The sequence below is a fragment of the Maribacter sp. 1_2014MBL_MicDiv genome (assembly GCF_001865655.1).
In the GTDB taxonomy this organism is placed as follows: Bacteria; Bacteroidota; Bacteroidia; order Flavobacteriales; family Flavobacteriaceae; genus Maribacter; species Maribacter dokdonensis.
The window spans coordinates 173,015-288,357 of sequence record NZ_CP011318.1 but is presented as its reverse complement, the minus strand read 5'-3'; the positions used below and the strand labels follow the sequence as shown (position 1 = coordinate 288,357).

At 36.0% G+C, this 115,343-nt stretch carries 107 protein-coding genes (2 of these 107 running past the window's edge); 46 read left to right on the top strand and 61 right to left on the bottom strand.

Annotated features, from left to right (window positions below; all coding sequences use genetic code 11):
- From YQ22_RS01325 to YQ22_RS01315, 3 genes are all read left to right on the top strand, one after another.
- Positions 1 to 1,760 carry the 3' portion of a hypothetical protein gene (locus YQ22_RS01325; RefSeq protein WP_071339767.1) on the top strand. It extends 478 nt beyond the left edge of the window, so the window shows 1,760 of its 2,238 coding nt (coding positions 479-2,238); its start codon lies off the left edge, out of view; the stop codon is at positions 1,758 to 1,760.
- On the top strand, positions 1,753 to 2,721 hold the full coding sequence (locus YQ22_RS01320) for a hypothetical protein (protein WP_071339766.1): 969 nt from the start codon (positions 1,753 to 1,755) through the stop codon (positions 2,719 to 2,721). The genes YQ22_RS01325 and YQ22_RS01320 overlap by 8 nt, the downstream gene beginning before the upstream one ends.
- Positions 2,722 to 2,794: 73 nt before the next feature.
- Positions 2,795 to 3,508: a hypothetical protein gene (locus tag YQ22_RS01315; protein ID WP_156894516.1), complete on the top strand. Its 714-nt coding sequence runs from the start codon at positions 2,795 to 2,797 to the stop codon at positions 3,506 to 3,508.
- Positions 3,509 to 3,515: 7 nt separating this feature from the next.
- Here YQ22_RS01315 and YQ22_RS01310 read toward each other — a convergent pair whose 3' ends face one another.
- The 5 genes from YQ22_RS01310 to YQ22_RS01290 all read right to left on the bottom strand — a co-directional run bounded on the left by YQ22_RS01310 (position 3,516) and on the right by YQ22_RS01290 (position 7,527).
- Positions 3,516 to 3,929, bottom strand: coding sequence for a DUF6691 family protein (locus YQ22_RS01310; protein WP_071339764.1), 414 nt, complete (start codon positions 3,927 to 3,929; stop codon positions 3,516 to 3,518).
- Position 3,930: 1 nt separating this feature from the next.
- Positions 3,931 to 4,491: a YeeE/YedE family protein gene (locus tag YQ22_RS01305; protein WP_071339763.1), complete on the bottom strand. Its 561-nt coding sequence runs from the start codon at positions 4,489 to 4,491 to the stop codon at positions 3,931 to 3,933.
- 66 nt (positions 4,492 to 4,557) lie between these two features.
- On the bottom strand, positions 4,558 to 5,577 hold the full coding sequence (locus YQ22_RS01300; protein ID WP_071339762.1) for a cytochrome d ubiquinol oxidase subunit II: 1,020 nt from the start codon (positions 5,575 to 5,577) through the stop codon (positions 4,558 to 4,560).
- On the bottom strand, positions 5,574 to 6,887 hold the full coding sequence (locus tag YQ22_RS01295) for a cytochrome ubiquinol oxidase subunit I (RefSeq protein ID WP_071339761.1): 1,314 nt from the start codon (positions 6,885 to 6,887) through the stop codon (positions 5,574 to 5,576). The genes YQ22_RS01300 and YQ22_RS01295 overlap by 4 nt, the downstream gene beginning before the upstream one ends.
- Before the next feature lie 112 nt (positions 6,888 to 6,999).
- On the bottom strand, positions 7,000 to 7,527 hold the full coding sequence (locus tag YQ22_RS01290) for a DsrE family protein (RefSeq protein WP_071339760.1): 528 nt from the start codon (positions 7,525 to 7,527) through the stop codon (positions 7,000 to 7,002).
- Between the two features lie 179 nt (positions 7,528 to 7,706).
- Here YQ22_RS01290 and YQ22_RS01285 point away from each other — a divergent pair, with 179 nt between their 5' ends.
- Both YQ22_RS01285 and YQ22_RS01280 read left to right on the top strand, forming a co-directional pair.
- Positions 7,707 to 8,741, top strand: coding sequence for a c-type cytochrome (locus YQ22_RS01285; protein ID WP_071339759.1), 1,035 nt, complete (start codon positions 7,707 to 7,709; stop codon positions 8,739 to 8,741).
- A 4-nt stretch (positions 8,742 to 8,745) separates the two neighbouring features.
- Positions 8,746 to 10,083 (top strand): OprD family outer membrane porin, encoded by a 1,338-nt coding sequence (locus YQ22_RS01280; protein WP_071339758.1) that lies wholly within the window; start codon positions 8,746 to 8,748, stop codon positions 10,081 to 10,083.
- A gap of 41 nt (positions 10,084 to 10,124) precedes the next feature.
- Here the strand turns inward: YQ22_RS01280 and YQ22_RS01275 are convergent, their stop codons facing one another.
- Positions 10,125 to 10,331 (bottom strand): YgaP family membrane protein, encoded by a 207-nt coding sequence (locus tag YQ22_RS01275; RefSeq protein ID WP_071342453.1) that lies wholly within the window; start codon positions 10,329 to 10,331, stop codon positions 10,125 to 10,127.
- A gap of 238 nt (positions 10,332 to 10,569) precedes the next feature.
- Between YQ22_RS01275 and YQ22_RS01270 the strand changes: the two genes are divergently transcribed.
- A complete protein-coding gene (locus YQ22_RS01270) occupies positions 10,570 to 11,466 on the top strand; it encodes a sterol desaturase family protein (protein WP_071339757.1) in 897 nt (298 codons plus the stop codon).
- A 13-nt stretch (positions 11,467 to 11,479) separates the two neighbouring features.
- Here the strand turns inward: YQ22_RS01270 and YQ22_RS01265 are convergent, their stop codons facing one another.
- From YQ22_RS01265 to YQ22_RS18795, 4 genes are all read right to left on the bottom strand, one after another.
- Positions 11,480 to 12,889: an MBL fold metallo-hydrolase gene (locus tag YQ22_RS01265; RefSeq protein ID WP_071339756.1), complete on the bottom strand. Its 1,410-nt coding sequence runs from the start codon at positions 12,887 to 12,889 to the stop codon at positions 11,480 to 11,482.
- Positions 12,890 to 12,971: 82 nt separating this feature from the next.
- Positions 12,972 to 13,772, bottom strand: coding sequence for a sulfite exporter TauE/SafE family protein (locus tag YQ22_RS01260; protein WP_071339755.1), 801 nt, complete (start codon positions 13,770 to 13,772; stop codon positions 12,972 to 12,974).
- A 69-nt stretch (positions 13,773 to 13,841) separates the two neighbouring features.
- On the bottom strand, positions 13,842 to 14,474 hold the full coding sequence (locus tag YQ22_RS01255; protein WP_071339754.1) for a Crp/Fnr family transcriptional regulator: 633 nt from the start codon (positions 14,472 to 14,474) through the stop codon (positions 13,842 to 13,844).
- Between the two features lie 7 nt (positions 14,475 to 14,481).
- The gene (locus YQ22_RS18795; protein WP_083414160.1) at positions 14,482 to 14,871 is read right to left on the bottom strand and encodes a DUF983 domain-containing protein; all 390 of its coding nucleotides are present in this window, start codon (positions 14,869 to 14,871) and stop codon (positions 14,482 to 14,484) included.
- Positions 14,872 to 15,056: 185 nt separating this feature from the next.
- On the opposite strand from YQ22_RS18795, the gene hemN reads away from it, so the two are divergent.
- Complete coding sequence (gene hemN, locus YQ22_RS01250; protein WP_071339753.1) at positions 15,057 to 16,418, top strand: oxygen-independent coproporphyrinogen III oxidase; 1,362 nt, start codon at positions 15,057 to 15,059, stop codon at positions 16,416 to 16,418.
- Positions 16,419 to 16,455: 37 nt separating this feature from the next.
- A complete protein-coding gene (locus YQ22_RS01245) occupies positions 16,456 to 17,277 on the top strand; it encodes a universal stress protein (RefSeq protein ID WP_071339752.1) in 822 nt (273 codons plus the stop codon).
- A gap of 83 nt (positions 17,278 to 17,360) precedes the next feature.
- Here YQ22_RS01245 and YQ22_RS01240 read toward each other — a convergent pair whose 3' ends face one another.
- The 10 genes from YQ22_RS01240 to YQ22_RS01195 all read right to left on the bottom strand — a co-directional run bounded on the left by YQ22_RS01240 (position 17,361) and on the right by YQ22_RS01195 (position 28,453).
- Positions 17,361 to 18,815, bottom strand: a complete 1,455-nt coding sequence (locus tag YQ22_RS01240; protein WP_071339751.1) for a vanadium-dependent haloperoxidase — start codon at positions 18,813 to 18,815, stop codon at positions 17,361 to 17,363.
- Positions 18,816 to 18,880: 65 nt separating this feature from the next.
- Complete coding sequence (locus tag YQ22_RS01235) at positions 18,881 to 19,372, bottom strand: GTP-binding protein (protein ID WP_071339750.1); 492 nt, start codon at positions 19,370 to 19,372, stop codon at positions 18,881 to 18,883.
- A gap of 27 nt (positions 19,373 to 19,399) precedes the next feature.
- The gene (locus YQ22_RS01230; RefSeq protein ID WP_071339749.1) at positions 19,400 to 20,104 is read right to left on the bottom strand and encodes a sulfite exporter TauE/SafE family protein; all 705 of its coding nucleotides are present in this window, start codon (positions 20,102 to 20,104) and stop codon (positions 19,400 to 19,402) included.
- A 3-nt stretch (positions 20,105 to 20,107) separates the two neighbouring features.
- A complete protein-coding gene (locus YQ22_RS01225; protein ID WP_058105574.1) occupies positions 20,108 to 20,554 on the bottom strand; it encodes a FixH family protein in 447 nt (148 codons plus the stop codon).
- Positions 20,555 to 20,662: 108 nt separating this feature from the next.
- Positions 20,663 to 22,081: a cytochrome c oxidase accessory protein CcoG gene (ccoG, locus tag YQ22_RS01220; protein WP_071339748.1), complete on the bottom strand. Its 1,419-nt coding sequence runs from the start codon at positions 22,079 to 22,081 to the stop codon at positions 20,663 to 20,665.
- A gap of 46 nt (positions 22,082 to 22,127) precedes the next feature.
- Positions 22,128 to 23,084, bottom strand: coding sequence for a cbb3-type cytochrome c oxidase N-terminal domain-containing protein (locus tag YQ22_RS01215; RefSeq protein WP_083414159.1), 957 nt, complete (start codon positions 23,082 to 23,084; stop codon positions 22,128 to 22,130).
- On the bottom strand, positions 23,081 to 23,272 hold the full coding sequence (locus tag YQ22_RS01210) for a cytochrome c oxidase subunit IV (protein ID WP_058105576.1): 192 nt from the start codon (positions 23,270 to 23,272) through the stop codon (positions 23,081 to 23,083). Before YQ22_RS01210 ends, YQ22_RS01215 begins: the two co-directional genes overlap by 4 nt.
- Positions 23,273 to 23,277: 5 nt before the next feature.
- Positions 23,278 to 25,482, bottom strand: coding sequence for a cytochrome-c oxidase, cbb3-type subunit I (gene ccoN, locus YQ22_RS01205; protein ID WP_071339747.1), 2,205 nt, complete (start codon positions 25,480 to 25,482; stop codon positions 23,278 to 23,280).
- A gap of 105 nt (positions 25,483 to 25,587) precedes the next feature.
- The gene (gene ccoS, locus YQ22_RS01200; RefSeq protein WP_071339746.1) at positions 25,588 to 25,770 is read right to left on the bottom strand and encodes a cbb3-type cytochrome oxidase assembly protein CcoS; all 183 of its coding nucleotides are present in this window, start codon (positions 25,768 to 25,770) and stop codon (positions 25,588 to 25,590) included.
- 289 nt (positions 25,771 to 26,059) lie between these two features.
- Positions 26,060 to 28,453 (bottom strand): heavy metal translocating P-type ATPase, encoded by a 2,394-nt coding sequence (locus YQ22_RS01195; protein ID WP_071339745.1) that lies wholly within the window; start codon positions 28,451 to 28,453, stop codon positions 26,060 to 26,062.
- Between the two features lie 118 nt (positions 28,454 to 28,571).
- Here YQ22_RS01195 and YQ22_RS01190 point away from each other — a divergent pair, with 118 nt between their 5' ends.
- The 17 genes from YQ22_RS01190 (at position 28,572) to YQ22_RS01110 (ending at position 50,696) form a co-directional block, all read left to right on the top strand.
- Positions 28,572 to 29,261, top strand: a complete 690-nt coding sequence (locus tag YQ22_RS01190; protein ID WP_071339744.1) for a Crp/Fnr family transcriptional regulator — start codon at positions 28,572 to 28,574, stop codon at positions 29,259 to 29,261.
- Between the two features lie 80 nt (positions 29,262 to 29,341).
- Positions 29,342 to 30,196: a universal stress protein gene (locus YQ22_RS01185; RefSeq protein ID WP_071339743.1), complete on the top strand. Its 855-nt coding sequence runs from the start codon at positions 29,342 to 29,344 to the stop codon at positions 30,194 to 30,196.
- Positions 30,197 to 30,366: 170 nt separating this feature from the next.
- On the top strand, positions 30,367 to 31,044 hold the full coding sequence (gene rpiA / locus YQ22_RS01180) for a ribose-5-phosphate isomerase RpiA (RefSeq protein WP_083414158.1): 678 nt from the start codon (positions 30,367 to 30,369) through the stop codon (positions 31,042 to 31,044).
- A gap of 374 nt (positions 31,045 to 31,418) precedes the next feature.
- Positions 31,419 to 33,449, top strand: coding sequence for a transketolase family protein (locus YQ22_RS01175; protein WP_071339742.1), 2,031 nt, complete (start codon positions 31,419 to 31,421; stop codon positions 33,447 to 33,449).
- A 57-nt stretch (positions 33,450 to 33,506) separates the two neighbouring features.
- Positions 33,507 to 34,160 carry a fructose-6-phosphate aldolase gene (gene fsa / locus YQ22_RS01170; protein ID WP_058105582.1) on the top strand — a complete coding sequence of 218 codons (654 nt, stop codon included), beginning with the start codon at positions 33,507 to 33,509 and terminating at the stop codon, positions 34,158 to 34,160.
- A gap of 130 nt (positions 34,161 to 34,290) precedes the next feature.
- Positions 34,291 to 35,451: a hypothetical protein gene (locus tag YQ22_RS01165; RefSeq protein WP_071339741.1), complete on the top strand. Its 1,161-nt coding sequence runs from the start codon at positions 34,291 to 34,293 to the stop codon at positions 35,449 to 35,451.
- 305 nt (positions 35,452 to 35,756) lie between these two features.
- A complete protein-coding gene (locus tag YQ22_RS01160; protein ID WP_071339740.1) occupies positions 35,757 to 36,245 on the top strand; it encodes a hypothetical protein in 489 nt (162 codons plus the stop codon).
- A gap of 185 nt (positions 36,246 to 36,430) precedes the next feature.
- Positions 36,431 to 37,258: a LytTR family DNA-binding domain-containing protein gene (locus YQ22_RS01155; RefSeq protein WP_071339739.1), complete on the top strand. Its 828-nt coding sequence runs from the start codon at positions 36,431 to 36,433 to the stop codon at positions 37,256 to 37,258.
- Between the two features lie 114 nt (positions 37,259 to 37,372).
- Positions 37,373 to 38,587: a hypothetical protein gene (locus YQ22_RS01150; RefSeq protein WP_156894515.1), complete on the top strand. Its 1,215-nt coding sequence runs from the start codon at positions 37,373 to 37,375 to the stop codon at positions 38,585 to 38,587.
- Between the two features lie 346 nt (positions 38,588 to 38,933).
- Positions 38,934 to 40,382 carry an ATP-binding protein gene (locus YQ22_RS01145; protein WP_071339737.1) on the top strand — a complete coding sequence of 483 codons (1,449 nt, stop codon included), beginning with the start codon at positions 38,934 to 38,936 and terminating at the stop codon, positions 40,380 to 40,382.
- A gap of 110 nt (positions 40,383 to 40,492) precedes the next feature.
- Positions 40,493 to 41,101 carry a hypothetical protein gene (locus YQ22_RS01140; RefSeq protein WP_071339736.1) on the top strand — a complete coding sequence of 203 codons (609 nt, stop codon included), beginning with the start codon at positions 40,493 to 40,495 and terminating at the stop codon, positions 41,099 to 41,101.
- 233 nt (positions 41,102 to 41,334) lie between these two features.
- Positions 41,335 to 42,087: a CPBP family intramembrane glutamic endopeptidase gene (locus YQ22_RS01135; RefSeq protein ID WP_071339735.1), complete on the top strand. Its 753-nt coding sequence runs from the start codon at positions 41,335 to 41,337 to the stop codon at positions 42,085 to 42,087.
- Between the two features lie 208 nt (positions 42,088 to 42,295).
- Positions 42,296 to 43,264, top strand: coding sequence for an MBL fold metallo-hydrolase (locus YQ22_RS01130; RefSeq protein ID WP_071342450.1), 969 nt, complete (start codon positions 42,296 to 42,298; stop codon positions 43,262 to 43,264).
- A 110-nt stretch (positions 43,265 to 43,374) separates the two neighbouring features.
- Positions 43,375 to 44,508, top strand: coding sequence for an amidohydrolase (locus tag YQ22_RS01125; protein ID WP_071339734.1), 1,134 nt, complete (start codon positions 43,375 to 43,377; stop codon positions 44,506 to 44,508).
- A 35-nt stretch (positions 44,509 to 44,543) separates the two neighbouring features.
- On the top strand, positions 44,544 to 46,097 hold the full coding sequence (locus YQ22_RS01120; protein WP_071339733.1) for an arylsulfatase: 1,554 nt from the start codon (positions 44,544 to 44,546) through the stop codon (positions 46,095 to 46,097).
- Positions 46,098 to 46,321: 224 nt separating this feature from the next.
- A complete protein-coding gene (locus YQ22_RS01115; RefSeq protein ID WP_071339732.1) occupies positions 46,322 to 49,513 on the top strand; it encodes a glycoside hydrolase family 2 TIM barrel-domain containing protein in 3,192 nt (1,063 codons plus the stop codon).
- 49 nt (positions 49,514 to 49,562) lie between these two features.
- Positions 49,563 to 50,696: a formylglycine-generating enzyme family protein gene (locus YQ22_RS01110; RefSeq protein WP_071339731.1), complete on the top strand. Its 1,134-nt coding sequence runs from the start codon at positions 49,563 to 49,565 to the stop codon at positions 50,694 to 50,696.
- A 13-nt stretch (positions 50,697 to 50,709) separates the two neighbouring features.
- Here the strand turns inward: YQ22_RS01110 and YQ22_RS01105 are convergent, their stop codons facing one another.
- Entirely contained in the window at positions 50,710 to 51,405 is a 696-nt protein-coding gene (locus YQ22_RS01105; protein WP_071339730.1) for a LytR/AlgR family response regulator transcription factor, read from the bottom strand.
- Positions 51,406 to 51,626: 221 nt separating this feature from the next.
- On the opposite strand from YQ22_RS01105, the gene trxB reads away from it, so the two are divergent.
- Positions 51,627 to 52,604: a thioredoxin-disulfide reductase gene (trxB, locus tag YQ22_RS01100; RefSeq protein WP_071339729.1), complete on the top strand. Its 978-nt coding sequence runs from the start codon at positions 51,627 to 51,629 to the stop codon at positions 52,602 to 52,604.
- Between the two features lie 70 nt (positions 52,605 to 52,674).
- Here the strand turns inward: trxB and YQ22_RS01095 are convergent, their stop codons facing one another.
- From YQ22_RS01095 to YQ22_RS01065, 7 genes are all read right to left on the bottom strand, one after another.
- Positions 52,675 to 53,121 carry a hypothetical protein gene (locus tag YQ22_RS01095; RefSeq protein WP_071339728.1) on the bottom strand — a complete coding sequence of 149 codons (447 nt, stop codon included), beginning with the start codon at positions 53,119 to 53,121 and terminating at the stop codon, positions 52,675 to 52,677.
- A 131-nt stretch (positions 53,122 to 53,252) separates the two neighbouring features.
- Positions 53,253 to 54,293: a pyridoxal phosphate-dependent aminotransferase family protein gene (locus tag YQ22_RS01090; protein WP_071339727.1), complete on the bottom strand. Its 1,041-nt coding sequence runs from the start codon at positions 54,291 to 54,293 to the stop codon at positions 53,253 to 53,255.
- Entirely contained in the window at positions 54,293 to 55,306 is a 1,014-nt protein-coding gene (locus tag YQ22_RS01085; protein ID WP_071339726.1) for a dipeptide epimerase, read from the bottom strand. Before YQ22_RS01085 ends, YQ22_RS01090 begins: the two co-directional genes overlap by 1 nt.
- A gap of 90 nt (positions 55,307 to 55,396) precedes the next feature.
- Complete coding sequence (locus YQ22_RS01080; RefSeq protein ID WP_071339725.1) at positions 55,397 to 56,119, bottom strand: head GIN domain-containing protein; 723 nt, start codon at positions 56,117 to 56,119, stop codon at positions 55,397 to 55,399.
- A 107-nt stretch (positions 56,120 to 56,226) separates the two neighbouring features.
- Entirely contained in the window at positions 56,227 to 58,020 is a 1,794-nt protein-coding gene (locus YQ22_RS01075) for a PspC domain-containing protein (protein WP_071339724.1), read from the bottom strand.
- A 2-nt stretch (positions 58,021 to 58,022) separates the two neighbouring features.
- Positions 58,023 to 58,358: a PadR family transcriptional regulator gene (locus YQ22_RS01070; protein ID WP_058105659.1), complete on the bottom strand. Its 336-nt coding sequence runs from the start codon at positions 58,356 to 58,358 to the stop codon at positions 58,023 to 58,025.
- A 211-nt stretch (positions 58,359 to 58,569) separates the two neighbouring features.
- Positions 58,570 to 59,052 carry a DUF4870 domain-containing protein gene (locus YQ22_RS01065; RefSeq protein WP_071339723.1) on the bottom strand — a complete coding sequence of 161 codons (483 nt, stop codon included), beginning with the start codon at positions 59,050 to 59,052 and terminating at the stop codon, positions 58,570 to 58,572.
- A gap of 194 nt (positions 59,053 to 59,246) precedes the next feature.
- Here YQ22_RS01065 and YQ22_RS01060 point away from each other — a divergent pair, with 194 nt between their 5' ends.
- The 4 genes from YQ22_RS01060 (at position 59,247) to YQ22_RS01045 (ending at position 62,071) form a co-directional block, all read left to right on the top strand.
- Positions 59,247 to 59,708: a DUF4442 domain-containing protein gene (locus YQ22_RS01060; protein WP_071339722.1), complete on the top strand. Its 462-nt coding sequence runs from the start codon at positions 59,247 to 59,249 to the stop codon at positions 59,706 to 59,708.
- Positions 59,709 to 59,713: 5 nt separating this feature from the next.
- On the top strand, positions 59,714 to 60,223 hold the full coding sequence (locus YQ22_RS01055) for a hypothetical protein (protein WP_156894514.1): 510 nt from the start codon (positions 59,714 to 59,716) through the stop codon (positions 60,221 to 60,223).
- 68 nt (positions 60,224 to 60,291) lie between these two features.
- Positions 60,292 to 61,089, top strand: coding sequence for a TIGR00266 family protein (locus tag YQ22_RS01050; protein WP_071339720.1), 798 nt, complete (start codon positions 60,292 to 60,294; stop codon positions 61,087 to 61,089).
- A gap of 328 nt (positions 61,090 to 61,417) precedes the next feature.
- Positions 61,418 to 62,071, top strand: coding sequence for a DUF2461 domain-containing protein (locus YQ22_RS01045; RefSeq protein ID WP_071339719.1), 654 nt, complete (start codon positions 61,418 to 61,420; stop codon positions 62,069 to 62,071).
- On the opposite strand, the gene YQ22_RS01040 is transcribed toward YQ22_RS01045, so the two are convergent.
- Positions 62,072 to 63,640 carry a M81 family metallopeptidase gene (locus tag YQ22_RS01040; RefSeq protein ID WP_198033501.1) on the bottom strand — a complete coding sequence of 523 codons (1,569 nt, stop codon included), beginning with the start codon at positions 63,638 to 63,640 and terminating at the stop codon, positions 62,072 to 62,074.
- Between the two features lie 183 nt (positions 63,641 to 63,823).
- Between YQ22_RS01040 and nudK the strand changes: the two genes are divergently transcribed.
- Both nudK and YQ22_RS01030 read left to right on the top strand, forming a co-directional pair.
- Complete coding sequence (gene nudK, locus YQ22_RS01035) at positions 63,824 to 64,405, top strand: GDP-mannose pyrophosphatase NudK (RefSeq protein ID WP_071339718.1); 582 nt, start codon at positions 63,824 to 63,826, stop codon at positions 64,403 to 64,405.
- A 23-nt stretch (positions 64,406 to 64,428) separates the two neighbouring features.
- Positions 64,429 to 64,929 carry a peptide-methionine (S)-S-oxide reductase gene (locus YQ22_RS01030; protein ID WP_071339717.1) on the top strand — a complete coding sequence of 167 codons (501 nt, stop codon included), beginning with the start codon at positions 64,429 to 64,431 and terminating at the stop codon, positions 64,927 to 64,929.
- Here the strand turns inward: YQ22_RS01030 and YQ22_RS01025 are convergent, their stop codons facing one another.
- Complete coding sequence (locus tag YQ22_RS01025) at positions 64,930 to 66,198, bottom strand: D-alanyl-D-alanine carboxypeptidase/D-alanyl-D-alanine-endopeptidase (protein WP_071339716.1); 1,269 nt, start codon at positions 66,196 to 66,198, stop codon at positions 64,930 to 64,932.
- A gap of 145 nt (positions 66,199 to 66,343) precedes the next feature.
- Here YQ22_RS01025 and YQ22_RS01020 point away from each other — a divergent pair, with 145 nt between their 5' ends.
- A complete protein-coding gene (locus tag YQ22_RS01020; RefSeq protein ID WP_058105611.1) occupies positions 66,344 to 66,541 on the top strand; it encodes a hypothetical protein in 198 nt (65 codons plus the stop codon).
- Between the two features lie 72 nt (positions 66,542 to 66,613).
- Complete coding sequence (locus YQ22_RS01015; protein WP_156894513.1) at positions 66,614 to 67,036, top strand: hypothetical protein; 423 nt, start codon at positions 66,614 to 66,616, stop codon at positions 67,034 to 67,036.
- A gap of 98 nt (positions 67,037 to 67,134) precedes the next feature.
- Here YQ22_RS01015 and YQ22_RS01010 read toward each other — a convergent pair whose 3' ends face one another.
- The 5 genes from YQ22_RS01010 to YQ22_RS00990 all read right to left on the bottom strand — a co-directional run bounded on the left by YQ22_RS01010 (position 67,135) and on the right by YQ22_RS00990 (position 70,501).
- Complete coding sequence (locus tag YQ22_RS01010) at positions 67,135 to 68,070, bottom strand: LysR substrate-binding domain-containing protein (RefSeq protein ID WP_071339715.1); 936 nt, start codon at positions 68,068 to 68,070, stop codon at positions 67,135 to 67,137.
- An 80-nt stretch (positions 68,071 to 68,150) separates the two neighbouring features.
- Positions 68,151 to 68,570, bottom strand: coding sequence for a DUF2141 domain-containing protein (locus YQ22_RS01005; protein WP_071339714.1), 420 nt, complete (start codon positions 68,568 to 68,570; stop codon positions 68,151 to 68,153).
- Between the two features lie 137 nt (positions 68,571 to 68,707).
- Entirely contained in the window at positions 68,708 to 69,193 is a 486-nt protein-coding gene (locus YQ22_RS01000; protein ID WP_071339713.1) for a DoxX family membrane protein, read from the bottom strand.
- Between the two features lie 102 nt (positions 69,194 to 69,295).
- Complete coding sequence (locus YQ22_RS00995; protein WP_071339712.1) at positions 69,296 to 69,793, bottom strand: CIA30 family protein; 498 nt, start codon at positions 69,791 to 69,793, stop codon at positions 69,296 to 69,298.
- A gap of 96 nt (positions 69,794 to 69,889) precedes the next feature.
- The gene (locus YQ22_RS00990; RefSeq protein WP_071339711.1) at positions 69,890 to 70,501 is read right to left on the bottom strand and encodes an FMN-binding negative transcriptional regulator; all 612 of its coding nucleotides are present in this window, start codon (positions 70,499 to 70,501) and stop codon (positions 69,890 to 69,892) included.
- Positions 70,502 to 70,631: 130 nt separating this feature from the next.
- Between YQ22_RS00990 and YQ22_RS00985 the strand changes: the two genes are divergently transcribed.
- Together YQ22_RS00985 and YQ22_RS00980 are read left to right on the top strand one after the other, a co-directional pair.
- Positions 70,632 to 71,465: an alpha/beta fold hydrolase gene (locus YQ22_RS00985; protein WP_071339710.1), complete on the top strand. Its 834-nt coding sequence runs from the start codon at positions 70,632 to 70,634 to the stop codon at positions 71,463 to 71,465.
- 77 nt (positions 71,466 to 71,542) lie between these two features.
- Positions 71,543 to 72,679 carry a M23 family metallopeptidase gene (locus YQ22_RS00980; RefSeq protein WP_071339709.1) on the top strand — a complete coding sequence of 379 codons (1,137 nt, stop codon included), beginning with the start codon at positions 71,543 to 71,545 and terminating at the stop codon, positions 72,677 to 72,679.
- Between the two features lie 83 nt (positions 72,680 to 72,762).
- Here the strand turns inward: YQ22_RS00980 and YQ22_RS00975 are convergent, their stop codons facing one another.
- The gene (locus tag YQ22_RS00975) at positions 72,763 to 73,566 is read right to left on the bottom strand and encodes an endonuclease/exonuclease/phosphatase family protein (RefSeq protein WP_156894512.1); all 804 of its coding nucleotides are present in this window, start codon (positions 73,564 to 73,566) and stop codon (positions 72,763 to 72,765) included.
- 34 nt (positions 73,567 to 73,600) lie between these two features.
- Positions 73,601 to 75,628, bottom strand: a complete 2,028-nt coding sequence (locus tag YQ22_RS00970; protein ID WP_071339707.1) for a S9 family peptidase — start codon at positions 75,626 to 75,628, stop codon at positions 73,601 to 73,603.
- A gap of 127 nt (positions 75,629 to 75,755) precedes the next feature.
- Between YQ22_RS00970 and YQ22_RS00965 the strand changes: the two genes are divergently transcribed.
- The gene (locus YQ22_RS00965; RefSeq protein ID WP_058105621.1) at positions 75,756 to 76,136 is read left to right on the top strand and encodes a glyoxalase superfamily protein; all 381 of its coding nucleotides are present in this window, start codon (positions 75,756 to 75,758) and stop codon (positions 76,134 to 76,136) included.
- 43 nt (positions 76,137 to 76,179) lie between these two features.
- Positions 76,180 to 77,163, top strand: coding sequence for an SDR family oxidoreductase (locus YQ22_RS00960; RefSeq protein WP_071339706.1), 984 nt, complete (start codon positions 76,180 to 76,182; stop codon positions 77,161 to 77,163).
- Positions 77,164 to 77,472: 309 nt separating this feature from the next.
- On the opposite strand, the gene YQ22_RS00955 is transcribed toward YQ22_RS00960, so the two are convergent.
- From YQ22_RS00955 to YQ22_RS00905, 10 genes are all read right to left on the bottom strand, one after another.
- Positions 77,473 to 78,216 carry a DUF6090 family protein gene (locus YQ22_RS00955; protein ID WP_071339705.1) on the bottom strand — a complete coding sequence of 248 codons (744 nt, stop codon included), beginning with the start codon at positions 78,214 to 78,216 and terminating at the stop codon, positions 77,473 to 77,475.
- A gap of 52 nt (positions 78,217 to 78,268) precedes the next feature.
- On the bottom strand, positions 78,269 to 79,762 hold the full coding sequence (locus YQ22_RS00950; RefSeq protein ID WP_071342448.1) for a M28 family peptidase: 1,494 nt from the start codon (positions 79,760 to 79,762) through the stop codon (positions 78,269 to 78,271).
- 75 nt (positions 79,763 to 79,837) lie between these two features.
- Positions 79,838 to 80,464 carry a Pycsar system effector family protein gene (locus tag YQ22_RS00945; protein ID WP_232231265.1) on the bottom strand — a complete coding sequence of 209 codons (627 nt, stop codon included), beginning with the start codon at positions 80,462 to 80,464 and terminating at the stop codon, positions 79,838 to 79,840.
- Between the two features lie 23 nt (positions 80,465 to 80,487).
- Positions 80,488 to 81,528 (bottom strand): adenylate/guanylate cyclase domain-containing protein, encoded by a 1,041-nt coding sequence (locus tag YQ22_RS00940; protein ID WP_071339704.1) that lies wholly within the window; start codon positions 81,526 to 81,528, stop codon positions 80,488 to 80,490.
- A 4-nt stretch (positions 81,529 to 81,532) separates the two neighbouring features.
- Positions 81,533 to 81,907 carry a response regulator gene (locus YQ22_RS00935; protein ID WP_071339703.1) on the bottom strand — a complete coding sequence of 125 codons (375 nt, stop codon included), beginning with the start codon at positions 81,905 to 81,907 and terminating at the stop codon, positions 81,533 to 81,535.
- A 51-nt stretch (positions 81,908 to 81,958) separates the two neighbouring features.
- Complete coding sequence (locus YQ22_RS00930) at positions 81,959 to 85,606, bottom strand: sensor histidine kinase (protein WP_071339702.1); 3,648 nt, start codon at positions 85,604 to 85,606, stop codon at positions 81,959 to 81,961.
- Between the two features lie 6 nt (positions 85,607 to 85,612).
- Positions 85,613 to 87,772, bottom strand: a complete 2,160-nt coding sequence (locus YQ22_RS19280) for an ATP-binding protein (protein WP_232231262.1) — start codon at positions 87,770 to 87,772, stop codon at positions 85,613 to 85,615.
- A gap of 6 nt (positions 87,773 to 87,778) precedes the next feature.
- On the bottom strand, positions 87,779 to 89,926 hold the full coding sequence (locus tag YQ22_RS19275; protein WP_071339700.1) for an ATP-binding protein: 2,148 nt from the start codon (positions 89,924 to 89,926) through the stop codon (positions 87,779 to 87,781).
- Positions 89,927 to 90,418: 492 nt separating this feature from the next.
- Positions 90,419 to 91,111: a peptidase E gene (locus YQ22_RS00910; RefSeq protein ID WP_071339698.1), complete on the bottom strand. Its 693-nt coding sequence runs from the start codon at positions 91,109 to 91,111 to the stop codon at positions 90,419 to 90,421.
- 50 nt (positions 91,112 to 91,161) lie between these two features.
- On the bottom strand, positions 91,162 to 92,463 hold the full coding sequence (locus YQ22_RS00905; protein WP_071339697.1) for a DEAD/DEAH box helicase: 1,302 nt from the start codon (positions 92,461 to 92,463) through the stop codon (positions 91,162 to 91,164).
- Positions 92,464 to 92,954: 491 nt separating this feature from the next.
- Between YQ22_RS00905 and YQ22_RS00900 the strand changes: the two genes are divergently transcribed.
- Complete coding sequence (locus YQ22_RS00900) at positions 92,955 to 93,191, top strand: hypothetical protein (protein ID WP_071339696.1); 237 nt, start codon at positions 92,955 to 92,957, stop codon at positions 93,189 to 93,191.
- 228 nt (positions 93,192 to 93,419) lie between these two features.
- Here the strand turns inward: YQ22_RS00900 and YQ22_RS00895 are convergent, their stop codons facing one another.
- The 5 genes from YQ22_RS00895 to YQ22_RS00875 all read right to left on the bottom strand — a co-directional run bounded on the left by YQ22_RS00895 (position 93,420) and on the right by YQ22_RS00875 (position 98,221).
- Complete coding sequence (locus YQ22_RS00895; RefSeq protein WP_071339695.1) at positions 93,420 to 94,970, bottom strand: NAD(P)/FAD-dependent oxidoreductase; 1,551 nt, start codon at positions 94,968 to 94,970, stop codon at positions 93,420 to 93,422.
- A gap of 74 nt (positions 94,971 to 95,044) precedes the next feature.
- On the bottom strand, positions 95,045 to 95,656 hold the full coding sequence (locus YQ22_RS00890) for an alpha-ketoglutarate-dependent dioxygenase AlkB family protein (RefSeq protein ID WP_071339694.1): 612 nt from the start codon (positions 95,654 to 95,656) through the stop codon (positions 95,045 to 95,047).
- Positions 95,657 to 95,788: 132 nt separating this feature from the next.
- Positions 95,789 to 96,268 (bottom strand): hypothetical protein, encoded by a 480-nt coding sequence (locus YQ22_RS00885; protein ID WP_071339693.1) that lies wholly within the window; start codon positions 96,266 to 96,268, stop codon positions 95,789 to 95,791.
- Between the two features lie 104 nt (positions 96,269 to 96,372).
- Positions 96,373 to 96,747, bottom strand: coding sequence for a hypothetical protein (locus YQ22_RS00880; RefSeq protein WP_071339692.1), 375 nt, complete (start codon positions 96,745 to 96,747; stop codon positions 96,373 to 96,375).
- 1 nt (position 96,748) lies between these two features.
- On the bottom strand, positions 96,749 to 98,221 hold the full coding sequence (locus YQ22_RS00875; RefSeq protein WP_071339691.1) for a potassium/proton antiporter: 1,473 nt from the start codon (positions 98,219 to 98,221) through the stop codon (positions 96,749 to 96,751).
- A gap of 655 nt (positions 98,222 to 98,876) precedes the next feature.
- On the opposite strand from YQ22_RS00875, the gene YQ22_RS00865 reads away from it, so the two are divergent.
- Both YQ22_RS00865 and YQ22_RS00860 read left to right on the top strand, forming a co-directional pair.
- Positions 98,877 to 99,146, top strand: a complete 270-nt coding sequence (locus YQ22_RS00865; protein ID WP_071339689.1) for an ArsR/SmtB family transcription factor — start codon at positions 98,877 to 98,879, stop codon at positions 99,144 to 99,146.
- A gap of 53 nt (positions 99,147 to 99,199) precedes the next feature.
- On the top strand, positions 99,200 to 100,210 hold the full coding sequence (locus YQ22_RS00860; RefSeq protein WP_071339688.1) for an LLM class flavin-dependent oxidoreductase: 1,011 nt from the start codon (positions 99,200 to 99,202) through the stop codon (positions 100,208 to 100,210).
- Between the two features lie 12 nt (positions 100,211 to 100,222).
- Here YQ22_RS00860 and YQ22_RS00855 read toward each other — a convergent pair whose 3' ends face one another.
- From YQ22_RS00855 to YQ22_RS00845, 3 genes are all read right to left on the bottom strand, one after another.
- Positions 100,223 to 101,149: a carbon-nitrogen hydrolase family protein gene (locus YQ22_RS00855; protein WP_071342446.1), complete on the bottom strand. Its 927-nt coding sequence runs from the start codon at positions 101,147 to 101,149 to the stop codon at positions 100,223 to 100,225.
- A 69-nt stretch (positions 101,150 to 101,218) separates the two neighbouring features.
- Entirely contained in the window at positions 101,219 to 101,869 is a 651-nt protein-coding gene (locus tag YQ22_RS00850; protein WP_071339687.1) for a peroxiredoxin-like family protein, read from the bottom strand.
- 277 nt (positions 101,870 to 102,146) lie between these two features.
- Positions 102,147 to 103,016 (bottom strand): AraC family transcriptional regulator, encoded by an 870-nt coding sequence (locus YQ22_RS00845; RefSeq protein ID WP_071339686.1) that lies wholly within the window; start codon positions 103,014 to 103,016, stop codon positions 102,147 to 102,149.
- A gap of 171 nt (positions 103,017 to 103,187) precedes the next feature.
- Between YQ22_RS00845 and YQ22_RS00840 the strand changes: the two genes are divergently transcribed.
- From YQ22_RS00840 to YQ22_RS00830, 3 genes are read left to right on the top strand one after another with little or no spacing between them, the layout of a single operon-like run.
- The gene (locus YQ22_RS00840) at positions 103,188 to 106,679 is read left to right on the top strand and encodes a PVC-type heme-binding CxxCH protein (protein ID WP_071339685.1); all 3,492 of its coding nucleotides are present in this window, start codon (positions 103,188 to 103,190) and stop codon (positions 106,677 to 106,679) included.
- Positions 106,680 to 107,552 carry a sugar phosphate isomerase/epimerase family protein gene (locus YQ22_RS00835; protein WP_071339684.1) on the top strand — a complete coding sequence of 291 codons (873 nt, stop codon included), beginning with the start codon at positions 106,680 to 106,682 and terminating at the stop codon, positions 107,550 to 107,552.
- Between the two features lie 3 nt (positions 107,553 to 107,555).
- Positions 107,556 to 108,692 carry a Gfo/Idh/MocA family oxidoreductase gene (locus tag YQ22_RS00830; protein WP_071339683.1) on the top strand — a complete coding sequence of 379 codons (1,137 nt, stop codon included), beginning with the start codon at positions 107,556 to 107,558 and terminating at the stop codon, positions 108,690 to 108,692.
- A 128-nt stretch (positions 108,693 to 108,820) separates the two neighbouring features.
- Here the strand turns inward: YQ22_RS00830 and YQ22_RS00825 are convergent, their stop codons facing one another.
- From YQ22_RS00825 to YQ22_RS00800, 6 genes are all read right to left on the bottom strand, one after another.
- The gene (locus YQ22_RS00825; protein ID WP_071339682.1) at positions 108,821 to 109,699 is read right to left on the bottom strand and encodes a PhzF family phenazine biosynthesis protein; all 879 of its coding nucleotides are present in this window, start codon (positions 109,697 to 109,699) and stop codon (positions 108,821 to 108,823) included.
- 62 nt (positions 109,700 to 109,761) lie between these two features.
- Positions 109,762 to 110,292, bottom strand: a complete 531-nt coding sequence (locus YQ22_RS00820; protein ID WP_071339681.1) for a sigma-70 family RNA polymerase sigma factor — start codon at positions 110,290 to 110,292, stop codon at positions 109,762 to 109,764.
- A 47-nt stretch (positions 110,293 to 110,339) separates the two neighbouring features.
- On the bottom strand, positions 110,340 to 110,828 hold the full coding sequence (locus tag YQ22_RS00815; RefSeq protein ID WP_071339680.1) for a GNAT family N-acetyltransferase: 489 nt from the start codon (positions 110,826 to 110,828) through the stop codon (positions 110,340 to 110,342).
- Between the two features lie 404 nt (positions 110,829 to 111,232).
- Complete coding sequence (locus tag YQ22_RS00810; RefSeq protein ID WP_071339679.1) at positions 111,233 to 111,700, bottom strand: type II secretion system protein GspG; 468 nt, start codon at positions 111,698 to 111,700, stop codon at positions 111,233 to 111,235.
- 179 nt (positions 111,701 to 111,879) lie between these two features.
- A complete protein-coding gene (locus YQ22_RS00805; protein ID WP_071339678.1) occupies positions 111,880 to 112,587 on the bottom strand; it encodes a DUF6090 family protein in 708 nt (235 codons plus the stop codon).
- A 229-nt stretch (positions 112,588 to 112,816) separates the two neighbouring features.
- Entirely contained in the window at positions 112,817 to 113,293 is a 477-nt protein-coding gene (locus tag YQ22_RS00800) for a hypothetical protein (RefSeq protein WP_232231260.1), read from the bottom strand.
- 324 nt (positions 113,294 to 113,617) lie between these two features.
- Here YQ22_RS00800 and YQ22_RS00795 point away from each other — a divergent pair, with 324 nt between their 5' ends.
- Positions 113,618 to 114,940 carry a 2TM domain-containing protein gene (locus YQ22_RS00795; RefSeq protein ID WP_071339677.1) on the top strand — a complete coding sequence of 441 codons (1,323 nt, stop codon included), beginning with the start codon at positions 113,618 to 113,620 and terminating at the stop codon, positions 114,938 to 114,940.
- 21 nt (positions 114,941 to 114,961) lie between these two features.
- Positions 114,962 to 115,343: the 5' portion of a pyridoxamine 5'-phosphate oxidase family protein gene (locus tag YQ22_RS00790; protein WP_071339676.1), read on the top strand. Its footprint extends 71 nt past the window's final position; the window shows 382 of its 453 coding nt (coding positions 1-382); it begins with the start codon at positions 114,962 to 114,964; its stop codon lies off the right edge, out of view.

Here is a 115,343-nt window from a genome sequence, read left to right as displayed (position 1 = left end):
AAATTCAATTTGTGGCAACGGATAGTATACACGTTAAAAGCAGTATACCGGCAATTGAAAAGCAGGAAATACGTGTTATTAATCCATCGTACACAAGATTGGGGAGTAAAACTACAGCAGACCCAAATATAAAGGCTGTTACCGGAGCTAAAATTCAATGGAGGTTACAATTTGATGCTGCAGTTGTAGCACCGGTATTAGATGTGATGGGCGAGTTAAAGCCTATGCAAAAATCAGAAACAGGTTATCAAGTGCAATTGCCTTTAACAGCATCAGGTTTTTATAGTTTCAAATTTCAAAATGAAGAAGGAACAGAGTTTATATCCGATTTGTTTTCGTTGGAGGCAGTAGCGGATAATCCGCCAGAAATAGAGGTTTTAGGATTGGAGCAATACACCTATTTTGATTTTTCCGATAAAAAATTGGTAGAACTGCAAAGTACCATTACAGATGATTTTGGAATTGATGAAAGCTACATTATTGCAACGGTAAGTAAAGGAACGGGAGAGTCTGTAAAGTTTAGGGAAGAAAAATTGAATTTTAAGGAAGCCATTTCAAAAGGAACCAAATCTATACGAGCCACCAAAACACTAGATCTCAATGCCTTGAAAATGGAAGTAGGCGATGAGCTTTATTTTTATATAGAAGCCTTTGATGAAAAACAGCCGAAGCGTAATGTGGCACGTAGCGAAACGTATTTTGCAGTAATCAAAGATACCGTGGGAGAGCAATTTGGTGTAGAAGGAACTTTAGGCGTAGACCAAATGCCCGATTATTTTAGAAGTCAGCGACAATTGATTATAGATACCGAGAAATTAATAAAGGAGAAACCCAGCATTTCAATTCAAGAATTTAAATCGAGAAGTAATGAATTGGGGTTTGATCAAAAAGCGCTGCGTTTAAAATACGGACAGTTTATGGGCGATGAATCTGAGATGGAAGAAGCACCTGCCGTGATCGAAAGTCATGAAGAAGGTGAAGACCATGATCATACTGAAGATCAAGAAAATATACTCAAAGAATTTATGCATGACCATGATGGTGATAACGAGCATAACTTGGTAGAACAGCATGGGCACGAACATGAAGAAACAAGCGAAGAACCAGAAGACCCTTTGCATGATTACCTGCATAATCATGATGATCCAGAAGAATCTACCTTGTTTGAAGAATCGTTAAAAACCAAATTAAGAAAGGCATTAAGTATTATGTGGGATGCCGAATTGCATTTGCGATTGTATGAGCCAGAAAAGTCGTTGCCATTTCAATACGAGGCTTTAAAATATATTCAAGAAATTAAAAATAGTGCTCGTATTTATGTGCATCGCATAGGATTTGACCCACCACCGATTAAGGAAGATAGCCGACTTACCGGCAAAATAAAGGACATCAAAAATTATAGTAAAAACGAAACTACTAGTGCAGATCTGCCTTTTGAAGCTATTGAAAAGGCGGTTAGCCGTTTGGAACAGTTGGTGCACGACGAACAGGAGTTTAAAGAGGATGATACTATACTTTTTACTGCTGCAGGCAATGAGCTGGCACAGTTGGCTATAGACAACCCGGGTAAATATTTGCAGGTCTTGCAAGGGTTAAAAACTATAGAGAACAACACAGGAAGAACCCTTGAAAATTACCAATTCGTTCAAAAAGGATTGTTATTGGCTTTGCCAAGTACGCCGCAGGTGCCCGGATCTGAAAAAGTGTACACAGACGAAATCAATTCACTATTTCTAAAACAATTGGAAGTGTATGATTGATAAAATTTCGTTTGTACAGCAAGAATTGCTACTATCTATAATTTTAGGTGGTGTATTGGTATTTGCTGCATTTATTTTTAAGGAATGGCAAACACGAAACAAGGGCAGGTTTACTTTAAATGCTATAGTTGCATTTATAACGTTGTTCGCCTTAATTTTAATTGTTTTAGAACCTAGCAAAGAAGTAGAAATACAGCACAAGCAAGGACTACTTTTAACCGAAGGCTACCGAACGACACAACAAGATAGTTTAGAATCTATTTATGAGGGAATTCAGGTATTGGAATATAACCACAAGCAATCGGTTCGTAGGGCTTTAGATTCGCTCACAAGTCTGGTGATTATTGGCGATGGGGTAGCACCCTATGATTTTTATAAGTTGGATAGTATTCCAACAATTTATTTAGCTAACGAAATTACATCAGGTATTACCAAAGTAAAGTGTAATGATCACCTTGTTTTAGGGGATGAGTTAAGGCTGAATGGAACTTATGCTAAACCGAAACTAGGTTCCATCTTGGTATTGCAGGATTCACGAGGTAATGGTTTGGATTCTATACTTTTAAAAGACAAGAGTTCGCAAAATTTCTCTTTAACAACAGTCCCAAAAGTTAGTGGTGATTTTATTTTTAAATTATCGGAAAAAGATAGTGTGGGCAAGATGTTCGCGTCAAATCCGCTTCCAATTACAATTCGTAAAAAAGAACCTATTCGTGTGTTGATCGTAAACACTTTTCCAACATTTGAAACAAAATACCTCAAGAATTTTTTAGCGGATCAAGGGTATGAAGTTACGGTTCGTAGTCAGCTGACAAAAGGCAAGTTTAAGTTCGAGTATTTCAATACCAAAGCATCGCCAATTTATCAATTTACCGAGGAGAGCTTAAGTAAGTTCAATGTAGTTATAACAGATACCGAAACCTATTTCAATTTCGGAAAAAACGGTAAAAAATCGCTTTGAACATAGCATACGTGAAAACGGATTAGGCTTGTTTATTCAACCAACGGAACTACTGTTTAAACTTGGTAAAGCAATGCCTTATTTTAGTTTTAAAAGCGATGGCGTAAATGAGGTGCAATTACCCAATAATACCGTAAACATAGAAAAATATCCATTTACATTTAATGAAACATTCGCCATGAATGCTATAGATTCAAATGAACTTGGCAAATTATCGTATTACAAGCAATTGGGCTTTGGTAGAGTTGCAACCACAACATTATTAAATAGTTATCAATTATTGTTGCAGGGAAAAGATCAAGCCTATAAGAGCATTTGGACTCAGATTTTAGATAAGATTGTTCAACGAAAAGAACAGGCGGTAGCATGGCATTCGCAAACGGAATTGCCAAAAGTGGGCGAGCCATATTCTTTTGTATTACGTACCGGTTTGGAAGATTTTCAGGTACTGAATACTGAAGAAAAACGTATTCCATTGCTACAAGACGCAAACGTGTCTTTTAAATATTCAGGTACTACATATCCGAAGAAAGCAGGGTGGAATACTTTGGAAGTAGAGGGCGACAGTACAACTCAATTTTCCTATTACGTTTACGATGCCGATGATTGGAAATCTTTAAGTGCCTCGAATACAAGAGCTGCTAATACTAAAAAGTTTGGTAAAGAAATAAAGGAAAATAGGACAGTTATGGTGAACCGTCCTATATCGCTACTATTACTTTATATATTGTTTCTATTGGGAATTGGATGGTTATGGTTGTCTCCAAAATTATCATCCCAAAGTTAAATCAGTTTTAATGTGGTAGTTTGTCCTTTAGCAAACCGTAAACGAATGTGCCTAGAATAGCACTTGCAATTACGATTAAGATAGAAGAGTAACCAGCACCTACCAAAACATACATAGGACCAGGGCAAGCACCTGCCAACGCCCATCCTAATCCAAAAATGATTCCACCGATCAAATAATTGGTCACACCTTTTCTTTTGGGGTGCAAGTTCATTTCTTTTCCTCCAATGGCTTTGATGTTATTTCTTTTAATAATCTGAACGCCTATTACCCCTAAAACAAGGGCAGAGCCAATAATGCCATACATATGGAAAGAGCCAAATTGGAACATTTCATAAATACGAAACCACGAAGCAGCTTCAGATTTGTACATGATAATGCCGAAAAATATACCTATGGTCAAATAACTTAAATACTTCATGTTAACTAAAAATTAGGGGGAATAAAAGGTGAATCATAACCAAGCCTCCAATAAAGAAACCTATCACGGCAATTAAAGAAGGCAACTGTAAATTACTTAGTCCGGATATAGCGTGACCACTGGTACAACCACCCGCATAACGAGCACCGAAACCAACCATGAATCCGCCTAAAATTAGCACGGCAAGTACAAATGGATCAGTTAAGTTTTCAGAGGCAAAAAGCTCCGTAGGTAAATAAGCTTCACCCGCGCTTTCAATTCCGTAATCCGTTGAAAGTTGTTGTGCAACTTTAGGATTTATTTTTACCGTATTGTTGGACATAAATTGAGAAGCGATAAATCCGCCAATAACAGCACCAAGAACAACAATCAGATTCCATAGTTGTGCTTTCCAATCGAACTTAAAGAAATCGGAATATTTTGCGGCACCACCAATAGAACACATGGTTCTAAGATTAGAAGACATGCCAAATTGTTTGCCTATGTACAGTAGTACAAACATGGTTAAGGCAATTAAAGGTCCGGCCACATACCATGGCCAAGGATCGTAAATCAAATTCATAGTCATATTTTGAAACGCAAAGAAATTGAATTTAAAACACTTGCTTGGTAACCAATGTTACACAAGTTAGCGCTCTAAGAGTTTGATCAATTTAAAAGATTTGAGTAAATGGAAAAGCCCCGGAATAATTAAGACACCGCCTACAAGTAAAGAAATGGCCAAAACGTTCATAACACTATCAGGCACAGGTTGATCATAAATGCTAATGCTACCTGTTGTGGTGAAAAGTATGTTTGGAAAATGCGTAATGGTAGCCGCAAATAGAATAAAGAATATTTGAATGCCTGCCAATGCCCTAGAGATGATTCTTCTACCGGATTTAATACTTTTCCATAGCGGAAACAATAAAATGCCGGAAACTATAATGGCAGAGATAGACCAGATGTTACCAATGAAATCTACAACAAAAGCGATACCTGACAAATACCCATATGCCAATGTTATAAAACCCAAAGAAACTACTACTATAGTTGCTATAGAGGCTTTTCTCATGTACATGGATTTACTGGTGTCATCTACCTCGCCAATTAAAAATACCGATGCCAAGAAAGCACAAAGGGCTGCATAAAAGAATCCCGTTAAAATGGAAAAAACATTGAACCAAGAGTGTACATAAACTTCCAAAAAACTATGGTTTTCCATCTGTGATGGATTAATAATGTCTCCACTGACCACGCCGCCCATGGTAAGGCCTAAGAATATTGGGGTAACTAGACTAGAGGTTTTAAACATCCAATCATATAAAATTTGAGAACTGTCTTTATAGGCATCATAATATCGAAATACAAAGGCCACACCTCTAAGGGTTATACCCAGTAACACCAAGGTCAATGGAATATGTAGTGCGAGCACTAAAATGTTGTAGTAATGGGGGAAGGCAATCCATAGAATCACGATTAAAATAATAATCCAAATATGGTTGGCCTCCCAAACCGGACCCATTACTTGGTAGACGGTCTTCTTATTGATAGCTTGGTTTTCTTTAGAGGAGAACAACTCAATGATTCCCGCGCCAAAATCTGCTCCAGCCAGTAAAACGTATAGCAATAAAGAAATGGCAAGAAAGGCTAGTACAACGTAGATCATGCTTCATTGGTTTTAACACTGTTCAAGAATTTAATTTGCCTTGCCATTAACCATGTTACCGCAATGGTCAATATGGTATATACAGCTATATAAGTGTACAAACTAAATACAATACCTGGCATTGGGGTAACGGCATCCTTGGTTTTCATAATGTTGTGTATGATCCAAGGTTGCCTACCAACTTCGGTAACGATCCAACCAGCTTCAAGGGCAACAAAGCCCAATGGAGCTAAAAGAGCAAACAACAACCAGAATTTTGGCATATTGAACCAAGATTTCTTTTTGTACTTGGCTACAAAAAATAGCATTCCCGCTATCATTAAAAGAGAGCCTAATCCCACCATGGTCTGAAAAGCGTAATGGACCATGGCAACATTAGGTTGTTCATCTTTAGGAAAATCATTTAATCCTTTTACTTCGGCATTAAAATCACCAAAAGCAAGAAAGGATAAGGCATTGGGAATTTCCAGCTTGTACTTGACCTCTTGAGTTTCGTTATCCACAATTCCGCCAATATAGAGCGGAGCTCCTTTTTTGGTTTCGTAATGCGCTTCCATGGCAGCCAACTTAACGGGTTGCCTTTCTGCAATATCCTTGGCAGAAAGATCTCCGCTTAAGGGCTGTAGAATAGCAGCTATGGCGGCAAATGTTATGGCTATTTTAAATGCTTTCTTATGTAGCTCAACATTACGTTTTTTATAAACTTGGTAAGCATGAATACCTGCTACGGCAAATCCTGTAGCCGTAAAAGCGGCTAAGGTCATATGCAAAGCTTGGGTAAACCATGCAGGATTAAATAGTGCTTTTACCGGATCTATATTTAAGAATTCGCCATTAATGTAATCAAAACCGGAAGGTGCATTCATCCAACCATTGGCGGAAACTACTAAAATACCGGACATTACTCCAGATATACCTACGATGATACCGGTGAACCAGTGAAAGGTTTCGGGAATTTTTTTCCATCCGTAAAGGTAAAATCCTAAAGCAACGGCCTCCACAAAAAATGCTGCACCCTCTAATGAAAATGGCATTCCAATAATAGGACCTGCATGTTTCATGAATTCAGGCCACAAGAGACCTAGTTCAAAGGAAAGTGCAGTACCGGATACGGCACCTGTTACAAAGAAAATAGCAACACCTTTTTGCCATGATTTTGTGAGCGTAAGGTAAATGGGATTGCGTGTATTCAACCATTTTTTGTGGGATACTACCATAAAAAATGGCATAACCATACCAATGCAGGCGAACACAATATGGAAAATAAGGGTAAACGCCATTTGTAGTCTTGCAGCATCTATATTTTCCATAATTCACCTGTTTTAAATATGGATATAAAGATACGAAACGGTGTGTTTTTCTTACGTTACAAAGGTTACCTAAATCAAAAGAAAAGTGTTAAAAATCCATATGGTTCGCTGGTTATGGCATTAAGATATAACCATCTAATTGATAATTGGCCAGCACCATCATTGCAGAAAGACCAAGTTGTGTATTTGGGTTAAGATCTTCGGCTCCAATACCTCTAGAAGCTGTTGCTTGAGCGCAAACATAGAATTGTACTCCGTAATCCTTTAAAAGCTGTATAACCTCTGCATTAGGGTTTTCTTTCTCATATTTAGCTTTGTATTTTTTGTCGTTCAAAGCCGTGAATGTTGCACCACCGTGTATGGCAGCAACAATATTTATATTGTCAGCGGAAACACCGCCCGAGCCTATCATGTTTATTAAACGGGCAATTTTAAAATAACCAATATTGGTACCATGCATTTCACGATCATCCTTAAGGTCAAAAACGATATTATATTTTTTAGAAGCATCGGGTTGAACTGCTACGTCTTTAAATTCTTTAATTTTTCCGTAACCGTTTATGATCGGGGTCGTCCATTCCTGAGCGGTAGTAAGTTGTATAGCCAAAATTGTTATTAATAAAAGAAGCGCTTTTTTCATGTGTTTCGGTATTTATAATGATTGTAAAACTGGTTTGAATCTAGAAGTACTAATTTCTACATTTTTGAATAGTAATGAAAGTAAGTTAATGTATTTAACGCAAGTGTAACTAGGGTTACTGTCATTATGGTGCAATAATTATAGATTCGTTATTTAAATTAGCGTTAGATTACATTTATATGGGTGATTTACGAATTTTGGCGAAACAACTTTTTAGGTTGTTTACAATTGTGTTTGTATTAATAGGTCTAATTTTTATTTGGCTTTTTACCTATGAACCCAATACTTCCGCTGCGGTGTCAAATGAAGATGAAAAGGAAGAAGAAGTTGTTTGGCAACCTAAAAATCCCATTTCTGAAATAGAAAACATGCCTTTAGAAGTCAAAAAAGGATATTACCTAATATCGGAGACTTCAAGATATATCGGGCCTGGGGCAGCAAAAACCGAAGATAGGTATAGCGGTAACAACTTGGCATGTTCCAATTGCCACTTACAAAAAGGAGCCCAGGCAGGTTCAGGTTCTTGGGTGGGAATTTTAGAACGTTTTCCGCAATTTGGTGGTAGGGGCAATAAAATTGGGACTATAGAAGACCGCATTAATGGTTGTATGGAACGCAGTATGAACGGTAGAATGCTTCCGCCGGATTCAGATAAACTTGTGGCCATTGTTGCCTATATGAATTGGTTGAGCGAAGGCTTACCTGAAGATAGAAAGGCGGAGTTTAAAGGGTATCCAAAAATTAAGATTCCAAATGAAAAGGTAGATTTAGCAAAAGGTAAGCAAGTGTATACCAAAGAGTGTGTTATTTGCCATGGTGAAAATGGAGCAGGGGTTTTAAGTCTAGATGATAACAATAGTTATACGTACCCACCATTGTGGGGAGAAAATAGTTTTAATGATGGAGCGGGTATGCACAGGGTAATTACGTCGGCGGAATTTATAAAGAGTAACATGCCCTATTTACAAGCCACTTGGGATAATCCTAAGTTAACCGATGAAGAAGCATACCATGTGGCGGGCTATATTAACAGCTTTAGCAGACCACATAAACTAAATACCGAAAACGATTATCCCGATAAAAAGCTAAAACCGGTATCTACACCCTACGGTCCTTGGGTAGATGATTTTACGCCCGAGCAGCATAAATATGGACCGTTTCTACCTATAATGGACTTCTACAAGGAGAAATACGGAATCACTAAAACAAAGTAACCCCATGCGATTAGTATATCTGTTCATTATTTGTTTGCCTATATTTTCTATTGCACAGGATTCTGTAGTGGTAAAGAAAAAAGGAACCCTTTCAGGGCAATGGCGTACATATTATATGATGACATCAAATAAGGGAGAGTTAAAAGACTTTAATGCTTTGGCAACCGGAGGTAAACTAAAGTATCAGTATAATTTATTGGAAAATTTAGAAATAGGTGCGGCATTGTATAATTCTACGAATTTAGGGTTACAAGATTTAACCATACCAGATGTAACAACCGGAAGAATTAGTAGATACGAAGAAGGATTGTTTGATAGGTTGGATTTAGAAAACGATGCAGTTTTTTTATTGGGAGAACTGTATGCGAAATATAAATTAAATAAGCACACCTTTACATTTGGTAGAATGAAGATCAATACACCCTTGATCAACCCCGAAGATGGTAGAATGATACCTACTTTGGTTCAGGGTTTTTGGTATCATTTTAGTGCAGAAAAGGCAAAGTTTCAATTGGGCGTTTTAAATGAAATTGCACCGCGGTCCACCGGAGAGTTTTATGGTATTGGGGAAAGTATTGGTACCTATCCCGTAGGTAGAAATATGTTTGGCAATGCATCGGCATATGCTGATAATACTGAATCGGACTATGTGTTGATGGCAAATGCTGAATTTAAGCTGTCAAAAGAATTTAGTGTAAATGTTTGGAACCAATATGTGGATAACGTCTTTAATGCTGTCTATATAAAACCTAAATTAAAAGTATCTAAAACTATTAGTTTAGAAGGGGAGTGGTTGCATCAAAATAAGGTAGGTGATGGTGGTAATAGAATAGATTCTCTTAGATATTACAATCAAAATTCATCGGACATAGTAGGATTAAAAATTGGGTATAAAAGTAAAGTAGGTTTACTATCATTAGGTTACGATAGAATATTGCCGAACGGTCAATTTTTATCACCTAGAGAGTGGGGTAGGGAAGACTTGTTTAGTTTTCATAAAAGAGAACGTAGTGAAGGCTCTGCAGATAATCATGCCCTAGTGTTCAATTACATCAATTCCTCTAATATAATTGATGAAGAATTAAATCTAAAAACTATTTTAAGCATAGGAAAACATTGGAGGGGTAGCGTAACCGATGCTACTTTGAACAAATATGCATTACCAGATTACACCCATATTAATTTAGATGTTTTCTTTACGATTAAAAAGTTAAAACATTTACGGCCAGAGCTATTGATCACTTCTAAAATTGCAAATGGGAATATTCCGAACAACGCTAACCTATATTTCAATAAGGTAGATATGTTTCATTTAGATATAATTTTGAATTACAATTTTTAACTATTCAACGGTATGGTAGTTAATGGTAAATATAATTAGCCCTACTTTCTCATTTTACAAGTATTTATGCCTAACAATGAATATAGCGGGCAAAAGCTTATAAAAGTAGTTAAGATTAAAACACCGGCCACTGCTGCCATTATATAGCCTAAAGTACCGGTAACGGTATCAGTATAGAACGTAGTCAACAACGCTACTGCGATAAAAAGTCTGATGAAACGGTCTGTGCTTCCCATATTTTTTTTCATAATATTAGTTTTAATGGTTTTTGATGTATTGTTATATGTAATGTTGTCGTAAGTTTTTAGACCTATACCAAAGGCAATGGTCATTCTAAATAGCTACTAGCCAAAGTAGTATTAATTGAGCACCTTTGGTATGATATTCGTCATGTTCAAAATTGACCAAAAACAAGGAATTGTATTGTAACTTTGGTTACAGCACCATTAATATGAATAAGGTATTTTTGCAAAAAGTTAGAGGACAATGGAAGCATATGTAGAGGCCTTTTTAAATGCGATTACCGGAACGTTAAGTTGGACATGGAAATCTATCATTTTCAACGTACCATGGTATCTAAACTATTTTTGGGGATTGATTTTGATTTCCCTTATTGTATGGATATTGGAAATTGTTTTTCCATGGAGAAAAACTCAAGGTGTTTTTAGAAAGGACTTTTGGTTAGATGGCTTTTATATGTTTTTTAACTTCTTTTTGTTTGCCATTGCCATAAGTGGAATTTACAAGATACTAGGGGTTTTCTTTGAAGATATAGGTATTAAAGCCAATAGTTTAGCACTTATAGATATCTCTAATTGGCCTATGTGGGGGCAATTATTACTGTTTTTTATCGTATTGGATTTTGTACAATGGTTTACCCATGTTTTGCTTCATAAATATGCATTTCTATGGAATTTTCACCAAGTGCACCATAGTGTAAAGGAAATGGGCTTTGCGGCTCATTTGCGCTATCATTGGATGGAGAATATATTCTATAAACCTTTAAAGACATTTGGGGTTATGATTCTTGGCGGTTTTGAACCCGAACAAGCTTATATTGTTCATTTTGCCGCTATAGCCATAGGTCATTTTAATCACTCTAATATTAAGATTACTTGGGGACCTTTAAAGTATGTTTTAAACAATCCGGTAATGCATTTATACCACCATGCTTATGATTTACCAAAAGGTACATACGGTGTAAATTTCGGAATTAGTTTAAGTCTTTGGGATTATATATTTAAAACCAATTACATACCCGAAGATAGTGGGAATGTAAGGCTAGGTTATCCGGGAGATGACGATTTGCCCAAGAGCTTTTTTGGGCAACTGGTACACGGTTTTGCACCAAAAAAGAAAAGTCGGACTATTAAGACCGACTAACTTTTTACTCAAATTATAATGTAGTTGGGCAAACAAATTCCGTTACGGGAACACCAGCTTCTTTTATTGCCGCAAATCCACCTTTGACATCAATTAGGTTATGTATACCTCTACTTTTTAAGATAGACGATGCTATCATGCTTCTATAGCCACCTGCACAATGTAGGTAGAACAATTTATTGTCTGGAAACTTAGTTAAATGGTCATTAATGTAATCTAGCGGCGTATTAACAGCATCTATGATGTGTTCAGATAAAAATTCAGATTCTTTTCTTACATCAAAAACTGGGGGTTTCTCTGTCTCAATTGCTTTTTTAAGTCCGTCTGCATTAACCTGACTTACGGTGTCATACTCCATTGATGCATTTTTCCAAGTATCAAAACCTCCATCTAGGTATCCTAAGGTACCATCAAAGCCAACTCTAGATAACCTGGTGACCGCTTCTTTTTCCATACCTATAGGAGCAACTAATAAGATAGGTTGTTCTACATCGGCAATCAGGGCGCCCACCCAAGGTGCAAAACTTCCGTTCAATCCAATGAATATGGATCGTGGAACATGTCCTTTGGCAAAATCATCTTGATGGCGTACATCTAAAACAATGGCACCGGTTTCATTTGCTGCCGCCTCAAAAGCAGCTGGTGATAAAGCTCTTGTACCACGTTCCAAAACTTTTTTAACGTCCTCATAACCTTCTTTGTTCATTTTAACGTTCAATGGAAAATATTGCGGTGGAGGTAACAATCCGTCGATTACCTCATCAATAAACTCTTCTTTGGTCATATCCGCGCGCAAAGCATAGTTCATTTTTTTCTGGTTGCCTAGCGTGTCTACCGTTTCTTTCATCATGTTTTTTCCGCATGCAGAACCGGCACCATGGGCAGGATATACAATTACCTCATCTGCCAGTGGCATTATTTTTTCTCTTAAACTGTCATACAAAAAACCTGCAAGATCACGCTCTGTGATTTCTCCCATTTTCTGTGCTAAATCTGGTCTGCCTACATCACCCAAAAACAAGGTGTCACCACTAAAAATGGCATGGTCTTTACCTTGTTCATCTTTTAGTAAATATGTTGTACTTTCCATTGTATGCCCAGGTGTATGTAGTGCAATAATGGTAACATTACCCAATGTGAATGATTCATTATCCTTGGCTATATAGGCATCAAACGACGGATTGGCCTGTGGACCATATATAATTTTTGCGCCGGTTTCTTTTGCTAACGTTACATGACCACTCACAAAATCTGCATGAAAATGCGTCTCAAAAATATATTTGATCTTGGCATTATCGGAATTTGCTTTTTTAATGTAAGGTTGTACCTCCCGTAACGGGTCAATTATAGCCACTTCACCATTACTTTCAATGTAATAGGCGCCTTGTGCAAGACAGCCTGTATATATTTGTTCTATTTTCATTGTACTATATATTTTGATTAATACCACAAAATTATCTTATGTAATGCAGGTGTACAGTGACATTGGTCACATAAGAAAAATTTTACCTAAAGAATTCCATGTAGAATATAAAAGCGGCCATTACTAATATGAAATAGCCAAAACCTTTCTTTAGTTTGTTACCGTCAATGAAATTGCTGAGATAACTACCTATGAAAATGCCTATCAATGAAAGAAAGGTGAAAAGCGCTAAAAATTGCCAATCGATAAGCATAGTCATTGCATCACCTAATAAGAAACCCAATAAAGATTTTATAGCGATGATGATCAATGAAGTACCTACGGCAACCTTCATTTCAACGTTTGCTAAAATGACCAATGCCGGTATAATTAAGAATCCGCCTCCTGCGCCAATAAGTCCCGTAATACTGCCTACCAATAGACCTTCCAACAAAATTAGAGGGTAGTTATAGGTAACCGTTCCGGTATTCTCAATACATTTTTCTTTTTTTAGCATTGAGTAAGCTGCTGGTATCATTAAAATAGCAAATAGCCCAAACATGGCCATTCTACGTGTAAATTGAAAACTGTCTATTTCAAATAAAATGTTAGGCAATGCCGGTACAACATAATGTCTTACCAAGGTTACACCTATAATGGCCGGAATACCAAAAACGATAGCGGTACGCCAATCTACGTAACCTTTTAAATGTTGTTTATAACCACCTACCAGTGCGCTTGCACCAACTATAAAGAGAGAATACGCAGTTGCAGCTTTTTCATTAATTGAAAAAAGATACGCTAAAACGGGCACGGCAAGAATGGAGCCGCCGCCACCAATAAGACCTAAAGATATACCAATAATTAGGGCGCTGATATACCCTAGAATATGCAATACTTCCATGTAATTTATTTAGTATCACAAAAGTAGAGCGGTGTAGAAACCTGTGCAGTAACAAAGGTTACAGAGGTATTATAAATCTAAAATTTTTAAATAGTTACGGTGTAGTTTTATTTTGCCCATTTCTTCCAATTTTTTTAGAAGTCTAGAAATTACGACCCTTGAACTATGTAGGTCATATGCAATTTCTTGATGGGTACTATGAATAATATCATCTTTTGTTACTCTGGCTTTTTCCTTTAAATAACCAATTAAACGTTCGTCCATTTTTTGGAACGCAATATTATCCAAAGTATTTAAAAGTTCATTTAATCTCTCATGGTAACTATTGAATACAAAATTGCGCCAAGACTTATATTTGGTAGTCCATTCTTCCATTTTTTGAATAGGCACCATGATCAGTTTGGTATCCGTTTCGGCTATGGCCCTAATTTCACTTTTATTATCTCCCATGCAGCAAGCCATGGTCATGGAACAGGTATCACCTTTTTCCAGATAGTATAGCAGTAATTCATCGCCATCTTCATCTTCTCTTAAAATCTTAATAACACCAGAAATTAGTAAAGGCATACCCCTTACAAAGTCGCCGATCTCCATGAGTTTGAAACCTTCCGGCACTTCTTTGAACGTACCTACTTGAACTATTTCATTAATAAGCTCATTTTCGAATGTTTTACCATATGCTGCGGTCAAGTCTTGGATCATGTTCGTGTTAATTGATATTCTTAGCTATTTTCTTATCATAGGTAAAAAATATGTTTGCCCATATGGATTTTGAAACCGCCGCGATCCATGGCATTGTCAGTATTAGGACAACCACAATACTTATGAATAGGCTTACCAATGAAAGTTGTAAATTAAAAATCAAGGACAAAACATATGTTGCAACGGCAACGGCAATACCAACGGCATACGAAACATACATAGATCCGGTATAGAAACTGGGTTCTATGCTGTATTTTAACTTACACTTAGGGCAATAGTCTTTTACCTTGTTGAAATTACTTAATTTATAGGGATTAGCTTCAAAGAATTCCCCTTTATGGCATCTAGGGCATTTTAAAAAGAGGATACTGTACAATTTAGAGCCTTTTAAAAACATAGAAGTACTTTATATATCAAAACTATGATAACTGAATATGCTATACGGTAACATTGGTTACATAGCATGTTTTAAACTGTTTTAATGTTCATGAAAAGTTAGGGGTATTACTTTTCTATTGAACTGATATAAATCATATTTTTTGGTTTTTATGACGTGTATGTTTGTTATTAAATAAGATAAATATGTGCTCGCTTGTTCAAAAGTATAATGTACCAGGACCCAGATATACAAGTTACCCTACCGTACCTTTTTGGGATGTAAATACCTTCTCAGGTAAGAAATGGGAAGAAACGGTGAAAAAAAGTTTTCATGCCAGTAATTCTATGACCGGTATCAGTCTCTATATTCATTTACCGTTTTGCGAAAACATGTGCACGTTCTGCGGATGTCATAAGCGAATTACCAAAAGGCATGATGTAGAATTACCTTATATAAAATCGATCTTAAAAGAATGGAGTTTGTATAGGGCAATGTTCGATGAAAAACCAGTTGTAAAAGAATTGCATTTGGGTGGCGGTACACCTACTTTTTTTAGTCCAGAACATTTAGTGTTTTTAATTGAGGGTATTTTAAGACACGCCGATAAAGCCTCTGATGCCGAATTTAGTTTTGAGGGGCATCCTAACAACACCACTAAAGAACATTTACAGGCATTATATGATGTAGGGTTCAGAAGAGTAAGTTTTGGAGTACAGGATTACAATGAAACCGTTCAAAAAGCAATACACAGAATTCAACCTTTTGATAATGTAAAAAATGTTACTGATTGGGCTAGTGAAATAGGATATACATCAATAAGTCATGATATCATTTTTGGGTTACCGCATCAAAAACTTGAACATGTGATAAATACTATTGAAAAGACCAAGGAGCTTAAACCGGACCGTATTGCTTTTTATAGTTATGCACATGTGCCCTGGTTGGCAGGTAATGGGCAAAGAGGCTATAATGAAGAAGATTTACCGGCTGGTGATGAAAAGCGAAAACAATATGAACTTGGCAAAGAACTCTTGTTAAAATTTGGCTATCACGAAATTGGAATGGACCATTTTGCGCTCGAGACCGATAGTTTACATCAAGCGATGGAGAAGGGAAGTCTACATAGAAATTTTATGGGCTATACAAGTTTTAATACCCATTTAATGGTAGGCTTAGGAGCTTCTAGTATAAGTGATAGCTGGTTTGGTTTTGCACAGAACGTGAAAAATGTAGAGGAATATCAAAATCTGGTGGAAAATGATATTATACCGTTATATAGAGGACATATTTTAACGGATGAAGATCAAATAATTAGAAGGCATATCTTAAATTTAATGTGCCAGTTTAAAACAACTTGGACAGCCTTTAAACTATATCTACCGCAAATGGATGACATTCTAGATCGACTTAAAGAATTGGAAGAAGATGGAATTGTAACCGTTAAGGAAAATAGTTTAACCATAACAGAGAAGGGTAGACCATTTGTGCGAAATGTGTGTATGGCATTTGATTTGCCTTTACAAAAGAAAAAGCCAAATACTCGGTTGTTTTCAATGACCGTTTAAGTATATCACCGTCAGTTTAATTACTAAATACAAAATCATGAAAAAAATAATAGTACTTACAGATTTTTCAGAACCTTCGGAAAACGCCTTAAAAGCTGCTGCGGATCTGGCTAAAAAGCATGATGTGGAACTTTTTGTGGTGCATATGTTAGAACTTAACCAAGCCATATTGACCTCACCGGATGGTATGTATATAGAACAGACCGTCTTTTTAGTAAAACTGGCAGAGAAAAACTTGGAAGAGTTTCTACAAAAACCATATTTAGACGGTATAAAAGTGACACCGGTCATTAAACATTATAAAGTTTACAGTGAGTTGGATGCTATTGCAGAAGAACACAATGCAAACTTAATAGTAATGGGCTCTAATGGTTCTAGTGGATTTGAAGAAATATTCATTGGTTCAAATGCCGAAAAGGTAGTTAGAAATGCTACTGTACCGGTATTGGTCATAAAAGGTGAAGTAAATGGCCTAAGCATTGATAGATTTGTATTTGCCTGCGATTTCAATGACGATAACTTACCGGCTTTTCAAAAAGCCAGAGAGTTTGCAGACATGATCAATGCTAAAATGGAAGTAGTGTTCATAAATACGCCTAATGATGCCTTTATGAGCAATAGGGATGCATATCAAAAAATAAATAAGTTTCTTACGAAAGCGAATGCCGCCGTTCAGGTTGAAATCTACAATGATTATAGTGTAGAGCAAGGAATCTTAAATTATGGTAATACCATTTTAGCAGATGCCATTGCAATGCCTACCCATGGTAGAAAAGGAATTTCACATCTGTTTAATGGCAGTATAGGCGAAGATGTTGTCAACCATGCAAGAATACCCGTGATTACCTTTAAAATATAGCAGCTAACCAAAGCCTATAAACAAAATCAACCCCAAGGAAATTTATCTCCATGGGGTTGTTTATTTATACGATAGATGATGGTTTAGTTACCTAAGTGCTCATTGTAAAATTTCCAAGCTTGCTGTGCAACATCTCTCCCTAATTTTAACCCTGCAACATTATCCGCTTGTATATGATAACCGCCCATAACCCTAGATATGCCCGCCATATTTGCAGCCTCGGTAAATGTAGGAAAGGTAATGGTCACGGGCTTTCCATAATACGCCGTATCTATTTCGGTTAAGTTGCCGGGAATTAGTTCCACTGACTCTCCAAAGTAATCGTTACCGGTAAATAAACGTAACACTTCTGCGCAACCACCGCTAATGGTACTATGACCGGAAGTATAACTTGGAAATGGTGGACAAAGAAAAATATCTGGGGAATAAGGCCTCCATTCCTGTCCGTTCATTTCAATCATTCCTTTACCTGGTCCGCCCCAGGCTTTAATTTTTTTATTTTTATAGTACTCATGTACTAGGGCATAAGGTCTTGCGTAATCATAGAACATTTTTGAATCCCAAGAAGCAATAAAAGCATCCATCGCAGTAATTTCCGTTAAGAAATACAATTTTACATCTTGGTCTAACGTATGATTGTCTCGGCGAGAAACGTCTTGTGCAAATTTAAGCCAGTGTCCTGCCTGTTGCACAGATTGGGGACCGTCTCGCATAAATTCCACCAGAGCTTTGTCCTCATCAGAAAGGTTGGCTTGTAAATCGACCACTTCTTTTACTTCTTCTTTTAATTGCTCTGAACCAACCATTGGTGGTGGTCCCGGTCTAAATTGATCGGCAGATGACATAGTGATAGGTTTAACCTTTTGCCAGTATGGTGTAAGGCATCCTGGGGCATATTGACCACCGTTACCATCGGAGAAATATTTTGGTTGCCAACGGTTGATATCGGTACTTTCATCTGCGGTATTTACTGGGCTATAATGGGTATAGTCAAAATAAGCTTCTCCGTTAGAGCCTTCCACTTGGCCATATTGGTTGCTGCCATCATTTTGTCTTGCATCTATTACAGCTTTGGCAGATAAATTACCAATACCTTCAGGCGTTGTTGGATCTGTAGAGGTATTGTCAGGGTCTAAACCTAATTGAACCATGAATTCCCTGAACATTTTGGTATCGGAATAGTAGTATTCTTTCATAGCACCAAAAGCAGCGTAGCTTATTGCTATTTCTTTGTTTTTAAGGGTCTGTTCGGCTAAAGGTCTTCTATCAATATTGGTCAAATAAACAGGAATGGCATTTTCATCATATCTAGACCAGGCATCGAAGATAGAAGTAAAGATCAAACCCAAGTAGCGAGATGTAATGGTAGGTCTGGGTTTAAATTTCTCTGTGTCCGATGCGGTGGCATCCAAAGCCATTTTCCCCCATTTATAGGCTATATTGTCAACACCCTTTGGTTCTTCAGGTTTTTCTTGTGCGAAATTAATGGTAGCGGATATTACGATAAATGCTACCGATAAGAGTAACTTATAACTCATTCTTGTAGTGTTTGGTTGTTTTTTTGTTGTTTTAAATATAATAATGAGTTTTCAACCATTAAAATTTAAGCTGTAAGAACATTCTGCATATAATCAAATAATTGCTGCATTTGAGGTTGTCCCTTTTTCTTACCGCTTCTACCGGCAAAATATAGCACAAACCATATGAGGACCAACAGCACCATAAGACCTACTTGTATATGATATGTTTTGCCTAATGATGCACTTGAATATGCCCAAATACCTATAATTATAAATAATGTGGCGACAATGAAATGTACGAACATAAAAAATGTCCATAGGGTAGGGTTTGGACCAAAAACACCATGTAGCTTGCAGCTAATTTCATCTATCTCATCAATTTCTATGTGAAGTTGCGGAGACCAAAAATGGTTCTCTTTTTTATTAAACTTTATAAATACATGCTCATCCAATCGTTTCGTTACAAACGGATTCTCCTTTGACCGCTCAAACTTGCTAAGAACAGTTTCTTTATTTTTTGGTATGTGCAATTGAAACCTAGGGCGAAGTACAATCTCGTTCGGTAACGGTTTCATATGAATAGAATTATTTAAAAATTGTCATTAGTTGTGGCATTCTATAGCACTGGATACTAATTGGGTAACCGGGGCAGGGGATACATAAGGAATACCCAGACCAAGACCTCTTAGAATAAAAAGCGCACCAATGATAATGACAAATACAGGAATTGCTTTTTGTACTTTTTGGCGTATACCGCCTTTTAATAAATTACTAAAATAAATGGCAGCTGTCATTAGTGGTAAGGTACCAAAGCCAAAAAGTATCATATACAAGCTACCTTGTAGGGCATCGCCCATTGCAATAGAACCAAAGAGCGCCATATATACGAGTCCGCAGGGTAAAAATCCGTTTAAAAAACCAATGGTCAAAAAAGTATCCGGCGATTTCTTTTTAAGCTCTTTGCCCAATTGATTTTTAACTTTTGATATGACTTTGTAAATAGGTTTAGACAAGTTGTACTTGTTGAAAGTCTGATACGGAATCAAAACAATCAGAATCATTATAATACCAATAGCAATAGCAAGTTTCTGTTGTATACCGAAGATGGAAAGCCCTTTACCTAATAGTCCAAATACAAGACCTATGATTCCGTAAGCCAATAGACGACCAAAATGATAGATAAATATTTGTCCGAATTTTTTATAATTATTTGTTCTATCTACGGGAAGCATAAAGGCAATGGGTCCGCACATACCTACGCAGTGCAAACTTCCCATAAGACCTAGTATAAGGGCAGATAATAACATGGTTTATAAGGTTATACTTTCTTTATGTAAAAATTCTTTACCGGCATACTCCCAGAAAATTTTTATATCCCAACGACCTTCCAACAATTGATTGTCCGGTATGAGCAACTGTGAATTGGATAAACTAATGGGCAAATTAAAATCCAAATTCTTATTGGAAGGTCTATAAAGGGATACGATACCATTGATATTGGTATCATTAAATCCATCGGGAAAAATAACGAGTAAACCCTCTGGAGATTTTTTGAGTCTTATTTGTGACGACGCTGCACGTGCATTAGTCTCCGCATCTATTTCTTTTTGATAGCCAAGCTCTGCTTTATAATATTCTTCTGTCACCAGATCATGGTTGGCATCATGACTTGTGGTCATTTTAACTACAAAAAACATAATAAAACTAATGAAAGCTATAATAGCTATTACAATACCGGTACCCCAATTAATTTTCATGATGCTGTATTTTTATTGGCACCGCCAAAGGGTATAATACCCCGAAGCTTGCCTCTAATTTAAAAGTTTGTATCTTTTGAATACCTCATGAACTAGCCCTGAGGTGTTTTACTTATAACTACGTGGTGCTAAAAAACGAGCCGTAGTGGTCTCAATTAATTTATCGTTACTATATACCCCAATTTTAAGGTTGTTCTTATCGCCGCTTAGCGCAGATGCATTAATTTCTATGAACAAAGTACCTTCAGCAAGGGCTTCTGGTTCAACATCAAAATTCTCATGTCTAACCAGTTTAATTTCTCCTTTGGGAGAGATGAGTTCAAAATGAACATTTTCAACCGCCTTTGTAGTTTTGTTCAACAATTTATAGGTGTAAACATTGCTAATGATGTTTCCTTCCTTATGTTCATATAGCTGTCCGGGTAACCTTAGAATATTTGCTTCAAGGTCATTTCTTAAAAACATCATACCAATAAGAACACCTGTTAAAATCACTAGAACAGCGGTATATCCTTTTAAGCGAGGCGTAAATTTGAACTTTTCCTTTTTGGTAATCTCATCTTCACTGGCATAACGTATTAATCCCTTGGGCAGGTTTACCTTTTCCATGATCGTATCGCACTCATCTATACAAGCAGTACAGTTAACACACTCTAGTTGTGTTCCGTTTCTAATATCTATACCCGTAGGACAAACGTTTACACATTGAAAACAGTCAATACAATCCCCATGGCTCAAAGCTGTTCTATCTTCATTTTTACGCCATTTTTTTCTACCGTTTTCAGCTTCACCACGTTTATGGTCATAGGCAACGACAATAGATTTATTATCTAATAAAACTCCTTGCATACGACCGTATGGGCAGGCAATGATACAGACCTGTTCCCTAAACCATGCGAATACAAAATAGAATACCGCGGTGAAAATCAATAATGATACCATGGTACTAATATGCTGTGCAGGTCCGTCGGTAATGTATTGTATCAAGCGATCACTACCTATTAGGTAAGCAAGAAATATATTGGCTATAATGAATGATATGATAAAAAAGATGAACCATTTTAAGGCACGTTTTCTGATTTTTTCTGTATTCCATTCTTGCCTGTCCAACCGCATTTGAGCACCACGATCACCATCTATCCAATATTCAATTCTACGGAACACCATTTCCATGAATATGGTCTGTGGACACATCCATCCGCAGAAAATACGTCCAAAAGCCACGGTAAATAGAGCTATGAAAACTACACCAATAATCATGGAGATGACAAAAAGGTGAAAGTCTTGCGGATAAAATGGAAATCCAAAGATATTGAATCGTCTTTCCAGCACATTGAACATTAAAAATTGGTTGCCGTTTATTTTGATAAAAGGAGACGCGATCAAAAAGGCAAGTAATACGTAGCTTACATACTTTCTATATGTATACAGTTTGCCACTGGGTTTTTTTGGAAATACCCAAGCCCGTTTTCCATCTTCCTTTATGGTTCCGATAGAATCCCTGAAATGATCTTGATCTTGTGACATTTTATCTTTTTAACAGCATGTACAAGGCATTGCCTTGCACTAAAATTTAGTTCATAGTAACCGCAGCCGAGTCGATTGCAACTTCTGGTGCAACAACTTCTTCTGTACTATTTTCAATGGGGGCGTTAGGGTCTTCCCAAATATCACCTTCAGGTGCCTTGGGGTTTGCAGGTGTGGTACCTTGAAAACTTAATACATAACTAGCTACTTGCGCAATTTCAGCAGGTTTCAGGTTTTGTTTCCAAGCGATCATACCCTTACCATCACGACCACCTTCAGATATGGTGTTGAACACATTTTTAATGCCACCGCCAAGAATCCAATGGTTGTCGGTTAAATTTGGACCAATACCACCGCCACCATCAGCCATATGACACGCAACACAGTTACTTTCAAAGATGCCTTTACCTGCATTTAGGTCTGCCGCATCGGTCAATAGTTCAACAGTACTGGCATCAACAAGATCTTTAGCGGTTTTTTTGTACGCTTCAATTTCTAACTCGGCGGCAGCCACTTCTTGTTCGTATTCAAGATCTTGGTCATAATCGTTAAATACATGAAAGCGAGCTAAGTAAACTACCCCAAAAACAATAGAGGCGTAGAAAAGATATACCCACCAAGGGGGTAAATTGTTATCTAGTTCACGTATACCATCATAGTTATGGTCAAGAATAATTTCCTCTTCTGACTCTATTGGCTTGCTGCCCAACATTTTGGCATACATTTTTTTACCCCAGGTCCATTCCCACTTTTTTTCCTTCTCTGCCAAGTATCTTACTTTAGCTTCATCATCTAAAGTATTATAAAGCACATTTTCAATAGCTTGAACAATGAAGGCAATCGCAATTAATAGCAATAAGATAAGTGTCATAAAACCGAACATTAAAGTAGGGTAGGCTATAAAAGCCGGCTTATCGCCACTATCAATATAAATTTCCATAAGTACGATGACCAAGAAGAAGGCCACGGTTATTCTCAACCACCAAGCTGTAGTATTTTTCATATTTCGTTATTTAGTTGGTTATCTTCTTCTAAAGGCAATTCGCTAACTTCTTTTATGTATGATTTTGATGCGGTTATGACCCACCAAAATAACAATGTGAAGAACACAAAGAAGATTAGTAATGATATCATGGGGTAGGTAGCTACACCATCAATAGTTTCCATGTAACCTTTTACAAATTTGAACATGACTTTTAGTTTTTGTTATCAGATAATAGTTCTCCAGTTTCCTTCACTTTTATATCCGTACCCAAACGTTGTAGGTAAGCAATTAGGGAAACAATTTCACGATCTCTCATTTCTATAAAATCCTCTCCATTTTCTGCAGCATATTTTTTATCGGCTTCATAAGTCTTTGCAAAATCAGGATCGCTGTACAGGTTTTTTTCAATTTGTGTTGCTTGCGCATCCATTGAAGCTTCTGCACTTGCAATGTCTTCTTCTGTATAAGGAACACCTAAACTGACCATAGCTTCCATTTTTGCTTGTATATCGCTTCTATCATGCTCATTTCTAACCAGCCAAGCATATGCGGGCATTATAGAACCAGATGAGGTGCTTTGTGGATCGTACATATGGTTTAGGTGCCAGTTGTCCGAGTATTTTCCACCAACCCTTAATAGATCCGGTCCTGTACGTTTACTACCCCAAAGGAACGGGTGGTCATAAACAAACTCCCCAGCTTTGGCATACTCCCCATAGCGTTCCACTTCACTTCTAAATGGGCGTACCATTTGAGAGTGACAGCTAACACAGCCTTCACGAATGTATAGGTCACGACCTTCTAATTCTAAAGGTGTATATGGTTTTACACTTGTAATGGTAGGTATGTTGGACTTTACTAAAATGGTAGGTACAATTTGAATAATACCACCAATTAATATGGCAATAGTAGCCAGAATGGTCAATTGAATTGGCTTACGCTCTAACCAAGTATGGAAGGTTTCGCCAGCGGTTCTTCTTTTAGATACACGTGTAAGTGCAGCAGCTTCAGCTAGTTCATCTTCAATAACGCTACCAGCTTTAATAGTGCGTACTACGTTGAATATCATTACAATTGCTCCAACAATATAAAGGCTACCACCAATGGCACGCATCCAGTACATAGGCATAATTTCATTTACCGTTTCTAGGAAGTTACCGTAGACCAAAGTTCCGTCAGGATTAAAATCTTTCCACATTAGGGCCTGTGTAAATCCGGCAACGTACATTGGTAAGGCATACAGTATAATACCAAGTGTACCGATCCAGAAGTGGAAGTTGGCCAATGGGGTAGAGAATAATTTCTTCTTGGTCATTTTTGGTACTAACCAATAGATCATACCAAAGGTTAAGAAACCGTTCCATGCCAATGCACCTACATGCACGTGGGCAATAATCCAATCACTGAAGTGGGCAATGGCATTTACGTTTTTAAGTGAAAGCATGGGACCTTCAAAAGTTGCCATACCATAACCGGTGATAGCGACCACCATAAATTTTAGAACAGGATCAGTACGAACCTTGTCCCATGCTCCACGTAAGGTCAATAGTCCGTTGATCATACCGCCCCAGGATGGAGCCAATAACATGATGGAAAAGGCAACCCCTAAGTTCTGAGCCCAGTCTGGCAAAGCAGAATATAATAGGTGGTGCGGACCTGCCCATATATAGATAAAAATTAGCGACCAGAAGTGAACAATAGACAGTCTATAGGAGTAGACAGGTCTGTTTGCCGCTTTAGGTACAAAATAATACATAAGCCCCAAAAAGGGTGTAGTTAAAAAGAAAGCAACCGCATTATGCCCATACCACCATTGTACCAATGCATCTTGCACACCTGCGTAAACAGAATAACTTTTTAATGCCGTAACCGGTAGTTCTAAGCTATTGAAAATATGGAGTACCGCAACGGTAACAAACGTAGCCAAATAGAACCAAATGGCCACATAAAGGTGACGTTGTCTTCTTTTGATCATGGTACCTATGAGGTTAACACCAAAAGCGACCCAAACAACGGCAATGGCTATATCTATTGGCCATTCTAGCTCAGCGTATTCTTTAGAACTGGTATACCCTAAGGGTAAGGTAATGGCGGCGGCAACAATAATCAACTGCCAGCCCCAAAAGTTGAATTTGCTCAAAAAATCGCTATACATACGAGCTTTCAACAAACGTTGGGTAGAGTAATAGACACCCGCATAAATAGCATTACCTACAAATGCAAAAATAACGGCATTGGTATGTAAAGGCCTTAGACGACCAAAGCTTAACCATGATATGCCGTCGGTTAAATTAGGGAACATGAACATAAAGGCTAACAATAAGCCTACGGACATACCCACAATACCCCAAAACATGGTTGCATAAAGGAAATTTTTCACGATTTTGTTATCGTAATAAAACTGCTGTACTTCCATAATTATACTTGTTTATTTAGTTGGATTTTATTTTTATTATTTGGAGAACAGAGAGAAAAGAATTTAGAGAATAGACTCTTATTTATTTTCATATGTTCCACCCGTTCATTTACTCCACTCTTCACTCTTCACTTTCTTTGGCTTTACCAATTCATCCTCAAAAAGCATTCTTACAGAAGGTGTGTAAGCATCGTCATATTGTCCTTTTTTGACCGATACGATAAAGGCGGCAAAAAAGATAATTGCGACCACTAGGCTAATTGCCAATAAAACATAGATTACACTCATACCAATCTTAATTATTCGGTAAATTTAGGGGGGGAGGCTACCTTAGAAAATGACAATTGTCATACTTTGATTTTTTTCTTAAAAAATATAAAAGAGGAGAAGGTTTTATGGTTGATTTTTGCTATTTAAAGTATTGGTAAATAGTATTTTACGTTTGTTTTGTTGAAGTTTGAAATAGTGGGTGTTATCATTAAAAGAATAAAGGAATGTAGTATGGCAAACCTGTTCATGAGGTTTGTCTGTACATACCTTGAAATTATTTAAGTACACGTATTTTTTTGGATTCAGATTAAGACAATTTTCTACCAATAAAATTTGTCATGACCGTAGTAAATGCGACAATGCTAATAGAACTTAATGGCATAAGAATAGCGGCAATTACTGGTTCTAACTGTCCGGTTACCGCAAAATATAAGCCTACGCAATTATAGAGCAGCGATAGCATAAAACTCATTTTAATAATACGGATCGCTTTTTTAGATGCAAGTATATAACTGTACAATTGTTGAAATTTAGAAGCGTCTAAGATGGCATCACACGCAGGAGAGAAGACGTTGATGTTTTCAGATATGGCAATGCCTACATTACTTTGTGCCAATGCGCCGGCATCATTTAACCCATCACCAACCATAAGCACCTTTTTGCCTTGATCTTGTAATGTTTTAATAAATGCTAATTTATGCTCTGGTTTTTGATTGAAGAATAAGGGGGTAAGTTTGGGTAACAAAGCTTCCAATCTAGTTTTTTCTCCCTCATTGTCCCCAGATAAAATTGCCAGGTTCAAGGTCTGCGACATATTCTTGAAAGTGGTAGATAACCCTTCACGATATTGATTTTGAAAAACATACCTGCCCTTGTAATTGTTATTGGCACTAATATACATAGAGGTGTCAAGCATATTTTCAGGGATTGCTTTGCCAACAAAATTTGCCGATCCAATTTTCATTTTTATGTTTCCCTTACTGCTTTCAAGTCCTTTGCCAATATGCTCTTCATACTCATCTAAGGTAATGATATTCTGTTCTTTAAGCAGATCATATAAAGATCTGCTTAAAGGGTGGTTAGATGCCCTTATGGTATTCTTTAAAAGGGATTCTTCTTCTGCGGTCAAAGGCATGCCTTCATAATAAGCAGTGCTTTTTTGACTTGTGGTAATGGTACCTGTTTTATCAAAAATGGCAGTATCTATTTTGGCTAGTTGCTCAATGGTCTGGGTATTTTTAATGTAGAATTTTTTCTTGCCAAAAATGCGTAGCATGTTTCCAAGGGTAAAAGGAGAAGCTAAAGCAATGGCGCATGGGCAAGCAATGATCAATACCGCCGTAAATACGTTCATGGCCTTAGAAGGTTCATGGAATAACCAAAAGGTGGTAGATACAAAAGCAATAGTAAGTACAGCAATGGTAAAACGCTTACCAATACTATCGGTCAGGTTCTGAAAAGTGGTGGTTTTATCTGTCTTAAAAACGGCATTGCTCCATAATTGTGTAAGGTAACTTTGCGAAACGGATTTTAAGGCTACCATTTCAATAACACCATTTAACTGTTTTCCACCGGCAAATAATTGTTCGCCAATTTCTTTTTTTACAGGTTCAGATTCCCCAGATACAAAACTATAATCAATTTGTGCACTGCCGTATACTAAGGTGCCGTCTACAGGAATCATTTCTTCGTTTCTGATCAATATGCGATCCCCTTTTTCAATATTTTGAACAGGCACGGTCTCCTCTGTTCCGTCTGTGTTCAAACGGGTGATGGCAATAGGAAAATAGGATTTATAATCTCGCTCAAAAGATAGAAAACTGTAGGTTCTTTGTTGAAAGAATTTGCCGAGTAAAAGAAAGAAAACCAACCCTGTAAGTGAGTCAAAAAATCCGCTACCGAGGTCAAAAGCAATATCAAAAGTACTTCTGAGAAAAAGCATTAGAATGCCTAAAGCAATGGGTACATCAATATTTAAGAGTTTGGCACGTAGCCCTTTAAAAGCCGATACAAAATAGTCCCATCCGGCATAAAAGACTACAGGTAATGAAAAAACGAACATCATCCACCGAAAAAGACCTTGATACTGGTTAAGCCAAAATTCACCACCGGAAGCCGCACTGGAACCTAGGTCAAAATATTCCGGGAAAGATAAAAACATAACATTGCCAAAAGCAAAGCCTGCAACACCAAGTTTGTATATGAGGCTTCTATCGGTCGCTTTCTTTTTTCCTTCAAAATCCTCTAAGGATATATAAGGCTCATATCCAATTTTTGCCAATAGTAAAACTAGGGACTTTAATCCAAACTTTTTTTCATAGGTAACCCTAATGGTTTTCTTTGGGAAATCTACTTGAGAGTTCGTTACATTCTTGTTCAGTTTGTTAAGGTTTTCCAAAATCCAGATACATGAACTACAGTGTATTGTGGGTATATAAAGATTAACGATCTGTATGTTGCCATCATTAAATTCTAGTAGTTTGGTAATGATATCTTCATTATCCAAAAAATCATATTTGCCTTCTATGGCTTTTGGTGTAGAACCGGCCGCTTCTTGCAATTCGTAATAATGGGAGAGGTCGTTAGATGAAAAAATTTCATATACGGTCTTGCAACCGGTACAACAAAAAGACTTTTCTTCAAAAGTGATCAGTTGCCTATCACAAGGATCTCCGCAATGATAACATGTATCAACCTTCATAATCATTTACCAATTAAGTACACAAAGATGAAAACCAATCACTTTTTAAAACATGATAATTGTCAGTTCTTAGCATAATTGGCTTGTTTAATTTTGTGCTATATTAAATTGTATAGCCATGGAAAGTAGATGTGAGAACTGTATTATAAGACAATTTAATTCGCTACGAGCATTGAGTAAAGAAGAGCTAAAAAAGGTCTCCAATGCCAAAATTTCCAAAAAGATAAAAAAGGGAGATACATTGTTTTCAGAAGGGCAAAAGTTAGATGGCGTTTACTGCGTACGTAACGGTGTTTCTAAGTTGTCCAAGCTTAGTAGCAATGGAAAAGAGCAAATAGTAAAATTGACCAATAGGGGCGAAATAATGGGACAACGTTCTGTAATTGCAGAGGATTATACCAATTTGAGCGCTACGGCGATCAATGATATGGAGGTATGTTTTATTCCCAAAGAAATAATTACGACAACTTTAAATACCAATCCATATTTTTCTTTAGAAGTGTTACGGCATATGGCGCACGATTTAAAAGAGGCAGATGATGTCATTGTAAATATGTCTCAGAAGACCGTAAAACAGCGCCTTGCAGAGGCATTGTTGTATTTGAGACAGAACTATGGCGAAGACGAAAACGGTTTTCTGTTACTCACGTTAAGTAGAGATGATTATGCCAACATTGTAGGTGCCGCAACGGAATCTTTGATTAGAATGCTATCCGATTTTAAAAAGAAAGGGCTTATTAAAACCGAAGGTAAAAAAATAGGTATCGTAAATGATTGTGCCTTAAAAGAACTCATAGACGGATTTTAAAATTTCTATGATCTGATAAATGTCATAGTTTCTAGGGACCATGACATCTACATTTATCTTCATATTGATACGTTCTACTCATGAAAAACATTCTAATACCTACAGATTTTTCTTTGGCCGCATCGAATGCTACCGAGTTTGCACTACGTCTTTTTGCCGATACTACATGTACGTTCTATTTTTTAAATGCGTATACCCCAGAAATTTACAGTAATAGATTAATGGCGGGTAATGCTGTTGTAGAAGCCAAAGCTTGTACTGCACAGAAAGCATCGGAAAAGGGACTTTCAATGTTGCTGTCACGTGTTAAAAAGCAACATGGTAATCACCGTCATACCTATGTAAAAATCCCAACATTTTCATTATTGATTGAAGAAGTGAAAGAGGCTATAGAAAAGTATGCTCTAGATTTTATAGTAATGGGCGCAACAGGAGAAGAAGAGGACCCTTCTTGTTTAATGGGTAGAAATGCGGTAAGGATTTTGGATAATGTACAAAATTGCCCTGTTTTAGTAATACCAAAAAAGTTTACGTTTAGGGACCTAGCCAATATTGCCTTGTTGTCAGATGCAAATTATTTTTATAAGGGAAACGAATTGAATTCATTGTTACAAGTATGTAGCGGTTTTAATAGCAGAGTTCATATTCTTAATTTTCAGAAATCTAATGATCATTTGAATACCCTTAAAAAATTGAATTTGTACACCATAGATAAAATACTACATAATGTATCACATGAATTTTACAACATATCGGTTAAGGATGCTTTATCTTTTACTTTAAGTACTTTCATTGATCAAAATAATTGTCAATTGGTTGTGGTATTCAGTAGTAATCATGAGTTTATGAAAAACCTGAGGCTTAATTATATCATTGATAAGGCACATTTTTGTAAAGACGTGCCTATACTGTCTTTAAAATCAATTGAAAATTAATAACTGTTTTCAAATAATGAAAATGGAAAATCTACCGTAATGTTTTTGCAATTGGTGTAGGGTGAATTCAAAAGCACTAAAGTTTTTTTTAGAACAAATGAACAATCACGGGAACATCGATCAATTATAAATATCTTTAGCGAAAATAACGAACCTAAATTCCATTATAAGTGAGCGTGGTAAACGAGAAAAAAGTAGCAGCATTAGAGGCGGTAAAATTTATTGAATCAGGAATGAATGTAGGTCTAGGTACCGGATCTACGGCATTTTTTATGATTGAAGCCATTGGCGAAATGGTGCAGAACGGATTACACATCAAAGCCGTTGCAACATCTAACGAGACTGAAAAATTAGCAAGAAAACTAGGTATTGATGTCATTACCTTGGCAGAGGCAAAGCGGTTGAATGTTACCATTGATGGTGCGGATGAGGTAGATCAAGATTTTCAGTTGATCAAAGGCGGTGGAGGTGCATTGCTGCGCGAAAAAATTGTGGCACATAATTCCGATCTTAATATTGTTATTGCCGATTCTTCTAAAAGTGTAAAAAAACTAGGTAAGTTCAAATTGCCTATAGAAACCATTCCCTTTGCAACACAGCTTATCATAAAGGAACTTGAAGGCATGAAACTTAGTCCCGTTCAACGTTTAAAAGATGGTGAGCATTATAGAACGGACGAAAACAACGACATTATAGACATAGATATTTGGGATGCCGATGTTAAACTGACGACCTTAGAACAGCAATTAAAGACCATACCCGGTATAGTAGAAACAGGATTGTTCTTGACCACTACCAATATTGTTATCATTGGGGAAGGGGATCAAGCAATTGTCAAAAAGAGTTAACTGCATTTTAGGGGTACAGAAAACGCTAAAATTGTTATAATATGCAGATTGTAAATGTGCAAACCTGCGAAAGTCATTTAGTGATTTCACTAGTGCCTGCATTCTTTGAATTTTGCTATTCCATTTACCAAAGCATAAGTGTTTTATTTTGAGGAGATAAACCGATAAATACATCAGGAGGCACATGAAAAACTCTTCGAAAACCCTTTCGAAAGAGTTCAAGCATCAATCTATCGAAGTTTAGCCGTTTAATAGTTGAGTGCTATAGAATTATGTTGTGCAAATAATTTTAATTAGAGCCCTATATAAAGTATCTTTGAGGAGATTTAATAAGTTTGAATTTAACACGAACCTGAAAAATAATCTAAAATATAATGAACAAGGAACTAGATCAATTAGCGGCCGATAATATTAGGGCATTAGCTGTAGCGATGGTAGAAAAGGCAAACTCTGGGCACCCAGGTGGGCCAATGGGAGGAGCAGACTACATGCACATTTTATATACTGAATTTTTCAACTATGATCCTTCTGATATGAAATGGCCTTTTAGAGATCGTTTCTTTATGGATGCTGGTCACTTATCAACATTGATGTATGCGCAATATTACCTTTTGGGGAACTACTCAAAAGACGACGTATCCAATTTTAGACAATGGGGATCGGTAACACCTGGTCACCCTGAGGTAGATGTGGCAAGAGGTATTGAAAATACTTCTGGTCCATTAGGTCAAGGGCATACTATGGGTGTTGGTGCAGCGGTAGCGGCCAATTTTTTAAAAGCGCGTTTTGGCGATTGGATGAACCATAAGATCTATGGTTTTATTTCCGATGGTGGTGTACAAGAAGAAATTTCTCAAGGTGCAGGTAGAATTGCTGGTCACTTAGGCTTAAGTAATTTTATCATGTTCTATGATTCTAACGATGTTCAATTATCATCTAAAACAGATGAGGTAACTTCTGAGGATACTGCAAAGAAATATGAGGCATGGGGATGGAAGGTAGTTACTATAGACGGTCACGATCATGAGCAGATCAGAAAAGCGTTGACAGATGCCAATGCAGAAACCGAAAAGCCTACCTTGATCATTGGTCAGACCATAATGGGTAAAGGTTGTGTAACTGCAGATGGAACTCCGTACGAAGGGTACACCGAGTTACATGGTAAGCCAATTGGCGATACGGGGGCAGATTATGAAAAGACTTTGGTGAATTTAGGAGCCGATGTTGACAATCCTTTTGATATTTATTCAAAAGTAGAGGTATACTACGAAGGGATCATCAATAGAAAGAAAGATGAAGCTCAGGCAAAGAAAAGGGAAATAGATGCATGGCGTTCAGAGAACCCAGAGTTATCTGCTAAGTTAGATGGTTTCCTTGAAGGAAAATTACCTAAATTGGATTTCAGTTCTATAGCTCAAAAAGAAGGTCAGGCAACAAGAGCGGCATCTTCCAATGTTTTGGCATACTTGGCACAGAACGTAGAGAACATGATCGTATCTTCTGCGGATTTATCTAACAGTGATAAAACGGACGGGTTCTTAAAGAAAACAAGCATTTTAAAGAAAGGTGATTTCTCCGGAGCATTCTTACAGGCAGGTGTAGCGGAATTGACCATGGCAACTATGGCAAACGGTATTGCCTTACATGGTGGGGTTATGGCGGTAGTGGCTACATTCTTTGTGTTTTCTGATTATATGAAACCAGCCATTCGTTTAAGCTGTATTCAAGAGTTACCGGTAAAGTTTGTATGGACACATGATGCCTTTAGGGTAGGAGAGGATGGCCCAACGCACCAACCCATAGAGCAAGAAGCTCAAATACGTTTATTAGAGAAATTAAAGAACCATAGTCATGAGCAAAGTTTTGTAGCATTACGTCCGGCAGATTCTCAAGAAACGAACGTAGCTTGGAAAATGGCCATGGAAAACCAAAAGACGCCAACAGGTCTTATCTTGTCCAGACAAGGTATAGGTGATGTACCTGCTAAGAGCGGTAACCGTTATGAAGAAGCTTTAGGAGCGGAAAAAGGAGGTTACTTGGTACAAGAAGTAGCTGATCCAGATGTAATATTAATTGCCAACGGTTCTGAGGTATCTACTTTAGTAGCGGCAACCAAATTGTTGGAAGAGAAAGAAGGGTTGAAAGTGAATATAGCTTCAATACCTTCAGAAGGTTTGTTTAGACAACAATTAGAAGCCTACCAAGAAAAAATTATTCCGCCAAACAAGCCGGTATTCGGTCTTACGGCAGGTTTACCTGTAAACTTGGAAGGTTTAGCAGGACCAAATGGTAAAGTATTCGGTTTAGAGCACTTTGGGTACTCTGCACCGGCAACCGTACTTGATGAGAAATTTGGGTTTACCGGAGATCAAGTATACCAACAAGTAGTAGATTTTTTAAAATAAATAATCTTTAAGGCATTGCTTTAGGGACATTGATTATAAATTTAAAATTAGTAACAGATGAAATTTTTTATAGATACAGCAAATTTAGACGAGATCAAAGAAGCTCAGGATATGGGTATTTTAGATGGTGTTACCACAAACCCATCTTTAATGGCTAAAGAAGGCATTACAGGTGCCGATAATATTTTGGCACATTACAAGAAAATATGTGACTTGGTAGACGGTGATGTTAGTGCTGAGGTGATTTCTACCGATTTTGACGGAATGGTTGAAGAAGGGGAGAAGTTGGTTAAAATTAGCCCACAGATCGTAATTAAAGTACCTATGATCAAAGAAGGCGTAAAAGCGATCAAGTATTTCTCTGATAAAGGATACAGAACTAACTGTACGTTGGTATTCTCTTCAGGTCAAGCTTTATTGGCAGCAAAAGCAGGAGCAACTTATGTATCTCCGTTCATTGGTCGTTTAGATGATATTTCAACAGATGGGTTAGGCTTAATAGCGGATATTCGTTTGATCTATGATAACTACGGTTTTGAAACTGAAATTTTAGCAGCATCTGTACGTCACGTAATGCATATTATTGACTGTGCTAAGATCGGTGCTGATGTTATGACCGGTGGCTTAGGTGCAATTACAGGACTTTTAAAACACCCATTGACAGATAGTGGTCTAGAGAAGTTCTTGGCAGATTACAAAAAAGGTAACTAAGATGTAATACGTTATCTAATTGATATTAAAAACCATCACTGAAAGGTGATGGTTTTTTTGTTTTAAATTAGTGCTTCTAAAAAACGACCAAACTTACTAAAGATACATCTATTTAAATATTGAAAAGAAAATGAGAAAGAATATAATTTTTTTTATAATAACTGCTACATTTTTATTGACTTCCAGTTGTGGAAGCGATAATGTTGAAAATGAAGAAGTTATAGAAACCCCTACTAATCAAGCTCCAAATCCCTTCTTACTTTTAACCGTAAATGATCAATCAAAAAATATAGAGTTAAAGCCTACATTAACTTGGGAAGCATCAACAGATTTAGATAATGACCCCATCAGTTACGATTTAATATTAGATAATAATTCTAATCCTAATACAGTAATCGCCTCTAATATTGAAGATACTGAATTTACAATTGACTCCTTTCTACAGTCCGAAGAAGTTTATTACTGGAAAGTAATAGCTAATGATGATAATGGCAATTCTACTGCAAGCAGTGTTTTTAGTTTTACTACAATCGATTTGTTTACAATTACAGATGTAACAACAGATTTATTGAGCCCTGCAGGATTAGCATTTAATGGAGATGATTTGTATTACTCTGAAGTAGATGGTTACAAAGTATCAAAAGTCAATGTTTCTGAGAAAAACCCTATCGCAACAGATGTGTTAACGGAATTATTTACTGGCAGGTTAGCTTTCTCTGGCACCGAATTATATATTTCTCAACCTCAAGCTAATCTACTCTCTAAAACTGATATATCAGTCACAACGCCTATCATAAGTCCCGTAATTCTAGGAAGTAATGGTCCTACAGCATTGGCTTTTAATGGAAATGAATTATTTGTTGCAGCACCAGACGTGAATAAAATTAGAAAACTAAATATTTCATCTACAACACCTGCGTTTATAGATGTACTTCAATTGGAATTTGGTCCTCGCCCCGATGGTTTATTACTAAATGGTAATGATTTGTATATTGCTTTAAGGGTAGGTAACAAAATTGTTAAAATGGATATTTCGGAAAAAGAGCCTGTATTGGTAAATATAGCCACTGGATTATCTGGTCCTACTGCATTAACACTTGATGGAAATATACTATACATTGCTGAATATGAAGGAAATAAGATTTCAAAAATTGATATTTCATCTAATTCAACTACTGTAACAGATGTAAAATTAGGTTTATCTGGTCCAAGAGAATTAGCACTTTATGATAATGAACTATATATTGCTGAATACGATGGCAATAGAATATCAAAAATTAATGTTCAGTAGAGGAAATATTATTTACGTTAGGAAAATTAATAACAGAATATTCTAATTGAATAAGATTTTATTTATATAATTAAATATCTTCAACTATAGAAACTAACATTCGAGTCGAGCCGTTGTGCTTAATTTTCAAAAAAGCCATATAGGTAATTCAAAAGAATGAACAAATTTAAAGGAACTTGATTAATGATTAGGGACGCGGACACGTACAGCTATCCAGAATTCGTTGAATTTAATAACGACCAAGTTCTTTATTTTAAGCTATTACACGAAACTGAAAACGGACTGCTTAAAAAAAACCAACTCACATGGAAAAGTTGTCCGAAACCAAATTTGAATTTGTGGCTGAAAATCGCATACGAATTTTTAGAACGGGTAAAACCCTTACTGTATTTAACGATACGGAATTAATATCCGGGGAAACTGAATTTATAACGGATTACGAAAGAATTGAACCTACAAAAACGCATTTAACAGACGAAGAAATTCAAAAAGTGGACTATAAAGCAGTATGGAATGGAGAAAGAATTCAAATTGTTTTTAATAAATATCTTGACAATCCAGCTATTCAAAAAGTCAACGAACGACTAAAAAGAGAGGGGCAAAAATTGGTATTGGAGATTCTACATGGCACCTATTTCGCATCAATTTTTAGAGACGGAGAAAGAAGAACCTTAATCGGGATTAAAGAGATTAATAGAAAAAAAGCAATTCTTTATGGTTTTGCAGAAAAACCATACGAAATAATAGCGGAATCGTACATAGAAAACACTAGACACAACAAGCCCCAAGCGTAAAGTAGATTTTAATGCTTAATAGAAAGGTCTGTGTATATTTATAAAGTCGCTAAAGTGAAAATTGCGAGTGAAAGAAATGTTCAATTTAGCTCAGGACATGTGAAAATAAAACTTATCTATAACTTTGTGCCAACTAAAAAGTTTAGGTGCTAAGCTGTAACTAATAAGATTCTCAGGTATTACAAATGATTTCACTAAATAAAACTATAGCCTATACCAAAAATTGGAAACATACTTTTTTAATTGCATTAGTATTGGGAACTATGGTTCCAGTGTTATTAATAACTTTAGAACCTTTTGATACTAGCAATGATTTCTCATTTAAATATTTAATTCTTTCAGGATATTCGCTTTGTATCATCATACCAATAATACTTATTCATCCTTTAGAAAACTATGTGTACAACGTACAGACAAAGCGTTGGTTTATTATAAATGAGTTTTTTTATATCACTGGAACACTTTTATTAATTTTTCTTCTCTCTTTTTTATATCATTTTTTTCTAATTAGCCTGCAATCATCATTTACTTCAGAAGCCGTGTGGGGTTTTATAAAATCGTTCGGATTGCCATTTATACCAATCGTAGTACCATTATGGCTTTATTTGCGATCTAATTATGGGGCAATAGAAGTTCCGTTTTATGATAAAGAAAATAGTAGGAGTAAAAAGACCGTAACCATTGTTGGAAATAATAAATCTGAAACCTTAACAATTTGTGAAGCGGATTTTATTTATGCCAAGGCGCAACAAAATTATGTGGACGTATTTTATAAAACGGATAATGGAATGCAGCAAGAAACATTTAGAAATACATTATCTAACATTATGAAACAATTGCCAAAGGCTTGGCAAGTACACCGTTCTTATTTAGTAAATCTGGATTATCTGGAATCTGTAGAAGGAAATGCTAGAAAACGTTATATAAGGATTTCAACAACGGAAGAAACCATTCCAATTTCTCAAATTTACTATAAGGCTTTAAGTAAAAGGCTTTCAAATTCGTCAAAATAAAGTCAAAACTATCCCTAAGACTTCAATTATAACCCAAAACATTCAAGCTAGTCACACTATTTTTTTGTTTCTGTTTTTATGGATTCTCTTTGTGGAGAACTTAAAAACAATCAAATGAAAATCCGTAATCTATTTACCCTTGCAATTTTAATTTCATTATGTATAAGTTGTTCATCTAGTAAATATGTAAACTATTTACAAGAACAGACAGAAGTGGTTAAAATGAAAGATTCTTTACAGTTTAATTCTCTGGATGAAAGTTTTTATAATAACAGACTGTTTCTGGTTGGTGAAGTGCACGAGGTTGAAACTTCTCCAAGAATAGACTTTGCATTATTTACGCAAATACATGATAAAATAAAAGTTGATGTTTATTTGGCTGAAATGGATATTGCCCAAGGTTATTATCTGCAAGAGTATCTAAAAGGGGCAAATGAAATGGAACTCCATAAAATTCTCAAAGAGTGGCCGGTTTATATAGGAAGTATTTCAAAGCAATACAGGAATAAATGGAACAAAATGAGAACATATTACGCTCAACTACCTGAGAACAAAAAATTTAAACTTGTTGGCATAGATAGAATAGCAGATTTTGAACTGGTTAGAAAATTATTGAAAGAAAAGCTACCGATGAAATATCATGGTGAGATTCACGAAACGAATGATTCATTAATTTCTTGGTCTAAAAATAAACTCAGCTTGATTCTAGACAAAGAGAAATCACATTTAGATATGACTACGTTCAATTTATTAAAAAATATAGAGTACAATATTTCCAATTATAGAGAAATTAGAAGTCGTGATACGTTTATGTATCAAAATTTTAAGAGATTTTATAAACAAAATCAATGGGAATATAACAATATTTATGGTGGTTTTGGTTTTTCTCATACCCTGCAAGGGTATAACTATACTTTTGCTGGAAAGGTAAAAAAGGACTCCATGCTGCCATACGCCAACAAATTGGTTAGCTTAAATACCTTGTACGTTGACTCTAAATTGACGGTCGATAGCAAAAGTCTACCTAAATTTATGCAAGACAAAGGCAAAGCATTTACAAGATTTAAATACTCACAGGATAATAGACTTTTTATGTACATAAAAGGAATAGCGGACTATAAAAAAGTTACGGAGCCAAACAGCATCAGCTTACTTAAATTAGACGCTCAGGGTTCCCCTTACTTAAATTCCACAAGGGGAACCAAAGTTAAAAAGTTAATACCTATCTGGGATGCATATGATATTATTGAGGGTACTTACACCACTGATTATGCTCAATATTTATTATTCGTCAGAAATGCAGACTGGATCCAACCAGATGAAAACTAATTATTAGTATGCGCTCATTTTAAAACTTAAGTATTATAAAGATTTATATACATTTATAAAAATACTGTGTGAAAATTATGTTAGAGGGAAATACTCAAAATTTAGTTTTGGACAAAAAAAATAAAACTACACAATAAGCTTTAGCTTCGTGCGTAGACAGAAACAAAAAGTTTCCTTAATACCCCTCTAAGTCTAGCTAAAAACATTGCGATTCAGAATATAGAATATCTAATTGTTTAATTAACTCATTTTTTTTATCAAAAATACATCTATTTAATCAATAATGTAAAAATAGATAGTTTTGAATCTATTTATTTGAGTATACTTGTCTAGTTAAGATGAATATATGGCAATGCTAAACCCTATTCCGACAGAAAAGATTATCGAACGTCTCCGGTACGAAAACCCTTGGTGGATTACCAAGGAGATTCCGGATACATACAGTTCAATGTCCAAAAGATTATATTTTGATCTCTTTTATCCATTCGTTCTCGAAAGAAGTATTAATAGGGCATTGGTTCTTATGGGGCCAAGAAGAGTAGGTAAAACGGTAATGCTATTTCATTGTATTGGGAACTTACTAAAGGAAGGGACGAATCCTCATAGATTATTTTTTATTGGAATTGATAACCCTATTTATGTTAACTTAAGCTTAGAAGACATTCTAACCCTTTGTAAAGAATCTTTAAGCCTTGACAATCTTAATGGTTGTTATATCTTTTTTGATGAAATACAATACTTGAAAGATTGGGAAAGACACTTAAAAGTATTGGTTGACTCATATCCGGAAACTAAATTCATTGTTTCAGGTTCAGCTGCTGCGGCATTGAAATGGCATAGCACAGAAAGTGGAGCGGGTAGATTTACTGATTTTTTATTACCTCCTTTGACATTCCAGGAATATATTCATTTGAAAAATCTTGACCATTTAATTTTTGAAGGGCATATTCAATATGGAGACAAGGATATAGAATATTGCTTAACTCATGATTCAAAAGCTTTAAATAAAGAATTCATCCATTATTTAAATTTTGGAGGCTACCCTGAGGTTGTGTTATCTGAAAAAATACAAGGCGATATGGGCAGATACGTGAAAAATGATATTGTGGATAAAGTTCTTCTTAGAGATTTACCAAGTTTGTACGGCATCAAAGATGTCCAAGAGTTAAACAGATTTTTCACATATATAGCTTATAATACGGGAAATGAATTTTCGTATGAGACAATGTCTAGGGAAAGTGGTATTCAAAAGGATACATTAAAAAAATATCTAGAATATTTAGAGGCTGCATTCTTAATTAAAGTATTAAATAAAGTCGGGGTAAATGCAAAAAGATTAAAAAAAATTACAAGTTTTAAAGTATATCTTACTAATCCATCTCTTCGTACTGCTTTGTTTTCTCCGATAAGTGAAACAGATCAAGAAATGGGAAATATGGTTGAAACTGCAATTCTTTCACAATGGATGCATCGGGAGCAACTAGATTTAACCTATGCTAGATGGAAAGACGGCAGAAAGGAAGGGGAAGTAACCCTTGTTTTAGTAGATGATAAAAATTACAAACCTGTTTGGGGAGTAGAAATTAAGTGGAGTAATCGCTATTTTGATAAACCACAAGTATTAAAAAGTTTAATTAAATTTTGTGAAGCAAATAAACTTAAAGCAGCAGTTGTCACTTCAATTGACCAAATAGGAATGAAAGAAACACAAGCCTTAAGGTTTACTTTTCTACCGGCTTCTATTTATGCATATAATATTGGAGAAATCACACTTAGAATGAAAACTAATAATTAAAAAATATGAAAGCACAGTAATTAAGTCTACTCCAAACTTAAAGTAAACCTAGTTTAACTACTTACTTGGTAAAGAAAAATAACTGTAAAGTCCATAAAATTAACTTATAAATGATACAATTCTTCTTAAGGCTCAAACAATGGCAACTCTTCATTGTTATGTTAGGTCTCCCCATAATTTATCAATTGTTCTTCATATTTGAAATTTTCGGAAGCCGTATACAACCAATGGAAGTAGTTGGAGAGGAAGGTGTTACCCAAGTGCTTAATGAGCGTTATTTTCATTTTGATTTTTTACCTTATGTACTAATATTGTTTAGTCTAGTGTTTTTTGGTTGGTTTTGGTCAATAGCAATTGGACTTCAAAAAAACATACCTGTCGAAATTGAAATGAAGGTTAAGAGGTTTAAAGCCTTTTTCATAATTCCATTGGTCTATACTATTGTTTTTATGATGTTTATAGGCGGTCTTTTTTCTGGGATGTTTACTTATGGTTTTTCAAATAGTACTTGGTTCTTAGTTATTATTCTGCCACTTCATTTATTTTCAATGTTCTGTATTTTCCATACCATATATTTCGTGGCTAAAACAATAAGAACCGCAGAGCTTCAAAGAGTTGTAACTTTTGGCGATTTCGCTGGAGAGTTTTTTCTGCTCTGGTTCTATATCATTGGCATTTGGATTATTCAACCAAAAGTAAATAGGTTAAATCGTGAATAACACAGCCTTGTATTATACGTCGGAATTCAATTTTTACATGGTTTTTTGGACTTTATTTGAAAGCTGTTGGCTTTTCTATATGAGCGTAAAGTAACCAACTTAGCTAATACTAATTGGTCACTTATGTTCAGTGTTAGTATCTTATCTTTAGGTCTTAGAAAAGTATATGCTATCCTGGACCATTACTGACGGTTTAGAAAAGACGATAGAAAAGGTTGAAAATTTAGAAAAAAATGGAGATTGAATTAAAACCCTTTTGGAGTAAAATTTTCAGGTTTAACTGGAAATTTGGTCTTTTTTTAATTCTTCTTATATGTATTCCCCGAATTGCTTTGGTCTTACACGGTAATGTGATAGGAAACATGCAATTTGTTGGCATAATGATGCTTATTATGGCTATGGCACCGTTCATATTTTTAAGTAAATACGGTAAAAATATAATCGGAATTAAAAAGCCTACAAATAATCTTTGGCTGATTATTGCTTTGATAATAGGTGTGCTATTTAGTATTCTTCTATACTTCATGGGAGAAGCGTTCTATGGTGATACGTACAAAAACTGGTACAACTATATTGGAAAATCGTATAATATTCCCCTGGAAATTGACGAACAAAGTAAGCTTCTAATGTTCGGTATTTCAGCTTTGATTGGAATGACATTTAGTCCTATTGGAGAAGAATTTTTTTTTAGAGGAATAGTCCATTCGAGTTTTGCAAAATCGGTAGGAAATAGAAAAGCATCTTTAATAGATAGTTTAGCATTTGCTATTGTCCATATTTCTCATTTTGGACTAGTTTACCGTAATCAACAATGGGAATTCCTCTTTGTGCCAACTATGATATGGGTGTTAAGTATGTTTGTTGCGAGTATTTTGTTTTACGTTTGTAGAAAATGTTCAGGCTCTATTTTTGGAGCGATAATATGTCATTCGGCATTTAATTTGGGAATGACTTATTGTATATTCTATCCATTGGTAACAATTTAAAACGGATACTATAATAACCTAGATTTACAATCAAAGATAAATTTAGCTTAGTAAAAAAAAATAATTTCAAATCAGCCTGTTGGGGAACCTTCTGCAGTATTTTTGAAAACACTTGGATTATGGTTGGAGATTGATAGCCATTATTCATATAAAATAAATAGTCTTCTATTTTAACCAAGTATGATTTTGGTATGGAATGAAAAATAAAATGAAAAAGCATATTTTAATTTTAGCGGTATTACTATTTATTTCCTGCGCAGATAAATCAACACCAAAACAGACTGTGCAACAGGTGAAAGCCAATACTATAGAAGAAACCGCTATTATGGTTCTTGGCAATGTTCAAGATGCCGGGTCGCCCCAAATTGCTTGTAAAAAAGAATGCTGTGCTGATTTGTTTGAACATCCGGATTCTCAGAGAAGGGTTGTGTCATTAGGCTTGGTAGATGCTGAACATCATAAGTCTTACATGTTTGAAGCTACCCCGGACATTGCCCAACAAATGAAAATGCTAACTCAATTTAATGCAAAGGGCACTAATGAGATAGTAAACGGAATTTTCTTGACCCACGCACATATTGGTCATTACACAGGTTTAATGTATTTAGGTAAGGAAGCAATGGATACTCGTGAAACTCCGGTCTATGTTATGCCTAAAATGGAAGATTTCCTTTTGACCAATGGACCTTGGGATCAGCTTGTGAAAAGAAAAAATGTGCAACTGCATAAAATGGTTGAACAGGTTGCCATACAACTATCTGATAAAATAAGTGTAACTCCCATAGTGGTACCACATAGAGATGAGTATTCAGAAACGGTGGGTTATCATATTAAGGGTCCAAATAAAAGTGCACTGTTTATTCCGGATATTGATAAATGGGATAAGTGGGACAAGAATATTATTGAAGAAATACAAAAAGTAGATTTTGCATTTTTAGATGCCACATTTTACAGTGGGAAAGAAATTAATAATAGAGATATTGACGAAATTCCACACCCTTTTGTCATTGAAAGTTTAGAGAAGTTTAAAGGATTGACCGACATGGAAAAGAGCAAGATTGTTTTCATTCATTTTAACCATACCAACCCGTTATTAAATCCGGAAAGCGAAGAAAGTAAATTTGTGCTTGAACAAGGTTTTAAAATTGGAAGACTTAATGATGTTTTTAAGTTGTAGTAGTAAATGATGATTTTGATATTTTCAATTAGAAGAAATTTTTAAAAACTAATACACCTTTTAAAGTAAGTTAGTTTCTGTAAATTTTAGTTTATAAGTAATTTTAATCTATGATCGATACTTTGGTTCTTCTTAGAAAACAATTACATGAAAATCCTGAGCTTTCAGGTAAGGAACATGAAACGGCAAATCGTATTGTTGAGTTTGTAAAAGGTTTCAATCCTACTCAAATCATTGAAGGTGTAGGAGGTACAGGGGTTGGGGTTGTTTATCAATTTGCAGAAAGTGGACCTACGGTTGTAATTAGGTGCGAGTTAGATGCTTTACCTATAGTTGAGGAAAATACATTTAATTACCGTTCTAAAAATAGTGGAGTTTCGCACAAATGTGGCCATGACGGTCATATGACCATTGTTGCCGGTTTGGCGCCATGGTTGAAAGAAGCAACCTTTAAACGGGGTAAAGTAGTGCTGTTGTTTCAGTCTGCCGAGGAAACCGGTAAAGGCGCGGCAAACGTCATTGAAGATAGTAGGTTCAAAAACCTAACAATAGACTATGTATTTGCCTTACATAATTTACCAGGTAGTAAAAAACATTCAATATCGGTAAGGTCGGGTTATTTTACGGCTACCGTACAAAGTATGTGTATTCGGCTTAAAGGAAAAAAAGCCCATGCTTCAGAGCCTGAAAATGGGGTGAATCCCGCATTGGCAGTTTCAGAGTTAATTAAAAGTATTGCCCACTTTTCAGAGCCAAATGCTCATAAAGAAAACTTTGCCTTGTGTACGCCCATTTATATGAATTTAGGGGAGAAAAACTATGGCATATCGGCAGAAGATGCTGAAATCCATTACACCATACGTACATGGAGTGGTGAAAATATGACCCAGTTAGAAGATAAAATTAAAAAGTCGGTGAATGCCATTGCGCAATCGTACTCGCTTCAATATACTATAGATTGGTTTGAATATTTTCCGGCATCCGATAATGATGACACATGTGTTTCTTGGATTAAAAAAGTAGCGAAGCAAGAAAACCTTTATATAAACCAGCATGTAAATTCCTTGAAATTCGGAGAAGATTTTGGATGGTATTCCCAACAATATAAAAGCGCTATTTTCGGTTTAGGGGCAGGTGAGGAGCATCCAGCATTGCACCATGCTAATTATGATTTTCCAGATGAATTAATAGCAACCGGCATACAAATGTTTAAAGGGATGATAGCAGAGGTTTTGGATAATTAGGTATCTTTAAAACTACCAACACCAAACGATCCATCATGAAATATGTATTTATAATTGCTATTCTTCTTTTATCATGTAAAGAAGAAAGTAAAACAGCCGCGCCCACAGAACAAAAACCTAACATTATTTATATTTTGGCAGATGATCTGGGCTATGCTGAAATTGGTGTCTTTGGTCAAGAAAAAATTGAAACTCCTAATATAGATGCCTTGGCAAAACAAGGCATGATTTTTACACAGCATTATTCAAGTGCCCCGGTATGTGCCCCGGCTAGGTACATGTTTCTTACAGGTAAACATGCGGGTAAGGCATTTATACGTGGTAATGATGAGTGGAACGATCGTGGTGATGTTTGGAACTATAGGGCAATGGCTAATGACTCAACTTTAGAAGGTCAACGACCGGTACCAAAGGGTACTAAAACCATTGCTAATTATTTGCAAGATGAGGGGTATAAAACCGCGTTAATAGGAAAGTGGGGCTTGGGAGCTCCACATACGCATTCCATCCCTAATGAAATGGGTTTTGATTTTTTCTACGGATTCAATTGTCAGCGACAGGCGCATACCTATTATCCGCTGCATTTGTACAAAAACAGAAACCGTGTGCATTTGGCGAACGATACCATTGCACCGAGCTCGCCCTTTCCAAAAGGATTAGACCCAAAGAACCCAGAAAGTTATAAAGACTATACGCTTACCGATTACGCTCCAGACTTAATGTTTAAAGAGCTTACAGGCTTTGTAAATCAGCATAAGGATAATCCGTTTTTCCTGTATTGGGCAACGCCAATACCCCATGTGGCGTTACAAGCACCACAGCGTTGGGTAGATTATTACAAAGAAAAGTACGGCGCAGAGGAGCCTTATTTATCCGGTAACGGTAATGGGTACTTTTCACATCAAAATCCACATGCTGCCTATGCGGCTATGGTGTCTTATTTTGATGAGAATGTGGGTAAATTGGTACAACAATTAAAAGACGAGGGTTTATATGAAAATACCTTGATCGTTTTCACTTCGGATAACGGTCCAAGCTACGCTGGTGGTGCAGATCCAACATTTTTTGAAAGCGCCAAACCTTTTGACGGGGAATATGGGAAAGGCAAAGGGTTTGTCTATGAAGGCGGTATACGTGTGCCAACATTTTTTACTTGGCCCGGAAAAATCAAGCCTGGTACTACGAGCGATTATGCATCTGCCCATTATGATATGCTGGCAACATTTGCAGATATTGTTGATTATGAAACACCAATAGATACGGATGGCATTAGTTTTATGCCCACCTTATTGGGAGAAAAGGGACAAGCTGAGCATGAATTTATGTACTGGGAATTCCCGGAGTATGGCGGACAAATTGCCATTAGAATAGGAGATTGGAAAGTAGTTCGGCAACATTTAAAAGATGATGAGCAGTCAACATTCGAACTTTATAATCTAAAAGATGACCCTACTGAAAAGAACAATATAGCCGATAAGCATCCTGAAATTTTAGAACAAGCTGCAGCAATATTTAAAAGGGAACACACAAAGCCCGAAACAGAACGTTTTCAAATACCTCTTTTAGAAAACGGATTGTTAAGCGAATAGAAAACTGTCTTCAGAAATCTTACCAAAAAATAAAACATCAATTTATATGCATTTTTAAATCCACAAGTTTAGTTGTATTTTGCAAGGATGGAATTTAATGTAGTACATAATTATGTGTGTACTAAAATGTGAATTTCATTGATTGAAATCGGTATAAATGCGAAATATCTATTATATGAGTGATTTTGCAAATATTGAAACTAACACACTTGAACAACTAGAACATGAAAAACGGTATTAAAATTTGCGTACTCGGCATCTTTTTATTCACTGCATTTTTAAATGCACAAGCTCCAACATGGGAAAATCCGGAATGGGAGAATCCTGAAATATTTCAGATCAACAGAGAAGAGCCTACGGCATCGCTTTATCGCTATGAGGACGTGAAATCAGCTTTGGCAAATGAAAGTTGGGAGAATTCTTTAAACTATCAGTCTTTAAATGGAGAATGGAGATTTAATTACGCGGCAAGTGTACCGGAAAGACCTATATCGTTTTATAAACCGGATTATGATACCTCTGGGTGGAACAAGATAAAGGTACCGTCTAATTGGGAACTGGAAGGTTACGGTACGCCCATATATACGAATGTGGTATATCCGTTTCCAAAGAATCCGCCATTTATTCCTCACGATATTAATTCCGTTGGTAGTTATAAGCGTCATTTTGAAACTCCTGAAAACTGGGAAGATAAAGAAGTGTACCTGCATTTTGGAGCGGTAAGCGGTGCCATGTACGTATACTTGAACGGGCAAATGGTAGGGTATAGTGAAGGCAGTAAAACTCCGGCAGAATTTCATATCAACAAGTATTTAAAAGAAGGCAGAAATGACCTTTCCGTACAGGTGTTACGCTGGTCTGATGCCAGTTATTTAGAAGATCAGGATTTTTGGAGGTTAAGTGGTATAGATAGGGATGTTTATTTGTATGCAACCAATAAAGCTACGATAAAAGATTACACGGTGGTGGCAGATTTAGATGAGACCTATACGAACGGTAAATTCCGTTTAGACCTAGAATTGGCAAATACCGGTAAGAAACAAAAAGGTACCCAAGTAGAAATTACATTATTGGATGGAGCACAAGAAGTCTTTAAAGTAAACCAAAGTTTAGATGTCGTTGAAGGAATTACTACGGTAAAATTTGCTCAAGAAATTCCTAATGTAAAAACATGGAATGCTGAAAAACCTAATCTTTATGCACTACTTTTTACATTAAAGGACAAAAAAGGCAATGTTACCGAAGCCATCAGTTCAAAAATCGGATTTAGAAAAATTGAGATCAAGAACAATCAATTTTTGGTGAACGGTATGCCCGTATTGATCAAAGGCGTAAACCTTCATGATCATGATGAAGTAACCGGGCATGTGATCAGTGAAGAGGTTACATTGAAAGATATGGAGGTGATGAAGCAAAACAATATCAATGCTATTCGCTGTAGTCATTATCCTAAAAACGAATTTTTCTATAGAATGGCGGATAAATATGGTTTTTATGTAGTTGATGAAGCCAATATTGAAATTCATGGTATGGGAGCAACCAATCAAGGTTTGGATGGTGATGAGGCCGCAATTGCCATTCACCCTGCATATAGACCTGAGTGGAGGGAAATGCATTTAGATAGAACGATAAGAATGTTTGAACGCGATAAAAATTATACTTCTATAGTAACCTGGTCTTTAGGAAACGAAGCCGGTAACGGTCAAAACCTTTTTAATACGTATGATTGGTTAAAGGCACATGATACAACAAGACCTGTACAGTACGAAGGAGCTACAAATTTCTCTAATACTGATATACAGGCACCAATGTATGCAAGAATACCTGAAACTATAGCTTATGCGGAGAACGACCCCAAAAGACCTTTGATTCAGTGCGAGTATGCGCATGCCATGGGCAACAGCGTTGGTAATTTACAAGATTACTGGGATGTTATCGAGAAATATGATGTTTTACAAGGTGGCTTTATTTGGGATTGGGTAGATCAAGGTCTAAAGGCTACCAATGAGAATGGTGAAGCGTTTTATGCCTTTGGGGGCGATTTGGGTGGAGCGGAATTACAGAACGATAACAACTTCTGCTTGAACGGTTTGGTTGATCCTGACCGTTCTGCACATCCGGCTTTGTATGAAGTGAAAAAAGTATATCAATATGTAAAGTTTACATCGGAGAATCCAAAAGCGGGAAAAATCAGTTTAAAGAATATGTATGATTTTACAAACCTGTCCGAATATAATTTTTCATGGAGATTGTTGGAGAATGGGGTAGAAGTAGGTAAAGGAAAAATTGCCGATGTTGATATTGCTCCTTATCAAATTAAAGAAGTGCAAATAGAATTGCCAGAATTAGCAAATGCCACTTCTGAGTATCATTTGAATGTATATATGAACACAAAGCAAGAAAGTGCATTAATTCCTGAGCACTACTTATTGGCTTACGAACAGTTTCAATTGACAGATTTTAAACCATCTGTTTTTAAAGAGAATATTGACGGATTAAAATTGACTAAGAAAGAAGATATCATTACCGTTACAGGTGACGGATTCAAAATAGGTTTTAATAGTAAGGACGGAACATTGTCATCCATAGATTACGGACAGGGAAATTTGCTGCAAAAGGGACCTGCCGTTAATTTCTGGCGCGCACCTAACGATAATGATTATGGCTACCATATGCCTAAATTATTAAAGCCTTGGAAAGATGCTACCGATACTCAAAATCTATTGCGTTTAGAAGTGAATTCCAATGAAGGCAAGAAAATTATTGATGCTGTAAAGTTAACCGCTAATCCGTTTAAGATTAGAAATGATTTTAATTTAAATGCAACATACGGTCTACCATCGGTAAATGGAGAGGTACAGGTAACCTACACAATTAATACGAAAGGTGAAATTTTGGTGAGCACACAATTGACAGGTCTTAAGGGTGATTTGCCCATACTGCCAAGATTTGGTAATAACCTGATCATTGATAACAATTACAATCAGGTAGCATGGTATGGTAGGGGAAAACATGAAAACTACCAAGATCGTAATACATCTGCTCTGGTGGGCGTGTATAATGCTAAGGTGTCTGATCTGTATTATGAATATATACGTCCCCAAGAGAATGGAAACAGAACGGATATTAGAACTTTGTCCTTTGTGAACAAGGACGGTAAGGGTATTGAAATTACAGCACCAGATCTATTCTCGTTTAGTGCGCACCATCAATTGAATTCAGATTTTGATGAAGGAATGGAAAAAAGGCAGCAGCATACGTTTGATATCCCTACAAGAGATTTGATCAATATAAATATTGATCATAGTCAAATGGGTGTAGGTGGTGATAATAGCTGGGGAAACCTGCCGTTAGAAACATATCAGATCAAACCGGAAAACTTTTCTTTTGATTATGTAATAAGTCCAATACGTTAAAATCTTATTATTGATCAGAATTTTAAATAGTAGAAAGTATATTTAGACCATGAAGAAAAGCATGCATTATGTAGCCTTGATCGTTTTTGGTGTGTTGATGGTCAATTGTAAGTCGGAACCAAAGAAAGACAAAATACAGCAAGAAGAAAAAACCGAGATTGAAAAGCCCACACCGGTAAAAGATCATACGGTATTGAATGAAAAACCGGAAGGAGTAACTGCTCCTAAAGGTATGGTTTGGGTGCCGGGCGCTGTTTTTAAACAAGGTGCAGTTAATAATGATAAAATAGCTATGGATCATGAAAAGCCCGCAATCGATGTAATGGTAGATGGCTTTTTTATGGACGTTACCGAAGTAACCAATGCACAATTTTCTGCATTTGTAAAAGCAACAGGCTATGTAACGGTCGCAGAAAGGGGAATTGATTGGGAAGAATTGAAAAAGCAAGTACCGGCAGGCACAGAAAAACCGCACGATTCCATATTGCAGCCTGGTTCATTGACTTTTAAAAAAGCAAAATCTTCAGTGCCTAATCTTTATGATTTTTCCCAGTGGTGGAATTGGACCATTGGCGCAGATTGGAAACACCCTAATGGACCAAAGAGTTCCATAAAGGGAAAAGATGATTACCCGGTGGTACAAGTTTCATACGAAGATGCATTGGCTTATTGCGAATGGGCAAATAGGCGCTTGCCTACAGAGGCGGAATGGGAGCTGGCATCAAGAGCGGACTCATATGGTACCATTTATAATTGGGGCGATGATGTAACCGTTCTGGCGGAAAAAGCGAATACGTGGGAAGGAGAATTTCCTGTTGAAAATACCATGGCAGATGGTTTTGAACTTAGGGCTCCCGTAAAATCATATCCGCCAAATGCATTGGGATTATATGATATGGCAGGTAATGTGTGGGAATGGACCAGTGATTGGTATAATACCGATTATTACAAAGAAGCTAAATCTAAAAATACGGTTTTGGTGAACCCCAAAGGTGCTGAAAGTCCGTACACACCAAATAACCCGCTTGCAAAAGAAAGAGTGATCAAAGGAGGGTCATTTTTGTGTAGTGCATCGTATTGCGCAAGTTACCGTGTATCTGCAAGAATGGGGTCCAGTATGGATTCCTCATTAGAGCATACAGGTTTTAGAACGGTTGCAACTGCTGAAATGCTGAAAGAATAGAAAAATACAGTTTTTAATCTATGCAGTTTAACAGTTGATCAAGTTCAACAATTTTTGCACGGCTAATAGGTATTTTCTTGTTTTGAATTTCGATGAACTCATGGTTATAGCGTTCAACCATTTTTAGGTTGACAATATAAGATTTGTGAATTCTTATGAACTTATCCGCCTCTAGTCTATCGTTAAAAGCGCTCATTGTAGATAAGATAACATAATTACGCTCTTCGGTAACCACCTTAACATAATCGCCCAGTGCCTCAACGTATAAAATTGCGTGCACGTTAAGTTCAACTTGCTTAAGGTTGTGCTTTACGACCAATTTGCTTTCTGGCTGTTTCTTTTTAGCAGATTTCACCTTATCTATGGCTTTGGTAATGGCAGCCTCAAACCGATCGGTGCTATAGGGTTTCAATAAAAAATCGGTTACATTGAAATCAAACGCTTCAAGCGCATACTTTTGATCATGACTGGTAATAATTACCTTGGGCTGTATGGTCAGTCCAGATAAAAACTCAAAACCGTTCATGTCCGGCATTTCAATATCAAGAAATAATAAATCAATTTTTGACTTATTTATTTCCTTTAAAGTTTCCGAATTGGCGCTGGCAGCGTGTATTAATTTTAAATGCTTACTTTTTGCAATAATTTGTTCTAGAAGCTTCCTTTGGGTAATGGAATCCTCTATAATAGCACAGTTAAAGGTCTTCATTCAATAATCATAAAAGTTCTACGATACTTACGTTAAGAATGGGGGAAGGTTCATTTTTCTAAAGATTAATATTAATTTAAACTTGGAAAAACAGCCGAAAAATAGTGAATACTTATCTTCATTGCTAATAATCGTATAAAAACTTTTGATAACTATATTGTAAGTTTCTAGCTCAAAAACCTACTTTTGTTATAGAAAATTTAATAGAACCACTTGATATTATGTCTGATAAAATAGAACGTGTAAAAACATTGATTATAGGGTCTGGACCTGCAGGTTATACGGCAGCAATATATGCTGCACGTGCAGATTTAAAGCCTGTTATGTACACAGGAATGGAACCTGGAGGTCAATTGACCACTACGACTGAAGTTGATAATTTTCCGGGATATCCAGAGGGTATAGACGGTCCTACTATGATGGTACAATTGCAACAACAAGCAGAACGCTTTGGTACAGAGGTTAGAATTGGTATGATTACTTCTGTAGAGTTTTCAAAAGAAAAAGGCGGTATTCATAAGGTTGTCGCAGATAATGATAAGGAAATTGAGGCTGAAACTGTTATTATTTCAACAGGGGCTTCCGCTAAATATTTAAACTTGCCAAGTGAGCAACGCTTACGTTGTGGTGGAGTATCCGCATGTGCCGTTTGTGACGGTTTCTTCTATAAGGGACAGGACGTTGCAATTGTTGGTGCAGGGGATACTGCGGCAGAGGAGGCTTCTTATTTGGCCAATATCTGTAATAAAGTAACTATGTTGGTACGTAGAGATGAAATGAGAGCTTCTAAAGCTATGCAACATAGGGTAAACAGTATCAAGAATATTGAGGTACGTTACAATACTGAGGTTGATGAGGTTTTGGGTGAGCAAGTTGTAGAAGGTTTACGTATGGTGAATAATCAGACTGGTGAAAAGGAAGAAATTGCAATTACCGGTCTTTTCATTGCTATTGGGCATAAACCTAATACAGATATCTTTAAAGGTCAATTGGATATGGATGAAAAGGGTTACCTAATTACCAAAGGTAAATCTACAAAGACCAATTTACCAGGGGTATTCGCTAGTGGCGATGCTCAGGATAAGGAATATAGACAAGCTGTTACAGCTGCTGGAACCGGTTGTATGGCAGCGTTAGATGCTGAACGTTATTTAGCCTCTATTGGTTCTGTTGAAGAAGCAGTAGCCGATAAATATTAAGAACCATTCATAATATATTAAAAAGAGCCCGTTCATGCGAACGGGCTCTTTTAATGTTTGCAAAATGTGGTTAGTCTATCCTAACGTAGTTTTCAGAAAATGTTCTGTTACCTTCTTCATCAAGGCTTATTTGGCTGAACCTGTCATCGGTTAGTTGTAGTTCAAAAGTAAAAATACGCATGGTATCCATAGCTTGGATCATTTCATTGTCGCCATATTCCAATGTTTCCATTAATCTGTCATCGGTAATTTTATAAGTGCCATAGCCGAATCTTCCTATTTTGTCTACAGGAACATATCTTGTCCACATAATTTTACCATTATAGTACATTTTAACCTGTCTATATCCGTCAGCCGTGGGCACGGTATCAATTATTTGTTGACCATCGTAATTATAAAAACTTTCAAGTTCCCATGTGCCTTGTATGGTATGCATGTAGTTGTCGTTTATGGAATTTGTTGAAGCGGCTGAGACCAATACCAGCATCAACAATACCAATCCTAATAATTTTTTCATAGTGGTAGCGTGTTAGTTAATAAAAGAGTTGAATGTATATTAAAAAGATACGAATAATTTTCAGAATTTGATAAATATAGCACCAAATAGTTAAGAATAATATATTGAAAATAAGACACTTGTAGTAAATACTATGATTGTGTAGGCAAAGTGTTAAGAATATTGCAAAGACTTAAAATGTCATTTTGGGTATGTGAAGCACTTAAAACTATACGGCTCATTAAAGAATCGTTTTCTGTGGGATACCTGAAATTTGTAACTATGATGTTGTTTTCTTGTAAATATTGGGCGAGCAATTCATTTTGAAAATTAAAGGTAGGGTGCCCTTTTGCATATACAAATAGCGAAGGATCAACGATAGTTTTTAGAAACAAATGGATGTGTTGATCCAGTTGTTTCCTTTTGTTCAATATTAATATATTGGCATCTTTTATAGTAGCTAATGATGCTGGAGTGGCAGGGCTGGCACCTCCATAAAATGAGGTGTTTTTTAAATTTTCTATTGTTTTGTTACTCCCAAAAATGGCACCTGCTTGTATGCCAAAACCTTTACCTAAAGAGCAAGAAACTAATAATTCCTTTGGCTGTAACATTTTTAAAAAACGATAGCTTCCGCCACCTTGCTCTCCTGTAATTCCTATTCCATGAGAATCATCTACTACTAGAATGATATCTTTCAGCGGTAATTTTTTAAGAAAGTTGTAGTCAGGGAAATTGTCGCCATGAAAATCAATACTATCCAAAAAAAGGACTGGTGTTTTGCCAATGTTTTTATGAATAGCCCCTTCAAGTTCTTGCCAGTTTTTAAATACTTTTTGTTGATTTCTAAAGAGTGCAGAGTGGGTGTTTGGTGCATAATACAAACTGTAGTTGATATTACTGAAATAGTCACATACCAATTGCCCGGCCAAATAACCGGAAGACATGGTAACACAAGCCTCGCTGCCTAATAGCTCTCTAAGATAGCTTTCAATCTCATCAAAAATAGAAATCTTAATATTAGACTTTCTTGAAGCACTATAGGATGTGCCGTATTTTTTGATGTTATTAATGAAAAGTGATTGAAACTCTTCATTGGTTTGAAGTCCTAAATAAGAAGTGCCCCCAAAATAGAGGTGTTCTTTACCATCTTTGGTTATCGTCCTTCCTGGAAATTCATTAATAGTAAGCATCAATCTAAAAGTTGAACACCGCTACCGGCTAAGTTTGGAAAAATTACTTTTCCTTCATCCGTTATTTGAACTCCAGTGGCAATATCACTTTTTAACAACATGGCGCCATCCATATCTACATAATCCAATTGCGGAATTAGTTGGGCTATTGCAGAAATACCAACGGTAGATTCTGTCATGCAGCCTACCATTACCTTAATACCCAATTCTTTTGCTTTGCTGATCATACGTAGGGCAGGGGTTAGGCCTCCACATTTGGTCAATTTAATATTTATACCATTAAAATGCAGTGCACATTTTTCAACGTCGTTTTCTACAATGCAACTTTCATCTGCAATTACCGGTAGCACACTGTGGTGCATAACCTCTTCCATGCCAGACCAGTCGTCCGCTTTTAAAGGTTGTTCTAAAAATTCTACACCTAAATCTTTTAATAAAGGAGCATTATGTATGGTTTCCTCCGCCGTCCACGCACAATTGGCATCAATTCTAAAAACGGCATTTGTATGTTCACGTAACTCACGAACAATGGCAACATCATCACTTGTACCCAATTTAATTTTATAGATAGGCCATGGCACTTCTTGCATTTTGGCGAGCATTACTTCAATAGGAGCTATACCAATAGTATAATTTGTGGTAGGGTAGTGATCATTATCCGTACCCCATAACTCATATAATGGTTTTCCCTGTAATTTTCCATACAGATCATGAGCTGCCAGATCAAGTGCACAAATGGCAAAATTAGATAAGCCTTTACCTACCAAAAATGAGTGAAAAAGTTCAGGTGTGGTAAAATTGAAATTTGTAATCTCTGAGGCTATGGCATTAATTTCATTGGTCATGCTCAGAACCGTAATTTTATAATATGGGTTAGCAGTGGCCTCACCGTAACCGGTTTTACCGTTCAAGGATAAGGAAGCTATTAAAGTATCTTGAAAATCATGAGATTCCCGTGATATGCTAAAGGTGTGCCTTAAGGGTAAAATGTATTTTTTTAGATGTACTTGCATAGTACTAATATACAGATAAGGATAGGACTAAAAAACGAAAACCCACTGATATTTCAGTGGGTTCCCATGTTGAATTGATTGATGAATTTTTTAGTACTTGTGAACACTGCCGGAAACCGATTTATTCTTCTGTACCGTTGGGTCTCCTTTATAAGAAATATTGCCACCGCTAGAGGCTTCAGCAGTTAAATTGTCTTTTACATCAATGCTAATATTGGCACCACTACTGGCATCGGCATTAGCGTTTGAGGTTGCTAAATCATTTGCCCTAACGTTAGATCCGCTACTGGCATCTACATATACTTCATTAGCATTGCCCTCAAGTGAAATATTGGCACCGCTGCTAGCGTCTATATCCATATTGTTAGCTTGTACCATGGCATTTAATATGGCACCGCTACTTGCATCTATCTCCAACTTGTCCGATTTAATTTTATTTTCGGTAGTTAAGTGTGCACCACTTGAAGCATATAGCCCTGTGACGTTGGGCATGGTAACGAATATCTTTTTGGTGGCACGACCAATGTTCTCTACACAGTGAATTTTTAATTTACCGTTTTTGATATCTGTACCTATGAGGTCTATGATATTTTCATCTGCTTCTACAGCAATGTCAAAATCGCTTCCTTGTGAAATAAATACTTCTAGACCTTCTGAGGCAGAAACTTCGGTGAATTCTTCGGTAATTTCCCTAGTTTCTTCTACTACTACCCCGTTGCCGGCTTCTCCAGTTCCAAAATTGATGTCAATGCCACAAGATGAAAGTAAAAGGGCTAAAACAAAAGCTACTGTTATTCTTACTAATGTTGTCATGATTGTTTGTTTTTATGATTGTTATTTGATGATGTAAAAATGATTGTTTGTTACCTTTTCTACCACTATATGTTACTGAATTGTAGATTTAGGTATATAAACCGTAATTAATTGATACTATCGTTGGCATCTATTTTAACGCCATTTTCGTCTAACTTCATTTTAAACGATTCTCCATTATCGTTTACGTCAATGTTAATTCCATTTTCGTTGATGATGATCTTGCCTTTTTCGCCGTTATCGTTAATGTTGATGTCAATGCCGTTCTCGTTGATATTTATACGGTTAGAGCCATTGTGGTCTTCGTCATCGTTCATTTCAATATACTCAGGGCAATCAAGACATTCCAGTTCTCCGTTATTGTTCATTTTCCATAAGTATCCCTCTAAGCCGTCTGTATCCCTATCTGTATTTGCCGTGGTAATCCAGCTTCTAGAATTGGTTTGTTCATAAGTTAAGATGGTACCTACGGGCAAAAATATACTCACACGAACTTCTTGGTCTTTAAACTTAGGACCTTGCGTGGTCAAATAATCATTCAATGAGATGGTATTTCCGCTTACCTCATATTCGTACAGTATTTGACTTGCTATATCCTTTGCTTCTCTATTAGAAGGACCGTCAGCTTCTTTTCTGATCTGAACCCTAACTAACGAATCTTTGGATTTACGAATTCTAAACCTTACATCATCTGAAACCAATATTTTATTGCCGGCCTCATCGTAAGAGATAAAGGTATCTCCCATATGCATATCCTTTTCGTAATCGTACTCGTCAGTAGATACTAATCTAATGTTCAAAGTATCTGTAGGTATTACGTTCGTAATCTCATCTTCAATAGAAGTGCTACCGGTATAGGCGTGTGAAGCTGCTTCTCTTATACCAAAAATGATTAGTAGTATAATTGAAATCAACCATAAGCCTAATAGCGCAAACTTGGCAACCGTTCCAATAGATTTTAAGTTGTTCACTAAAATTTTCAACCCTAAATACATTAAGAAGAAAAACGGAATACCTATAGCGAAAAATGCTAGTAATGAAACTACCCAAATTGGCATGTTGGTAGAATTGACCACATTGTAAAAGTCAATGCCCGGTACATGAATTATGTCTAGTATACCCACAGTGAACATACCCACAAATAGACCAATTAACGTGGTTGCACCAATAATTACTAAAAGTATACCAATGAATTTGCCAAAGATCTTAAATAGAAACATAACAATATCTCCAAATGTGTCAAAGATTGTTTTTCCTCCTTTTTTGACGGTATTGCCTACTTTTTCATAGTCAACACTTTTTACACGATCCGCAACGTCATCAAAACCCTCTTTAACTTTACGTTCAATATTGCTGATATTGACAGTTTCCCCGCTCATGTCCAATTTTTGGGCCGTAGTTTTAGCTTCAGGTATAAGAATCCAAAGTAAACCGTAAATAAAGATAAAGCCGCCCCATGTGAAAATGGTCAAGAAAATCCAAAGTAGACGGATCCATAATGGATCAATGTTGAAATAGTGTGCTAAACCGGCAGAAACCCCGGCAACATATTTTTTCTCGGTGTCTCTATAAAGTTTTTTTACCTTGTTCTGAGATGAAGTGGTTTTAGCCCTTGGCTCGTCTTCAAAGATATCCTCATCAACCATATAATCTTCTGGTTGTCCCATAATGGCAATAACTTCATCTACCTCTTTTTTGGTAATGACTTGTCTTTCGTTTTCAAGTTTATCATGAAAAAGCTCGGCAATTCTTGCTTCTATATCAGCAATGATCTCATCGCTACCAGGTGTATTGGCAAAAGATCGTTTTACCGATTCTAAATACCTACGCATTATATTGTATGCCTCTTCATCTATATGAAAGAGCATGTTCGCTAAATTTATATTTACTGTTTTGTTCATGATTAGCTGTTTTTTGAGTTGGTTACTAGGTTGGTTGCTTTTCTTAATTCGTCCCAGGTAGTATCCAGTTCCTTAAGGAAAAGTTTACCGGTTTCGGTAAGTGTATAATATTTTCTTGGCGGTCCAGATGTAGATTCTTCCCAACGATAGTTCAGAAGACCTGCATTTTTTAATCTAGTCAGTAGTGGGTAAATAGTTCCTTCCACTACTAGCATTTTAGCATCTTTTAGCGTTTTTAAGATTTCTGAAGCATACTTGTCTTCCCCATTCAAGATGGACAGGATGCAGTACTCCAAAACCCCTTTTCGCATTTGCGCTTTTGTATTTTCTACGTTCATAATGTCTTTTTGCTTTTTATGCAGTCCCGCTTTTGGAGGGGATTGCTCCATTGTTTCTGTCGTCTGCATAGGTTAACTGTTCGTTTTTTGTTCGATGAATAAACATGTTGATCGATTGATTGTTTTGACAGTGATTAAACAGGTTTTAATTGATTGATGAATAAACTCCTACGGGTGTGATGAATACCCTGATATATATTGACTGATTCACTTATTTTATAAATTTAGAACTTAACGGATATTCAAAAACTTCGCCTTCATTGGTCTTGATCGTCGCAAGAATGGTATATACTATATTGATGATGAATAGGGCAGATTGTGCCAATCCAAGTAACCCAACGGGTATCATCCATGGACCAAAAAAATCATCTGAGTCGAAATGAAAATTGATGTTATTGAAGCTATGAACGTTCACTAAGCCAAAATTGTCAAAGTCAAAAATATTAGGTAAGAATCCACCTAGGAAGAACGGAATACTTACCATACCTACAAGAATAGAGTAGAGTAATATGCTAATTTGAAAGTTCAATGCTTGTTTGCCATTGTGGTCCACAAACTCATATTCTTTTTTATTTGCCGTCCATAATACGAGCGGAATGATGAAGTTTCCGAACGGAATAAAGAATTTAGAAAACGTACTGGCATGTATTAGTGCAGAGAGGTTTCTTTCGTGTTTTGTTACTGATTCTGTCATGATTGCTTCGTTGATGATGATGATTGATTTTAATACTATGTAAAAGCCAATTACTTTGATTACCTATTAACTTCCTATGCAAATATATGTCTAAAAAAAGGTACTATGTAACGCATAGTACTAATATTTAACAATATTTTAACATTTTAGAATGGTCTAAATAAATACTACTTTTAGCAAAATAAATAGACAATATGGCGGTAACAGCTAGTAAATTCAATATGTTTTCATTTTTTAAACTACCTGCAGCATGGTGGTGCGGAGTACGTTTAAGAGAAATAGATAAAAATAGGTCTGTAGTGACCGTTACCCACCGTTGGATCAATCAGAATCCGTTTAATTCTATGTTTTGGGCAGTACAGGGTATGGCTGCAGAACTATCTACCGGAGCAATGATGATAGACCAAATTGAAGCAACAGGAAAGAAGATTTCTATGTTGGTCGCTAATAATAAGGCTAACTTTTCTAAAAAAGCTACCGGTAAAATAACGTTTACCTGTGAGGACGGACACTTAATTAAAGAAGCTTTGGAAAAGACCATTGCAACTGGAGAAGGACAAACCATTTGGATGAAATCTGTTGGTGTTAATGAAGACGGGGTAGTGGTAAGTACTTTTGATTTTGAATGGACGGTAAGGTTGAAACAGAAAAAGTAGTTTCAATGAAAAGAGCAATAAGATTCAAAGAGACTCAGAAGTTTACCCAATGGTGGTTGTGGTTGATCATACTTGCTCCAATACTATTATTTGTAATAGGTAAGGTAATAACTATTATAAATTTATTTACAGCTGAAATTCCTAATGCTTCCGGTAATATTAGCATTTCATGGATATCGGGTAGGTTATCTATTGTTCAATTTATCTGCGTCCTGGTTTATATAGCTACCATATTATTTTTGGCATTATCAAAACTTAAAGTAGTGGTTTCAGATAAGGATATAAAAATTCGTCATCTATTATTTTTTAGTAAAGTCATTGATTTAAATGAAGTAGTAGAACAACAGATCGTTAATTATGATTTTGTAGGGTACGGTATCAGAAAAACTAAAAAGTACGGTACGGTTTATAATGTTAAGGGTAAAGAAGGAGTCTCCATAACATTGACCAATGGTAAAAAGTACCTTGTTGGTTCGCAAAAGTCCGAAGAATTTTTAAAATCTCTTTTAAAATAATTCGGTTTAGTTGTAACAAAAGTACTTCTGCTAGCAACTAATTAGCATCAACCAAAAACAATATAGAAATGAACGCACACGAAATAGATTACGAGATTTTTGGAGAAGAAATGCAATATGTTGAAATAGAGCTAGATCCGCAAGAGGCTGTAGTAGCCGAAGCAGGAAGCTTTATGATGATGGATACCGATATTAAAATGAATACCATTTTTGGTGATGGTAGCAATCAAGATAATAGTGTTCTTGGTAAAATTTTCTCGGCAGGTAAACGTATGCTTACGGGAGAAAGTCTATTTATGACGGCATTTTTAAATATTGGTCAAGGTAAAAAACAGGTAAGTTTTGCCTCTCCATATCCAGGTAAAATTTTGCCAATTGACCTTTCTGAAATGGGCGGACGCTTTATTTGTCAGAAAGATGCCTTTTTATGCGCTGCAAAGGGTGTATCTGTCGGTATTGAATTTTCTAAGAGATTAGGTCGTGGACTTTTTGGAGGTGAAGGTTTTATTATGCAAAAACTTGAAGGAGACGGAATGTCCTTTATACATGCAGGTGGTACGTTGGCAAAGAAAACCCTTGGTCCTGGTGAGGTACTAAAAGTAGATACGGGATGTATTGTTGGCTTTACAAAAGATGTGGACTATGATATAGAATTCGTTGGTGGTATTCGTAATACGGTTTTTGGTGGTGAAGGTTTATTCTTCGCAACCCTTCGCGGACCCGGCACAGTCTATATTCAGTCCTTACCTTTCAGTCGTTTAGCAGGAAGAGTTTTGGCATCAATACCAAGAGGAGGAAAAGATAAAGGAGAAGGTAGTATCCTTGGGACTTTAGGAGATATTGTTGGTGGAGATACTAGGTTTTAAGAATTATGGACAAAGTACAAGGTACAAAGTATTAAGTACGAAGTCTAAAGTTAGAAGCGTGAAAATAGAGTATAGAGTGCAGAAAATAGACTTGTTTTGATGCGAGCATTTTAGGAGAATTTAGCGATGATAGAAGTAAGTTGTACAAAGTACAAAGTAAGTACGAAGTACAAAGTATAAAAAACATTTGAATTTAACTTTTTAATTTGAACTTCACTCTTATACTTGACTCTTGAATTTGAATTTTGAACTTGAGTTTGTATTTTAATTTTCCAACAACCAACAACCAACAACCAACAACCAACAACGAGCAACGAGCAACGAACTTATGAGTTTTAAAAATCAGATAGACTTCCTAAAAGAATTACAACAAAACAATTCAAAGGAATGGATGGATGCCAATCGTAAATGGTACAAACAGGTACGTGATGAATATATAGACTGGTTAGATAGTATGAATAGGAGACTATCGGCTATTGATGACGAGTACTATGATACTCCAGGTAAAAAGGGAATAAATCGTATCAATAATAATCTTATGTTTCATCCCAATAAACCTATTTACAAAGACCATTTAGGAGCGGGGTTTGACAAGAAACCAAAAACTGCCGATTTCTATTTTGAGTTGGGTATAGACCGTTGCATTTTTGCGGGAGGATTATGGAGACCGGAGCCAAAAGTATTGCGTAGTGTTCGTGAAGCCATTGATTATGATGGAGAAGAATTGGTGAAAATATTAAATAAGAAATCCTTTAAAACCCGTTTTGGTGACCTCTATGAAGATGCTAAACTGACCAATGCACCTAAGGGGTTCGCCAAAGATCATAAACATATAGAATTGCTTAAAAACAAAACCTTTGCCGTATTCCAAGAGTTTAGTACTAAGGAAACCAACAAAGCTAAGTTTGATGATGAATTAATAGCAGCTTATAAAGAAATGCTACCATTTAGGCGTTATTTGAATAAGGCCATTACCGTGTAATTATTTCGCATCTGCTGCCGGAATCCACTTAGGTTTTAAATCTGGCTGTGCCATAGTGCTATCCAATGGAAACATAGGTCTTTTAATTCTCTTATAACCTAATCTATTTAAATCTTGGTCCACTCCGCCAGGAGTAAGTGCCATGGTCCAATCGCCACGCATATCATAAAGTTCAGGAACCAAGTAGCCAATTTTTACGACTACAATATCCGTGTTTTTGGGGTCCAAGCCTAAATTGGTAAAATCACTTAAAAGATGGTAGGGTTTGCGTTTTTTGGTCACGATGACATCAATATTACCAACCTTAACAACTACTTCTATCTCAGCGTTAACATCACCTTCTTTAATAGCGGTAACGGTACCTTCTAACGTTAGGGGTCCTGCAAATCTATCATCCACGGCAGCGCCTGCTTCAGCTTTAATTTTACCACCAATTCCTATTTCTAACGCCTTTTCTATAAACTCAGGTCCTGGTATAGATGCATAAATAAGAGAGGTTCCGTTTTTAGACTTAAATTCCGGTCTGGCTAAAAGCTCTTTCAATGTCCAAGTTACATCACCTGCACCGCCAGCAGTAGGGTTATCGCCCATATCACTGATCATATAAGGTTTCTTTTCACTGGCCAAAGCAAGTTTTAAGCTTTCGTCTAGTGTGGTAGTAGGTGCAACAAATTCAAATTCGTTACGCACATCCCAAAAATTTTGTGCCAATTTCTCTGCTCCTTCGGCAACTTTTTCCTTATCATCTCCGGTCACCATTACAACGGCGTGGTTACGGGGTTCATCTGCCCAGGCATAGCCGATCCATATGGCGGCATCAATAACACCTTCTTGATTGGCAACGGTAGGAACTTTTGCGTATAAACTCTTACCGGGCTCTATACGCGTACTTGTTTTTTCTCCGGGTAATAAAATAGGTACAGGTACCCAAGCCTTAAAGGCGGGTTTACCTTTGCCACTTTCAAGTCGGTCAATTAAATTAGTAACCGCTCTTCTTTTAGATTCAATAGCATCTTCATGCGGTGCCATACGGTAGCACGTTATTAAATCGGTATGTTTTGCCAATCGTTCAGATACGTTACCGTGCAAATCCATAGATGTAGAAATAAGTACATCATCACCTATTACTTCACGAATACGCATTATAAGGTCACCTTCAGGATCATCTAACCCAACCACGCTCATTGCGCCATGTATGTCAAAAAAGAGTCCGTCATATGGTTTGTTTTCTTCTAGCATTTTCAAACTTTTGCCAACCATAGATTCGTAGGCTTCTCGCGTTACCGTTCCACCTGGTAGCGATTTCCCCACAAATGTGGGTACCCATTGCGCTCTTTTTCTATTTATAGAATCTGGCTGTAAAAAGGGATATCTGGTGAAAACCGAATCACCTACTTTAGCATGAAAGGCTTCCTCAGTAGAAAGGGCAGGTGAAAAGGTGCTACTTTCAATGCCCAAACCGGCAATGGCAATCTTAGGTAAGTTTTTGGTTTCAGTATCTTTTTTTTCTTCATTGCAAGAAGTAGCTAAGCTAAGTAACAGAACGGCGTAAAGGTATAAATGCTTCAAAATCAAAGGTTGTTTGGTTTGTTATGAACAAGATACTGGTTCATAGGGCATATTAGCAAGAGTTTTTGCTAAATAACCTTTTCTAAGCTATTAATGTAAGTATTGGAAAGACCTAGTTTATTTCTTCACGTTTTAAAGCGTACTGCTTTATCTTTATAATCACAATTTAAAACGGCTATTGATTTGAAAAATGGAGGCATAAAGAATGTAAAAAGAGAAATACTTTCTGATAATTGGTATATTTTAAATAAATACACCTATGACTACCAAAAGCCAGATGGTAGTTGGGAAACCCAGGAAAGAGAGGCTTATGATAGGGGTAATGGTGCAGCCATTTTATTGTATAACTCTAAAAAAAAGACTGTGGTTCTTACCAGGCAATTTAGAATGCCTACCTATGTTAATGGTAATAAAGACGGAATGTTGATCGAAGTTTGTGCCGGGCTTTTAGATGGCGATAACCCTTCAGATTGTGTACGAAAAGAAACTGAGGAAGAAACCGGATATAAGATCAATAATGTGGAAAAAGTTTTTCAAACCTACATGTCGCCCGGTTCAGTTACCGAAGAGCTGTTTCTTTTTGTGGGAGAATATGATGATAGTATGAAGGTAAGTGATGGTGGTGGCGCAGAAGATGAAACCGAAAACATTGAAGTCTTAGAATTGAATTTTGATGAAGCTATCACCATGGTTTCAAAGGGGGAAATTAAGGATGCCAAGACAATTATGTTATTGCAATATGCAAAATTGAATGGGTTAGTTTAGGCACGGTTTATCGACAAATAGGTATGCAAAATCTCTTTAAAATAGGGTTTGGTGGTGGTTGCCATTGGTGCACAGAAGCCGTTTTTATGGCTTTAAAAGGTGTACATAAGGTAGAGCAGGGTTTTATAGCACCTAAAGAAGATCCAGAAAATTTTTCAGAAGCTGTAATTGTGTACTATTATCCTAATTTAATTGCGCTAAAAGATTTAGTTGCCATTCATTTAGATACTCATAGAAGTACCCAGAATCATTCAATGCGCCATAAGTATAGGTCTGGTATTTATTATTTTATGAATAATGAACAAGCTATTTTAAAAGAGCTATTGTCAGCATTACAATTGGAATTTAAAGAGCCGATTATTACAGGGATATTACCATTTGGGCCATTTAATGCCTCAGAAGAACGATTTCAAAATTACTATTTTAAAGATACCGAAAAGCCATTTTGCAAAACACATATTACGCCAAAAATCCAATTACTTAAAGAGAAGTATGCAGAACATGTATCAACAGATGTTTTATGATCAATAGTTGTCCCTAAGTGTTTGTAGCATAAGTTCAAGTTGGGTTCTTTCGTCACTGGTAGCGTTTTTATAATGGTTGTTCATAAAACTGAAGATAAGCGTTTTACCAGATTTTGTCAGTAAATAGCCGCTTAAGCAGTAATTGTTGCTCAAACTGCCCGATTTGGCAAAAATATACGGTTGGTCAACACCTTTAAATCTATTCTTGAGAGTTCCTGATGAGCCACCGGCAGGAAAAATGGAATATAACCTCTCTTTGGGTACAAGAACAAATAATTCGTTTAAAATGTGCACCATATTTTGTGGGGTAAACAGATTGTAGCGAGATAAACCTGAACCGTCTACCCATCTTGGAGTTTGCGCTAATTGGTTTAGTTCATGTTCTAAGATATATTCTCTAGCTAAACTACTATTCAAAGTATCCTTTAATGTAGAGGCAGCTAGAACCAATAATTGTTCTGCAATGAAATTATCACTTTCATGCATCATTCTAATGTAGAGTGAATCTGCCTGAATTCCAGGTAAAGTTTGTTTTGTTCCAATGGGCATTTTAGACCTGTGCAAAATAGGCTTGTTCAATGCTTGCTCTAAAATGGCCTTTGTGTTGAGGGTGTTTATAATAAAAGGTATTTCTAAAGTGTCAGCATAATTGGGTGGGTAAAAAAATAGGTTCGAAGTTTCCTTACGGTTTTTGGTATTTCTAATTTGTAAAATACTATCCTTAAAGTATGTGGGCGAAACCGAAAGTGATGTATTCTTGTACATCATTACCACATTGCCATACAGTGGAAAAGCGTTGCGCTCAGGCGAGTAATAATACTGATAATCGTCCCATGCCCAACCTGGTCCAAATTTGGTATCCATGAAATTATCTGTTGCGAATACTAAATTCCTTTTACTTTTTAGAAATTTAAATGCGGTAGAATCTTTTAGATAAGGATGTAGGAATGATGGGTCGCCTGTGCCTTCAAAATACAAGGTGTCGTTACGGTCAATATATTGCAATGCAGGTATTTGGTCCGGGAGTGTTTTTATAGCGGTAAAAAGTGTGAAAATTTTTGTGTTGCTCGCAGGGGTAAAATACTTATGATCATTAAGGTTATAAATGGTGTCCTTAGAATTTGCATCAATTACTAAAACACCTGTGAACTGATTTTCATAAAAAGCGGATGTTAGACGTTGGTCTAAATTTTTCTTAATGAGAGATTTTTTTGAACCACAAGAGGATACAAGAAAAATAAGTACAATAATTAAAACCAAGTTTTTCATGAATTCGAAAGTACAAAATAGAAATCTTATGATACCCATAAAAATTTAACACGAAGAGTATTACTTTAACTTTTTGTGTACAATATTAATTCTGTATTTCTGTTTACCTTTATGCAACAACAAAACCTATTAATCTAACAACAAAATGTCTAAGTCTATGCTAGAGTATAGTAAAACAGTACTTAAAAAGGTTAGTTTTGATACCTTGCTTTTTTGTAAGGAGTTGAAGAAAGCCTTAAAGACGTTATTACCTGAAGAGGTAGAAGAATTGAAAATCTGGTTAGAAAGTTTCATAACGGATAAACCAGAGTTAAAACAAAGTTTAGTTTATTTAAAAGCATAAGTAAGAGCCACGTAAAGTGGCTCTTTTTTTTAAGCAACCAATTGGTGTTTTGTGAGTCTTATTTAAAAAAGTATGATGATTACTAGAATATTTGTTGCCATTAGTTTGCTCTTTTTAATGCAATGTCAAAATGATGACACGGAATTTGACAATACGCCAGTAGACGATACTAGTTTAGTGGGAGAGTGGCTGTTGACGGAATCTTATGTAAGTCCTGGTGGAGCTACCGAATGGCAAGATGTTGATGAGGGTTATCGGTATATTTTTGATGAATTCGGTAATTATGAAAGAACCAACTTTGATAAGGAGACTTTGAATACAGGTAGTTATGAAATAATAGCGCCAGAACTTTATTTGTATTTTATTACCGAAGGGGAAAAAGATACATTAGGTTTTACGGCAGATTTTAACAGTAGCAAGACTAGCTTAACACTTTCACCTTCTTACCCTGGCATATGCATAGAAGGATGTCTATACAGATTTATGAAACAATAAATTTATTGGCACCGCCAAAGGGTATAATATCCCGAGGCTTACCTCGAATTTATAAGTTTGTTTCCTTTGAGTGCCTCACGGGCTTGCCCTGAGGTACTTTACTTAGTGAGCGGACTAATAATCTTTACATCTTGAAATGCAATGGCACCGCGAACAATGCCAGTAATAACATCTCTTAAGGCTTCCGTAATTTGAACTTTAAGTTCCTTTTTATGGTATATTAGACTTACCTCCCTTGCCGGTGATGGGTCCTTAAAATATTTTAAATTCTTTTTCTTTGAACTGTCAAGCTCAAGTGTATTTAAATATGGAAGTAATGTCATACCTAAACCTTCATTAGATAAGTTAATAAGTGTTTCAAAACTACCGCTTTGTAGGCTAAAGTGTTCTCCTCCAATTTTTGGTGCTTTGCACAAATTTAGGACACCTTCCCTAAAACAATGACCATCCTGTAATAACAGTATATCTTCAATATCTAAATCATCCGGGTTTATTTTAGTGCTTTTGCCCAAGCGGTGTTCCATAGGAACATAGCCAACAAATGGCTCATAATATAAAGGTCTTTCTGTAATGAAATCTACTTCTAAAGGTGTTGCTGCAATTGCAGCATCTATGTGACCATCTTCAATATTTTGAATAAGACTTTCTGTATTTTGTTCTTTGATAATTAGATTTACCTTGGGATATTTCTGAATAAAATTCTTAAGAAACATAGGCAATAAAGTAGGCATTATCGTTGGGATAATTCCCAGAACATAATCTCCGCCAATATATCCTTTTTCTTGCTCTACAATATCTTTTATACGTGCAGCCTCATTTACGATATTCTTTGCTTGATCTACAATTTTTTTACCCACTTCAGTAATGGTTATCGGTTTTTTGCTACGATCAAATAATAGTATATCTAGCTCATCTTCAAGTTTTTGTACCTGCATACTCAATGTAGGTTGTGTTACAAAGCTTTTCTCTGCTGCTAAGGTAAAATTCTTGTGCTCTGCAACCGCTAGAACATATTGTAATTGAGTAATGGTCATGTGTATAGTTTAAAGCTTTAAAATTACTAAAAACCATTATCATGACCTATTACAAGAACTATATGTAAGCTATTTTTATGTTAGAAACGCAACCTTAATTCAAGGTCTTCCGTGGAAACCGTAAATTTAGAATCTGCAAATGTCGGTGGGCCCATTGGCATTGAATTACCGCTCATGGCATAATCTTCCGTTGGCATTCCGTTAGTGGCAAAATCCATTCGGTTATTGTCATTTTTATCGTGCAATACAGAAAATGCATAATCACCAGGTTGAATATTTTCAAACGTCAAAACCAATTCTCCAGCTTCCGCTTTGTCTTTACTTGTTTTTATGCCTTCTGCTTTCATAAAGGTGTCTTCATTATGAAGTCCGCTTAATACATGTCCTTCACTGTTTAAAACATTTTCAATAACTACTGTTAATGTAATGCCTTCACTATTTTGAGCATTCATGGTTAAGCTCATGGCTAATACGATAATAGGGAATAGTAACTTTTTCATTTTTAAAGGTTTTAAAGATTAATTGATTACTTCAAAGGTGCTTTAAACCTGTATTTTTTGAAAAAGTAGATTACCCAATTGTTTTATTGTAGCACCCAATTGTCGTAATTCAATGCCGATATAAAAATAACGACCAACTAGCGTTTTGTAATGAGGTAATCTAACCCAAATTTCCCAGAGCCAAAACCCATAAAAAATAGACCTAAGCAGAAAAACATAAAAGTGGGCATAATGTTCCAAGATTGGTCCCACGGTCTAAATGCAATGGTAATGAACATAGTTGTAGTAATAAAAAAAGCTGTAATTCTGGTATTAAGACCTAATAACAGTAAAATACCGCCCAATGCTTCGGTTAAGCCGGCAGACCAAGCAAAAACTTCTGGCATTAAAGAAAATGGTAATCCAAAATCCTTGGTTAATTCTACAAACGAATCTGATACCTCAAATAATTGAAGGTTCATTGATTTAGGTGTCCAGGGAGTGCCAAATTTGTTAATGGCAAATACGAATGCGAGAAGATAGCCAGTAAATACCCTTGGAATTAAAATGAAGATGTTTGGTAAGAGTGCATCTACTTTAAAAGGGACTATCAATCTCTTTAAAGATGTAAGTTGATAAATCATTTTATTGGTGGTTGATTATCTAAACTTACCTAAAAATCAGTAAAATAAAAATGACTAAAATCAACGGGGATTAGTTCAAAATTTATTATTTTATTTGCTTGCCTAAACTATTTTAATACTATCAATTTTTAAGGTGAAGTCTTCGGCTACTCCGTTTTTTATTATAAAGGCAATTTGAGCCAGAAAATCCCCATGGTAATTTGGCAGTTCTAAGTTATCGCCCCTAAATACCGCTTCCATTTCTTTAAAAGGTATTTGGATCGTTTGCCAATCTTTGGTAGTCTTAAAACTACAGCTATAAGTATGGCGTTGATGTTCGCCAGATTTACATCTAAAGGCATATTTTTTACCATCACCCTTTAATTTGATAACGAATGATGAGTATTTTTCAACCGATATGCGATTTATATCATGCTTAATTAGGCAAAATCCGCCATTGTTTTCCAATGATACATGACCACTGAAAACACCGTTACCATCATCATCAATTTGAAGAAGCCCCATGGAAATACCACCCATAACTTCATCATTGACCAAATCCCATTGTTTTCGGTTGCTGGTTTTATTGAAATCAAAAATTGTTACTTCTTCACGCATCATAAGATATTTTAAGGGTGTTCAAATTCAAGTTAAAATTACTTGATAAGCACAAAGTATGGCAACTCTAAAGGTTTAAATGTTAGCTTGAACACTAACTTATTCATGCAATCTTTTTTTCATTTCTTCTGCAACCGCTTTTTCAGATGCACCTTGTTTTTCTAACTCAGAGATAATTTTTGGGTGGTCATGGCTTCGGCCTTGAGATAGTTTGTTTACAGCCTGTATATCATTGATTTCAATTTCAAAACCAACGATGCCAGTTACTTGTCTCATTGTTTTTTTAGACATGTTGTTCAGTGAAACAGGATGTTCAGATTGTTGCTCATACTTATCTACTAGAGCATGTAGAGAGGTCAATAATTCATCGGATGTCTGAATTTTTACGGTACCATAAACATGCACTGCAATATAGTTCCATGTTGGTACTTCTTCTTGCTGGTACCAAGATGAAGAAATATAGCTATGCGGTCCATTAAAAATACATAACACCTGATCTCCTTTATTAAGGTTCTTGCTTTGTAAATTGGCTTTGGCAATATGTCCCACCAAAATGTCATTACCCATTTCTTTTTTACTTAGTTCTAAAGGAATATGGGTTCCCCAAGGTTTACCTTCAATAGTATTGATCAAAATACCAAAACTGTTATTTTTTAAGAAATCATGTATTTCTTTGACGTCTGTGTTCTTATAGTGTTCGGGTATAAACATATGCACTTAAATATATTGAATTCAAAAGATGGTTATAAATATCCGTTTTTTGAACCAATAATTTCACCTTTAACGCTAAGTAAATTCGTTAATCTTAAATATCTTAGAAGTGAATTTAAAATAGACATATATGCCCTTTATAACAAATACAAAAGCAAAAGAACAAGTAGATATATTTTATGAGGATTATGGTAGCGGACAACCGGTAATATTAATTCATGGTTGGCCGTTGAGCAGAAAATCATGGGAACAACAGGTTTGGAAAATAGTGGAAGAAGGATTTAGGTGTATTTCTTATGATCGTAGAGGTTTTGGTACTTCTTCATCTCCATGGGATGCCTATGATTATTCTTCATTGGCAAGTGACTTAAACGCTATTATTGAAGAGCTGGAACTAAAGGATGCCATTATTGTTGGTTTTTCAATGGGAGGTGGTGAAGTTGTACGCTATTTAACGGATTATGGTCCTAGTAGAATAGCAAAAGCAGCATTGATCAGCTCTATTATACCATTGGTAAAACAAAAACCGGATAATCCTTCAGGAGTACCGGAAGATACCTTGGAAGGTATTATTGATGCTCTTCAAAAAGATAGGGTGGGTTTCTTAAAGGAGTTCAGTAAAGGTTTCTACAATTTTGAAGAAAATAAAGGAGAAAGAATCAGTCAGGCGCAGTTGGACTATGATTTTACCATTGCCTCCTTTGCTTCACCCAGAGCTACTATACAGGCTGCGTTGGCATGGATGCATACAGATTTTAGACCAGAGCTTGAAAATGTTACCGTACCTACATTAATTGTACATGGTGATGCCGATGCAACAGTACCTATAGAAACTTCCGCAAAACAAGCACATGATGGCATAAAATATAGCACTCTTGAAGTAATTGAAGGTGCTCCACACGGGCTAAACGTAACACACCCTGACGAATTGAATGAAATTTTGATTTCTTTTTTAAAGAAGTAATTGAATGAAATGAAATGAAAATCGGACCCTGATACGGTCCGATTTTTCATTTGTAATAATAGCTATACATAGAATAAATGAGTTTAAGTTTAAAAATCAAAGCATGTATTTTTCTACTGTTTATGGTAATGATTTATAGCTGTAAGCAAATAAGAAAAGTAACCGATGTCATTGTACAACCAACGGCAAGAGAACTTTATGCACGAGAATTTGAAAATTTAGATTCGTTACGTTTTAATACCTGGCTACAGGCGTATAAATTGGCAAAAGCCGATAGTCTTCAAATACGCCTTCCTTATGCCGAGCAAGGTCAATATTTTAAAGATCGCATTACAGTTTATAGTTATAATATGTACTTGAATGAAGGTGAGGTATTGAATGTTGAGGTTGAGAACAATTTATTGGGAATACGAAGTTTTATTAATCTCATAAAGGTCAACCCAGATAGTAGTTTAACGGATGAATTTCATAATAAGTTGGGAGAACATCATGCGAAAGTACCTATTGATGAAACCGGAATTTATAAAATTACTATTCAACCGGAATTGAACTCACAAGGAATGTTTTCCTTTCAAATATATACATCACCTAGTTTTGGTTTTCCCGTGCTCGGAAAGGGCAATAAAGCCATTCAAAGTTTTTGGGGCGCGGTTAGAGGGGGTGGAGCACGTAGTCATGAGGGTATTGATATTTTTGCAGAAAGGGGAACACCGGTAGTTGCGGCGGTTGATGGTATGGTAAGCGCTACTGGCGAAAAAGGATTAGGTGGTAAACAGGTTTGGTTAAGAGCGGGACTCTTTGGTAAATCGCTTTATTATGCTCATTTAGATAGTATATTGGTATCAACCGGTAATAGGATAACTATAGGTGATACTTTGGGTCTGGTAGGAAATACGGGAAATGCCCGTACTACTGCACCACATTTACATTTTGGAATTTATAAATCCGGTCAAGGGGCTATTGATCCGCTTCCGTTTGTAAAGAAGACAGAAAGACCTGATATAAAAAGGGTATTGAGCACATCTAAATTTATAAAAGTATCGGCAGCAATTGCCAATTATAGAAATGCCCCAGAGGTTGTGGGTATAAAGTTGGGAGAAGTAAAACGGAATGACACCTCGTCATTATTAGGGTATACAAAAGATTGGGCACACATAGAACTTTTAAGCGGGGATAAAGGTTTTATTTATAAGAGTCTGGTATTGGAACTTTAATTGAAAATGCTTTTATATTGAAATACAAAGCCTCTTAATTTTAAGAAGAAGAGGCTTCGTATTAACTAAAATGAAAGAAGTACTTATTTGCTCATTAAAAGCTTTGCAAAGACCGGTAGGTGGTCAGAGATATGTTTATTGTTTTCCATTCTATCATCAATATGTAGGTACTCTAAAACTTCAAAGTTTTCTACGAATATGTAATCGATACGATTGGTTAATATACGCGAATGGTCAAAACCACTAAAGGTTCCCGTTGGTCCGTAAAAAGGTTTTTGAGCTATTGATTTTCCATCAGCCAAGGCATTCTGTAAAAATTGAATCGGTTTTTCCGTGGGATTCAAATTCAAGTCGCCCATAAGCACCACCGGAAGATGATCACCATTAACCTCCCTTATCTTGGATACAATGAGTTTTGCCGAGTTTTCACGAGCAACTGTACCTACATGGTCAAAATGCGTATTGAAGACCAAAAATTGCTTTCCCGTATTTAAATCTTCAAATAATCCGTAGGTGCAAATACGTTCCATTGCGGCATCCCATCCTACAGATATTTTACTTGGTGTATCGGACAACCAAAATGTTTCACTTTTTAATAGTTTATATAATTTGGTGTTGAACAGAATAGGGGAGTATTCGCCTTTTTCTTTTCCGTCATCACGACCAACACCTATATAATTATAATTGGAAAGCTGTTCATCTAAAAACGTTAGCTGATGATGCAGAACTTCTTGCATGCCAATGACACCAGGGTCATAATATTGTAAAAGATCAACCATGGCAGCTTTGCGATTGTTCCAATTGTTTACTGTATCATTAACATTGTCGTACTTTATATTATAGGTAAGGATATTAATTTCTTGACCACAAAGGCTTGAAATCGACATGCATAATGCCAGAACAAAACTTATATATTCTATACTATTCCGCATCCTTGTATTTTTCAAACCAAGCTAGTACACTGGCAATTTTGGCTACTAAATTACTAGGTCTGTTAGCAATGCCATGTCCTGCTCCGGGAATACGCACCATAGCCGTTTCAACACCTTCTAATTTAAGGGCGGTATAGAATTGTTCAGATTCTGCAATAGGCGTTCTATAATCTTCTTCACCTGTTAGTAACATGGTTGGCGTAGTAACATTGGCAACATACATTAACGGAGAACGTCTAAAATAGTTTTCCGGATCTTCCCAAGGTTTTTTGCCGAACCAATATTTAGAAAAGAAAGCAGCACCATCTGCATAGAGCACAAAACTTGTCCAGTTTATTACTGGTTTGGCAACTACTGCAGCTTTAAATCGGTCAGTTTTGCCCACTATCCATGCAGTAAGTACTCCGCCGCCACTACCACCGGTAACAAATAGATTGTTGGTATCTATAAATCCTTTTTCAATGACGGCATCTACACCGCTCATTAAATCTTCATAATCGTGATTAGGGTAGTCGTGGTGAATTAAGTTACCAAATTCCGCTCCGTAACTAGTACTTCCCCTAGGGTTACTGTACAGCACAACATAACCAGCTGCAGCATAAGCCTGTATCTCGGCACTGTAAACTGAGCCGTAGCTAGTAAATGGTCCGCCATGAATTTCAAGAATAAACGGATATTTTTTACTTGGGTCAAAATTTGGCGGAGTAACCACCCAACCTTGAATTTTTTTCTGATCATATGAAGATTCCCACCAAATTTCTTCGGTCTTGCCTAAATCACGAAAAGAGAAAAGATCGTCGTTTACAAAAGTCAATCGTTTAGAACCTTTTTTATCGGCAGCACCTAAATCAGACGGGTGTTCGGTATTACCTAACGTATAGGCAAATTTAGAGTTGTTAGAAACGGTAAAATCACCCGCGTTATAGGGTCTTCCCAAGGACAAACCACCAAGTCCTTCAACAAGAGTGGTTACTTTACCGTTTAAGGTAATATGGCCTATTTTGGTAGCTCCTTCCGTATCATATTGAAAATAAAGACCTTTGCCATCATTTGACCACTGCACATTGGCAATATCTCTATCAAAATCACCAGAAATTAACCTAGGGTTGCTTCCATCGGTATTCATCACATAAAGATTGGTAATTTCATACCCCTGTAATTTATCATCTTTACCGGTATAAGCTATTAACTTACCATCTGGAGAAACTGTAGGTGAATTGTCAGGTCCATATCTAGAAGTCAGCGGAGTCACCTCTACTGTTGATAAGTCTAATTTATAGACCTCGCTATTGGCAGGTTCAAAAGCCTCATCGGGATTAAAATTTGCGGAGAAGTATAACGCTTTGTCATTTTTGGCCCAAACGGGAGCACCATGATCAAATGCTGTAGTCGTTAATTGCTTTGGAGTACCGCCATCAATAGATAAGGTGAAAATTTGAGTATGTCCGCCTTTAATATATCCCTGACCGTCACCCCTATAGTTTAATTTGTCAATATATGTAGGTGGGGTATTCCATTTGGCGCCTTCAGGCTTCGCTGGCATTTTTACGATAGATTTTTCAGCCTCTGGCACAAACATGGTAAAAGCTAAATAACGATCATCATGAGACCAGCTTACGGCACCGGGACTTTTAGGAGTATTCGTTAATGGAGCAATTTCTTTGGTATCCATCCACATGAGGTATAATTTCATTTTGGAATCCTCTTTGTTCGATTTAAAAATGATTTTTTTACCGTCATGAGACCAACGTGGGTAGTAGTCGTTTTGGTTGCCAGTTGTCAAAGGTCTATTTTGTGAACCGTCGTAATTTATGATCCAAAGATTAGATAAATTCTTGTCGGTCATAATATCCTTGAAGTTTCTAACGTAGATTATTTTACTGCCATCTGGCGATATCTGAGGGTCAGATACATACTCCATATTAAATATATCGGTAAGCTCAAGATTTGAAGAAACCTGTGCAGATACCGTTATTGAAAATAATAGGAGAAAGAGTGTTTTGGTAATAACTTTCATAGTGTTGAATTTGGTTTGAAATAATCTTATGAAGATAGCGAATTACTTAAAAAAATAGAACGGCATGCATTAAGAATTGAGGAAGTATTAACATTAAATCCTTTAATCCTTTTTGTATTTTCACGGTATGGAAGAAAAAGGCTATTTACATCAAATTCACCCTGTGCTTCCGGTTTGGGATGTGGTTGAAGCGTTAGATTTTTATGTTAACCGATTGGGGTTTAAGATTGCCTTCGCAGATGATGCCAAAAACCCAAAATATGCGGGTATCTTAAGGGACGATATTGAGATCCATTTGCAATGGCACAATAAAAAAATGTGGGAGGTAGATATAGATAGACCTATGTTGCGCATTGTCTCTCAAAACATAGAAGCTTTGTACAACGAGTATTCAAACGTAGATGTTTTTAATGCACATACATTGCTAAGGGAAACCGCATGGGGAACACGGGAGTTTGCTTTTTACGATCCATTTAAAAACGGATTAACATTTTATAGAGATGTTTAGACCGTTCAGTTTCATGGAATCATCAAGAATTTAAAATATAGAAATGAAAGTATTATTTATAGGAGGAACAGGGAATATAAGTACACCAAGTAGTAGATTGGCGGTTGCCAAAGGAATGGATTTGTACCTATTAAATAGGGGCAAAGCCCAAGTTGATATTAAGGGCGCACACAGCATTATTGGTGATATCAACAAACCAGATGAACTTGAAGAGCTGAAAAAACATGAGTGGGATGTTGTGGTGAACTGGATAGCGTTTACACCTGATGATATTGAGCGCGATATTGAATTGTTTAAAGGAAAGACCAAGCAATACATTTTTATAAGTTCGGCATCTTGTTATCAAACGCCATTGAGCTATCCTGTAATTACGGAGTCTACTCCGTTACATAATAATCTATGGGATTATTCCCAAGGTAAAATTCAATGTGAGGACAGGTTACAGAAAGCATATCGTGAGGAAGGGTTTCCTATTACCATAGTAAGACCATCTTTAACGTATGATACGGTAATACCTATAGCCGTTGGTGGATTTGATAAGTTCAATACCGCACAGCGAATATTAGAAGGTAAAGAAATAATTGTACATGGAGACGGAACCTCACTTTGGACAGTGACACATTCAGATGATTTTGCAAAGGGATTTGTAGGTTTATTAGGATTACAGACGGTAATAGGGCATGCTTTTCATATAACTTCAGATGAGGTGCTGACCTGGAATATGATTTATAAGATTTTGGCTGATGCCTTAGGGAAGGAAGCAAAAGTAGTTCATATAGCGTCGGACTTTATTTGTAAAGTAGAGCCGTCATTTACGGGTACACTTTTAGCGGACAAAGCAGAAAGTGTCTTGTTCGATAATACCAAGATAAAAACTTTTGTACCGGGGTTTAAAGCTACAATTCCGTTCTCGGAAGGGATAAAAAGGACCGTAAAGTGGTTGTTAGAGCATCCGGAACATCAAAACATCGATGAAGGGACAGAGGCTAAGATCGAGAATGTACTGAAGGCTTATAAAGGTTTGTAGATTTTTGAGAGCACTAGCAGGTTAATTCACCATTCGTATTGTCCGCCACTTAATCCCCTCCCAAGAGGGGAGGAATACGTGATGTTTGTGAGTATTTAGCATTTTTAAATGTTAATTTACAAGTATCATTCTATGAATTGGTTGGAATAAAGCAATTAAACATTCCCCTCCTGGGAGGGGCTAGGGGTGGGTTCTGTTAGTCTGCTTAGAAATTATTTAATTAAGATTCGATAGAAGTATACACTGTGCACAATCATTTTCTTCACCTTGGAGTGGTAAGTGATGAGTAATTAAAAACTAGCTTGAATCTTACTTTTCATGATGCTCTAAATAATTATCTATTCTGTGATATAAGAGTGCAGCATCTTTTTTGACATACTCAAGCCTATTTAGAATGGAATAGGCATAGGTTAATTCTGAATTAGTGAGTTGGTAAAATTTATCCTTACGCATCATTTTTAAAAGAATGGGGATTTCGGCGGGGCTTACTGAATCTGGAAATTTAGGGTTAAATACTTTATATGAGTTCATAAAATGAGGATAATCACTACGTGAATCGGCCCCATATTCATATAAGAATTCTAAATTTAAATAATACGCAACAATCTCATCACGAATGTCTTGGTCTGAGATTAGGCTAATATTACCTGTACTTGACAACTCATTATAAGTTCTGTTATTAGGGGTAAGCCTGCCGATGCCATAAATACCACCATAAGCTACATCGTTTATAAATGTGATGGTATCGGTTGGTATAATACCGTTCAGATAATAATTTTTAGCTTTATTTAAGCCTTGTATTTTTTTATCACCTCTTTTAAACCAACTTCTTTCAAAATATAAAGAATCCGATAGTATATCTTCTTGAATGTTCTTGAGGTAGTTCAGTTCTACTTTTCTGCTTTTACGATACTCATTCCAATTATTAATTTGTAATGCAATTAATATTCCAACAACAACGAGAATAATTTCACCGATGGCGTATTTTAAGTACTTGGAGACTTTGCCTTCTTCGAGCAGGTTTCTGCGGATTTTTCTAAAGAAATTAATCATTGGTCAATTGTTCTGATTTCTTGGCGTCAAATTGATTTATTTTAGAGGGGGTTCAATTTTTAATTGGAGCTTCAGGAACTTTACCATACAACACATTACCTGCAGCTTCATATTTATCATCTTTCACCCAAAAAGGAGTTTCAGGGTCATTGGCTATCAACCTACCTGAGAGCACATAGCCTTGGTAAAATTTCAATAGATAATCATAATCCAAACTATCCGCCTCATCACCAGGTTGGTGGTAATATTTGTTAATTTCATCATCAAAGGCATCAAAACCAGTTGAATAAGTAGGTGCGGGAACACCCTTACTGGCAAAGCTTACATTATCGCTACGATCAAATAGTCCTTGTTCAGGAGCAGGGTCATCAATGGCTTTTAAACCAAAAGTTGCGGCACCTGAAACAATATGTTTTTGTGCTGTTGTTCTATTTAATCCAATTACGGTAGCCAATTTTGTATTGTTATACCCTCCACCATCGGTATTGAAACCATATACTATTTGCTTGAGTGGAAATATAGGGTGCTCAACATAATATTGACTACCTAATAAACCTTTTTCCTCTCCGGTAAAAAAAATGAATATAGCTGAACGTTTTGTAGGAAACTTTCCAATATTCTCTGCCATACTTAAAACAGCAGTAGTGCCTATGGCATTATCCCGTGCACCATTATAAATACTATCACCCACAGCATCAGGTTTACCAATACCCACATGGTCATAATGTGCAGAATACATAATGAATTCTTCTTTTAATTTTGGATCGGTACCTTCTAGAACACCTATTACATTTTGTGTTTCTAGGGTTTCTTCTTTTATTCCGTCAGTTTCTATTGCATATGCTAGCTTAGCATTATTGAATGTAGCAAGTTTATTAGCTGAGGAATTTACCCAAAGATGAATAAAATCCGGTTTTGGCATTTGTTCATCTTTAGTATCAGGTATCTTAACACCTTCTTCCATGAAATGAGAAATCCTGGTCCACCAATCTTCTTCAAGTAAAGTCATCTCAATTAATCCTATTGCCCCGTTTTTGATTGCCAATTCCTGTTTTTCTTTATGGGCATTATAAACTGCTCTAGCATCTGAAGCTTCTGCAGTTCCACCTTTTACTATAATAAGTTTTCCGTTGACATCTTTACCTTTGTAATCTTCTTCAATTCCAAAATTAAGATAGATTGCTTCTCCGGAAAGATTAACCTCATTTGCTTCCACTGCGATGGTGTGTGGATAGTTTTCCCCATTTATAGAAACCTTAAGTACTTTGGGTGCAGTGGTTTGTATTAAATTAAATTTCTGATAGTAAGAATTTATGGCAGAATGCGGTTTTATGCCATACCCGCGTAAAGTATTAGCTAGATAGGATGCCGCTATTTTTAATTCTGGAGATCCAGTAGCACGACCTTTTAAGGCATCATCGGGCAAAAAATATATATGTCCCTCAATTTCATTTTTATCAACGGTCATCTCTGCTTTTTCTGAATCTGTCTGAGCAAAAACCAGAGTGGTCAAGCATAAAGTTATAAGTAGTAGTAAAGGTTTCATAGTATTCATTATATGGGTTATTTGATGTTAGTTTTAAATAATACATTTAAGTGTTATAGCGGTGTGTGCTTATGGTCACATAATTCTCAACACTCCATAATAAACTGCTGTTAATAGCAGTAGCACAAGGCTAATAGCTAAAAAGAATATGGATCGTTGAACGTTTCTAAACTTCCACGCAGATATTTTTGAATTAATGTAAATCTGTTCTCCCAGTTGCTCAAAAACTTCTCGTTCATTAATGCTCACGTTGTAAAATTTCCTTGAAAATTCTTTGATGGTTCCAAATTTGGTAATGACATCTCCAAAATAAAACACATTATCACTGTAGTTCCCTTCAAGTTTTGGAATAAAGCAGCGTACACTATAAAAAATGGAAACTACGGTAGCTACAAACCACAGTCCAATTAGTATATAGAACAAAATGGCATTTGACACGGAATGCATTACGGGAGCAGCACTTTGGTAGATGAAATTGAGAATAATACCGTAGAAAGAGAGTATGAGTCCCGCCTTCAATTCCGAAGCCTTTATGAGTCCAGATACATAATTAATGGTGCCCCAATAATGATCTACTAATTCTTCTGCATGTCCCTTAGATTTTAATTCATCTAAAAGACCTTTCTCAAAAGCGGACAATGGGTTATGTTCTTGTTTGGTTTTATTGGAATTCTGGTTTTTATTGTCAATCGGTTTGGTCATGGCTTTAAATTTAGTTTCAATGGCTATTCTATCACATTGTACACCGTAAGAGGTTTTGCTTTGTTCTTCATGTTAATACTACCTAGGTTCTCACATTTAAAAGCCTCTTTTACCTGTTCGTAACAACTTTCACAGATGATAATTTGATTTTCTTTAGCGGCATCTTGCAATCTAGCGGCAGTATTTACCGAGTCTCCTATAACAGTGTAATCTAGACGCTTAAGGGTAGCGGAACCAATATTTCCGGAAATCATTTCACCACTTTTAATACCTATAGAAACTTTTGGCTGGTATGTTTCTTTGCCTTCCTCTTTGGGTAAGCTGTTCACTTGATTTCTAATGGCCAATGCGGCATCAATGGCACGGTCTAAATGATATTCTCCTCTAAAAACGGCCATGACGGCATCACCTATAAATTTGTCTATAATACCATCTTGCTCCATTATTTCTTTGACCATGGTATCGAAATAGGTATTTAGCATTGAAACAACAATATCAGGACTAGTGGTCTCACTAATTTTTGTGAATCCGCATACGTCAACAAACATTATGGTACCTTCAATATTCTCGTTTGCCATTATTTTAGACTCATACTCTTGGCCACCCATAAAATTGAGTACGTTTTCATCAACATACATTTTTAGAATATTGTTTTCTTTAATGGCCTGTAGCGTTTTTCTAATTTCCATGGCATGCTTTAAAGTCTTTTCCATGGTAATGGTCAAGTCTTCAAAGTTTATGGGTTTGGTGATAAAATCAAAGGCACCTCGGTTCATGGCTACACGAATATTTTCCATGTCACCATAGGCGGAAACAATAACCGATTTAATTAAAGGGCTAGATTCGTGCAATTCCGAGAGTAGGGTAAGACCGTCCATCTCTGGCATGTTAATATCGCTCAAAACAATATCTATACCAGGATTTTCCCCAAGTTTCTCTAGCGCATCTCTACCGTTTATAGCAAATACAAACTCGTATTCGTTCTGCCGTATCTGTTTTCTAAATTTCTGTTTGATGAGAATCTCTAAGTCAGTCTCATCATCTACTACCATTATTTTTGCCATAGTCTTACGTTAAGTTTATCAGCTTGTCTTTAAGAAGTGAAAAATCTAAAGGTTTGGTTAGAAAGTCGTCCGCACCTAGATTTTTTGCCATTGTTCTATTTTCATCATCTCCATAAGCGGTAATCATCATAACCATTGGTGGTGGTTTCACATAATTTTTTTTGATATTATCCAATAACTCTAAGCCGCTCATGCCCGGCATATTGATATCTGATAAAATCAATACCGCTTCATGCTCCATAGTTTTCATAATTTTGAGTGCATCTTCACCTGAGAATGCAAAAACAAATTCTAGTTCCTCTTTTCTTATTTCTTTTCTAAAACGCTGTTGAAAAAGCACTTTTACATCTTGTTCGTCATCTACAACTAATATCTTCATAAGGTGGATTTTTTATAATTTTTAATACTTTTTATGGGGAACATTAATTGTTTATTTCATTGGTAATGAGATGGTGAAGGTGGTGCCTTCTCCTTGTTTTGTTTCTACCGTTAATTCGCCACCATGTACCTTTACAATATCATAGCTTAGTGATAGCCCTAATCCGGTGCCTTCACCAGAAGGTTTGGTAGTGAAAAAGGGCTGAAATATTTTATCCAATATCTCTTTAGGCACTCCATTACCATTATCAGATACTTTAATAAGAATCATATTGCCCAGCTTTTCTGTACTTACCGAAACTGTAGGTTCGTAACCATTTGGGTTTTCTTCTTTTTTCTTTTTTACCACATAAAAGGCATTGGTAATAAGGTTTAGAATTACTCTCCCAATATCCTGGCCAACAATGTTTATTTTACCGATAGCATCATCAAAATCAGTATTTAACGTGGCATTGAAGCTTTTATCTTTTGCTCGCAAACCATGGTAGGCTAGGCGTAGATACTCATCAGATAAACTATTGATATCGGTCATTTCTTTTTGACCGGTGTTGCTACGGCTATGCTGTAGCATTCCTTTGACGATACCATCGGCACGTTTGCCATGAAAGATAATTTTATCTTCGTTGGCAGATACATCTTTAGCTAAAGCCTTTACATCATCATAATTACCATTATCAATTTCTTCTTCCAGTTCTTCCAGAAGTTCTTTATTTACCTCAGAGAAGTTGTTGACAAAGTTTAGCGGATTTTGAATTTCATGGGCAATCCCAGCGGTGAGTTCACCCAAGCTTGCCATTTTCTCGGATTGTATAAGCTTTGATTGTGTAGACTTTAATTCGTCTATTTTAGTCTTAAGCTGAACCGTTCTATGAGAAACACGTTCTTCTAGGATTCTATTCTCTTTAGTTAATTTTCTGGCTCTAAATACAATATATGCCCTTAATATGCTAGCTGCAATTAAACCGAAGAGCAAGTATGCCCACCAAGTTTGCCACCATGGCGGATTTATTTTAAATGAAAGTGTATCTGGTACGGACCAGTCGCTATTCCCACTTCTATCAGCCACTTTAAAGGTGTAATCTCCTGGTTTTAAGTTATAATAGTTTTTGGTCTTGGTAGCATTTGCAGCATAGCTCCAATCTTCATCTTCACCATCTAGAATAAAACGATAGTTTAATTTATCCCTGTTGAATATATCATTACTTCCATAACTAAAACTAATACTGTTCTGGTCATAGGGTAGGATAAGGCCTTGAGGTAGGTTGTAAGGATGTTTTACCGACTCCCATGTTATACCATTGGTATTGGCATAGGTTGAAGTTTTCACCTTTGTAGAATCTTTCTTTTGGTTGAACCCGAACCCCGGGTTTTCATCCATGACGAAAATGTTGTTAATTTTCACTGTTCCAGTAGTACTATCTTGTTGTGGTTCTGAACTAAGAACAAGTAGTTTCCACTCATTGGAATCATTCGTAACACCTGACCAAAACTGGCCATTTTTTAAAAATTTAGGGGAATCTTGTAAATAATCGTTCGATTTAAAACCGAGTCCACCATTAAAATTGTAGAAGCCTATATCTGTTGTTTTTGCAGTGGTTTTTTCCATGGCAATTAAGCCATTACCACTAGCAGCGTACATGATACCTCCTTTTTCTGTCAGATCATAAAAATCAGTAGGGTATAGTCCGTTTTCTTTCTTTATTGGGGTAAGCGTATTTTGTTCTAAGTTAAGTACGTTAATACCATTTGTAGTAGCTAGCCATAGCTCTCCTTCGTTAGAAATTTTGGCTGTGGATACATTGTTATTGCTAAGACCTTGTTCTTCTCTAAGGTAACTTACGGTGTTCGTTTTTAAATTTACTTTAGCTAACCCATTCGTAGTGGGGGTCCAAAGAATTTCTTTATCATAAACCATTATTGATCCGCTTCCCGCTATTAAAATATCAGGGTCACTTTTGGAAACTGCTTTTTTAAAGGTGTTGTTTTCAGTATTATAGATATACAAACCAATTATAGTAAATATAGCAAACGTATACTCGTCAATAATTGCAATACCTGCTCCGAAATCAAAGGCAGAATTGGCGTATGAGGTGAGTTTATTTTTATCTCTATTAAGAATAGAAAAGCCATTTCTAGTATTTATAAAATAAATATTAGGTGTAATCTCATTAATGAAATTAATTGTATTAGGATTACAATGTAGCTGTTCAAAACTTAGAGCTTTTATAGATTTATTATTTAAGTTGATAATATTGATTCCCGCAGCCGTACCTAACCATATGTCGCCATTTGAGTCTTCTTCTATTTCCCATATTTCATTATTTATTAAACCTCTTGTGTCATCAAAATATTCTGTTTGTAAAGTAAATTCATTGGCGATAATTACTCCATTATCAGTGGAGGCAATCCAAAGTGACCCATCCTTACGCTTTAAGGGTGTTGGTATTTTAAGGGATTCTTTTCGTTTAGCGTTTAGCTTAATTTTTTTAGAGGCATTTCTATTTGCAGTTAGAATATATGCCTCTCTAGGGCCAAATATCCATAAGTTGTCGTCAGAATCAAATTCCATATTGTCACCCTTTATGGTATATCCGTTTTCTTCACCTAATACACTAACTTTATTCTTATCTAATGCTAGTCTTATAATGCTTGGAGTGGTTTTAGTATCAGGATTTGGGTAAGGGTAACTTAACCAAATACCATTTTGTGCATCTTCTTTAAATTCATAAACAACAGAATTTATTTCTAAGTTGGCTATGGTTGAGATTGTTTTAATCTCAGTTCTTTCTTTATTCAATACCGCAAGACCATCTATAAACCCTAACCATAAGTTATCTTTGCTATCTTCAAAAAGTTTAAAGGGCTTATTTCGTCCTATATTTGAAATCTTTTGCAAACTTTTCATTTCCGAGTCCATCTTGTATATCCCTTCACTATCGGAGATTATGTATAGGGTTCCCGTATGATCGCAAAGAATGTCAAACGGTATAAAGCTTGCTGTTTTAGTTATTGTATAGGCTGTATTGTTTATAAAGTCTAACACCGTTAAAGTATTTGATCCAGGACTAACCAACCAAAGCTTACCTTGTTGGTCAAATGTCATTTTATACACTCCTGGGTAATCGTAAACTAAGGCGTTCTCACCATCATAGTAGGTTAGGGGTGTATTATTCATGGAAGACCCTATCCAAATAGCCCCATCCTCAGTTTCTAAAAACGATGTAATATCATTAGAGGGCAATCCCTCATTTGTGGAAAGCTGTAGAAGATTCACATTTGTGCCAGCCATATTCGCTGGGGGTTTCATTTTAGTAATAGTTGGTTTTTTTATGGTAGATTTTGTAACTGTAAATGACGCAGAATCAAGCTTCAATTTCTCTACAGGAAAATTTTCCCAATCCAAATCGTATTCTTTCATGGGAGTTTCCAGTGGCTTAAATTCATTAAATCCAAACGGTTTGCTTGGCAAGGCATCTACATTTAAATCATAAAAAACGGGAGTTGTCAGCGTATCATTGATTATGGTTTCCCATTCAAAAGGTTCGGGGTCCGTAAATTGTAAAGGAATGGTTTTTGGAACTTTATAATCACCCACCGTAGTTTCATCTTCAGACTTGCTCTGTTTGTGGCAAGAAATCAGAAATAGACCGTAAAAGATACTGATTAAGAATATTGGTCTTATTAATGTTATGTTCTTCATACTGGTCTAGTTATCGGTTGAGTTTGGCAATTCTATAATGAAGGTGGTTCCCTTGTTTTCAGACGTTTCTACTATTAATTTACCACCATGCCCTTTCGTTACAATATCATAACTCATACTTAAACCCAAGCCGGTACCTTGTCCAGTAGGTTTGGTGGTGAAAAAAGGTTGGAATATTTTCTCTACAATTTCCTTCGGAATGCCGTTACCGTTATCGGAAATAGAAATTTGTACACTTTGAGACCCACCCCCAACCCCTCCAAGGTGGGGAGTTCGCTTTGATGTAATTTTTACGGTAGGTTTATAACCTTCAATGTCAGAATTAGCTTTTTCATTTACTGCATAAAAGGCATTGGTAATCAAATTGAGAATTACCCGCCCCATGTCTTGTGGTACAATATTTACTTTTCCCATGTTCTCGTCAAAATCGGTAATGAGTTCTGCATTAAATGACTTATCCTTTGCCCTCAGACCATGATAGGCCAACCGTAAATACTCATCTGCAAGTACATTTATATCCGTAGGTTCTTTAGTACCGCTGCTACTTCTGGAATGTTGTAGCATTCCCTTTACAATATTGTCTGCACGTTTGCCGTGATGGTTTATTTTTTCAAGATTTTGTTTGATATCCAACGAAATAGCCTTCACTTCTTCAAGATCTCCTTTATCCAATTCCTCGTTCATTTCATCAAAGAGTTCATTGCTTACCTCAGAGAAATTATTGACGAAGTTTAAGGGGTTTTGAATCTCATGGGCAATGCCGGCTGTGAGTTCTCCGAGACTCGCCATTTTTTCAGATTGTATAAGTTGCGATTGGGTGGCTTTTAATTCTTCTAAAGATTGATTAAGTGCTGCTGTGCGCTCCTTAACTTGTTGCTCTAAAGTATTTTTTTGTTCAGATAAAATGGATTCTTTTTCTTTTGATAATTCTTGGACACGATTTAAATTTAATCTTAAATCTTGACTGCGCTTTCCAAATGCGTAACCTAAATAGATAGCTAAAACAACAGGGATAAGCATAAAAGAAAAAGGACTAAATTTATCTATGCGCTGGTCTACTAAACCCATATACCAACATATCATTAAAATCCAAAAGGCCAGGTTAATACAACTAGAACTTAAAAATAAAAAGCTGGCAACTTTATTTTTTTTCCAAGATTTTAAACTTAAACGTATAATACCAGCATAATAGAAAATTGACCAGATTGGCCCCAACACGTCAGGGTCATATAAAAAGTAACAACCGATGGTTAAAAAACATAAAAAACTAATGGCTTTAAAAACAAAGTCTATAGGCTGTACTAATATTTTGTAAAAACAGAATAAAAGAATAAGGCTTGAAATAAGAATGCAAGTGTCATTATAAAACTTGAGCCAAAAATAAGTGCCAGTGTTAGAATAGACCGACAATACTCCTAAAGTAAATAGTATTAAGAATAATAAAGAGGCAGCAAAATAACCGTTAATTCTCTCTTTAGGGAAGAAAATAAAAAACGATAGGAAAATAATAAACATTAGAATAGCAAGACCAAGTGAGATATAATAACTATTGACAAATTGTTTAATAAAAGCTACACGTTTATTTTTTACCACATCAGTTGAATTGGCATTACGCAAAGAGGATATATAAATTCTAATTAGTCCGTTATCATGGTAATAGATAGGGTATTTGTATTGTGCATTGACAAAACGTACAGCTAAAATTTGTTCCTTATTTATCTCTAAAGGTAAATGTAGCACTTGGCTAAATGGATTACGGTAGATAACTTCATCCTTGTTAGAGCTTACATTACCCAATTGGTGAATTAGTTTGCCATCTAAATAAATTTCTGAAGCTCCTTCTTGAAAGATATTTAAAACCAGTGCATCATTAAACGACTGGTCTGCCATAATACGTTTACGCAACCATACAATTTCGCCCCTATCTGCAATTACGTTTTTTCCGTCAAGCAGATTTAAGTTAGTACTAGAGAATTCATTCCAGGTAGAATCATCAAATTCTGGATTAGCCCATACTATATTATCTCCTTTTTGATAACGCCAATCTTCACCAAGAATCATCCATTTATCAGCCACAGTAGTATCTGAAATTGTTAATACCTTTTCCTGTTGACTGAAAACTGTTAACGGTAGTAGAAAACCAATAATGTATAATATATGTTTCATTATCATTTAAATTATAGGAAAAATGATTTTAAATGTGGTTCCTTCACCTTCTTGTGTGGTCACCAGCAATTCACCGCTATGCCCCTTAGTAATAATATCGTAGCTCATGCTTAAGCCCAAGCCGGTACCTTGCCCAGTAGGTTTGGTGGTGAAAAAGGGTTGGAATATTTTCTCTTTGACTTTTTCAGGAATACCGTTACCATTGTCAGAAACACTAATAGTGATATGTTCATCAGACTTTTTAGTGCTGACAGTAACTATGGGTTTAAAACTATCATCTCTTTGTTTTTTCTCGTTTACCGCATAAAAGGCATTGGTAATTAAATTTAGAATTACCCGCCCCATGTCTTGTGGTACAATATTTACTTTTTCAATGCTCTCGTCAAAATCGGTTATGAGTTCGGCATTAAATGATTTATCCTTGGCACGAAGACCATGATAGGCCAAGCGCAAATACTCATCTGCAAGGGCATTGATATCAGTGGGTTCTTTTGTGCCGCTGCTGCTCCTAGAATGTTGTAACATACCTTTTACAATATTGTCCGCACGTTTGCCGTGATGGTTTATTTTTTCAAGGTTTTGTTTGATATCCAATGAAATAGCTTTCACCTCTTCAAGATCTCCTTTATCCAATTCCTCGTTCATTTCATCAATAAGTTCGTTGCTTACCTCAGAGAAATTATTGACAAAGTTTAAGGGGTTTTGAATTTCATGCGCAATGCCGGCGGTAAGTTCACCAAGGCTCGCCATTTTCTCGGATTGGATGAGTTGAGATTGGGTGGTTTTTAATTCTTCTAAGGATTGATTTAATTCTGATGTTCTTTCTTTTACTTTTAATTCTAACTTTTCATTTTGAGAAGCAATAAGCGCACTCTTTTCAGCTTCGACCTTTACAAGTTCCATTGCATTTTTACGCATATCCTCATTTTTCTCTCTCATGCGATAAGCGACAAATGCCAACATTCCAAAATAAAAAATTCCCTTACCGATTAAGTCACTATTTACAGAAACTAATCTTAAACTAAGATGATCACCAGAAGCGAGCCATCTATATATAAGTCCTAGATAAGAAGTAGTAAATGATAAAAATAAACTAAACATAACTACCCTGACAGATATTACTTTTTTTCTGGATTTTAATGCGAAAATGAGTAAAAATATGGCAATCCCTATTACCGTAATTAGGTAGGAATAAGAACTGAAATACATTGCTAAAGATGCTATTATACAGAATAGAAGCAACCATTTTTTAAGGTTTCCATATAACATCCTATAGCCCAATAAAAGACATAATATAGGGAAGAAGAAAAATAAAATATTACTTACATAATCTAATGTAATCATGATGTTAGAAGGTAGGGTGAAAAATAAACTATCTCCACCAAAGAATGCCGATGCAATGGTTTCTAGTAACATTACAGTGCAAAAAAGAGCTATAATTAATAACTCCTTTTCATCTCTAATTAGAATATAGAGAAGCCAGAAAAGAATTGAGAATATAAAAGAGCTGATCAAGTCAAATAAAGCTTTAAAACTCAATAAACTCATATAGTCAAAATACGCGTTGGATACAATTCTGGTTGAACCCACTAGAGCTTTGGTTATGTTTCCATAAGTGCTATAGTCAACATAATGTATCGTTAATGTATGTACTGTATCAGGTTCTAAAAATATTGGGGTTCTTATTTCAAAATCTTGAATGTGTTCTTTAAATGAGGCTCTATCGTTCCCTTTTTCGCCAAATTGGCGGAACAACTTTCCATTTAAATAAATATCCTCTGCAGCATGGTCTTCTTTATCTAAATAGAGAGGAAGCTTTGCTATAGCACTATCAATAGTAAACTGCAATCTGAACCATCCTTCAAATTTTCCAGAACTATCTACCATATCATTAGTTATCTCAGAAGGACTTAATCGTTCCCAGCCAGCTAAATCAATCTCTACAGGAGATAAATCTTTTTCATTGCCTGATTTAAAAATCCAACCTTCTCTATTTTTCAACGTTAAACCAAATAGTGGATCTACATCTGCTTTCGTAAAATGTATAATGGTATCTAGTGCCAATCCATTTTTATCTACCGGATTTTCTTGCCCACTTGCCGTAAATAGCATACCGAAAAATAGCGTGATGAATAGGAGGGATTGTTTAATCATTGCTTTTTAAGTTATTAGTTGAACCTAGTTCAAAAATGGTTCTAAAGAAATTGGAGGTTGAAGAAATAATTAAAAATACCTTTTTGACGGAAGTACCATTAAAACAAGTGTCATCATTGAAAATGTAAGTATGGGTTGTTAGGTAGACATTTATGTAGCCAAGTAGCCAATTGGTAGTGATTTCAATGACTTGATTTTCCCTTTTTACAGCTAATTTCATGCACAATTGGTGGTTGGTTTAAAAAAAATAGCACTGATTACAACTTCATCCTCGTATTTAATTTTTTGAATTAAACACAAGACAAATAAGGCTACACATCAGGGGGGTGATGAGCAACATATTGTGAATCAGAAAATAAAGGGGAATTTTACACCCTTAAAGTACGTAATAACTTTTACTTTAAGAGTGTTTTATTAAGAATTTAGATGCAAGAGATGAACTAGAATCCTTAAAAAGGATATTAGCACGTAAAATATAGTTATAGATTGAAGTTATGTAATAATGGTACTCGGTATTAGTTCTTCCACAATTTCACCATCTTTTAAATAGACGTAGTACGAATGGTTTTCATTGTTCAATGAGACTGAAGTATGAACTTCACCATCAATAAAATGAATAGCGGAACGGTCGTCACAGGCATAACCATCGGATAGTTTGCCGGTTTTTATGTTTTCAAAGTATAAAGGTCTTCGTGAAGTTTCAGAATTGTAATGCGGGCAGTGGCTCTTGTCTATAAATGACATGCCGCCAACAATACTTAATTCTTTTGGTCTAGAATCTGTAGTACCGCCATTAAACCAGCATAAAGAACCAGCGCTGCCACCACCCATAACTACGCCGTTGTCATAAGCTTTTTTAAGGGCAACATCAATGCCTTGCGCTTTCCAAATGGCGAGCATGTTCAACGTATTTCCACCACCAACGATTATGGCATCCATCCGAGAGATGATCTCTTCGAACGATTCTTTTTGGTCGTAAGAATTAATCCAAACCGAAAGTACATGTGGGGTAACATCTATCTGTGAGCACACCTCATGGAAAGAAGCAATATACTGAGCGTCTTCACCACTAGCTGTAGGAATAAAACACATATTCGGTTTTTCCTTGCCGGTAGCTTTGGCAATGTAGTTTAAGAAAGGTACGGTATGGCGTCCACTGCCGTAAATTACCATTTGCTTTTTCATAAAGACGATAAAATGTTTATGCTAAAGATAAAATGAATTTCTAACAGAAGCTATTCGCTTCTGCTAGAATCTGTTCGTTTTTTAGGTCTGCTCGAATTCCTATTATTCTTACCTCTAAAGTTGTTACCACCAGGCCTGTTTCTGTTTTTATTACGGGAGTTGCCTTGTTTTCTTTGTTGTTGTGCCGGTTGACTGCCCGTATCTTGCGGAGTATCTTCATCTACAAATTGATGCTCTGGCATGCGAGGTACAGATTGTTTAATCAATTTCTCGATATCACGTAAGTAGGGTCTTTCTTCTTTGTCACAAAAAGAAAGTGCCGTACCACTTGCATTTGCCCTACCTGTTCTGCCTATACGGTGAACATACGTTTCGGATACGTTTGGTAAATCATAATTTACAACCAATGAAAGGTCTTCTACATCAATTCCCCTTGCGGCAATATCGGTTGCAACCAAAACCTTAAGATCTCCTTCTTTAAAAGCACTTAGTGCCTTTTGTCTTGCAGTTTGCGATTTATTACCGTGTATGGCTGCAGAACGTATACCTGCTTGGTCTAATTTCTTTACAATTTTATTGGCACCATGCTTAGTTCTGGAGAAAACAATAAGCGTACTCTCAGGGTTCTCTTTAATGATATGGATAAGCAGTTTTGGTTTGTTAGGCTTGCTAACAAAATATACCCCTTGTTCAACTTTCTCTGCTGTAGCTTGTTCTGGCTTAATGGTAACGCGTTCAAAATCACCCAACATTTTTCTAGAAAGCTCAACAATGTCTTTTGGCATAGTTGCCGAAAAGAATAATGACTGTCGTTTAGGAGGCAATTTTGCGATGATTTTCTTGATATCATGAATAAAGCCCATGTCCAGCATTTGGTCAGCTTCATCAAGTACTACGTGCTCTAAATCTCTGAAAGAAATAAAACCTTGGTTCATTAGGTCTAATAAGCGACCGGGAGTAGCAATTAATATATCAACGCCTCCTCTAAGGGCGTTTACTTGCTTACCCTGTTTTACTCCGCCAAAAATAACGGTATTACGTAGGCCTGTGTATTTTCCGTACGCCGTAAAACTTTCGGCTATTTGAATGGCAAGTTCCCGGGTAGGTGTTACTATCAGCGCCTTAATTTTTCTTTTATTCTGGCTAAGACTTATACCTTCATATAATTGATGTAGGATAGGAATACCAAATGCGGCCGTTTTACCGGTTCCCGTTTGTGCAACGCCCAATAAATCTTTGCCTTTCAGTAATATGGGTATGGATTGTTCTTGAATTGGAGTAGGGTGAGTATATCCTTCAGCCTCTAATGCCTTAAGGATAGGTTCGGCTAAGCCGAGTTCTTTAAATGTCATAAAATTTTAATAAGCTGCAAAGGTACGCTTTAATGTGGAAGGAATTGTAAAGTAGGGTTAAAGTGCAAAGTGTTGAGTACAAAGTAAGAAGTATTAGGTATTAAGTATTAAGTAAGAAGTATAAAGTATAAAGTATAAAGTAGTTGGAAGTAAAAAAATAGAATAAAGAGAATAGACCTTTTTTGATTAGTTTCTAACAACTAACAACTAACAACTAACAACTAACAACCAACAACTAACAACCAACAACCAACAACTAACAACTAATCCTGAACTTGATTTTTGAGATTGCGCTTGTATTTAAAACATCGATTGTCGATTAAAGACACTAAAAATCGGTAAGGTGAAAATAGGGTTAATGTCGTTAATCGACGAGATTTTACACTTAATCCGAATCTTTGTCAAGTAACGAGAATACGGTGTTTTTCAGCGATTCATCACCTAGTAAAACAAGGTCTACGGCGTTTTATAATTGTAACAAAACGCAAGTCATGAAAACATTAGCAACTATCATCTTCATCATCTTTTTAAGCTTCACTGCTCAAGCTCAAAACACAACTTCAGAGGTTAAAGTTGAAACTATTGAAATGAGCATTGTTACGGAAACTACAAATGAAGTTAAAGCGGAATCTAATACTGAGGTTGCTCGTTTATACAAATTCAAAAATTCAAGAATTAAAAGAGATTTGAATTTTATCACTAAGGCTAACAAGCCTAAAATGGCGTAATTTCAGTAGTTGGTATTAAGTATTAAGTATTAAGTATTAAGTATTAAGTATTAAGTATTAAGTAAGAAGTATAAAGTATAAAGTATAAAGTATAAAGTATAAAGTATAAAGTAGTTGGAAGTAAGAAAATAGAATAAAGAAAATAGACTTTTTTTGATTAGTTCCTAATCAAATCTATTTAGCAAAGCTAAATTTTATAGTTTCTAACAATTAACAACTAACAACCAACTATAATCCTGCCATAGCAGCTTCCGCACATCTTTCGCCATCCATTGCTGCAGAAACAATTCCACCGGCATAGCCACCACCTTCACCACAAGGGAAAAGTCCTTTGATTACTGGGTGTTCCAATTTTTCGTTTCTAGGGATGCTCACAGGTGATGAGGTTCTGGATTCCACGCCCACAATATTTGCTTCGGCCGTGTAATAACCATGCATTTTATCACCAAAAGCTTTAAAGCCTTGTCGCAATCTACTACCAATAAGTTTAGGTAACAGGGAGTGTAGGGGAGCGGAGTTTAATCCGGGTTGGTACGAGGTGGGGTTAAGGTCTACGGATAAGTTTCCTTCTACAAAATCGGTCAATCGCTGAGCTGGGGCAGTTTGCGTTCTTCCGCCAGAAGTGAATGCCAGTCGCTCTAAATTCTTTTGATATTCCAATCCTTTCAAAGCCCCGAATTTCTCATATTTAGGAATATCCTTATCCACATTAATTTCCACTACGATACCAGAATTGGCATACAAGTTATTTCGTTTTGATGGTGACATGCCGTTTACAACCACCTCGCCAGGGGAAGTGGCAGCAGGCACTATGAATCCGCCAGGGCACATACAGAACGAATACACGCCGCGTTCCTTCACTTGTTCCACTAAACTATAAGAAGCTGCAGGTAACAATTCGCTTCGGTCACCAGAGCAGTGGTATTGAATACTGTCTATGATATGTTGCGGATGCTCTACACGCACGCCCATGGCAAATGATTTTGCTTGTAGCGCAATATCTTTTTTATGTAATAAGTCAAAAATGTCACGAGCGGAATGTCCCGTAGCCAAAATTACGCGATCCACGGCCATTTCATTATTGTCGTTTAAAACAATGGCTTTTAACGTATTGTCCTTGATAACAAAATCGGTCACCTTGGTATTAAAATGAACTTCACCACCGTGCTGCTGTATAACTTCACGAATATTCTGTACAATTTTAGGGAGCTTATTGGTTCCTATATGCGGATGTGCATCTACCAATATTTGGTCTGTTGCACCATGAAAAACCAAACTTTCGAATATGCGACGTACATCTCCACGTTTAAGACTACGGGTGTATAATTTTCCGTCAGAATACGTACCTGCGCCACCTTCACCAAAACAGTAGTTACTTTCAGGGTTTACCTGATGGTCTTGATTAATGGCCTTCAAATCTCGTCTGCGTTCTTTTACATTGTTACCACGTTCCAAAACAATAGGTTTGTAACCCATTTCTAAACAACGTAGTGCCGCCCACATACCTGCAGGTCCAAATCCTACAATATGTATGGGTTTGGCATTTGATACATCTTTATATTCAAAATGAAGGGCGTCGTTAGGTGCGGGCTCGTTAATATATACCGCCAATTTGTAATTGAAAACAATTTTTGGTTTACGTGCATCAATAGATTTACGTAAGACTTTAAGGGTAAAAGACCCTTCTTCGAGTCCAAGATATTGCGCTGTACGAATTTGTAATCCGTTTGGGGTTGCTTCTTCCTTTAAAGTTAACCGTAGCTGTACATTTCTAACCATGGGGCAAAATTAAAGTAAAAAGATGATGTAAAGCTGTAGCGGCTTAAAAATACATAAGGTCTGTAGCGGTAAAATTATTTTTCAACGATGGTTCTAAATGTGAGGTTTACTCTTGGTGTTTTACTTTTTGTAGTGGGTGGCAATCTATGTAACCAGTGGGTCTGTGTTGCATCTTTCATAATTAAAAGGCTACCGTGCTCTAAAAAGAGTTCAACCTTTTCTTTCGTTTCTTTGTGTTTAAATGCAAATTTTCGCTCCGATCCAAAACTGACTGAAGCTATTGCGCCATTCTTTTTCAGGTCTTTTTCTCCATCACTATGCCACGCCATGCCCTCGCTGCCATCATGATATAGGTTTAATAGGCAAGAGTTAAAGGTTTCTCCACTTTCTTGCTCTACTTTAGATTTTAATTGAAGCAACTCTGCAGTCCACGATAGGGCTAGTTTAGTAGTTTTAGAGTAGGTATATTGAAAAGGTTTTTCGCCATACCACGCTACTTTTCGTTTGGTTATGATCTTTTTGCCAAAAATGATGGCTTCATCATTCTTCCATTTTATTTTGTTCAATAAGACATTTAGATAGTGTATAGCGTCTTCCTCATTTAATATTTTACCAAAATAATGTACCGTTCCGTCACGTGGAAGTAGGTTCTTCTTGTGGTCAACCTCAATATCAAATAATTTCATAATGCTTGCTTTCTAACAATTCAGAGAACTAAAGTACTTGGTAATCATCTTAAAAGCAAAAGCGAATAGTTAACCTTTTTTATAAGATTTTCTATTCGCTTTTATAATTAAAAAGAACTTTGTTGATATATACTAATTGCTTTTGAGCAAGTTTTTAATCGCCTTGGTCCATTTTTCAATAGACTGAAATTCTCCGCTCAATTGATAGTTGACTTCAGCATCATAAAATTCAAAAACTACATCTGGTACATTGGTGTTTTTTGGGAAAAGTTGCAGCAGCAATCGCTCTGTAATTTTCTCTTTTCTGGCAAAGGATTTACCAATGTTCGCAATTTCAGTAGTTTTAATAGTGGCTAAATCGGCATACTGTTCATGTAGTTCTTCGCCATTTTTTGAGACAAAGAATACAAATTTCTTTTCAGTGTCCATACCTATGGCATAGTGACCAAAAATCTCATATTCCGTTAGTTTACAATGATGTGTAGTTGCGATGTCGTTTAAAGATGACATCATTTTTTTTTCTTTTATTTTTCTGTTTCTGTTCGTTAAAACAAAAGGCATTGCACATAGTGCAACAGATGCTAAACCAATAGCAGTTACTCCAAATTCCATGTTGTAAATTTTAATTTTTTAATACTGATTATTGTATGATGTAAAGTGATACATCATAAGACCTAGTTATTTAGCTATCAAATTGATAGCCTATATGAAGAGGTCTACCAGAAATTATGGAAAGGAAAAATAAAATCAGTTTTTCTAAACTTGATCAATAGTGTTTTGGCATAAAGAATATATTGCCTGTATCTAGAAATAGAGGTAAAATCAATACTGTTAAGGCTAGCGGTAAAGCCAGTAAACGGAAGCTTGTAATTAGGCGAAACAACTTCGGCAACATCTGAAACTGAAACTTCAGATTGCTGAGCATGTGGAGATAAAAGTTTGGTGGACGCTGCAAAATAGCTTTTTTGCTCGCTATTTTCGCTTAATGGTGTTTGGTTAAAGTTAGTTAAGGCATCTGCAGAATTAACCAGCCCGAAACAATAAATTGTAACGAGGAGTAGAACTTTTACTATGTTGTTAAAACTTTGCATTTTATACTACAACCGCTTGATTTAATATAACATTTACTTCTGCTAAACTTTCTTCATTATCTAAAAGCAAGACCAAAGTATCGTTAGCTTTAATAATTGTCGATCCACCTGGTCTAACAAAAAGTCCATCCCTTTTTATCATGACAATGAATGTGGTCCTTGGAAAATGTAAATCGATAATTCGTTTTTCTACAGCAAAACTGTTGGGAACAACCGTAACTTCTTCCATAGCGGATTTAGGTAGATTAAGTATGTACCTATCGTTTTCGGCAATAGGTTTTACTTCCTCCGGTAAAGCAACATTAAGCCATTTGGCAAAAATAGATAAAGTAGTACCTTGGATTAAAACCGATGAAACCGATATAAAGAATACGATACTAAATATAATATTGGCCTTATCAATGCCTGCCAATAAGGGGTAAGTTGCAAATACGATAGGCACTGCACCACGTAAGCCCACCCATGAGATATAGAAACGTCTCCCTAGTTTCATTTTAAAGAACATAAGGCTTAATAAAACACTTACAGGCCTTGCCACAAGAATTAAGAATACCGATATAAGCAGACCAATACCTAAATAAGGTAAAATCTGAGAAGGGAAAACGAGTAGGCCTAAGGTCAAGAACAATACGATCTGCATTAGCCAAGCCATACCATCGAACATTTTTAAAATGGTTGACTTATGTATTAAATCTTGATTGCCTAAATACACGGCACAAATGTAAATAGCCAAGAAGCCATTACCGCCAACAGCGTCTGTAGCGGAAAAGGTTATGAACATTAAGGCAATGACCAGTACAGGGTACAAACCTTCAAAGCCTAATTTAATTTTGTTTATGATAATTTCACTGAGCTTTCCAAATACAAAACCGCCAATGCCGCCCAATATCATTTGTTGTAAAAACAAGGGAATGATAGAGAGAACGCTCAGGTCTTGATTAATGACCAAGGTCAAAAAAGCAAGAGTCAGCACATAAGCCATGGGGTCGTTACTACCACTTTCAAGCTCTAACGTGGGTCTTAGATTACTTTTTAAGGCTAAATTTTTAGAACGTAAAATGGAAAAAACCGCTGCGGCATCTGTAGAAGATACAATAGAGCCCAACAACATGCTTTCGTATATGGTAAAATCGGTAATGTAGTAGACGAAAGTTCCAAGGGTGACTGCTGTGAGCAAAACCCCTAGGGTAGATAGCACAAGTCCCTCTTTTAAAATAGGTTTTACAGCGTTCCAATTGGTATCTAAACCACCAGAAAACAATATAAAGTTAAGAGAGACAATACCAATGAATTGGGCAAGTTTAGGGTCATCAAACTGAATACCGCCAATACCATCAGATCCGGCAAGCATACCTATGGCTAAGAAAAGAATCAACGTAGGTACCCCGAATTTGTATGAAGTCTTACCAACTATAATGCTGATAAACAGTAATATAGATCCTACAAGAAGTATGTTTTCTATGGTAAGGTTCATTGGTGGTCAGTTGCCTTAATTTTAAGGCAACAAAGTTAGATCATTTATCAAAAAACCAATACAAATGTTAAGGTTTGGCACAATGTTAACATGTTGTATTATAACCCTGATTTATTAAAAAACTAATTATTTTTTCTAATGAAGGCAGTTATAATATTGATGAGGTATAGTAATTGTACACAGACTGCCGCAAGTGTAGATAAAGTCACGGTTAAATTAGAACCAAAATCTTGATTTGAATCTGATAAGAAAAATGGGATGAATAAAATTAAGCAGAAACCAATAACAGTAATGATTAAATGAATCACGGTTAGCCAATATACCAACCTTCTGTTCAGTCTAATTATAACCCAATATCCAAAACCTATAATTGCAAATATAATAGAGATTAGTACCGCTAAATTGATTAACCCCAGTACATAATAGGTGTCATGAATATTAAAGTAGAATATTTTATCAGGTTTTAGAAATCCTGTGAGCAGTATTATGGGAATCAGGATCCAGAAAACAATATGGGGTGATTTGGTAAATTTAGTCATCAGTTGGTTGTAGTATTATTCCTAAAGTCAAGTTAATCATTATTAAGAGAATCACAATTAAAGTTTAGTATCAATAATTATCTATACATTTACATATATCTATATAATTTATCATCATGGAGCTAAAACAAGTGGAGAAAATATCTAAAGCATTAAGTGATGTAAATCGTTTAAAGATTCTGCAGTATATGCAGAAAAATCAAGGCAAGGTTGAATGCACCAAAGCTTGTAACTTGTTAGATTTGAGTCAGCCTTCCATCAGTCATCATATAAAAAGGTTGGTTGAGGCAGAACTCATCAATCAGCATAAAATAGGACGTAACTATCACTATTCCTTAAATCATAAAGTTTGGGATAATTATATGTTACAATTGCAGCAACTGTAGTTTTTTTGATAAAACATATAGATACTTTTAAATGTATTAATGAAATTATTTGAATGAAAAATATTAAATATTCTATATTGGATTTAGCCATTGTATCAGAGGGTACAACGGTAAAAGATACTTTTGACCACTCTTTGGCATTGGCACAAGCTGCGGAAGAAGTGGGGTATAACCGATTTTGGTTGGCAGAGCATCATAATTCTATAGCTATTGGTAGTAGCGCCACGTCTGTATTAATGGGTTACATTGCCGAAGGAACAAAAACTATACGAGTGGGATCAGGTGGTATTATGTTACCAAATCATTCCCCATTGATAATTGCAGAGCAATTTGGAACTTTAGGAATACTGTACCCAAATAGAATAGACCTAGGTTTGGGGCGTGCACCGGGGACCGATCAATTAACCGCCCAAGCTATACGGTCAGATTTTTTCCAGGCGGCACAGTCGTTTCCGTTAGAAGTGGAAAAAATTCAGCGCTATTTCTCTACTGAAAATGCAGATGCAAAAGTGCGTGTTACCTTGGCAGAAGGGGTAGAGGTACCTTTATACATTTTGGGTTCTAGCACGGATAGTGCACACTTAGCCGCCAAAAAAGGATTGCCCTATGCATTTGCGAGTCACTTCGCTACGAACCATTTAATGAACGCCTTGCAAATTTACCATCAGGAGTTTCAGCCTTCAAAAGTTTTGGAGAAACCGTATACTATGGCAGGCGTGAATATTATCATTGCGGATACAGATGAAGAGGCGGAACGCATTTCAACATCCTTATATAAAATGATCATTGGGTTATTGACAGGAAAAAGGGGATATATGCAACCACCGGTACCCATGACTTCTGATTTACGTGAATTGAGTAAAAATCCGTCTGTACAGCAAATGTTGAAGTATTCCTTTATTGGTAGTAAAGAAACCGTTAAAAAACAAGTGCAACAGTTTATAAACGATACCCAAGTAGACGAACTTATTGCGGTTACCAATATTTATGACGGTAAAGACCGTATAAAATCATACCGCATGTTTGCCGAGATTATGAAAGAATTGAATGGGGAGAAGGGATAATTTTCCCCCTTATTAATCCTTGATTTCTATGGTAGACTGTCTTTCTCTGTTAACGGAAAGTTTAGTGACATCTGGTCTAGAATAGTGTCCTACGGGATCAAAATTCTGACGTTCTTCTAAAACCCTATTGAAATCTATAGTTGTTGTGATCAATCCCTCTTTATCAATGACCGGAGGTAAAATCCATTCCCCATCCGGTCCGGCAATACAAGAACCACCGTTTGCCAATGTTTCCGGGCAATTTTCAAGAATGGCGTTTAAATGTGGTGTATCATCTGGAAAATCGGTTTTGCTCATTAAGCTAGATACGGAAACTACAAAAGATCTGGATTCTCGTGCAATGAACCTGGTGATATTGGCGGTATTGTAATCCGATCCGGGCCAAACGGCAATGTGTAAGTTTTCTCCCAATCCGTACAGGGTAGCTCTAGGCAAGGGCATCCAGTTCTCCCAACAGTTTAATCCGCCAACACTAAAGTTCTTAAGATTATGAACTTGTAATCCGTTACCATCACCCGGTGCCCATGTCAATCGCTCTTCGTAGGTAGGCTGTAATTTTCTGTGAACCGATTTTATTTCGCCCTGGTTGTCAATATATGCAAGGGAGCAGTAAATACTATGACCACCTCTGTTTTGTGCTCGTTCCATGAGGCCTAAGTAGATGGCAATCTTATGTTGTTTTGCAAGCGCACAGATGTCATCTAATTCTCCAGCCTCAATTTGAACCGAATTTTTAACGTAATGCGCATGAATCTCTTTCTGAACTTTAGAATCAAATTTTGCACCATCGGTCATGGAAACCCAAAAAGGATAACCCGGTAACAAGGCCTCACCAAAGACAATGAGCTCACAATTGTCTTTGGCCGCCTTTATAATATATTCCTTAATTCTATCAATAGTAGCAGATTTATTGAGCCAAACCGGTGCTATTTGTGCCATGGCAATTTTAAGGTGGTTTTGCTCTGGTGTGTCTATAATTTTCACTGATAAAAGGTTTGGTGGTTTTATTTAAGAGATACTTTTTAAAGCTTCTACAATTTCGTCTGGCTCTGAACGTGTACGGTAATCAACGTTAACGTAGCTCCATTGAATTGCACCGTCTGTGCCAACAATAAAGGTAGCAGGTATTGGCAATACCGTTCCATTTCCGTTATTTATTTGTTTTAGATCAAGATTTCGGTCAACGCGCATATGGTCCAAAAGAAATTCTGGTACTTCCCAAGCTACGCCGTACTTAGACGCTACTTTTGCATCTTGGTCAGACAAAACTGTAAAATCCATCTCGCTAATTTCATTCTTGGTCATTGATGCATCTGGAACTTCTGGACTAATGGCGACCAGCGTAGCGCCAAGAGATTGAATTTCCGGTAGTTTAGCTTGTAAAGCACGTAATTGTAAGTTGCAGTATGGGCACCAGCTACCACGGTAAAAAGTGACTACCACCGCACCGTTTTCCAATAAACCGGATAATTTTATTTGATTGCCTAAAGCATCCGGTAACTCAAAATCCGGAGCTTGTTCTCCTACCTTTAGCGCATTCTTACCTTTTTCAAAAGCCTTTGCTTCTTCGATGATCTCATCGACGCCTTTCATGAATTCAGGATTTTTTTGTCTGCCAAAAGCTATTTTAGCATCGGTCTGTTCTCTTAGTTTTTGCATTATGTAAGTCCAAATTTTCTATGTATATAGCTACTTGGTAGTCTAGCGTATTTTTTCGAAATATAGTGAAAACCCTTTGTGCTATTGGTCTGCATTAGGAATAATATAACATTGTTCTTTTGGGTAAGATGAGCATATATACCTTTATTTTGTCAAAACTGAAACGTTGTGGTAATTACTTTTAGCTTTGCCTTATAATTGTGCGGATGGTACAAGAAATCTATTGTTGAAAATTTAAAAATTCCGTAATTGATTCCATTAAACTATGCATTGACGTTTAGTGTATCTCGTATTTCTTTTTGTATGCCAAAGGGGTTAATTTAGTGATATGCTTAAATTGTTTGTTGAAATTTGAAAGCGTTTGATATCCGCTTTGATAACAAGCTTGTGAAACATTCATTTTCTTCTCGATCAAAAGTTTACAAGCATGACCAATTCTAATTTCACTTACAAAATCTGAAAAAGGTTTATTAGCGTGTTGCTTAAAATATCTACTGAATGATGTAGGGGTCATATTCGTTAGTTTGGCTAAATCTGTCAAGAATATTTTTTGCTTAAAGTTTTTCATGACAAAAGCATACACTTTGAACATACGTTCCGTATCTGCTTCCCTTAGGGTGTTGGTATAACCAGCGCTGGCCAAAAGATTAAATTCGTTGGTTGTACTTATAAAATTTAAAATTTTTAGTAATTGTAGCACACCATCAAACCCGGTCATGGCTACAAGGTCAATCATCATTGTTTTTAAGGTTGCAGCGGTCTTATGGGTAAACTCAATTCCCCGTAGACTTTTATGGAAAACATTTCGTAAACGTATGGCTTCATTGCTCTGCAAAAGATTTTTTCCTAAAAAATCTTTATGAAAATAAATGACGATCCCTTCAGACCAAGCAATGTTCATTTCTTGCTCTTCCTCATTTTCACTACGCCAAAGATGTGGAAGGTCAGGACCTATAAAAGTTATATCACCAGCAATATATGATTTAACGCTATCGCCAATAAATCTTGTGCCACTACCTTTTAGAACTAGAAAAAGCTGATGTTCTGAATGAAAATGCCAATGAGGATCAAAAACAGGCTCTTTAAGCATTCTAGCTAAATAGGCATGATGCTTGGGAATCGGTGATTTTTGTAGCGCAGATTTCATGACATAATGTTGGCTTAATACATTCCATTTTTAAATGGATTTTATACTAATGTATCAAAAAAATATAGTTATTATGATTTGAATGATAATATATAGTCGGTTTGTGATAAATGAGAGTAATTTTTCAGCTTGTTTTTTGGGTAATATTGACCTAAGAAAAAAAGACTACCTATGAAAACCTATTCTTACCCATTTTTATTTTTATCACTGATAATCTTTCTATCGGCTTGTTCGCCAATGGGTAAAGAACAGTTAGATGATAAGCCGAGAAGAATAGAATTACTTTTTTTAGGTCATGAATTGGAGCATCATAATTCAAGAACCTATTTTCCCATTTTGGCATCTGCATTAACTAAGGATGGTATAAATATTACATATACCGAAAAACAATCTGACCTTAATGAAGAAAATTTAAGATTGTATGACGGACTTATTATGTATGGAAATCAAGAAGAGATATCTCATAATGAGGAAAAAGCATTATTAAGCTTTGTAGAAAATGGTAATGCATTCATTCCTATACATTCGGCTAGTTTTTGTTTTAAGAACTCCAATGAATACATAAAACTAGTCGGTGCGCAATTTAAAAGTCACCAAACAGGAACATTTATGGCAGATATTGTTAATAAAGATCATCCTGTGACTAAAAATTTGGCTCCATTTAAAACTTGGGACGAAATTTATGTTCATGATAAAATAGCTGATGATATTACCGTTTTAATGGAGCGTGTAGAAGGTGATCACCGTGAACCTTACACATGGGTAAAAGAAGTAGGAGAAGGCAAAGTATTTTATACAGCTTTTGGTCATGACGATCGTACATGGAACAATAAAGGATTTCAAAGCTTAATTAAATCTGGAATTCTTTGGGCTGTAAATAAAAAGGTTAAAAAGAATTGGACAGCATTTATGGTCAATATGCCAACATTATCCTATGAAGAACGCGCAAACATACCAAACTATGAAAAAAGAGATCCTGCGCCAAAATATCAACTACCGTTATCTGCAGAAGCATCAAAAAAATTAATTCAGGTACCTGCGGGTTTTGAAGTACAACTGTTTGCATCTGAACCAGATATTATAAACCCAATTGCTATGGATTGGGATGAACAGGGTAGGTTATGGGTTATTGAAACTGTAGATTATCCAAATACGGTTCGTAATGATAATAGTAAAGGTGATGATAAGGTGAAAATTTTGGAAGATACCGATGGTGACGGAAAAGCAGATAAGGTAACCATCTTCGCAGAAGAATTGAATATACCTACAAGTTTTACTTTTTATGATGGCGGTATTATAGTTTCACAGGCACCTCATTTTATTTTCTTAAAAGATACTGACGGTGATGATAAAGCAGATGTAAAAGAAATACTAATAGATGGATGGGGAACTTTTGATACACACGCAGGACCATCAAATCTACAGTATGGTATTGACAATAATCTTTACGGTGTAGTAGGGTATTCAGGGTTTGATGGAAATGCTTTTGGACAAGATTTAAAATTCAATCAGAATGTCTATCGTTTTAACCCCAAGAAGAAAACTTTTGAAGTTATTACTAATACCAGTAATAACACTTGGGGGTTGGGCATAACGGAAGATAACGAGATATTCGCATCTACAGCGAACAACACGCATAGTGCATTTGTAGCTATTCCGAATAAAAACCTAAAGGATGTAAAAGGAATTGGGGCTGACGGAAGTGCTAAAATAGATGGGCATTATTATATGCAGCCAATTACTTCAAATGTAAGACAAGTAGATGTTTTTGGAGGGTTTACTGCAGCGGCGGGTCACTATTTCTATACTGCACGTGCATATCCGGAGCCGTATTGGAACAAAATAGCCTTTGTATGTGAGCCAACGGGTGGGCTAGTGCACCAAGCTAAAATAGTCAATAATGGTTCTGGTTACGCTGAAGAAGATTATGGTAATTTATTTGCATCTGCGGATGAATGGAGTTCACCGGTAGATGCCAAGGTTGGACCTGACGGAGCTGTTTGGATTGCAGATTGGTATAATTTTATAGTGCAGCACAACCCTACACCTAATGAAGATCGTGGCGGATATAACGCAGAAAATGGAGACGGTAATGCCTATGTAAATCCTTTAAGGGATAAAGGTCATGGTAGAATTTGGCGTGTGGTACCAAAAGATGATGATACCTATGAGCCAAAACAATTGTCAAAAAAACATCCAGGTGCTTTATTGAAAGCATTAAGTGATGACAATAAATTTTGGAGGTTAACCGGCCAACGCCTTATAGTTGAAAATGAGTATGTTGACTTGTTAAGTGGTCTTTATGAATTAGTGAATGACCAACATGTTGATCAAATCGGATTAAACAATGCTGCATTACATGCCCTTTGGACTATTAATGGATTAAATGCCATTGAAAATAATAATGAAGCACTTAAAGTAGTACGTAGTGCATTATATCATAAGGCATGGGCAGTTAGAAAAGCGGCATTGCAAATGTTACCTAGAAATACACAGACCGATGCAGCTATATTAAAAGCCAATACACTTTATGATAAAGACCCTCGTGTTCAATTGGCAACATTACTTTATTTTACAGAAAGACCCTCTTCCACGAAAATGGGGCAACTAATGTATAACCTTTCACAAGACCAAAAGGTGATGAGTGATCCTTGGTTATATAAGGCACTTTATGCCAATGCGGCCATTCATTTAAGCGGGTTTTTAAATGCGTTTCATAAAGCCAATCCTACACATGAAATTTCTTTTGAAAAAAGAGTTGATATGAGTTTGGTCAATTACGATGACAGCGATTGGGAAACTATGGAGTTGCCCCAGTATATTGAAAATGCCGGACTGGATATTGATGGTGTTATTTGGTTTAGAAGAGAAGTAAATATACCGGCCAACATGGTTAAGGGTGCTGCAATATCGTTAGGTCCCATTGATGATTCAGATATTACCTATATCAACGGAATTGAAGTAGGTAGTATGGCATCAAGTTATAGTTCCAATAGACATTATAAAATTCCAGATGGGGTATTAAAACCAGGTAAAAATACGATTGCCATTAAAGTTGAAGATACTGGAGGCGAAGGTGGTATTTATGGTAATTTTTGGCAGATGTATATAGAAGCAGGTGAATCCTTGGTTAGGATCAATGGAGCCTATAAATATAAAGTCGAAAAAAGCTTTTTGGATCAAGAGGAAAAAGTAACTAACGTTTTTGATATTGTCAACCTCTTATATAAGTACTACGATAATCAATCTAACAAAATTGAAGCTCAAGAAAACATTGATCAAAATGACGCTAAGGTGATTGAAATCAAGGTTTTAAAAAATGAAATGAAGTTCAATGTTACCAGGTTTGAGGTAAATGCTAGTGAACAAGTAGAATTGGTATTGCAAAATCCTGATTATATGCAGCATAATTTGGTCATAACTAAACCCGGTAAAAAAGATATTGTAGGAAAAGCGGCAGATAAAATGGCTGCGGATCCTAATGCTGCGACACTTAATTATGTACCGCAAATGGGCGATGTGCTATTTGCAACACCAATATTGAATCCTGATGAAACGTATTCACTAAAGTTTACGGCCCCAAGTAAACCAGGTGAATACCCATATATCTGCACTTTTCCCGGACATTGGAGAATTATGCAAGGAGTAATGATCGTTAAATAGATGAGAGATTTGAATAAGAATAAGTTGGTTTTCGGAGTCAGTACTTGGCTGTGGCAATCACCATTTTCCACTGAAAGTATTGGGCTGTTTGCAAAAATTAAAAAAATGGGTTTTGATGTTGTTGAGATCCCCATAGAGGATCCGTTATTGATCAATGCGGCAGAAGTAAAAAAAGCGCTAGATGATCATGGTTTAAAAGCTTCTATATGCGGGGCATTTGGACCAACTAAAGACCTGACCAGTAAGGATGAGAAAGTGCATTTGCATTGCTTTGAATATTTAGAGCAATGTTTTGAAATCTGCAGTGTACTTGGCGCAACATCTTTTGTTGGCCCTTTATATTCGGCTGTAGGAAAGGCGCGTATGTTATCTACAGATCAAAGAAAGGCAGAATGGGATTTAGCGGTAGCCAATGTAAAACATGCTTGTCGTTTAGCTTATGCATATGATCTAAAAATAGGAATAGAGCCATTGAACAGGTTTGAGTCAGATATGGTCAATACGGCAGAAGATGTAATGCAGTTAATTGCAGATGTGGATCATGAAGCCGCTATGGTATCTTTAGATAGTTTTCATATGACGATAGAAGAAAACAATCTACGTAAAGCTATAAATGTAGTAGGTGATAAACTTATACATATTCAAGTCTCTGAAAATCATAGAGGTACTCCTGGTACCGGGCTCACCCCTTGGAACGATATTTACCTAGGTCTTAAGGATATTAATTATAACGGAGCTATGGTCATTGAAAGTTTTACTCCGGAGATAAAGGAATTGGCTGGTGCCGTTTGTATATGGAAGACCAAGGCAAAGAGTCAAGATGAATTTGCACAAAATGGACTAGAATTTTTAAGAAGAACATTTAAGGATTAACATATGAATTTAAGTGATAAAAAAATTAAGATCGCTATAATAGGACTTGGCTTTGGAGCAGAATTTATTCCTATTTATAAAAAACATCCTAATGCTGAGTTGGTAGCATTATGTCAACGAAACGATAAAAAACTTCAACAAATAGCGGATGTGTTTAATATAGAAAAAAGATATACTTCTTACGAGGAGCTTTTGAATGATCCAGATATAGACGCAGTGCATATAAATACACCAATACCTCTTCATGGTCAGCAATCTATACAAGCATTAAGGGCAGGTAAACATGTAGCCTGTACGGTGCCTATGGCAACAACTGTTGATGAATGTAGGCAAATTGTGGCCTTGATCCAAGAAACCGGGTTAACTTATATGATGATGGAAACCGTGGTATATGCTAGGGAGTTTTTATTCATGAAAGAGTTATATGAAAATGGTAATCTGGGGAAAATTCAATTTTTAAAAGCAAGTCATCAACAAGATATGGATGGTTGGCCCAATTACTGGCCGGGCTTACCGCCAATGCACTATGCTACACATTGTGTAGGACCGGTTTTAGGATTAACTCAGAATGAGGCAGAATATGTCTCTTGCTTTGGGTCTGGTACAATTCGCGATGAACTAATTAAAGAATACAATTCACCATTCGCTGTAGAAACTACCCATATTAAATTTAGAAATTCCGATTTAAGTGCTCAGGTATATCGCTCTTTGTTTGATGTTGCACGGCAGTATAGGGAAAGTTTTGAAGTATACGGTTCCAAGAAATCTGTAGAATGGCCGTTGATCGAGGGTAAACCCCTTGTAATGCATACGGCCAAGAAACCAGAACAGGAAATACCTGAAGAGGTTGTCTGTCCGGATTTTGCAAAGTTTTTGCCCAAAGAAATTCAGTCATTTACCACACACGGCGTATATGATGAGGGTGATAATCAACATTTATCCTTTACCCAAGGCGCTGGTCATGGTGGTTCTCACCCTCATTTAGTACATGCTTTTGTAAACGGTTTGCTCAATGACACTACTCCTTATCCGAATGCAAAACAGTCTGCTAACATTACATGTGTGGGTATTTTATCACACGAATCCGCTTTAAAAGGAGGAGAGATCATAAAACTGCCAGATTTTACTTTTACAGATTAAAATACAGTAGGGCTTTAAATTATAAATACAGTCTTAATGACCATTTTAGGGCATTAAGACTGTGTAATATTATATTAATGGTTCCAGATTATTTTTATTAAATAATTAAATGAATGGTAAGCTCATTTTCAATCATCGATCTCAACCACTAATTGTTTGTTCAAAATGCCTATGCCGCCAGCCATTAAACTACTTATTTTTTCTTTTTCAATTTGTAGTTTAACGGTTATTAAACTGGGCGAAGGCGGTGCCATATATTTGCCTTGTTGAATATGAAAAGTACTTTTCTTTTGCTTTAAAATATCAAAAAAATAGCTCCCCAGCGGACCGGCGGCCATACCTGTACCGGCTTCTTCCAATATACCATAACGCGGACCAAACATTCTTGCGGTAGCATCATATGAAGTATCTGTGGTAAACGCATAGTAACCAATGAGATTCAACTCGTCACTGATTTTATGGATCATGTCAAAATCTGGTACTATATTCTTTAATGTTTCGCTGTTTTTAACGGGAATAAGCAAAAATGAATTACCCGTATGTACGGATAGCATAGGGGCATTTGGTAAAACGTCCGCTGTACCTAACCCTAGCGACTGTAAAACGGCATGCCCGTCGTTTATTTCAGTGTATTTTGGGGGCAATTGCTCCATAAACGCTAAATCTCCGATGATTTCTATTTTTCGACTGCCATCGATCGTTTCTTTTGAAGAGCTATTTTTGGTTAATATGCCCATTTGCTTTAAATAAGAGAATGTGGCAACAGTGGCATGACCACAATGCGCAATTTGCTTGTTGGGCGTAAAAAAATCTAATTTAAAATCGTCGGTTGTAGACTTTGATACGAATGCTGTTTCAGATAAACCAACCTTTTTGGCAATTTCAAGTTTGTTTTTGTCAGTTAGGGCATCTGCGTTTAGTACAACTCCTGCAGGGTTGCCGCCTTTACCATGTTCGGCAAAAGCATTTAAAATTTGTACGGTTATCTTTTGTTTTGACTTTTCCATTTGTAATAATTTATGTGTTATACAAGATGGACGCTGTGCACTGGAAAAAGACGTAGTAATTATTACTTTTTTTCAAAATCTATTAATTTGCCCGTATTATCAGATGCTACATTTGGGCAATCTAGGATATTCTCCTTTAAAATTTCCTTGGCTTTTTGCACCCTGGATTTTGTACCGGAATAGGAGATGTTCAAATGTTGAGCAAGTTCTTTTTGCGAATAATTTCGAAAAGAAGTCAATATAATGGCTTCTTTATGATGAGAGGATAGGTCTTCAATTTTTTGATTGATACAATTTGTTAGGTTGGCGTATTCAAAATTTTCACTATCCACTTCGGGGAAATCCATATCGTTTATTGAAATAGTTTTATTGTTAGATTTTCTATAGTGGTCAATAATACTGTTCCGTGTAATTTGATATACCCAAGAGGTAAGCTTAGAGGTGCGTTTAAGCTGATGTATTTTAGTTTGAACCTTTAAAAATACTTCTTGATGAATATCTTTAGCAATGTGTTCATCCTTAATTCTCCCTAAAATAAAGGCATACAGTTCTTCATTTAAATCTATCCAAATGGTGTTAAGTTCCGTTTTCACAATGGTAAGTTTTAAAGGGTTTATGTCATATATTAGAATTGATGCGTTTAGGAATAAGAATTTTCGGCATTGTTAGCTTTGGTTTGATCCATGCCCTTATACACATTGGGGTTATGTTTTTCCATATATAATTGAGGATTAGGCAATGCTGTAAAGCCATATTTTTTATAAAGCCATTCAGCGGTATCGGTTAATAAAATCCAGCGTCTTAATCCTTGGAGGTTAGGGTGTTCCGTTATTTCGTTCATGAGCCATTTACTCAATCCTTTTCCTCTATATTCCTTTAAGATATAAACATCTCCTAAATAGGCAATGGTAGAGAAGTCACTAATTATTCTTGCAAAGCCGATTTGCTTGTTTTTGTAATACACCCCAAAATTTAGAGAATTTTCAATGGATGTTTTTAAAGTATGGATGGGAATTCCGTTTGCCCAATCGGTTTCGTTGGCAAGAAATTTATGAATGCTTTCCACATCTAACTTGTTCTTGTCCGTTGAAATGGTAAAAGCTTTTTTATGAACTTTCCTAATTTTCATTTTACTGTATTCATTTTATTTTGATTGATGCAAAGCTAAATTTGAATATTTCGTCTACACGCAATTTTCAATTTAACTACCGTATAAATATACATAGTTCTTGGTGTTAAAACATTGATACCGTATTGCTTTATAGGTGGTGTTGTTGCAGGTTTTATTTATTTAATTTCTCTTTGATTAACATAAAGCTCAACGTTGAAAAAATACAAATTCCAACTATCAATAATCCATATTTGAGTAATCCTGTAAATAATATTGCAACAAACTTTGAAGTATATTGATTATAACGAAGAGTACTCCATTGTTGAAGGACTTTATGTATTACATTATAGTTTTCCATTAAGAAATAACAGCTAATACATAATAGACTAATTATGTAAAGTCGTATAATTTTTATATTTCTTCTATTGCGATTCAATGTCATCTTCTGTATTAAATTCTCCATCAGAACCAGCAGAGGTGATTAAAAACGTTTTTCCGTTTTCCGAAATCGTAAATTCATATTCTCGGTTCCAAGCGTCTTTTTTCCAACTTTGTCGTACAGGACTATTTCCAATTAACTCATTAAGGTTTGATGGGTATCGTCCGAACTTTTGGTTCCAATTTTCCATTCTGTCACTCATTTCAGAGATTTCTTTCACAGTTCTTTCAGGAAAAACACATGTTCTTTGATAAGTAAAAAACAGAATAAAGATTAAACTCCCAATGACTAAAACAGAAATGAAAATTAATGCACTTGGTTGCAAAAAATATTTTTGAATAGGTCTTTTAGTACCATCTTCTTTTTCTTTTTTACTTATTCGTTTCCGATGTTTATAATCCTCTCGGATTAGTCCAAATTCTGCTAAAGTCGAAAGTTTTAATTCAAGCATTTAGTTGGTTTTGGTAAATGTGCTACAACAGACTTATTTATAAAGCAAAGCGTACAAAAAGACACTAATATTTCAGATTAAAACAGAGCCGAATTTTATAATTGGCGGACTTTCTAAATAAACCCCAACCTCTCGAAAAGCCATTATTAGCTATGTTTTATACACGTTGTTTTGCTTGGTTATTCTATTAATAGTTCTAGGGATGCAATTAATTGTTCTGCTTGTTCTTTTGTTTCTTTCATTGTTTTCTGTAAGCTATTTGTTGATAAATTACTTGCTAAGATGGTATTAATCACATGGTCTTTGCCTATTATTTCTAAAGCTCGCATATTATATACTTCATCTGAAAGTGTATAACTTGGAAATTCATTAATCAGTAGATCACTCACTTTATGTGTATAGTGTGTTTGTTCAAGAGCCATAATTTTTAAAATCGTATATTGTTTTTCATAGTAGTTAATTATTTTTATTTCTAAAGAATCATCATAATTAGGTAAAAATCCGCTTGAAACAGATGATTTATAGACTGCATTATTTGGGCGAAAATCCCAATATCTACTATTTAAAAACAATAATTTTCTGACGTTACCAGATTTCGTTTTAGAAATGCTATCAAAAATAACAGCGGAAGTATTCAATACTGAATCATTTATAATTATGGATCTTTCAAAGGCTGAAATGTCATTCCTTAATTCGGTAATTATTGAGTTGGATAGACTAACAATCTCCTTATTCAGTTTTTGGCTTTCATTCCAATTATTAATTGATAACGCTATTAAAATTCCAACAACAACAAGAATAATTTCGCCAATAGCATAAATCAAATACTTGCTGAATTTGTTTTCAGAGAGTAAGTTCTGTCTAATTTTTCTAAAGAATTTTATCATTGGTTATTGGTTTGTCATAAAGAAGCATTACGTCTCCGTATATGAAACGTAGCGTGTAAAAAGACGCTATCGTTTCGGATTATACACGAGCCGAATTTTTAAATTTTTAAATTTTTCTTTTTATCTTTATTTTACTAAAAGCCAAATTTAAAAATTTGGCGGTCTTCGCAAATACATGAAAACCTCTCGTAAAGCCTATATTAGCTATGTTTTATATACATTGTTGCCATTAGTTTTTTTTCGTTGTTGCTTTATTCATTAAAAGTCCTTGCATCTTTTGTCCGTATTCGTTTTCAACTTTAATGTCAGCTTTCCAAGTAATTTCTTTATCGTTTAATTTAATTTCATATTTATATCCGCCATTCTGAAATTTCAGTGTGTCAGGATTGTGAAGCTTTTCCGGATTGTATGTCACACTATCTACCATAATTACTCTTGATTTTTCTAAATCAATATTGTAACCAACAAATACAATTTCGCCTTTGATTTTTGAGTTCAGCTTGTAAGTGTTTTTGTAATCGGGAATGTCTCTTACAGATATACTGTCAAACACATATTTAGTTTCAATATCCGCAACAATTTTTCGCAAACTATCATTTTCCGCACGCAGACTTTCTAGTTTAGCGATAGTGTTTTCGGCTTGATTTATATCAGTACAGCCAAATATCATAAAGGTCAGAAGTACAATTATTATCGATTTGGTCATTTTTTTCAAATGTTGGGTAACAATTGAATATGTGCACAATTACACATATATCAATGCTTAAATCTAGGAGATTTTGACATTTAAGGAAAGAAAAATCTATCAAAAAATATCAGTTTATAAAACTATACAATAGTTTAATATAAAATGTATAACTGGTTTTTGTAACGGTTCAGTACCAAAAATCTACAATTGGATCCTTATTTCTTTTAATTCGGGAAAAAAGGTTTCATGTTTGTACACTATTAGGGTAACTATAGAATGCTAATGACTTCTACATAGAAATCCCTAATTTTAAAGAATTGAAGAAAATTAAAGCGTAGGTGCATGGGTGATTTTTTTAAGGTGCTAAGGGCAAGTATTATTATAACCATGGTAATGGTGCTAATACGGTTGCTTTTTTCAGACTGGCAAAATATAACGGTATATAGAGAGTTGCAGTTTGCCGGTATTAGCTTTTTGTATTCATTTGTGCTTACCTGTGTAAATGCGTATTATAATGATTTTATATCAAAAATTTACAGTTGGGATAAACAGACCAAAAAGCGACTATGGTATGGAGCTATTGGGTCTATTGTATTAACGGTCTTGGCATTTGGGGTTGTTAGGTGTTTCACAGAAATGGTCATTTTTGGGGAAACCTTTGATCAGTTTGTAAGTGGTGAAAAAATAGAATATTACATCTATGCGTTGATCATTACCCTTGTAGTTTCCTTATTTCTACATGCCTTTTACTTTTACAAAGCGCTACAAGATACCAAGGTAAAAGAACAGAAAATTATTGCAGGTTCGGCATCGGCAAAGTTCGATGCTTTAAAGAATCAACTAGATCCACACTTCCTTTTTAATAGTCTTAACGTACTTACCAGTCTCATAGAAGAAGACCCTATGCAGGCCCAAAAGTTTACTACTTCGTTATCAAAAGTGTACCGCTATGTGCTGGAGCAAAAGAGCAAAAATTTAATTTCTGTAGATGAAGAGCTTAAGTTCGCAAGAACCTATGTACGTCTATTGAAAATGCGTTTTGAAGATAGTATCGTTTTTGAAATTCCGGATGAGGCAACAAACCCAGAGGCCAAGATTGTACCGCTGTCACTTCAGCTGTTGTTAGAAAATGCGGTAAAGCATAATGTGGTTACTTCGGCCAAACCATTGCATATTAAGATTTATGAGGAAGATGGTTACTTGTACGTTATCAATAACCTACAAGAAAAGCAAGTGGTTAAAAAGAGTAGTGGTGTGGGCTTGCAGAACATTCGCCAACGGTATGCCATTCTTACCAAAAAAGAAATGCAGATCTTTAAGTCGGGCACCGAGTTTAAGGTACGTTTACCTATGTTGACCAATACCATATCTTTTAAAGAGACACAAGATGAGCATATAAGCGCAAAAAGATATGAAAAGGCTAAACGTCAGGTAGAAGAAATTAAAGGCTTCTATGGTAACCTAACATCATATTGTATTGTAATTCCGATCTTGGCCTTTATAAATTATAGGACCACCAGTTTTACCTGGTTTATTTTTCCTGCTATAGGTTGGGGTATTGGTCTACTGGTACATGGGCTTAAGGCCTATGGCATTAACCCCATACTTGGTAAAGATTGGGAAGAAAGAAAAATTAAACAGTATATGGAAGATGATAGGTTTTAATACAACCAAAAGTAACATATCATGAAGATTACAGATCACATAAAAGATTCTATGAATGAAAGTGTTTTATGTTGGTTGGCAACAGCATCTATTGATCTGGTACCCAATGTATCCCCAAAAGAGATTTTTAGTTTTTTTAAATATGATGTTGTCATCGTTGCCAATATAGCATCTCCACAAACGGTAAAGAATATTAGGCAGAACAAGAATGTTTGTATCAGTTTTATAGATATTTTAAAGCAGAAAGGTTTTCAGCTTAAAGGAACTGCTGAAATTATTCAGAGAGACCACCCAGTCTTTGCTAAAATGGAAGAAGTGCTTTTAGAACTTACCAAAGGAAACTTTCCGTTTGCAACCATTACCAAAATTAATGTTCATAGCGCCAAGCCTATTATAGCCCCAA

Coding starts and splice junctions, on each gene's coding strand:
- YQ22_RS01080 (WP_071339725.1), bottom strand. CDS start 56,119: ATGACAACATTAGTAAGAATAACAGTAGCTTTTGTTTTAGCCCTTTTA.
- YQ22_RS00900 (WP_071339696.1), top strand. CDS start 92,955: ATGAAAACATTAGCAACTATCATCTTCATCATCTTTTTAAGCTTCACT.
- YQ22_RS01275 (WP_071342453.1), bottom strand. CDS start 10,331: ATGAAAAAAAATATGGGAAGCACAGACCGTTTCATCAGACTTTTTATC.
- YQ22_RS01140 (WP_071339736.1), top strand. CDS start 40,493: ATGATACAATTCTTCTTAAGGCTCAAACAATGGCAACTCTTCATTGTT.
- YQ22_RS00810 (WP_071339679.1), bottom strand. CDS start 111,700: ATGCTTGAATTAAAACTTTCGACTTTAGCAGAATTTGGACTAATCCGA.
- YQ22_RS00890 (WP_071339694.1), bottom strand. CDS start 95,656: ATGAAATTATTTGATATTGAGGTTGACCACAAGAAGAACCTACTTCCA.
- YQ22_RS01305 (WP_071339763.1), bottom strand. CDS start 4,491: ATGAATTTGATTTACGATCCTTGGCCATGGTATGTGGCCGGACCTTTA.
- YQ22_RS01295 (WP_071339761.1), bottom strand. CDS start 6,887: ATGGAAAATATAGATGCTGCAAGACTACAAATGGCGTTTACCCTTATT.
- YQ22_RS00880 (WP_071339692.1), bottom strand. CDS start 96,747: ATGCAAAGTTTTAACAACATAGTAAAAGTTCTACTCCTCGTTACAATT.
- YQ22_RS01115 (WP_071339732.1), top strand. CDS start 46,322: ATGAAAAACGGTATTAAAATTTGCGTACTCGGCATCTTTTTATTCACT.
- YQ22_RS01210 (WP_058105576.1), bottom strand. CDS start 23,272: ATGTTCAAATTTGTAAAAGGTTACATGGAAACTATTGATGGTGTAGCT.
- YQ22_RS01230 (WP_071339749.1), bottom strand. CDS start 20,104: ATGTTATTATCTGCCCTTATACTAGGTCTTATGGGAAGTTTGCACTGC.
- YQ22_RS01280 (WP_071339758.1), top strand. CDS start 8,746: ATGCGATTAGTATATCTGTTCATTATTTGTTTGCCTATATTTTCTATT.
- YQ22_RS00940 (WP_071339704.1), bottom strand. CDS start 81,528: ATGGCAAAAATAATGGTAGTAGATGATGAGACTGACTTAGAGATTCTC.
- YQ22_RS01315 (WP_156894516.1), top strand. CDS start 2,795: ATGCCTTATTTTAGTTTTAAAAGCGATGGCGTAAATGAGGTGCAATTA.
- YQ22_RS00930 (WP_071339702.1), bottom strand. CDS start 85,606: ATGAAGAACATAACATTAATAAGACCAATATTCTTAATCAGTATCTTT.
- YQ22_RS01015 (WP_156894513.1), top strand. CDS start 66,614: ATGATGATTACTAGAATATTTGTTGCCATTAGTTTGCTCTTTTTAATG.
- YQ22_RS01045 (WP_071339719.1), top strand. CDS start 61,418: ATGAGTTTTAAAAATCAGATAGACTTCCTAAAAGAATTACAACAAAAC.
- YQ22_RS00955 (WP_071339705.1), bottom strand. CDS start 78,216: ATGATTAATTTCTTTAGAAAAATCCGCAGAAACCTGCTCGAAGAAGGC.
- YQ22_RS01270 (WP_071339757.1), top strand. CDS start 10,570: ATGGAAGCATATGTAGAGGCCTTTTTAAATGCGATTACCGGAACGTTA.
- YQ22_RS00800 (WP_232231260.1), bottom strand. CDS start 113,293: ATGACCAAATCGATAATAATTGTACTTCTGACCTTTATGATATTTGGC.
- YQ22_RS01245 (WP_071339752.1), top strand. CDS start 16,456: ATGAAAAAAATAATAGTACTTACAGATTTTTCAGAACCTTCGGAAAAC.
- YQ22_RS00965 (WP_058105621.1), top strand. CDS start 75,756: ATGGAAGAAAAAGGCTATTTACATCAAATTCACCCTGTGCTTCCGGTT.
- YQ22_RS01070 (WP_058105659.1), bottom strand. CDS start 58,358: ATGAACGTAGAAAATACAAAAGCGCAAATGCGAAAAGGGGTTTTGGAG.
- YQ22_RS19275 (WP_071339700.1), bottom strand. CDS start 89,926: ATGATTAAACAATCCCTCCTATTCATCACGCTATTTTTCGGTATGCTA.
- YQ22_RS01235 (WP_071339750.1), bottom strand. CDS start 19,372: ATGAAACCGTTACCGAACGAGATTGTACTTCGCCCTAGGTTTCAATTG.
- fsa (WP_058105582.1), top strand. CDS start 33,507: ATGAAATTTTTTATAGATACAGCAAATTTAGACGAGATCAAAGAAGCT.
- YQ22_RS01145 (WP_071339737.1), top strand. CDS start 38,934: ATGGCAATGCTAAACCCTATTCCGACAGAAAAGATTATCGAACGTCTC.
- YQ22_RS01150 (WP_156894515.1), top strand. CDS start 37,373: ATGAAAATCCGTAATCTATTTACCCTTGCAATTTTAATTTCATTATGT.
- YQ22_RS00845 (WP_071339686.1), bottom strand. CDS start 103,016: ATGAAATCTGCGCTACAAAAATCACCGATTCCCAAGCATCATGCCTAT.
- YQ22_RS01060 (WP_071339722.1), top strand. CDS start 59,247: ATGGCGGTAACAGCTAGTAAATTCAATATGTTTTCATTTTTTAAACTA.
- YQ22_RS19280 (WP_232231262.1), bottom strand. CDS start 87,772: ATGAAACATATATTATACATTATTGGTTTTCTACTACCGTTAACAGTT.
- YQ22_RS01010 (WP_071339715.1), bottom strand. CDS start 68,070: ATGACCATTACTCAATTACAATATGTTCTAGCGGTTGCAGAGCACAAG.
- YQ22_RS00895 (WP_071339695.1), bottom strand. CDS start 94,970: ATGGTTAGAAATGTACAGCTACGGTTAACTTTAAAGGAAGAAGCAACC.
- YQ22_RS00825 (WP_071339682.1), bottom strand. CDS start 109,699: ATGGAAAAGTCAAAACAAAAGATAACCGTACAAATTTTAAATGCTTTT.
- YQ22_RS00840 (WP_071339685.1), top strand. CDS start 103,188: ATGAAAACCTATTCTTACCCATTTTTATTTTTATCACTGATAATCTTT.
- YQ22_RS01110 (WP_071339731.1), top strand. CDS start 49,563: ATGAAGAAAAGCATGCATTATGTAGCCTTGATCGTTTTTGGTGTGTTG.
- YQ22_RS00830 (WP_071339683.1), top strand. CDS start 107,556: ATGAATTTAAGTGATAAAAAAATTAAGATCGCTATAATAGGACTTGGC.
- YQ22_RS00975 (WP_156894512.1), bottom strand. CDS start 73,566: ATGTCGATTTCAAGCCTTTGTGGTCAAGAAATTAATATCCTTACCTAT.
- ccoS (WP_071339746.1), bottom strand. CDS start 25,770: ATGAGTGTAATCTATGTTTTATTGGCAATTAGCCTAGTGGTCGCAATT.
- YQ22_RS01190 (WP_071339744.1), top strand. CDS start 28,572: ATGGAAAGTAGATGTGAGAACTGTATTATAAGACAATTTAATTCGCTA.
- YQ22_RS01175 (WP_071339742.1), top strand. CDS start 31,419: ATGAACAAGGAACTAGATCAATTAGCGGCCGATAATATTAGGGCATTA.
- YQ22_RS01120 (WP_071339733.1), top strand. CDS start 44,544: ATGAAATATGTATTTATAATTGCTATTCTTCTTTTATCATGTAAAGAA.
- YQ22_RS01285 (WP_071339759.1), top strand. CDS start 7,707: ATGGGTGATTTACGAATTTTGGCGAAACAACTTTTTAGGTTGTTTACA.
- YQ22_RS01320 (WP_071339766.1), top strand. CDS start 1,753: ATGATTGATAAAATTTCGTTTGTACAGCAAGAATTGCTACTATCTATA.
- hemN (WP_071339753.1), top strand. CDS start 15,057: ATGTGCTCGCTTGTTCAAAAGTATAATGTACCAGGACCCAGATATACA.
- YQ22_RS00850 (WP_071339687.1), bottom strand. CDS start 101,869: ATGCAAAAACTAAGAGAACAGACCGATGCTAAAATAGCTTTTGGCAGA.
- YQ22_RS00935 (WP_071339703.1), bottom strand. CDS start 81,907: ATGAAGATATTAGTTGTAGATGACGAACAAGATGTAAAAGTGCTTTTT.
- YQ22_RS01260 (WP_071339755.1), bottom strand. CDS start 13,772: ATGGAAGTATTGCATATTCTAGGGTATATCAGCGCCCTAATTATTGGT.
- YQ22_RS00815 (WP_071339680.1), bottom strand. CDS start 110,828: ATGAAAATTAGGAAAGTTCATAAAAAAGCTTTTACCATTTCAACGGAC.
- YQ22_RS00990 (WP_071339711.1), bottom strand. CDS start 70,501: ATGTTTATACCCGAACACTATAAGAACACAGACGTCAAAGAAATACAT.
- YQ22_RS00860 (WP_071339688.1), top strand. CDS start 99,200: ATGAAAAATATTAAATATTCTATATTGGATTTAGCCATTGTATCAGAG.
- YQ22_RS01255 (WP_071339754.1), bottom strand. CDS start 14,474: ATGATCCAAGACTTGACCGCAGCATATGGTAAAACATTCGAAAATGAG.
- trxB (WP_071339729.1), top strand. CDS start 51,627: ATGTCTGATAAAATAGAACGTGTAAAAACATTGATTATAGGGTCTGGA.
- YQ22_RS01155 (WP_071339739.1), top strand. CDS start 36,431: ATGATTTCACTAAATAAAACTATAGCCTATACCAAAAATTGGAAACAT.
- YQ22_RS01195 (WP_071339745.1), bottom strand. CDS start 28,453: ATGAAGGTTGATACATGTTATCATTGCGGAGATCCTTGTGATAGGCAA.
- YQ22_RS00970 (WP_071339707.1), bottom strand. CDS start 75,628: ATGAAAGTTATTACCAAAACACTCTTTCTCCTATTATTTTCAATAACG.
- YQ22_RS00950 (WP_071342448.1), bottom strand. CDS start 79,762: ATGAAACCTTTACTACTACTTATAACTTTATGCTTGACCACTCTGGTT.
- YQ22_RS01000 (WP_071339713.1), bottom strand. CDS start 69,193: ATGATTTATCAACTTACATCTTTAAAGAGATTGATAGTCCCTTTTAAA.
- YQ22_RS01105 (WP_071339730.1), bottom strand. CDS start 51,405: ATGAAGACCTTTAACTGTGCTATTATAGAGGATTCCATTACCCAAAGG.
- YQ22_RS00945 (WP_232231265.1), bottom strand. CDS start 80,464: ATGACCAAACCGATTGACAATAAAAACCAGAATTCCAATAAAACCAAA.
- YQ22_RS01185 (WP_071339743.1), top strand. CDS start 29,342: ATGAAAAACATTCTAATACCTACAGATTTTTCTTTGGCCGCATCGAAT.
- YQ22_RS01030 (WP_071339717.1), top strand. CDS start 64,429: ATGCAAAATCTCTTTAAAATAGGGTTTGGTGGTGGTTGCCATTGGTGC.
- YQ22_RS01065 (WP_071339723.1), bottom strand. CDS start 59,052: ATGACAGAATCAGTAACAAAACACGAAAGAAACCTCTCTGCACTAATA.
- YQ22_RS01025 (WP_071339716.1), bottom strand. CDS start 66,198: ATGAAAAACTTGGTTTTAATTATTGTACTTATTTTTCTTGTATCCTCT.
- YQ22_RS01090 (WP_071339727.1), bottom strand. CDS start 54,293: ATGCTTACTATTAATGAATTTCCAGGAAGGACGATAACCAAAGATGGT.
- YQ22_RS01085 (WP_071339726.1), bottom strand. CDS start 55,306: ATGCAAGTACATCTAAAAAAATACATTTTACCCTTAAGGCACACCTTT.
- ccoN (WP_071339747.1), bottom strand. CDS start 25,482: ATGGAAGTACAGCAGTTTTATTACGATAACAAAATCGTGAAAAATTTC.
- YQ22_RS01225 (WP_058105574.1), bottom strand. CDS start 20,554: ATGAAAATTAATTGGGGTACCGGTATTGTAATAGCTATTATAGCTTTC.
- YQ22_RS00905 (WP_071339697.1), bottom strand. CDS start 92,463: ATGACATTTAAAGAACTCGGCTTAGCCGAACCTATCCTTAAGGCATTA.
- YQ22_RS01125 (WP_071339734.1), top strand. CDS start 43,375: ATGATCGATACTTTGGTTCTTCTTAGAAAACAATTACATGAAAATCCT.
- YQ22_RS01005 (WP_071339714.1), bottom strand. CDS start 68,570: ATGAAAAAGTTACTATTCCCTATTATCGTATTAGCCATGAGCTTAACC.
- YQ22_RS01055 (WP_156894514.1), top strand. CDS start 59,714: ATGAAAAGAGCAATAAGATTCAAAGAGACTCAGAAGTTTACCCAATGG.
- YQ22_RS00960 (WP_071339706.1), top strand. CDS start 76,180: ATGAAAGTATTATTTATAGGAGGAACAGGGAATATAAGTACACCAAGT.
- YQ22_RS00855 (WP_071342446.1), bottom strand. CDS start 101,149: ATGGCACAAATAGCACCGGTTTGGCTCAATAAATCTGCTACTATTGAT.
- YQ22_RS00875 (WP_071339691.1), bottom strand. CDS start 98,221: ATGAACCTTACCATAGAAAACATACTTCTTGTAGGATCTATATTACTG.
- YQ22_RS01265 (WP_071339756.1), bottom strand. CDS start 12,889: ATGAAAATAGAACAAATATATACAGGCTGTCTTGCACAAGGCGCCTAT.
- YQ22_RS01215 (WP_083414159.1), bottom strand. CDS start 23,084: ATGAAAAATACTACAGCTTGGTGGTTGAGAATAACCGTGGCCTTCTTC.
- YQ22_RS01290 (WP_071339760.1), bottom strand. CDS start 7,527: ATGAAAAAAGCGCTTCTTTTATTAATAACAATTTTGGCTATACAACTT.
- ccoG (WP_071339748.1), bottom strand. CDS start 22,081: ATGTCACAAGATCAAGATCATTTCAGGGATTCTATCGGAACCATAAAG.
- YQ22_RS01300 (WP_071339762.1), bottom strand. CDS start 5,577: ATGATCTACGTTGTACTAGCCTTTCTTGCCATTTCTTTATTGCTATAC.
- YQ22_RS01095 (WP_071339728.1), bottom strand. CDS start 53,121: ATGAAAAAATTATTAGGATTGGTATTGTTGATGCTGGTATTGGTCTCA.
- YQ22_RS01310 (WP_071339764.1), bottom strand. CDS start 3,929: ATGAAGTATTTAAGTTATTTGACCATAGGTATATTTTTCGGCATTATC.
- YQ22_RS01160 (WP_071339740.1), top strand. CDS start 35,757: ATGGAAAAGTTGTCCGAAACCAAATTTGAATTTGTGGCTGAAAATCGC.
- YQ22_RS00995 (WP_071339712.1), bottom strand. CDS start 69,793: ATGATGCGTGAAGAAGTAACAATTTTTGATTTCAATAAAACCAGCAAC.
- YQ22_RS01130 (WP_071342450.1), top strand. CDS start 42,296: ATGAAAAAGCATATTTTAATTTTAGCGGTATTACTATTTATTTCCTGC.
- YQ22_RS01075 (WP_071339724.1), bottom strand. CDS start 58,020: ATGAACAAAACAGTAAATATAAATTTAGCGAACATGCTCTTTCATATA.
- YQ22_RS18795 (WP_083414160.1), bottom strand. CDS start 14,871: ATGTTTTTAAAAGGCTCTAAATTGTACAGTATCCTCTTTTTAAAATGC.
- YQ22_RS00835 (WP_071339684.1), top strand. CDS start 106,680: ATGAGAGATTTGAATAAGAATAAGTTGGTTTTCGGAGTCAGTACTTGG.
- YQ22_RS00985 (WP_071339710.1), top strand. CDS start 70,632: ATGCCCTTTATAACAAATACAAAAGCAAAAGAACAAGTAGATATATTT.
- YQ22_RS01020 (WP_058105611.1), top strand. CDS start 66,344: ATGTCTAAGTCTATGCTAGAGTATAGTAAAACAGTACTTAAAAAGGTT.
- YQ22_RS00910 (WP_071339698.1), bottom strand. CDS start 91,111: ATGAAAAAGCAAATGGTAATTTACGGCAGTGGACGCCATACCGTACCT.
- YQ22_RS01165 (WP_071339741.1), top strand. CDS start 34,291: ATGAGAAAGAATATAATTTTTTTTATAATAACTGCTACATTTTTATTG.
- YQ22_RS00980 (WP_071339709.1), top strand. CDS start 71,543: ATGAGTTTAAGTTTAAAAATCAAAGCATGTATTTTTCTACTGTTTATG.
- YQ22_RS00795 (WP_071339677.1), top strand. CDS start 113,618: ATGGGTGATTTTTTTAAGGTGCTAAGGGCAAGTATTATTATAACCATG.
- YQ22_RS01050 (WP_071339720.1), top strand. CDS start 60,292: ATGAACGCACACGAAATAGATTACGAGATTTTTGGAGAAGAAATGCAA.
- YQ22_RS01240 (WP_071339751.1), bottom strand. CDS start 18,815: ATGAGTTATAAGTTACTCTTATCGGTAGCATTTATCGTAATATCCGCT.
- YQ22_RS00805 (WP_071339678.1), bottom strand. CDS start 112,587: ATGATAAAATTCTTTAGAAAAATTAGACAGAACTTACTCTCTGAAAAC.
- YQ22_RS00865 (WP_071339689.1), top strand. CDS start 98,877: ATGGAGCTAAAACAAGTGGAGAAAATATCTAAAGCATTAAGTGATGTA.
- YQ22_RS00885 (WP_071339693.1), bottom strand. CDS start 96,268: ATGGAATTTGGAGTAACTGCTATTGGTTTAGCATCTGTTGCACTATGT.
- YQ22_RS01135 (WP_071339735.1), top strand. CDS start 41,335: ATGGAGATTGAATTAAAACCCTTTTGGAGTAAAATTTTCAGGTTTAAC.